General features: G+C 61.1%; 100 protein-coding genes, 1 tRNA gene and 2 pseudogenes (2 of these 103 only partly in view). 51 read left to right on the top strand and 52 right to left on the bottom strand.

Annotated elements, in window-relative coordinates; translation table 11 throughout:
- Window positions 1-1,715: the 5' portion of a putative nucleotidyltransferase substrate binding domain-containing protein gene (locus AA098_RS25810; RefSeq protein ID WP_004577115.1), read on the bottom strand. It extends 223 nt beyond the left edge of the window; the window shows 1,715 of its 1,938 coding nt (coding positions 1-1,715); it begins with the start codon at window positions 1,713-1,715; the stop codon falls past the left edge of the window.
- A gap of 116 nt (window positions 1,716-1,831) precedes the next feature.
- Here AA098_RS25810 and AA098_RS25805 point away from each other — a divergent pair, with 116 nt between their 5' ends.
- The gene (locus AA098_RS25805) at window positions 1,832-2,377 is read left to right on the top strand and encodes a response regulator (RefSeq protein WP_033726058.1); all 546 of its coding nucleotides are present in this window, start codon (window positions 1,832-1,834) and stop codon (window positions 2,375-2,377) included.
- Window positions 2,378-2,420: 43 nt separating this feature from the next.
- Here AA098_RS25805 and AA098_RS25800 read toward each other — a convergent pair whose 3' ends face one another.
- Complete coding sequence (locus tag AA098_RS25800) at window positions 2,421-4,598, bottom strand: malate synthase G (protein WP_003255621.1); 2,178 nt, start codon at window positions 4,596-4,598, stop codon at window positions 2,421-2,423.
- Between the two features lie 449 nt (window positions 4,599-5,047).
- Between AA098_RS25800 and AA098_RS25795 the strand changes: the two genes are divergently transcribed.
- On the top strand, window positions 5,048-5,566 hold the full coding sequence (locus AA098_RS25795) for a glycine cleavage system protein R (RefSeq protein WP_003255620.1): 519 nt from the start codon (window positions 5,048-5,050) through the stop codon (window positions 5,564-5,566).
- Window positions 5,567-5,894: 328 nt separating this feature from the next.
- Here the strand turns inward: AA098_RS25795 and rarD are convergent, their stop codons facing one another.
- The 4 genes from rarD to AA098_RS25775 form a co-directional block, all read right to left on the bottom strand.
- Window positions 5,895-6,782 carry an EamA family transporter RarD gene (gene rarD / locus AA098_RS25790; protein WP_003255619.1) on the bottom strand — a complete coding sequence of 296 codons (888 nt, stop codon included), beginning with the start codon at window positions 6,780-6,782 and terminating at the stop codon, window positions 5,895-5,897.
- A 64-nt stretch (window positions 6,783-6,846) separates the two neighbouring features.
- A complete protein-coding gene (locus AA098_RS25785) occupies window positions 6,847-7,821 on the bottom strand; it encodes a serine/threonine protein kinase (RefSeq protein ID WP_003255617.1) in 975 nt (324 codons plus the stop codon).
- A 101-nt stretch (window positions 7,822-7,922) separates the two neighbouring features.
- Complete coding sequence (locus tag AA098_RS25780; protein WP_060545789.1) at window positions 7,923-8,687, bottom strand: TOBE domain-containing protein; 765 nt, start codon at window positions 8,685-8,687, stop codon at window positions 7,923-7,925.
- Window positions 8,688-8,736: 49 nt separating this feature from the next.
- Window positions 8,737-9,468 (bottom strand): ComF family protein, encoded by a 732-nt coding sequence (locus AA098_RS25775; protein ID WP_054888481.1) that lies wholly within the window; start codon window positions 9,466-9,468, stop codon window positions 8,737-8,739.
- Between the two features lie 89 nt (window positions 9,469-9,557).
- On the opposite strand from AA098_RS25775, the gene bioB reads away from it, so the two are divergent.
- The 9 genes from bioB to AA098_RS25730 all read left to right on the top strand — a co-directional run bounded on the left by bioB (window position 9,558) and on the right by AA098_RS25730 (window position 20,106).
- A complete protein-coding gene (bioB, locus tag AA098_RS25770; RefSeq protein WP_003255611.1) occupies window positions 9,558-10,616 on the top strand; it encodes a biotin synthase BioB in 1,059 nt (352 codons plus the stop codon).
- Window position 10,617: 1 nt separating this feature from the next.
- Window positions 10,618-11,790, top strand: a complete 1,173-nt coding sequence (gene bioF / locus AA098_RS25765) for an 8-amino-7-oxononanoate synthase (protein WP_054888482.1) — start codon at window positions 10,618-10,620, stop codon at window positions 11,788-11,790.
- Window positions 11,783-12,514, top strand: coding sequence for an alpha/beta fold hydrolase (locus AA098_RS25760; RefSeq protein WP_004577121.1), 732 nt, complete (start codon window positions 11,783-11,785; stop codon window positions 12,512-12,514). The genes bioF and AA098_RS25760 overlap by 8 nt, the downstream gene beginning before the upstream one ends.
- Entirely contained in the window at window positions 12,507-13,325 is an 819-nt protein-coding gene (gene bioC, locus AA098_RS25755; RefSeq protein ID WP_003255607.1) for a malonyl-ACP O-methyltransferase BioC, read from the top strand. The genes AA098_RS25760 and bioC overlap by 8 nt, the downstream gene beginning before the upstream one ends.
- A 10-nt stretch (window positions 13,326-13,335) precedes the next feature.
- On the top strand, window positions 13,336-14,016 hold the full coding sequence (bioD, locus tag AA098_RS25750; RefSeq protein ID WP_003255605.1) for a dethiobiotin synthase: 681 nt from the start codon (window positions 13,336-13,338) through the stop codon (window positions 14,014-14,016).
- Between the two features lie 212 nt (window positions 14,017-14,228).
- On the top strand, window positions 14,229-14,525 hold the full coding sequence (locus AA098_RS25745; RefSeq protein WP_003255603.1) for a hypothetical protein: 297 nt from the start codon (window positions 14,229-14,231) through the stop codon (window positions 14,523-14,525).
- 288 nt (window positions 14,526-14,813) lie between these two features.
- Window positions 14,814-16,619 (top strand): phenylacyl-CoA dehydrogenase, encoded by a 1,806-nt coding sequence (locus tag AA098_RS25740; protein WP_010951720.1) that lies wholly within the window; start codon window positions 14,814-14,816, stop codon window positions 16,617-16,619.
- A gap of 300 nt (window positions 16,620-16,919) precedes the next feature.
- Window positions 16,920-18,203 carry a diguanylate cyclase gene (locus AA098_RS25735; protein WP_003255601.1) on the top strand — a complete coding sequence of 428 codons (1,284 nt, stop codon included), beginning with the start codon at window positions 16,920-16,922 and terminating at the stop codon, window positions 18,201-18,203.
- 124 nt (window positions 18,204-18,327) lie between these two features.
- A complete protein-coding gene (locus AA098_RS25730; protein WP_003255600.1) occupies window positions 18,328-20,106 on the top strand; it encodes an acyl-CoA dehydrogenase C-terminal domain-containing protein in 1,779 nt (592 codons plus the stop codon).
- A 363-nt stretch (window positions 20,107-20,469) separates the two neighbouring features.
- Here AA098_RS25730 and AA098_RS25725 read toward each other — a convergent pair whose 3' ends face one another.
- The gene (locus AA098_RS25725) at window positions 20,470-21,393 is read right to left on the bottom strand and encodes a LysR family transcriptional regulator (protein ID WP_003255599.1); all 924 of its coding nucleotides are present in this window, start codon (window positions 21,391-21,393) and stop codon (window positions 20,470-20,472) included.
- Between the two features lie 211 nt (window positions 21,394-21,604).
- Here AA098_RS25725 and AA098_RS25720 point away from each other — a divergent pair, with 211 nt between their 5' ends.
- Both AA098_RS25720 and AA098_RS25715 read left to right on the top strand, forming a co-directional pair.
- Window positions 21,605-22,885, top strand: coding sequence for an aspartate aminotransferase family protein (locus AA098_RS25720; protein WP_003255598.1), 1,281 nt, complete (start codon window positions 21,605-21,607; stop codon window positions 22,883-22,885).
- A 147-nt stretch (window positions 22,886-23,032) separates the two neighbouring features.
- Window positions 23,033-23,191, top strand: a complete 159-nt coding sequence (locus AA098_RS25715) for a YqaE/Pmp3 family membrane protein (protein ID WP_003177654.1) — start codon at window positions 23,033-23,035, stop codon at window positions 23,189-23,191.
- Window positions 23,192-23,254: 63 nt separating this feature from the next.
- Here the strand turns inward: AA098_RS25715 and AA098_RS25710 are convergent, their stop codons facing one another.
- The 10 genes from AA098_RS25710 to AA098_RS25670 form a co-directional block, all read right to left on the bottom strand.
- Window positions 23,255-25,078, bottom strand: coding sequence for a S9 family peptidase (locus AA098_RS25710; RefSeq protein WP_064615091.1), 1,824 nt, complete (start codon window positions 25,076-25,078; stop codon window positions 23,255-23,257).
- Entirely contained in the window at window positions 25,044-26,204 is a 1,161-nt protein-coding gene (gene pqqE, locus AA098_RS25705) for a pyrroloquinoline quinone biosynthesis protein PqqE (RefSeq protein WP_014860209.1), read from the bottom strand. The genes AA098_RS25710 and pqqE overlap by 35 nt, the downstream gene beginning before the upstream one ends.
- On the bottom strand, window positions 26,176-26,451 hold the full coding sequence (gene pqqD / locus AA098_RS25700; RefSeq protein ID WP_003255595.1) for a pyrroloquinoline quinone biosynthesis peptide chaperone PqqD: 276 nt from the start codon (window positions 26,449-26,451) through the stop codon (window positions 26,176-26,178). Before pqqD ends, pqqE begins: the two co-directional genes overlap by 29 nt.
- On the bottom strand, window positions 26,448-27,203 hold the full coding sequence (gene pqqC, locus AA098_RS25695; RefSeq protein ID WP_003255592.1) for a pyrroloquinoline-quinone synthase PqqC: 756 nt from the start codon (window positions 27,201-27,203) through the stop codon (window positions 26,448-26,450). Before pqqC ends, pqqD begins: the two co-directional genes overlap by 4 nt.
- Before the next feature lie 162 nt (window positions 27,204-27,365).
- Entirely contained in the window at window positions 27,366-28,277 is a 912-nt protein-coding gene (gene pqqB, locus AA098_RS25690) for a pyrroloquinoline quinone biosynthesis protein PqqB (protein WP_003255590.1), read from the bottom strand.
- A 78-nt stretch (window positions 28,278-28,355) separates the two neighbouring features.
- Window positions 28,356-28,427, bottom strand: coding sequence for a pyrroloquinoline quinone precursor peptide PqqA (pqqA, locus tag AA098_RS28970; protein WP_003243383.1), 72 nt, complete (start codon window positions 28,425-28,427; stop codon window positions 28,356-28,358).
- A 159-nt stretch (window positions 28,428-28,586) separates the two neighbouring features.
- Window positions 28,587-30,887 (bottom strand): pyrroloquinoline quinone biosynthesis protein PqqF, encoded by a 2,301-nt coding sequence (gene pqqF / locus AA098_RS25685; RefSeq protein ID WP_064615090.1) that lies wholly within the window; start codon window positions 30,885-30,887, stop codon window positions 28,587-28,589.
- A gap of 140 nt (window positions 30,888-31,027) precedes the next feature.
- On the bottom strand, window positions 31,028-31,822 hold the full coding sequence (locus AA098_RS25680) for a carbon-nitrogen hydrolase family protein (RefSeq protein ID WP_054888486.1): 795 nt from the start codon (window positions 31,820-31,822) through the stop codon (window positions 31,028-31,030).
- 14 nt (window positions 31,823-31,836) lie between these two features.
- Window positions 31,837-33,519 carry an NAD(P)/FAD-dependent oxidoreductase gene (locus AA098_RS25675; RefSeq protein WP_004576183.1) on the bottom strand — a complete coding sequence of 561 codons (1,683 nt, stop codon included), beginning with the start codon at window positions 33,517-33,519 and terminating at the stop codon, window positions 31,837-31,839.
- Between the two features lie 312 nt (window positions 33,520-33,831).
- Window positions 33,832-34,293 (bottom strand): Lrp/AsnC family transcriptional regulator, encoded by a 462-nt coding sequence (locus AA098_RS25670; protein ID WP_003255583.1) that lies wholly within the window; start codon window positions 34,291-34,293, stop codon window positions 33,832-33,834.
- 187 nt (window positions 34,294-34,480) lie between these two features.
- On the opposite strand from AA098_RS25670, the gene AA098_RS25665 reads away from it, so the two are divergent.
- Complete coding sequence (locus AA098_RS25665; RefSeq protein WP_004576184.1) at window positions 34,481-35,035, top strand: serine acetyltransferase; 555 nt, start codon at window positions 34,481-34,483, stop codon at window positions 35,033-35,035.
- 394 nt (window positions 35,036-35,429) lie between these two features.
- Here the strand turns inward: AA098_RS25665 and AA098_RS29625 are convergent.
- The 6 genes and pseudogenes from AA098_RS29625 to rpsU all read right to left on the bottom strand — a co-directional run.
- Window positions 35,430-35,546, bottom strand: a pseudogene (locus AA098_RS29625) (site-specific integrase); the annotation flags it as partial.
- A 50-nt stretch (window positions 35,547-35,596) separates the two neighbouring features.
- Window positions 35,597-35,673: transfer RNA gene (locus tag AA098_RS25660), tRNA-Ile, on the bottom strand.
- Between the two features lie 16 nt (window positions 35,674-35,689).
- Complete coding sequence (locus tag AA098_RS25655) at window positions 35,690-39,433, bottom strand: bifunctional diguanylate cyclase/phosphodiesterase (protein WP_054888487.1); 3,744 nt, start codon at window positions 39,431-39,433, stop codon at window positions 35,690-35,692.
- A 127-nt stretch (window positions 39,434-39,560) separates the two neighbouring features.
- The gene (gene rpoD, locus AA098_RS25650) at window positions 39,561-41,411 is read right to left on the bottom strand and encodes an RNA polymerase sigma factor RpoD (RefSeq protein ID WP_003255578.1); all 1,851 of its coding nucleotides are present in this window, start codon (window positions 41,409-41,411) and stop codon (window positions 39,561-39,563) included.
- 67 nt (window positions 41,412-41,478) lie between these two features.
- Entirely contained in the window at window positions 41,479-43,461 is a 1,983-nt protein-coding gene (gene dnaG, locus AA098_RS25645) for a DNA primase (protein WP_003255577.1), read from the bottom strand.
- A gap of 304 nt (window positions 43,462-43,765) precedes the next feature.
- A complete protein-coding gene (gene rpsU / locus AA098_RS25640) occupies window positions 43,766-43,981 on the bottom strand; it encodes a 30S ribosomal protein S21 (RefSeq protein WP_003255575.1) in 216 nt (71 codons plus the stop codon).
- 204 nt (window positions 43,982-44,185) lie between these two features.
- Here rpsU and tsaD point away from each other — a divergent pair, with 204 nt between their 5' ends.
- Window positions 44,186-45,211, top strand: a complete 1,026-nt coding sequence (gene tsaD, locus AA098_RS25635; protein ID WP_011953302.1) for a tRNA (adenosine(37)-N6)-threonylcarbamoyltransferase complex transferase subunit TsaD — start codon at window positions 44,186-44,188, stop codon at window positions 45,209-45,211.
- A 17-nt stretch (window positions 45,212-45,228) separates the two neighbouring features.
- On the opposite strand, the gene plsY is transcribed toward tsaD, so the two are convergent.
- On the bottom strand, window positions 45,229-45,798 hold the full coding sequence (gene plsY / locus AA098_RS25630; RefSeq protein WP_004576187.1) for a glycerol-3-phosphate 1-O-acyltransferase PlsY: 570 nt from the start codon (window positions 45,796-45,798) through the stop codon (window positions 45,229-45,231).
- Window positions 45,799-45,872: 74 nt separating this feature from the next.
- Between plsY and folB the strand changes: the two genes are divergently transcribed.
- Together folB and folK are read left to right on the top strand one after the other, a co-directional pair.
- The gene (gene folB, locus AA098_RS25625) at window positions 45,873-46,229 is read left to right on the top strand and encodes a dihydroneopterin aldolase (RefSeq protein WP_004576188.1); all 357 of its coding nucleotides are present in this window, start codon (window positions 45,873-45,875) and stop codon (window positions 46,227-46,229) included.
- Complete coding sequence (gene folK, locus AA098_RS25620) at window positions 46,220-46,729, top strand: 2-amino-4-hydroxy-6-hydroxymethyldihydropteridine diphosphokinase (RefSeq protein ID WP_003255569.1); 510 nt, start codon at window positions 46,220-46,222, stop codon at window positions 46,727-46,729. Before folB ends, folK begins: the two co-directional genes overlap by 10 nt.
- Window positions 46,730-46,914: 185 nt before the next feature.
- Here the strand turns inward: folK and AA098_RS25615 are convergent, their stop codons facing one another.
- The 11 genes from AA098_RS25615 to AA098_RS25565 form a co-directional block, all read right to left on the bottom strand.
- Window positions 46,915-48,021: a multifunctional CCA addition/repair protein gene (locus AA098_RS25615; protein ID WP_004576190.1), complete on the bottom strand. Its 1,107-nt coding sequence runs from the start codon at window positions 48,019-48,021 to the stop codon at window positions 46,915-46,917.
- 55 nt (window positions 48,022-48,076) lie between these two features.
- On the bottom strand, window positions 48,077-49,645 hold the full coding sequence (locus AA098_RS25610) for a SpoVR family protein (protein ID WP_003255566.1): 1,569 nt from the start codon (window positions 49,643-49,645) through the stop codon (window positions 48,077-48,079).
- Entirely contained in the window at window positions 49,642-50,913 is a 1,272-nt protein-coding gene (locus AA098_RS25605) for a YeaH/YhbH family protein (protein ID WP_003255564.1), read from the bottom strand. Before AA098_RS25605 ends, AA098_RS25610 begins: the two co-directional genes overlap by 4 nt.
- A 155-nt stretch (window positions 50,914-51,068) precedes the next feature.
- Window positions 51,069-52,991 (bottom strand): PrkA family serine protein kinase, encoded by a 1,923-nt coding sequence (locus AA098_RS25600; protein WP_003255563.1) that lies wholly within the window; start codon window positions 52,989-52,991, stop codon window positions 51,069-51,071.
- 284 nt (window positions 52,992-53,275) lie between these two features.
- Entirely contained in the window at window positions 53,276-53,608 is a 333-nt protein-coding gene (glpE, locus tag AA098_RS25595; protein ID WP_003255562.1) for a thiosulfate sulfurtransferase GlpE, read from the bottom strand.
- Between the two features lie 14 nt (window positions 53,609-53,622).
- Entirely contained in the window at window positions 53,623-54,489 is an 867-nt protein-coding gene (locus tag AA098_RS25590) for a symmetrical bis(5'-nucleosyl)-tetraphosphatase (RefSeq protein ID WP_064615089.1), read from the bottom strand.
- Complete coding sequence (gene apaG / locus AA098_RS25585) at window positions 54,489-54,869, bottom strand: Co2+/Mg2+ efflux protein ApaG (protein ID WP_003255559.1); 381 nt, start codon at window positions 54,867-54,869, stop codon at window positions 54,489-54,491. The genes AA098_RS25590 and apaG overlap by 1 nt, the downstream gene beginning before the upstream one ends.
- A 197-nt stretch (window positions 54,870-55,066) precedes the next feature.
- Window positions 55,067-55,870: a 16S rRNA (adenine(1518)-N(6)/adenine(1519)-N(6))-dimethyltransferase RsmA gene (rsmA, locus tag AA098_RS25580; protein WP_003255558.1), complete on the bottom strand. Its 804-nt coding sequence runs from the start codon at window positions 55,868-55,870 to the stop codon at window positions 55,067-55,069.
- Window positions 55,867-56,856 (bottom strand): 4-hydroxythreonine-4-phosphate dehydrogenase PdxA, encoded by a 990-nt coding sequence (gene pdxA / locus AA098_RS25575; protein WP_003255557.1) that lies wholly within the window; start codon window positions 56,854-56,856, stop codon window positions 55,867-55,869. Before pdxA ends, rsmA begins: the two co-directional genes overlap by 4 nt.
- Window positions 56,853-58,178, bottom strand: coding sequence for a peptidylprolyl isomerase SurA (gene surA, locus AA098_RS25570; protein WP_019750284.1), 1,326 nt, complete (start codon window positions 58,176-58,178; stop codon window positions 56,853-56,855). Before surA ends, pdxA begins: the two co-directional genes overlap by 4 nt.
- Window positions 58,153-60,975 carry an LPS-assembly protein LptD gene (locus AA098_RS25565; RefSeq protein WP_064615088.1) on the bottom strand — a complete coding sequence of 941 codons (2,823 nt, stop codon included), beginning with the start codon at window positions 60,973-60,975 and terminating at the stop codon, window positions 58,153-58,155. Before AA098_RS25565 ends, surA begins: the two co-directional genes overlap by 26 nt.
- Before the next feature lie 130 nt (window positions 60,976-61,105).
- Here AA098_RS25565 and AA098_RS25560 point away from each other — a divergent pair, with 130 nt between their 5' ends.
- The 3 genes from AA098_RS25560 to AA098_RS25550 are packed head-to-tail and all read left to right on the top strand — an operon-like array spanning window position 61,106 to window position 63,562.
- On the top strand, window positions 61,106-62,125 hold the full coding sequence (locus AA098_RS25560) for an aminoglycoside phosphotransferase family protein (protein ID WP_011953308.1): 1,020 nt from the start codon (window positions 61,106-61,108) through the stop codon (window positions 62,123-62,125).
- Window positions 62,122-62,793, top strand: coding sequence for an N-acetylmuramate alpha-1-phosphate uridylyltransferase MurU (murU, locus tag AA098_RS25555; protein ID WP_003255553.1), 672 nt, complete (start codon window positions 62,122-62,124; stop codon window positions 62,791-62,793). Before AA098_RS25560 ends, murU begins: the two co-directional genes overlap by 4 nt.
- Before the next feature lies 1 nt (window position 62,794).
- Window positions 62,795-63,562 carry a TerB family tellurite resistance protein gene (locus tag AA098_RS25550; RefSeq protein WP_003255552.1) on the top strand — a complete coding sequence of 256 codons (768 nt, stop codon included), beginning with the start codon at window positions 62,795-62,797 and terminating at the stop codon, window positions 63,560-63,562.
- 27 nt (window positions 63,563-63,589) lie between these two features.
- Here the strand turns inward: AA098_RS25550 and AA098_RS25545 are convergent, their stop codons facing one another.
- The gene (locus AA098_RS25545; protein WP_004576193.1) at window positions 63,590-64,588 is read right to left on the bottom strand and encodes an alpha/beta hydrolase family protein; all 999 of its coding nucleotides are present in this window, start codon (window positions 64,586-64,588) and stop codon (window positions 63,590-63,592) included.
- Between the two features lie 95 nt (window positions 64,589-64,683).
- On the opposite strand from AA098_RS25545, the gene AA098_RS25540 reads away from it, so the two are divergent.
- The 9 genes from AA098_RS25540 to trpE all read left to right on the top strand — a co-directional run bounded on the left by AA098_RS25540 (window position 64,684) and on the right by trpE (window position 75,545).
- On the top strand, window positions 64,684-67,071 hold the full coding sequence (locus AA098_RS25540) for a PAS domain S-box protein (RefSeq protein WP_004576194.1): 2,388 nt from the start codon (window positions 64,684-64,686) through the stop codon (window positions 67,069-67,071).
- A gap of 7 nt (window positions 67,072-67,078) precedes the next feature.
- A complete protein-coding gene (locus AA098_RS25535; protein ID WP_173401663.1) occupies window positions 67,079-67,711 on the top strand; it encodes a response regulator transcription factor in 633 nt (210 codons plus the stop codon).
- Window positions 67,712-68,009: 298 nt separating this feature from the next.
- Window positions 68,010-69,134 carry an ABC transporter ATP-binding protein gene (locus AA098_RS25530; protein ID WP_003255547.1) on the top strand — a complete coding sequence of 375 codons (1,125 nt, stop codon included), beginning with the start codon at window positions 68,010-68,012 and terminating at the stop codon, window positions 69,132-69,134.
- Window positions 69,135-69,174: 40 nt separating this feature from the next.
- Window positions 69,175-70,209, top strand: a complete 1,035-nt coding sequence (locus AA098_RS25525) for an ABC transporter substrate-binding protein (protein WP_004576195.1) — start codon at window positions 69,175-69,177, stop codon at window positions 70,207-70,209.
- 60 nt (window positions 70,210-70,269) lie between these two features.
- Window positions 70,270-71,517, top strand: a complete 1,248-nt coding sequence (locus tag AA098_RS25520; protein WP_003255544.1) for an ABC transporter permease — start codon at window positions 70,270-70,272, stop codon at window positions 71,515-71,517.
- Between the two features lie 10 nt (window positions 71,518-71,527).
- A complete protein-coding gene (locus AA098_RS25515; protein ID WP_003255542.1) occupies window positions 71,528-72,355 on the top strand; it encodes an ABC transporter permease in 828 nt (275 codons plus the stop codon).
- A 149-nt stretch (window positions 72,356-72,504) separates the two neighbouring features.
- A complete protein-coding gene (gene rpe / locus AA098_RS25510; RefSeq protein WP_003255539.1) occupies window positions 72,505-73,179 on the top strand; it encodes a ribulose-phosphate 3-epimerase in 675 nt (224 codons plus the stop codon).
- Window positions 73,176-73,994 (top strand): phosphoglycolate phosphatase, encoded by an 819-nt coding sequence (locus AA098_RS25505; RefSeq protein ID WP_064615087.1) that lies wholly within the window; start codon window positions 73,176-73,178, stop codon window positions 73,992-73,994. The genes rpe and AA098_RS25505 overlap by 4 nt, the downstream gene beginning before the upstream one ends.
- A gap of 69 nt (window positions 73,995-74,063) precedes the next feature.
- On the top strand, window positions 74,064-75,545 hold the full coding sequence (gene trpE, locus AA098_RS25500) for an anthranilate synthase component I (RefSeq protein ID WP_003255536.1): 1,482 nt from the start codon (window positions 74,064-74,066) through the stop codon (window positions 75,543-75,545).
- Window positions 75,546-75,930: 385 nt separating this feature from the next.
- Here trpE and estP read toward each other — a convergent pair whose 3' ends face one another.
- Complete coding sequence (gene estP / locus AA098_RS25495) at window positions 75,931-77,820, bottom strand: esterase EstP (RefSeq protein WP_064615086.1); 1,890 nt, start codon at window positions 77,818-77,820, stop codon at window positions 75,931-75,933.
- 544 nt (window positions 77,821-78,364) lie between these two features.
- On the opposite strand from estP, the gene AA098_RS25490 reads away from it, so the two are divergent.
- The gene (locus AA098_RS25490; protein ID WP_033999474.1) at window positions 78,365-79,564 is read left to right on the top strand and encodes an integrase arm-type DNA-binding domain-containing protein; all 1,200 of its coding nucleotides are present in this window, start codon (window positions 78,365-78,367) and stop codon (window positions 79,562-79,564) included.
- A gap of 83 nt (window positions 79,565-79,647) precedes the next feature.
- Here the strand turns inward: AA098_RS25490 and AA098_RS25485 are convergent, their stop codons facing one another.
- The gene (locus AA098_RS25485; protein WP_009408455.1) at window positions 79,648-80,499 is read right to left on the bottom strand and encodes a hypothetical protein; all 852 of its coding nucleotides are present in this window, start codon (window positions 80,497-80,499) and stop codon (window positions 79,648-79,650) included.
- A gap of 444 nt (window positions 80,500-80,943) precedes the next feature.
- Between AA098_RS25485 and AA098_RS25480 the strand changes: the two genes are divergently transcribed.
- From AA098_RS25480 to AA098_RS25430, 10 genes and pseudogenes are all read left to right on the top strand, one after another.
- Window positions 80,944-81,144, top strand: coding sequence for an AlpA family transcriptional regulator (locus AA098_RS25480; RefSeq protein ID WP_009408457.1), 201 nt, complete (start codon window positions 80,944-80,946; stop codon window positions 81,142-81,144).
- Window positions 81,145-81,447: 303 nt separating this feature from the next.
- Window positions 81,448-82,101, top strand: a complete 654-nt coding sequence (locus AA098_RS25475) for an inovirus Gp2 family protein (protein WP_064615085.1) — start codon at window positions 81,448-81,450, stop codon at window positions 82,099-82,101.
- Between the two features lie 489 nt (window positions 82,102-82,590).
- A pseudogene (locus AA098_RS25470) lies at window positions 82,591-82,872 on the top strand (group II intron reverse transcriptase/maturase); the annotation flags it as partial.
- A 229-nt stretch (window positions 82,873-83,101) separates the two neighbouring features.
- The gene (locus AA098_RS25465) at window positions 83,102-85,867 is read left to right on the top strand and encodes a DNA methyltransferase (protein ID WP_009408476.1); all 2,766 of its coding nucleotides are present in this window, start codon (window positions 83,102-83,104) and stop codon (window positions 85,865-85,867) included.
- Between the two features lie 58 nt (window positions 85,868-85,925).
- Entirely contained in the window at window positions 85,926-87,992 is a 2,067-nt protein-coding gene (locus AA098_RS25460) for a DEAD/DEAH box helicase (RefSeq protein ID WP_009408478.1), read from the top strand.
- Window positions 87,985-89,169 (top strand): GIY-YIG nuclease family protein, encoded by a 1,185-nt coding sequence (locus AA098_RS25455; RefSeq protein WP_009408480.1) that lies wholly within the window; start codon window positions 87,985-87,987, stop codon window positions 89,167-89,169. The genes AA098_RS25460 and AA098_RS25455 overlap by 8 nt, the downstream gene beginning before the upstream one ends.
- 408 nt (window positions 89,170-89,577) lie before the next feature.
- Window positions 89,578-89,955 (top strand): transposase, encoded by a 378-nt coding sequence (locus AA098_RS25445; protein ID WP_177342688.1) that lies wholly within the window; start codon window positions 89,578-89,580, stop codon window positions 89,953-89,955.
- Entirely contained in the window at window positions 89,952-90,296 is a 345-nt protein-coding gene (gene tnpB, locus AA098_RS25440; protein WP_003291615.1) for an IS66 family insertion sequence element accessory protein TnpB, read from the top strand. Before AA098_RS25445 ends, tnpB begins: the two co-directional genes overlap by 4 nt.
- 35 nt (window positions 90,297-90,331) lie before the next feature.
- On the top strand, window positions 90,332-91,840 hold the full coding sequence (locus AA098_RS25435) for an IS66 family transposase (RefSeq protein ID WP_009408487.1): 1,509 nt from the start codon (window positions 90,332-90,334) through the stop codon (window positions 91,838-91,840).
- Window positions 91,841-91,843: 3 nt separating this feature from the next.
- On the top strand, window positions 91,844-92,422 hold the full coding sequence (locus AA098_RS25430; protein WP_003291613.1) for a plasmid pRiA4b ORF-3 family protein: 579 nt from the start codon (window positions 91,844-91,846) through the stop codon (window positions 92,420-92,422).
- Window positions 92,423-92,705: 283 nt separating this feature from the next.
- Here the strand turns inward: AA098_RS25430 and AA098_RS29620 are convergent, their stop codons facing one another.
- The 4 genes from AA098_RS29620 to AA098_RS25415 all read right to left on the bottom strand — a co-directional run bounded on the left by AA098_RS29620 (window position 92,706) and on the right by AA098_RS25415 (window position 95,409).
- The gene (locus AA098_RS29620) at window positions 92,706-92,882 is read right to left on the bottom strand and encodes a hypothetical protein (RefSeq protein ID WP_009408489.1); all 177 of its coding nucleotides are present in this window, start codon (window positions 92,880-92,882) and stop codon (window positions 92,706-92,708) included.
- 9 nt (window positions 92,883-92,891) lie between these two features.
- Window positions 92,892-93,389, bottom strand: coding sequence for a DNA repair protein RadC (gene radC, locus AA098_RS25425; RefSeq protein WP_009408491.1), 498 nt, complete (start codon window positions 93,387-93,389; stop codon window positions 92,892-92,894).
- Window positions 93,361-94,311 (bottom strand): hypothetical protein, encoded by a 951-nt coding sequence (locus AA098_RS25420; protein ID WP_064615084.1) that lies wholly within the window; start codon window positions 94,309-94,311, stop codon window positions 93,361-93,363. Before AA098_RS25420 ends, radC begins: the two co-directional genes overlap by 29 nt.
- Window positions 94,312-94,404: 93 nt before the next feature.
- Window positions 94,405-95,409: a YqaJ viral recombinase family protein gene (locus tag AA098_RS25415; RefSeq protein ID WP_064615083.1), complete on the bottom strand. Its 1,005-nt coding sequence runs from the start codon at window positions 95,407-95,409 to the stop codon at window positions 94,405-94,407.
- A gap of 156 nt (window positions 95,410-95,565) precedes the next feature.
- Between AA098_RS25415 and vapB the strand changes: the two genes are divergently transcribed.
- Window positions 95,566-95,796, top strand: coding sequence for a type II toxin-antitoxin system VapB family antitoxin (gene vapB / locus AA098_RS25410; protein WP_003285520.1), 231 nt, complete (start codon window positions 95,566-95,568; stop codon window positions 95,794-95,796).
- Window positions 95,796-96,200: a tRNA(fMet)-specific endonuclease VapC gene (gene vapC / locus AA098_RS25405; RefSeq protein WP_009408500.1), complete on the top strand. Its 405-nt coding sequence runs from the start codon at window positions 95,796-95,798 to the stop codon at window positions 96,198-96,200. Before vapB ends, vapC begins: the two co-directional genes overlap by 1 nt.
- An 86-nt stretch (window positions 96,201-96,286) precedes the next feature.
- On the opposite strand, the gene AA098_RS25400 is transcribed toward vapC, so the two are convergent.
- Window positions 96,287-97,255, bottom strand: coding sequence for a DUF932 domain-containing protein (locus tag AA098_RS25400; protein WP_009408501.1), 969 nt, complete (start codon window positions 97,253-97,255; stop codon window positions 96,287-96,289).
- 1,068 nt (window positions 97,256-98,323) lie between these two features.
- Between AA098_RS25400 and AA098_RS25390 the strand changes: the two genes are divergently transcribed.
- The 4 genes from AA098_RS25390 (at window position 98,324) to AA098_RS25375 (ending at window position 101,658) form a co-directional block, all read left to right on the top strand.
- Window positions 98,324-98,917, top strand: coding sequence for an aminodeoxychorismate/anthranilate synthase component II (locus AA098_RS25390; RefSeq protein ID WP_004574924.1), 594 nt, complete (start codon window positions 98,324-98,326; stop codon window positions 98,915-98,917).
- A gap of 9 nt (window positions 98,918-98,926) precedes the next feature.
- Window positions 98,927-99,976, top strand: coding sequence for an anthranilate phosphoribosyltransferase (gene trpD, locus AA098_RS25385; protein WP_003255529.1), 1,050 nt, complete (start codon window positions 98,927-98,929; stop codon window positions 99,974-99,976).
- Entirely contained in the window at window positions 99,973-100,806 is an 834-nt protein-coding gene (gene trpC / locus AA098_RS25380) for an indole-3-glycerol phosphate synthase TrpC (protein WP_003255528.1), read from the top strand. The genes trpD and trpC overlap by 4 nt, the downstream gene beginning before the upstream one ends.
- Window positions 100,807-100,953: 147 nt before the next feature.
- Window positions 100,954-101,658 (top strand): lipoate--protein ligase family protein, encoded by a 705-nt coding sequence (locus tag AA098_RS25375; RefSeq protein ID WP_003255526.1) that lies wholly within the window; start codon window positions 100,954-100,956, stop codon window positions 101,656-101,658.
- Here the strand turns inward: AA098_RS25375 and crp are convergent.
- A complete protein-coding gene (gene crp, locus AA098_RS25370; RefSeq protein WP_003255524.1) occupies window positions 101,655-102,299 on the bottom strand; it encodes a cAMP-activated global transcriptional regulator CRP in 645 nt (214 codons plus the stop codon). The two genes, AA098_RS25375 and crp, sit on opposite strands and share 4 nt — an antisense overlap.
- A gap of 191 nt (window positions 102,300-102,490) precedes the next feature.
- Here crp and AA098_RS25365 point away from each other — a divergent pair, with 191 nt between their 5' ends.
- The gene (locus AA098_RS25365; protein ID WP_004376171.1) at window positions 102,491-102,913 is read left to right on the top strand and encodes an OsmC family protein; all 423 of its coding nucleotides are present in this window, start codon (window positions 102,491-102,493) and stop codon (window positions 102,911-102,913) included.
- A gap of 76 nt (window positions 102,914-102,989) precedes the next feature.
- On the opposite strand, the gene AA098_RS25360 is transcribed toward AA098_RS25365, so the two are convergent.
- The 6 genes from AA098_RS25360 to hemJ all read right to left on the bottom strand — a co-directional run bounded on the left by AA098_RS25360 (window position 102,990) and on the right by hemJ (window position 107,416).
- Window positions 102,990-104,030 (bottom strand): hypothetical protein, encoded by a 1,041-nt coding sequence (locus AA098_RS25360; RefSeq protein ID WP_064615082.1) that lies wholly within the window; start codon window positions 104,028-104,030, stop codon window positions 102,990-102,992.
- A 10-nt stretch (window positions 104,031-104,040) separates the two neighbouring features.
- Window positions 104,041-104,688: a 2-polyprenyl-3-methyl-6-methoxy-1,4-benzoquinone monooxygenase gene (coq7, locus tag AA098_RS25355; RefSeq protein WP_003255520.1), complete on the bottom strand. Its 648-nt coding sequence runs from the start codon at window positions 104,686-104,688 to the stop codon at window positions 104,041-104,043.
- 65 nt (window positions 104,689-104,753) lie between these two features.
- The gene (locus AA098_RS25350) at window positions 104,754-105,092 is read right to left on the bottom strand and encodes a histidine triad nucleotide-binding protein (RefSeq protein ID WP_064615081.1); all 339 of its coding nucleotides are present in this window, start codon (window positions 105,090-105,092) and stop codon (window positions 104,754-104,756) included.
- Window positions 105,093-105,155: 63 nt separating this feature from the next.
- Window positions 105,156-105,938, bottom strand: coding sequence for an SDR family oxidoreductase (locus AA098_RS25345; RefSeq protein ID WP_064615080.1), 783 nt, complete (start codon window positions 105,936-105,938; stop codon window positions 105,156-105,158).
- A gap of 67 nt (window positions 105,939-106,005) precedes the next feature.
- Window positions 106,006-106,962, bottom strand: coding sequence for a nitronate monooxygenase family protein (locus AA098_RS25340; RefSeq protein WP_004574932.1), 957 nt, complete (start codon window positions 106,960-106,962; stop codon window positions 106,006-106,008).
- Window positions 106,963-106,990: 28 nt separating this feature from the next.
- Entirely contained in the window at window positions 106,991-107,416 is a 426-nt protein-coding gene (gene hemJ / locus AA098_RS25335; protein ID WP_004574934.1) for a protoporphyrinogen oxidase HemJ, read from the bottom strand.
- A 142-nt stretch (window positions 107,417-107,558) separates the two neighbouring features.
- Here hemJ and argC point away from each other — a divergent pair, with 142 nt between their 5' ends.
- From argC to erpA, 3 genes are all read left to right on the top strand, one after another.
- The gene (gene argC, locus AA098_RS25330; protein ID WP_003255512.1) at window positions 107,559-108,593 is read left to right on the top strand and encodes an N-acetyl-gamma-glutamyl-phosphate reductase; all 1,035 of its coding nucleotides are present in this window, start codon (window positions 107,559-107,561) and stop codon (window positions 108,591-108,593) included.
- A gap of 105 nt (window positions 108,594-108,698) precedes the next feature.
- A protein-coding gene (locus AA098_RS28960; protein ID WP_156747497.1) for an IS3 family transposase occupies window positions 108,699-109,918 on the top strand; the annotation gives its coding sequence in 2 pieces (ribosomal slippage) (window positions 108,699-109,047 and window positions 109,047-109,918; 1,221 coding nt in all).
- A 147-nt stretch (window positions 109,919-110,065) separates the two neighbouring features.
- Entirely contained in the window at window positions 110,066-110,416 is a 351-nt protein-coding gene (gene erpA, locus AA098_RS25315) for an iron-sulfur cluster insertion protein ErpA (protein ID WP_003255511.1), read from the top strand.
- A 59-nt stretch (window positions 110,417-110,475) separates the two neighbouring features.
- Here the strand turns inward: erpA and AA098_RS25310 are convergent, their stop codons facing one another.
- Both AA098_RS25310 and AA098_RS25305 read right to left on the bottom strand, forming a co-directional pair.
- A complete protein-coding gene (locus AA098_RS25310; RefSeq protein ID WP_011953320.1) occupies window positions 110,476-111,567 on the bottom strand; it encodes an anhydro-N-acetylmuramic acid kinase in 1,092 nt (363 codons plus the stop codon).
- A 3-nt stretch (window positions 111,568-111,570) separates the two neighbouring features.
- Window positions 111,571-112,992, bottom strand: a complete 1,422-nt coding sequence (locus tag AA098_RS25305; protein ID WP_003255509.1) for a peptidoglycan DD-metalloendopeptidase family protein — start codon at window positions 112,990-112,992, stop codon at window positions 111,571-111,573.
- 213 nt (window positions 112,993-113,205) lie between these two features.
- On the opposite strand from AA098_RS25305, the gene tyrS reads away from it, so the two are divergent.
- Window positions 113,206-114,326, top strand: the 5' portion of a protein-coding gene (gene tyrS / locus AA098_RS25300; protein WP_004574941.1) for a tyrosine--tRNA ligase. 79 nt of this gene lie beyond the right edge of the window; 1,121 of the gene's 1,200 nt are visible here — the first part of the coding sequence; the start codon lies at window positions 113,206-113,208; the stop codon falls past the right edge of the window.

Genomic DNA, 114,326 nt, shown 5'->3' with positions numbered 1-114,326 from the left:
TTGGCCACCAGTTGGCGTAGGCGCTCCAGGGTATTGCAGGCAGCTATGCCATTGGCCAGGGCCAGCAAACGGGCACCATCCACGAAGGGCGTCAGGCCCTGGACCTTGAGGTCGAGGGTCGCCGCCTTGTCGTTGCCCTGGCGTGTCAGCACGAACTCGCGCAACCGGCCCACCGGCGGGCGTTGGCGCAGTGCGTTGTCAGCCATCATGCGCTGAAAGATGCGGTTGTCGGCTACCTGTGCCAGCAGGCCTTGGCGCAGCTGCTCGCAGCCTTGCTCGTCGCCCCACACCACACGCAGGTCGAAGTAGATGCTCGAGCCCAACAGGTTCTCCGGGCTGGCTTCGCGAACAAACCCGGCAAAGCGTCGCGCCCACTCGCTGCGCGACAGGCACAGTTCGGGGTTGCCGGCCATGACGTTACCCATGCACAGGGTGAAACCGCACTGGGCCAGGCATTGGTTGATGTATTGCGCCAGCGGCAGCAGGCGAGCGCGGATCGCGTCGGCCTCGGCGCTGTCGACTGCTTCGAAGAGGATGCCGTTGTCCTGGTCGGTGTGCAGGGTCTGCTCGCGTCGCCCTTCGCTGCCAAAGCACAGCCAGCTGAACGGCACGCCCGGGTCGCCACGTTCGGCCAGGGCCAGTTCGATGACCCGGCACACGGTATGGTCGTTGAGCAAGGTAATGATCTGGGTGATCTGCGTCGACGATGCGCCATGGGCCAGCATGCGTTCTACAAGCTGGCTGATTTCGCCGCGCAGCGAAACCAGCGTATCCAGGCGTGGTGCATGGCGTATGGTGCGCGCCAGGTGAACCAGATCGACCCGTTGCAGGGAGAACAGGTCGCGCTCGGAAACCACGCCGCACAGGCGTCCGTTTTCCACCAGGCAGACATGGGCAATATGCCGCTCGGTCATGGCCATGGCGGCATCGAAGGCGCTGGCCTGGGGTGGGAGGTAGAACGGTTTGGCGGTCATGTGCCGGTCGATGGCGGCGCCCAGGTCGGCATCTACTGTCGCCACCACCTGGCGCAGGTCGCGCAAGGTGAAGATACCGATGGGGTAGCGCTGCGGGTCGACCACCACGATGCTGCCCACCTGTTGCTCGTGCATCAGCCGCACGGCTTCGCGCAGGGGCGTATGGGCGCTGCACACCACCGGGTGACGCATGGCCAGTTCACCCAGGGGGGTGTTCAGCGAGTATTGGGTGCCGAGGGTTTCCACCGCGCGCTGGCGTACTTGCTGATTGACCTGATCAAGCAGGCTGCTGACACCGCGCAGGGCAAAATCCCGAAACACTTCAGACATCGAGAACACGCGGATGAATGCGGCCTTGTTCAGTTGCAGGCAGAAGGTGTCTTCCCCGGCCAGGTGCTCGGTGCGGGTTGCCCGCTCACCCAGCAGGGCTGCCAGCGGGAAGCACTCCCCGCTGGTGATCTCGAACGTGGTTTCGACACCCGGTTTGGCCAGGTGCTGGCGCTCGCCAACCACGCGGCCCTGCTTGACGATGTAGAAGTGCTCGACCGGCCCGTCGGCAGGTTTGACGATGCTTTCACCGCAGGCGTAGAAGCGCAGCTGGCACTGCTCGACCAAGAAGGCCAGGTGGCTGTGCTCCATCTGATTGAACGGCGGAAAGCGCTGCAGGAACTGCAATGTGCCTTGGATGTTTTGCAGTACCGCTGTCTTGCCCGCCTGGCTGTAGGCGTCCTTTTTGCTCATGAAACTGACCGTATCGCTATGCCGAACTATATATATCTATATATAGGTACCGGCCATGTTGTTCTCTGCCTCCATGGTCGGCTTGCGGCGGGGTGGTGCCCATTGGACGTAAGTCTATGAGCGCCCTTGTCAAAGACCCGACGAAAGGCGAAACGGGTTACGCAAGTAATGCGGTCCTAATGCTGAAGCGGAATTATTTTGACGAGACAAGCATGCCCGAGCACACCGACATCCTGAGCGACGCCGAGCGCGAGGCCTTGGCCGTGATAAACCAAAGTGCGCCTGTGGCAGCCAGACCGTTGGTGCTGGTGGTGGATGACAACGCGGTTAACCGTGAGGCGCTCATCCTGTACCTGAAAAGCCGGGGCATTGATGCGGTGGGGGCGGATGGGGCCGAGGAAGCCAGGTTGTACCTGCACTACCAGAAGCGTATCGGGTTGATGATTACCGATTTGCGCATGCAGCCTGAAAGTGGACTGGACTTGATCAGGACAATTCGCGCGTCGGAGCGGGCGGCGTTGTCGATCATTGTGGTGTCGGGTGACACCGATGTGGAAGAGGCAGTGGATGTGATGCACCTGGGGGTGGTGGACTTCCTGCTCAAGCCGGTGGATTTGGGCAAGCTGTTGGAGCTGGTGAGGAAAGAACTGAAAATGGGTTGATGCGCCGAGGGGGCCGCAAAACGGCCCCTGGCGCAGATGTTACTTACAACCCGTTACGCGCCTTGAACTCGCGGCGACGGCGGTGCAGTACCGGTTCGGTATAACCGTTCGGTTGCTTGCCACCTTCCACCACCAGTTCCACAGCCGCCTGGAACGCCACGTTGTCGTCGAAGTTCGGCGCCATCGGGCGGTACAGGGCGTCGCCAGCGTTCTGCTGATCGACCACCACGGCCATGCGCTTGAGGCTTTCCAGCACCTGCTCCTGGCTGACCACGCCGTGGCGCAGCCAGTTGGCCAGCAGCTGGGCAGAGATGCGCAGGGTGGCACGGTCTTCCATCAGGCCGACGTTGTTGATGTCCGGCACCTTCGAGCAACCCACGCCCTGGTCGATCCAACGCACCACGTAGCCGAGAATGCCCTGGGCGTTGTTGTCCAGCTCGTTGCGGATCTCTTCGGCCGACCAGTTGGTGTCGGCAGCCAGCGGAATGGCCAGAATGTCGTCCACCGACGCCGGGGTACGTGAAGCCAGTTCACGCTGGCGCGCCTGTACGTCCACCTTGTGGTAGTGCAGGGCGTGCAGGGTGGCGGCAGTTGGCGACGGTACCCAAGCGGTGTTGGCACCGGCCAGCGGGTGGGCGATCTTCTGCTCGAGCATGGCGGCCATCAGGTCAGGCATGGCCCACATGCCTTTGCCGATCTGCGCACGGCCTTGCAGGCCGGTGGCCAGGCCAACGTCGACGTTGTTGTTTTCGTAGGCGCCGATCCACTTCTCGTTCTTCATGGCACCTTTGCGCACCACGGCGCCGGCTTCCATCGAGGTGTGGATTTCATCGCCAGTGCGGTCAAGGAAGCCGGTGTTGATGAACGCCACGCGCTCGGCGGCTGCCTTGATGCAGGATTTGAGGTTGACCGTGGTACGGCGTTCCTCGTCCATGATGCCGACCTTGACGGTGTTGCGCGGCATGCCCAGCAGGTCTTCGACCTGGCTGAAGATCTCGGCGGCGAAGGCCACTTCCTCAGGGCCGTGCATCTTCGGCTTGACGATGTACACGCTGCCGCTGCGGGTATTCTTGCGGCTGGTGTTGCCGTTGAGGTTGTGCAGGGCGATCAGGTTGGTGAACAGCCCGTCCTGGATACCTTCGGGGATTTCGTTGCCTTGGGCATCGAGGATCGCCGGGTTGGTCATCAGGTGGCCAACGTTGCGCACGAACAGCAACGAACGACCGTGCAGGGTCACGCTGCCGCCGTTGGGCGCCGCGTACTCGCGGTCCGGGTTCATGGTGCGGGTGAAGGTTTTGCCACCCTTGCTCACGCTTTCGGCCAGGTCGCCTTTCATCAAGCCCAGCCAGTTGCGGTAGACGATGACTTTGTCGTCAGCGTCTACGGCTGCAACCGAGTCTTCGCAGTCCATGATGGTGGTCAGTGCCGACTCCATCAGGATGTCTTTGACGCCAGCGGCGTCGGTGCTGCCGACGGGGGTGCTGGCATCGACCTGGATTTCGAAGTGCAGGCCGTTGTGCTTGAGCAACACGGCAGTCGGCGCGGCGGCGTCGCCGTGGAAGCCGATCAGTTGCGCATCGTCGCGCAGGCCGCTGTTGCTGCCGCCTTTCAAGGCAACAACCAGCTTGCCGCCTTCGATGCGGTAGCCCGTGGAGTCAACGTGCGAGCCGGCGGCCAGTGGCGCGGCTTCGTCGAGGAAGGCGCGGGCGAAGGCGATGACCTTGTCGCCGCGTACCTTGTTGTAACCCTGGCCTTTTTCGGCGCCGCCTTCATCGCTGATGGCGTCGGTGCCGTAAAGGGCGTCGTACAGCGAACCCCAGCGGGCGTTGGCGGCGTTCAGGGCGAAGCGGGCGTTCATCACCGGAACGACCAGTTGTGGGCCGGCCATGTGGGCGATTTCTTCGTCCACGTTCTGGGTGGTGGCCTGGAAATCGTCGGCTTGTGGCAGCAGGTAGCCGATTTCCTGGAGGAATGCTTTGTAGGCTGCGGCGTCGTGGGCCTGGCCTTTGCGTGCCTGGTGCCAGGCGTCGATCTTGGCTTGCAGCTCGTCGCGCTTGGCGAGCAGGGCTTTGTTCTTTGGAGCGAGGTCATTGATGATCTTCTCTGCACCCGCCCAGAACTGCTCGGCGACGATGCCGGTCCCGGGGATGGCTTCGTTGTTCACGAAGTCGTACAGGACCTTGGCGACCTGAAGGCCACCGACTTGAACGTATCCAGTCATTGCTTGCCTCACTCTGCTCAGCTATTTCGCTCTTCTGTATTAAGCCTGTAGCGCTTCTCTAAACACGGCACCAGTGCATGCTCCCGGTTTTGCTCGGGGGCGGCTGGGTGCGGCCTGCCAGACAGGCTGGCGGGCAGTGTGCGTATTTTCACAGGCGCCTTGGCAGACATCCAAACGACGTTTTGTAGTCCGCGCCACGGGATACTACATGAAGCAGTAGGCGGGGCAAAATCAGACTAAAAGCGCCGTTATGCGACCCGTTGGTCGCGTATGGTCACGCTGGGAGAGGGTATGTTCGCAAAAAACAGGTGGATTGTTCCAGATAAATCTTGAAACAGTACACGATTGGCTGTGCAGATTGCCCTGCGGCAGGTTGCCGCGCCTTGCCTATACTGACTCGATCCCCCGATTTTCTGCCGCCCGGCGCGGTCCGACACGAGGAAGGGCTTGTGGATCATCTTGTACTGACTGTAATTGCCCCTGACAAGGCCGGCCAGGTCGAACGTATTGCCCAGTGCATCGCCGACCACAGTGGTAACTGGCTGGAAAGCCGCATGTCGCGTATGGCCGGGCAGTTTGCTGGCATTCTGCGGGTGGCGGTGCCGGCAGAGAATTACGCCGAGCTTGTGGCCTCGCTGCAGGGGCTGGCCAGGTATGACATTCGCGTGCTGATTGCCGAGAGCGGGATCGAGCCGTCGTGCACCTGGAAGCCAATTGCCATGGAGCTGGTGGGTAACGACCGGCCGGGGATCGTGCGGGACATTACCCGCTTGCTGGCCGAGTTGCAGGTAAACGTCGAGCGGTTTTCCACAGACGTGCAGCCGGCGCCGATGAGCAGTGAGCCGTTGTTCCACGCCGACGCATTGCTGGCGTTGCCGTTGACCTTGCCGCTGGAAGAACTGCAGCAGCGGCTGGAGAGCCTGGCGGATGACTTGATGGTGGAGTTGAAGCTGCGGGCAGAGGATTGATCAGCGATTGCCGGGGCCGCTTTGCGGCCCTATCGCGACACAAGGCCGCTCCCACACGGTCCTGCGTACACCGGACAAATGTGGGGCGGCCTTGTGTTGCGAAGCGGCCATCTGCGGTTATCCCGATATCACGGGGAAGGCCCTGTGGATAACCTGGGGGTGTACCTCTCCAGCCCAGGTATCACGTGCCTTGTACTGTTTTGCTCAAAAAATGCTCAATTATCAGCAGCTTGTGCACAAAGCGCGGGGACGAGGGTGTGGATAACCTATGGAGATGTCTCTGCAGGCCAGGCGCTACATGGCCTGCAGAGTTTTGATCGTTTTCTGATCAGCTACGTTTGCGCAAGTTCAGCCATGCATCGACGCTGTAAATCGCCAAACCTGCCCAGATGAACATGAAGGCCGCCAGGGTGCTCGACGACAAATGCTCATCGAACAGCACTACAGCCTGCAACAGCACCAAGGTCGGTGCCAGGTACTGCAGGAAGCCCAGCGTGGTGTACGGCAGGTGCCGTGCGGCGGCGTTGAAGCATACCAGCGGCACCAGCGTCACCGGCCCGGCCGCCATCAGCCACAGCGCCTCGCTGCTGGTATAGAACGCGCCCTGGGCACTCATCGCGGCCGGGTGCAGCAGCAGCCAGCCAAGGGCCAGCGGCACCAGCATCCAGGTTTCCACCACCAGGCCGGGCAGTGCCGCCACCGGTGCCTGCTTACGGATCAGCCCATAGAAGCCGAAGCTCAACGCCAGCACCAGTGACACCCACGGCAGGCTGCCCACTTGCCACACCTGCTGCGCCACACCCACGGCAGCCATGCCCACCGCCAGCCATTGCAGGCGGCGCAGGCGCTCGCCAAGAATCAGCATGCCCAGCAGTACGTTGATCAGCGGGTTGATGTAATAGCCCAGGCTGGCCTCGAGCATACGGCCGTTGTTCACCGACCACACGTAGGTCAGCCAGTTACCGGCGATCAGTGCCCCGCTCAGTGCCAGGATGCCCAGCCGGCGCGGGTTGTTGCGCAGTTCCCGCCACCAGCCGGGGTGTTTCCACACCAGTAGCAGCAGCGAGCCGAACAGTGCTGACCAGAGCACCCGGTGGACAATGATTTCCACCGCCGGGACGCTCTGGATTGCCTTGAAGTAGAGGGGGAAAAGGCCCCAGATGATGTAGGCGCTCAAGCCCAGTATGTATCCGCGACGCGGGTTTGCGGCGTGCATGCAGAATCCTTGCTTAGGTTGCTAAATAAAGCGACGCCTATTGTAGACAGAGGCGGGCGTGCTTCTAGAACAATTTCAGCGGTGCTTCATCCAGCGCCGCCATCTGTTCGCGCAAGGCGAGAATCTGGTCGCCCCAGTAGCGTGGCTGGCCAAACCAAGGGAAGCTGGGCGGGAACGCGGGGTCGTCCCAGCGCCTTGCCAGCCAGGCGCTATAGTGCAGCTGGCGCAGGGCGCGCAGGGGCTCGATCAGGGCCAGTTCGCGCGGGTCGAAGTCGTGGAACTCGTTGTAGCCGTCGATCAGCTCGGCCAGTTGCCCCAGGCGCTCCTCGCGGTTGCCGGCCAGCATCATCCACAGGTCTTGCACCGCTGGGCCCATGCGGCAATCGTCGAGGTCGACCACGTGGTACACGTCGTCACGGTGCATCAGGTTGCCGGGGTGCAGGTCGCCGTGCAGGCGGATGAGCTGGTGTGGTGTGCGAGCGTAGATGTCCTCCACCCGCTTGAGCAGATCGCGGGCCACGGACTCGAACGCCGGCAGCAGTTCACGCGGGACAAAATTACCCTCCAGCAAGGTGTTCAGCGAGGCGTGGCCAAAGTTGTCCACAGCCAGTGCCTCGCGGTGCTTGAACGGCTTGCTGGCGCCCACGGCATGCAGGCGGCCAAGTAACTGGCCCAGGCGATACAACTGGTCGAGGTTGCCAGGCTCGGGGGCGTGGCCGCCGCGACGGGGGAACAGCGTGAAGCGGAAGCCCTTGTGTTCGAACAAGGTGCGGTCATCGTGCTGCAGGGGCGCAACCACCGGGACTTCACAGTCGGCGAGTTCGGCCGTGAAGGCGTGTTCTTCGAGGATGGCTGCATCGCTCCAGCGGCCTGGGCGGTAGAACTTGGCAATCAGCGGCTGCGCGTCTTCGATGCCCACCTGGTACACGCGGTTCTCGTAGCTGTTCAGCGCCAGCACCCGCGCATCGCTGAGAAAGCCCAGACTTTCCACTGCGTCCAGGACCAGGTCGGGGGTGAGGGTGTCGAAGGGGTGGGACATGGTGGCTCCGGAGGGTAAGCGGCGTGGGGCCATGGTAGCGCGTTATGCCTGTGCCGGCTTCTTCACAGGCAGGCCCACAATCTGCTCACCGGGTGGCCAGGCTATGCCGGTATCCCGATCAGCACATAGGACGGATGGAACTGCACCCGTACCGAACTGCCGGCCGCCACCTGCTGCCCAGCCAACCACTGCGCCTCTGCAATGGCACACAACGTCTGACCATTACCCAGCGCCAGCCTGACCTCGCTGGGGCCGTCCTCCTCGGCCAGCACTTCTTCCACCGTTGCGCTCAAACAGTTGCTGCCTCCCTCGGCTTCTTCCTCTTGCGCCAGCAACCGCACCCACCCGGCCTTTAGCAGCGCCACCACCATCGTTCCCAGGGTCAGCTCCAGGCGCGCAGTGCTGTCGTGGGTGATCAGCGCATCGATCTCCAGCCCGCCACCCAATGCCAGGCTGACGCGGTCATACCGGCCTTCAGGGCGCAGGCCGCTGACTTGGCCCTGCAACTGGTTGCGCGCACTGGTGCGTAGCATCAGGCGCCCGAGCAGGTCGAGGTCGCTGGATTCTTCGGCGGCTTCAAGGATTTGTGCCTGCAGGGCCTGCAGCCGTTGGTACAGGCGCAACACCCGCTCGCCTTCCGGCGACAAGTGCGCACCGCCACCGCCGCGGCCACCGGTGCTGCGCTTGACCAAGGGCTGGCTGGCCAGGTTGTTGAGCTCGTCGATGGCATCCCAGGCCGCCTTGTAGCTGATACCTGCGGCCTTGGCGGCGCGGGTGATCGAGCCTTGTTCGGCAATGTGCTGCAGTAGCGCGATGCGCTGTGGGCGGCGGGCGATGTGCTGGGTGAGAACGGGGGGTAGGGACATGGGTATTCCGTATACAAGGGTGCTTTACAAAGGGGCAGGTCGCGCCTGGTCATACATACCCCGGTTTGGGCGTACGTGCCAGGCAATACACATCCACCCGCCGCGCACCTGCCTTGCGCAGTGCCTGGGCGATAGCCTGCGCAGTGGCACCGGTGGTCAACACATCATCGACGATGGCGACATGCTTGCCTTCCAGTTTGCCCATGACCGCGAACGCCTGGCGCAAATTGCGCTGCCGTGCCTTGGCGCCCAGATGTTGCTGTGCCGGTGTCTCGCGTGTGCGGACCAGCAAACGCTCGTTGCAGGTTACCCCGACGTGCGACGACAACCACCGCCCAAGCATCCCCGCCTGATTGAACCCCCGCTCGCGTAGTCGACGCCTGGCCAAAGGCACAGGCAACAGCAGGTCAGGGCGAGGCAACCCTTCGGCATAGCGATACAGCAGCCCCTGCCCCAGCAGCTCAGCCATCAGGCGCCCCAAAGGCCATTGGCGATTGTGCTTGAAACGGCTGATCAACGTGTCCACCGGAAAACCGAAATGCCACAGGGCAATGACCTGATCGAAGGCCGGCAAGCAGCGGCCACACGGGGCGCAGGTCAAGCCGGCCATGGGCAAGGGCAGGGCGCAATGCCGGCACTGATCACCCAGCCAGGGCAGCGCCTGTTCGCAGGTGACGCACAACGGGTAAGGCTGCTCGGCAGGCTCATCGCATAACAAGCACTTCTGATTAATAAGTGAGCACTTGTAAACCAGTCGCTTCCAGTACAGTTGACAGTTCATAGGCCTTCCATGACTATGCGAGCTATCCGTGATGCGCTGGCGGGCTTTCCTGTCCCGGCGCCAGCTACAGCCTAAACAAGGAAACGCCGATGAGCGCCAGCACAACTGCAACAACACGTCACGATTGGGCCCTGGCCGAGGTCAAGGCGCTGTTCCAGCAACCGTTCAATGATTTGCTGTTCCAGGCGCAGACCGTGCACCGCGCGCATTTCGACCCCAACCGCGTGCAGGTTTCGACCTTGCTGTCGATCAAGACCGGCGCCTGCCCGGAAGATTGCAAATATTGTCCGCAGTCCGGCCACTACAACACCGGGCTGGAGAAACAGAAGCTGATGGAAGTGCAGAAGGTGCTGGAAGAAGCTGCCCGCGCCAAAGCCATCGGTTCTACCCGTTTCTGCATGGGGGCGGCGTGGAAGCACCCGTCGGCCAAAGACATGCCCTACGTGCTGGAGATGGTCAAAGGCGTCAAGGCCATGGGCCTGGAAACCTGCATGACCCTCGGCAAACTCGATCAGGAGCAAACCAAGGCCCTGGCCCACGCGGGTCTGGACTACTACAACCACAACCTCGACACCTCACCGGAGTTCTACGGCAGCATCATCACCACACGTACCTACAGCGAGCGCCTGCAGACCCTGGCCTACGTGCGCGATGCCGGGATGAAAATCTGCTCTGGTGGCATTCTGGGCATGGGTGAATCGCTGGATGACCGCGCCGGCCTGCTGATCCAGCTGGCCAACCTGCCGGAACACCCGGAGTCGGTGCCGATCAACATGCTGGTCAAGGTGGCCGGCACGCCGCTGGCTGAGGAAGAGGACGTCGACCCGTTCGACTTTATCCGTATGCTGGCCGTGGCCCGTATCCTCATGCCCAAGTCTCACGTGCGCCTGTCCGCCGGCCGCGAGCAGATGAACGAGCAGATGCAGGCCCTGGCCTTCATGGCGGGCGCCAACTCGATCTTCTACGGCGAAAAGCTGCTGACCACTGCCAACCCCCAGGCCGACAAGGACATGCAGCTGTTCGCACGCCTGGGCATCAAGCCCGAAGCGCGTGAAGAGCACGCCGACGAAGTGCACCAGGCAGCCATCGAGCAAGCGCTGGTCGAGCAGCGCAGCAGCGAGATGTTCTACGACGCCGCGACAGCCTGATATGGCTTTCGACCTGGCAGCGCGCCTGGCCGAACGGCGCGCCGCAGACCTGTATCGGCACCGGCCATTGCTGGAAAGCCCGCAAGGGCCGGAAGTCGTGGTCGACGGCCAGCGGTTGCTGGCCTTCTGCAGCAATGACTACCTGGGCCTGGCCAACCACCCCGAGGTGATCGCCGCCTGGCAGGCCGGCGCCGAGCGCTGGGGTGTGGGGGGTGGTGCCTCGCACCTGGTGGTTGGCCACAGCACTCCGCACCATCAGGTTGAAGAGGCACTGGCTGAACTTACCGGCCGCCCGCGCGCACTGTTGTTCTCCACCGGTTATATGGCCAATCTGGGCGCCATCACCGCGCTGGTGGGGCAGGGCGACACGGTACTGCAAGACCGCCTCAACCATGCCTCGCTGCTGGATGGCGGGCTGCTCAGTGGTGCCCGCTTCAACCGCTACCTGCATAACGACCCGGCCAGCCTGGCCAGCCGCCTGGACAAGGCAGTCGGCAATACCCTGGTGGTGACCGATGGCGTATTCAGCATGGACGGTGACCTCGCCGATCTGCCGGCGCTGGCTGATGTCGCCCGTGCCCGCGGAGCCTGGCTGATGGTTGACGATGCCCATGGCCTGGGTACCTTGGGCGCACAGGGCGGCGGCATCGTCGAGCACTTTGGCCTGGGCGTGGATGACGTACCGGTGCTGATCGGCACGCTGGGCAAGGCTTGCGGCACTGCGGGCGCCTTTGTTGCTGGCAGCGAAGCGCTGATCGAGGCGTTGGTACAGTTCGCCCGCCCCTATATCTACACCACCAGCCAGCCACCGGCGCTGGCCTGCGCCACACTCAAGAGCCTGGAGCTGCTGCGCCGCGAAACCTGGCGTCGTGAGCACCTGGCAGCCTTGATTCGCCAGTTCCGAGAAGGCGCGCAGCAGCTGGGGCTGCAGTTGATGGACAGCCCGACGCCGATCCAGCCCATCGTGATCGGCGACAGTGCGCAGGCGTTGCGCCTGTCACGCCTGCTGCGTGAGCGCGGCTTGCTGGTGACGGCCATCCGCCCACCCACCGTGCCGGCTGGCAGCGCACGCCTGCGGGTAACCCTGAGCGCCGCACACAGCGAGGCGCAGGTGCAGCTATTGTTGAATGCATTGGCCGAGTGTTATCCACAGTTGGAGAACGCCGATGCGTAATCGACTTGTTCTATTGCCCGGCTGGGGCTTGGGAACTGCTGCGCTGGAGCCGCTGGCCGCTAGCCTGCGTGCCCAGGATGCCCGCCTGCAGGTAGAGCTGATGCCCCTGCCAGAACTGGCCCACAGCGATGTGCAGGCCTGGATCGACCATCTGGACCGCAAGCTGCCCAACAATGTCTGGCTGGGTGGCTGGTCACTGGGTGGCATGTTGGCCAGCGCGCTGGCGCACAAGCGTGGCGACCACTGCTGCGGACTGCTGACCTTGGCCAGCAACCCCAGCTTCCTGGCCCGGCCAGATTGGCCCCATGGCATGGCCGAAGACACCTTCGGCACCTTCCTCGACGGCTGCCGCAACCATACCCAGGTCACCCTCAAGCGCTTCCGTACCTTGTGCAGCGACGGCGCCTTGCAGCCGCGCACCTTGTTGCGTCAGCTGGGTGTCGGCGTGCCGGATACCGACCCGTTGTACCTGGCCACTGGCCTTGAAGTGCTGGCCAAGCTGGACACCCGTGAAGCCTTGCAGGCCTATGGTGGCCCGCAACTGCACCTGTTCGCCGGCAGCGATGCGCTAGTGCCGGCAGAGGCGGCAAAGGCGTTGAGCGAGCTGTTGCCCGATGTAGAAGTGGGCCTGGTCGAAGACAGTTCCCACGCGTTCCTGCTGGAGTATCCGCAGGAGCTGGCGGCGGGCATCAAGAGTTTTCTGCATGAGAGTGGCGATGACTGACCTTTCCCGTCCGACCCTGCCCGGCGCATTGCCCGACAAGCGCCAGGTGGCGGCCTCGTTCTCCCGCGCCGCGGCCAGTTACGACAGCGTGGCGGCCCTTCAGCGCGCTGTAGGCCTGAGCCTGCTGGAGCTGTTGCCGGCAGGCCTGCAGCCGTCACACTGGCTGGACCTGGGCAGTGGCACCGGCCATTTCAGCCGCATGCTGGCCGAGCGTTTCGTCCAGGCCAGCGGCGTGGCGGTGGATATTGCCGAAGGCATGTTGCTTCATGCCCGTCATGTAAAGGGTGGGGCGCAGTATCACGTGGTTGGCGACGCCGAGCGTCTGCCGCTGCGCGATGGCAGCGTCGACCTGGTGTTTTCCAGCCTGGCGGTGCAGTGGTGCGATCAGTTCACCAGTGTGCTGGACGAGGCGCAGCGGGTGCTGCGCCCAGGCGGTGTACTGGCCTTCAGCAGCCTGTGCGTGGGCACCCTTGATGAACTGCGCGCCAGTTGGCAGGCGGTGGATGGCCTGGTGCATGTAAACCGCTTCCGCCGTTTCGAAGACTATCAGCGCCTGTGCGCAGCCAGCGGTTTTGAACAGCTTGAGCTGGAGCGGTGCCCGCATGTGCTGCACTACCCGGATGTGCGCAGCCTGACCCACGAACTGAAGGCGTTGGGGGCGCACAATCTGAACCCTGGGCGACCTTCCGGCCTCACCGGCCGGGCGCGAATGCAGGGCCTGTTGCAGGCCTATGAGGCATTTCGCCAACCCGCGGGGCTGCCAGCCACCTATCAAGTGGTCTATGGTGTGTTGCGCAAGCCACTGGCGTAAGGGGAGCACGATGAGCCAGGCCTTTTTCATTGCGGGTACCGATACCGATGTCGGCAAGACCACCATCGCCGCTGGCCTGTTGCATGCGGCGCGTTTGCAGGGCATGAGCACACTGGGTGCCAAGCCGGTTGCCTCGGGCTGCACCATGACGCCGAAAGGTTTGCGCAATAGCGATGCCCTGGCGCTGATCGACGAAAGCACGGTCAAGCTGCCCTATGAGCAGGTCAATCCGTTTGCCTTCGAGCCTGCTATTGCCCCGCATGTGGCGGCGCGCGAGGCAGGGGTGACGCTGGCTGTGCCAGAACTGCTCGCGGCGATGCGCAATGTGCTGCAACAAAATGCCGACTTCACCCTGATAGAGGGGGCCGGTGGCTGGCGCGTACCGCTGTCGGGCCTGGAGAACCTGTCCGACCTTGCCGTTGCCCTGCGGTTGCCGGTGATTCTGGTGGTAGGTGTGCGGTTGGGTTGCATCAGCCATGCCTTGCTCAGCGCCGAAGCGATCGAGCGTGATGGGCTGCAGTTGGCGGGTTGGGTGGCAAACATCATCGAGCCGCGCACCTCACGGCTGGAAGAGAACCTGGCCAGCCTTGCAGAGCGCTTGCCGGCGCCTTGCCTGGGGCGGGTGCCCAAGCTCAAGCAGGCCAGTGCCGACATGGTGGCTGAGCATCTGCAGTTGGATCTGCTGGATTAGTGTGATGCAGGCCCGGCCTCTTCGCGGGTAAACCCGCTCCTACGAGGGAACGCATACCGTTGTGGGCGCGGGTTTACCCGCGAAGAAGCCAGTGCAGGAATACCCAAGGCCTATCAACTGGCATTGAGCCATTAGGGATTTAAACGGGCCTTTTCGCCCCTAGCCTGTTTTAATTGGGGCTGTTCGTCATCCAGCGTCAATGGAGTCCTGACATGGAAATCACCGGTAGCTCCGCCTACTACGCGGGCCTGAGCGCAATCCAGACCGGCCAGAACCGCGTCGATCAGGCCGCCAGCCAGATCGCCAACACCACTGCCGAACGTACCGCCACTAGCCAGTCCAGCGATTTTCAGGCCGAACGCCTGCGCGCGGTCGACCGCAGCCAGCAGATGGACCTGGCCACCAGTGTCGTGCAACAGGCGGTGGGCAAGACCGAAGTCGAGCTTGGCGCGAAGGTCGCCAAGGCATCCGACGAAATGCTTGGCCGGATCATCGACACCTACGCCTGAACACTTGCGTCATCCCCTATTTCAGCGCCTGCCCTTGTAGGAGCGGGCTTGCCCGCGAATGCGTCCGATCAGACAACAATTTTGTCTGGTCGGGCCTCTTCGCGGGCAAGCCCGCTCCTACAAGGGTTTGTGCCATGGCATGACTGATTTGCCATTTTTCGTGGCGTAAATGGCACCATAGTCCATCCTTGACAGAAAGCTGAGCTAAACGTAAGTTTCAAACAACTGTTTGATCGGCTTCCGCCAAGCGCGGGTCACCCCACAGAACTCACCTAGAGGTTCATCGCAATGCCTGACTACAAAGCCCCCTTGCGTGATATCCGCTTCGTTCGCGACGAGCTGCTTGGCTATGAGGCGCACTATCAGAGCCTGCCGGGCTGCCAGGACGCCACGCCCGACATGGTCGACGCGATCCTTGAAGAAGGCGCGAAGTTCTGTGAGCAGGTGTTGTCGCCGTTGAACCGCGTGGGTGACCAGGAAGGCTGCACCTGGAGCGAATCGGGGGTGAAAACCCCAACCGGCTTCAAGGAAGCCTACCAGCAGTTCGTCGAAGGCGGCTGGCCGAGCCTGGCACATGACGTCGAGCATGGCGGCCAAGGCCTGCCAGAGTCGCTGGGCCTGGCCCTGAGCGAAATGGTCGGTGGCTCGAACTGGTCGTGGGGTATGTACCCAGGCCTGTCGCATGGCGCGATGAACACTATTTCTGCGCATGGCACTGCCGAGCAGCAGCACACCTACCTGACCAAGCTGGTGTCCGGCGAGTGGACCGGCACCATGTGCCTGACCGAACCGCACTGCGGTACCGACCTGGGCATGCTGCGCACCAAGGCCGAGCCACAGGCCGACGGCAGCTACAAAGTGTCGGGCACCAAGATCTTCATTTCGGCCGGTGAGCACGACATGGCCGACAACATTGTCCATATCGTCCTGGCCCGCCTGCCGGACGCACCGGCCGGTACCAAGGGGATTTCACTGTTCATCGTGCCGAAGTTCCTGCCCAACGCCGAGGGCGGCGTGGGCGAGCGCAACGGCGTGAGCTGCGGCTCGATCGAACACAAGATGGGCATCCACGGTAACGCCACCTGCGTCATGAACTTCGATGCGGCCACCGGCTACCTGATCGGCCCAGCCAACAAAGGCCTGAACTGCATGTTCACCTTCATGAACACTGCTCGCCTGGGTACCGCGCTGCAAGGCTTGGCCCACGCCGAGGTGGCGTTCCAGGGTGGCCTGAAGTACGCCCGTGAGCGCCTGCAGATGCGTTCCCTGACCGGCCCGAAAGCACCGGACAAGGCCGCTGACCCGATCATCGTCCACCCGGACGTACGGCGCATGCTGCTGACCATGAAGGCCTTCGCCGAAGGCAATCGCGCGATGGTGTACTTCACTGCCAAGCAGGTGGACATCGTCAAGTACAGCCAGGACGAAGAAGAGCGCAAGAAGGCTGACGCCCTGCTGGCGTTCCTGACCCCGATCGCCAAGGCTTTCATGACCGAAGTCGGTTTCGAAGCCGCCAACCACGGCGTACAGATCTACGGTGGCCATGGCTTCATCGCCGAATGGGGCATGGAGCAGAACGTGCGCGACAGCCGTATCTCCATGCTGTACGAAGGCACTACCGGTATTCAGGCCCTCGACCTGCTCGGTCGCAAAGTGCTGATGACTCAGGGCGAAGCACTGAAGGGCTTCACCAAGATCGTGCACAAGTTCTGCCAGGCGCAGGAAGGTAACGAAGCGGTCAAGGAGTTCGTCGAACCGCTGGCGGCCATCAACAAGGAGTGGGGCGAGCTGACCATGAAAGTGGGCATGGCTGCCATGAAGGACCGTGAAGAAGTGGGTGCGGCTTCGGTCGATTACCTGATGTACTCCGGCTATGCCTGCCTGGCTTACTTCTGGGCCGACATCGCCCGCCTGGCCGCCGAGAAACTGGCAGCCGGCACCAGCGAGGAGGCGTTCTACACCGCCAAGCTGCAGACTGCCCGCTTCTACTTCCAGCGCATCCTGCCACGTACCCGTACCCATGTGGCGACCATGCTGTCGGGCGCCAACAACCTGATGGCGATGGACGAAGAGCACTTCGGCCTGTCGTACTGATACTGGCGCTGTAGCCAAAACCCGCCTGCCCTGACCGGCAGGCGGGTTTTTTTGTCTTCAGGTTCAGCGTGGTCCCTCGTAGGAGCGGGTTTACCCGCGAAGAGGCCGTGCCTGCTGGCCAATCTCCATCAACCGTTCACCGTTGCCGGCGCTACCGTATTCGCGGGTAAACCCGCTCCTACAAGGCTCGCGTGGCGGCCGGAAGTTCGGTCATCCAACCGCAAATTCAACTGTTCCAGTGCACTGCCGATGAAGTGAGGGCACAATGCCATTATTGATCTGCCGGGTTGGAGATTACCCTTGTTTCGTTTTAACGCTGTTCGCGCAAGCCACTTCCTGCCGTCGCTGTTCTTGTTGCTGGCAGGGCTCGCCGCAGCCTATGTGAGAGACCTCAGCGTCTTTTTCACATCGCTGTTCAATGTCCTGCCTACCTTGGTTCTACTGCTGGGCGGCGCCTACTGCGCGGTTTACCGCCGCCAGCGTGAGCTGTTCCTGATGCTGACGGTGTACATCGCCTACTTCCTGCTCGATACCCAGACCGACTTCTACCGTGACCATGGCCGCGTGCGTGAGGACGCCGCGGTGATCTTCCACCTGGTCTGCCTGTTGCTGCCGGCGCTGTTCGGGCTGTACGGCGCCTGGCAGGAGCGCACGCACCTGCTGCAGGACCTGGTCGCCCGCGGTGCCGTACTGTTTGCCGTGGGCAGTGTGGCGGTGGCCCTCCAGCAAAGCTACCCCGAGGCGTTGCTGACCTGGTTGGCGGAGATCCGCTGGCCGGCTTTGCATGGCCACTGGATGAGCCTGATCCAGATGGTCTACCCACTGTTCCTGGGTGTGTTCATTCTGCTGGTGGTGCAGTACCTGCGTGCACCCCGGCCGCTGCACGCTGCGCAGTTGATCGGCCTGCTGGGCATTTTCTGGATGCTGCCGCAAACCTTCATCCTGCCGTTTACCTTGAACATCATGTGCAGCCAGGTAATGTTGATGATCGCCGCAGCCGTGGCGCACGAGGCTTATCAGATGGCCTTCCGTGACGAGCTGACTGGCCTGCCGGGGCGTCGTGCGCTGAACGAGCGCATGCAGCGCCTGGGGCGTAACTATGTGATCGCCATGACCGATGTCGACCACTTCAAGAAATTCAACGACACCCACGGCCACGATGTCGGTGACCAGGTGCTGCGGTTGGTCGCCAGCCGCTTGTCCAAGGTCACCGGCGGTGGCCGCGCCTACCGTTATGGCGGGGAGGAGTTCGCCCTGGTGTTCGCCGGCAAGACTGCCGCGGAATGCGTGCCGCATGTGGAAGCCGTGCGTGAAGTGATCGCCAATTACGTGATGCACCTGCGCGATCAGCACAACCGCCCGCAGGACGATACCGCCGGGCGCCAGCGCCGGGCGGGCAGCGCCGGCGGCACGGTCTCGGTCACCATCAGTATCGGCGTGGCCGAGCGCCAGGCCGATCATCGAAACCCCGAGGCGGTGCTGAAATCCGCCGACCAGGCGCTTTACAGTGCCAAAGGCGCGGGGCGAAATTGTGTCATGGTGCATGGGCGACAATCACAGCGTGGGGCAGTGCGCACGGCGTGACCAGGCGAGACTATACAGTCGATTGATGACCCTATGTCTCGCAAAAGTTGTTCGGTTACACTGCCAGTAACCCCAGTGTCGCGGTTCCCCGAGACCGCCCCGACCCGACTAGCGAGAGGTTGTCATGGCTGACTATAAAGCGCCCCTGCGCGACATGCGCTTCGTACTGAATGAAGTCTTCAACGTGGCCGAGCAGTGGACGCAGTTGCCCGGGCTGGCCGAGGTTGTCGATGCCGACACGGCCATGGCCGTGCTGGAAGAAGCCGGCAAGGTCACCGCCAAGACCATTGCGCCGCTCAGCCGCGCCGCCGACGAAGAGGGCTGCCACTGGGACAACGGCGCGGTGCGGACCCCGGCCGGTTTCATTGAAGCCTACAACACCTACGCCGAAGGCGGCTGGGTGGGCGTGGGCGGCGACCCGCTGTTCGGCGGTATGGGCATGCCCAAGGCCATCTCGGCCCAGGTCGAGGAAATGGTCAACGCGTCCAGCCTGGCTTTCGGCCTGTACCCGATGCTGACGGCCGGCGCCTGTCTGTCGATCAACGCCCACGCCAGCGAGGCCTTGAAGGAAAAATACCTTCCGAACATGTATGCCGGCGTTTGGGCCGGCTCCATGTGCCTGACCGAGCCGCATGCCGGTACTGACCTGGGCATCATCCGCACCAAGGCCGAGCCCCAGGCGGATGGCAGCTACAAGGTCAGCGGTACCAAGATTTTCATCACGGGTGGCGAACACGACCTGACCGAGAACATCATCCATCTGGTGCTGGCCAAGTTGCCGGATGCACCGGCGGGGCCGAAAGGTATTTCGCTGTTCCTGGTGCCGAAATTCCTGGTCAATGAAGACGGTAGCCTCGGCGCGCGGAACCCGGCCACTTGCGGCTCGATCGAGCACAAAATGGGCATCCAGGCCTCGGCTACCTGTGTGATGAACTTCGACGAAGCTGTCGGCTACATCGTCGGTGAGCCGAACAAAGGCCTGGCGGCCATGTTCACCATGATGAACTACGAGCGCCTGGGCGTTGGCATTCAAGGCCTGGCGTCGGCCGAGCGCTCCTACCAGAACGCCGTGGAGTACGCCCGCGATCGCCTGCAAAGCCGTGCCCCGGCCGGCCCACAAGCCAAGGACAAGGCTGCCGACCCGATCATCGTCCACCCGGACGTGCGTCGCATGCTGTTGACCATGAAGGCGCTGATCGAAGGTGGCCGCGCATTCTCCACTTATGTGGCCATGCAACTGGACAGTGCCAAGTACAGCGAAGACGCCAGTGTGCGCAAACGCAGCGAAGAGCTGGTGGCACTGCTGACGCCGGTGGCGAAGGCCTTCCTCACCGACCTGGGCCTGGAGTGCGCAGTGCACGGCCAGCAGGTATTTGGCGGGCATGGTTACATTCGTGAGTGGGGGCAGGAGCAGTTGGTGCGCGACGTGCGCATTACCCAGATCTACGAAGGTACCAATGGCATCCAGGCCCTCGACCTGATGGGGCGTAAAGTGGTGGCCAGCGGCGGGGCATACTACAAGCTGTTCTCTGACGAGATTCGTCAGTTCATTACCGGTGCAGGCAGCGAACTGGACGAATTCGCCAAGCCACTGGGCGCTTCGCTCGATCAGCTCGACGGGTTGACCGAGTGGGTACTGCAGCAGGCCAAGGGCAACCCGAATGAAATTGGCGCGGCTTCGGTCGAGTACCTGCATGCCTTTGGCTATGTTGCCTATGGCTACATGTGGGCTCTGATGGCGCGGGCGGCACAGGCGGGCGAGGGGGATGCGCCGTTCTATTCGGGCAAGCTGGGTACGGCGCGGTTCTACTTCGCGCGGTTGCTGCCACGGGTGGATTCGCTGGTGGCTTCGGTGAAGGCGGGAAGTGAGTCGCTGTACCTGCTGGATGCCGAGCAGTTCTGATCGATTTCTGGGGCTGCTGCGCAGCCCAATCGCGACGCAAGGCCGCTCCCACAGGTATCGCCTAAGTTTGGATATGTGGGGCCTTGCGTCGCGATTGGGCCGCAAAGCGGCCTCAGCCATCGCATATCTGTGAATGAACTCCCTGTGTAAGCTTTTTCCTACACGACGCGGTGACTTTTCACCACTGTTCTAAGATTGGATCCACTGTTAATCTTTATCACATGGACGTTGCGCAGGAAGCGCATAGGACAGATCAAGGATGACGACGAAGGACCACCTGCCAGGATGGCGGGGCGATACGGATGTCACAGGGAAACAGTCTGGAAAACCCCGCTTCGGCGGGGTTTTCTTTATGTGCGTGTTTTAGGCCAGCACATCCAGCGGTGATGCCCCCAGCAGGCGGGCGTCCGTCTCTTCCTCAAGCAATGTGCGCAGCAGCTCTACAGAGGCCTGCTGGCGCTGGGCATCGCGAAATACCAAGCCAACCTTCAATGGCACGCGCGGCTCGCTCAACGGCTTCCACAGCAGCCCCTGATCATCTTCGGCGGCCTCCTTGGCGCGCCCCGGCAGAATGGTAGCCAGCGCCGTGTGCGCGAGGCTATCGAGAATCCCTGCCATATTGTTCATCTCTGCCTGCACCTGCGGCCGTCGGCCTTGGCTGGCCAGCTGCGCCTGCCAGATCTGGCGGATCTGGAACTCTTCGCCCAGCATCAGCATGGGCAACTCGGCGGCCTGACGGATGGACACCTTCTTGAAGTCCTTCAGCGGGTGGGTATCGGGTATGACCAGTTGCAGCTCATCTTCGTACAACAGCAGGCCATGCAGCCCTGGCTGGCGCGGCGGCAAGTAGCTGATGCCGATGTCCAGGTTGCCATTGAGCAGGCGCCGTTCGATTTCTAACCCCGACAACTCGTAAATCTGCACGACCAGGTGAGGTTGAGCCTTGCGCAGCCGTTCAAGCAGCTGCGGTATCAGGCTTGGCCGCACGGTCTGCAATACACCGATAGCCAAGGTGCGCAGCGACTGGCCCTTGAAGTTGCGCATAGCCTCGTGGGCGCGCTGCAGGCCGTCGAGCAACGGCAGGGCATGGTTGTACAAGGTGTGGGCGGCCAGGGTCGGCAGCAAGCGTTTGTTGCTGCGCTCGAACAGGCTCAGGTCGAGGCTGTGCTCCAATTGGCGAATCTGCTGGGAAAGCGCCGGCTGTGACAGCGACAGGCGTTCGGCGGCACGGCCTACGTGGCCTTCTTCGTACACCGCGACGAAATAACGCAGTTGGCGGAAATCCATAAGCAATACTTATCGAAAATGCTGGAAAAACGAAATGGTCGAAAACCCTGCTGAAGCCTAGTCTATCGACGTATTCCAAAGGGTTACAGCGATGATTCGGTCGATTGTTACCCCGGATGAAAAACACTTTTGATAGGAAAGGCAAAATATCGAGTGCCGGCACCAAGACCGCACCGTGGCTGCCCTTTACCGTGATTGGTTGGAGCCCTTGATGAACCTGTTCAACCTGCGCCGCTCGGCTCCTGCCGCCGCCGCCGAGCCCAAGCGTGCGCCGGTGATCGTGCCGCACGCGTCTGAGCTGTCGCCTGAGCGCCTGATGCCCGGCGCCGAACGTGCAGCGCAGGTATTCGTGCGTGGCCAGGGCTCATGGTTGTGGGACAACGAAGGGCATGCCTACCTGGACTTCACTCAGGGCGGTGCGGTCAACAGTTTGGGCCACAGCCCCAGCGTGCTGGTCAAAGCGTTGGGCAACCAGGCTCAGGCGTTGATCAACCCGGGCTCGGGCTTCCACAACCGTGGCCTGCTGGGGCTGGTCAACCGGCTGTGTCAGAGTACCGGCAGTGACCAGGCCTACCTGCTTAACAGCGGTGCCGAGGCCTGTGAAGGGGCGATCAAGCTGGCGCGTAAGTGGGGCCAACTGCACCGCAACGGCGCCTATCACATCATTACTGCCAGCCAAGCCTGCCATGGCCGTAGCCTCGGCGCGCTGTCCGCGTCCGACCCGTTGCCGTGCAATCGCTGCGAACCTGGCCTGCCGGGTTTCAGCAAGGTGCCGTTCAATGACCTCGCGGCGCTGCACGCCGAGGTGGATTCACGCACCGTGGCAATCATGCTCGAGCCGATACAGGGGGAGGCGGGCGTTATTCCCGCTACTCAGGAATACCTCAAGGGCGTGGAAACGCTCTGCCGTGAACTGGGCATCCTGCTGATCCTTGATGAGGTGCAGACCGGTATTGGTCGCTGTGGTGCGCTGCTGGCCGAGGAGCTCTATGGCGTGCGCGCCGACATCATCACCTTGGGCAAGGGCCTGGGGGGCGGCGTGCCGCTGGCCGCCTTGTTGGCAAGGGGCAAGGCATGCTGCGCCGAGCCTGGTGAGCTGGAAGGCAGCCATCACGGCAACGCGCTGATGTGCGCCGCCGGCCTGGCGGTGCTGGACAGCGTGCTGGAACCTGGCTTTTTAGCCCAGGTACAGGACAACGGTCGTCACCTGCGTGAAGGCCTGAGCCGCCTGACCGGGCGCTATGGTCAGGGTGAAGTGCGCGGTCACGGGCTGCTATGGGCCCTGCAACTGAAAGAAAACCTGGCCCGCGAACTGGTGGCTGCGGCCCTGCACGAAGGCCTGCTGCTCAACGCGCCGCAAGTGGATGTAGTGCGCTTTTCACCGGCGCTGACTGTGAGCAAAGGCAACATCGACGAAATGCTGCTGCGCCTGGCGCGCGCTTTCGCCCGCCTGCATGCCCAGCAGCAGGCCCGTCGCGAAATGCCGGCGTAGCGGCCTGGCAAAGAATTCAACGAACCGTCTGGCGTTCCTGCGCATCGCCCCTGGCCTGTTTCATTCGGCCCGGGGCGTTTTTTTTTGCCTGTGGAACCTCTACGGCTGGGAGCTAGTCTTTGATGTAACCCTTCAGGAGAGACTCGCATGGACTTTATTCGCATCATCATCGCCATTCTTCTGCCACCGCTGGGCGTGTTTCTGCAGGTGGGGTTTGGCGGGGCGTTCTGGCTGAATATTCTGCTGACCTTGCTGGGGTACATTCCGGGGATCGTGCATGCGGTGTATATCATCGCCAAGCGTTGATACAGGCAGAGATTGGCCCGAGCAGGAGCAGCGCAAGGTCGCTCCTGCTCGGGGCGCCGGGAACTATTGCGCCAACACCCGGCAATAGAATTTCCACTCTTCTTCCAAGGCATGCGCCAGGTTCTCCGCCTTGCGGAACCCATGCCGCTCTCCCGCATAAAAGTGCCCTTCAGCGTCGATCCCGTTGGCCTGCAACGCTGCCAGCATGGACCGCGTCTGTTCCGGCACCACCACTGCATCCAGCTCACCCTGGAAGAAAATCACTGGCACCTTGATACGCTCTGCATGCAGCAGCGGCGTGCGCTGGCGATAGCGGTCAGCGTCCCGCTGCGGGTCGCCGATCAACCAGTCCAGATAATCACCCTCGAACTTGTGGGTGGCACGGCCCAGGGCTATCGGGTCGCTGACCCCGTACAGGCTGGCGCCGGCGCGAAACACGTCTTGGAACGCCAAAGCGCACAGGGTGGTGTAGCCCCCGGCGCTGCCGCCGCGGATGAACGCCTTGCGTTTGTCGACCACGCCCTGAGCTGCCAGGTATTCGACTACCGCGCAGGCATCGGCCACATCGCTCTCGCCCCAGCGCTGGTGCAGTGCCTGGCGGTATTCCCGACCATAGCCGGTGCTGCCCCGGTAGTTGAGGTCGGCCACGGCAAAGCCGCGCTGGGTCCAATACTGGATACGCGGGTCGAGCACGGGATAACAGGCTGAGGTTGGCCCGCCGTGGATGAACACCACCAGCGGTGCGGCGCCTTGCGGCTGCGCTGGCGGGTAGAAGAAACCATGGGCCTGCTCGCCGCCACTGTCGTAATGGATCGGCTGCGGCAGGCTGATTTGCCCTGCCGGCAGCATTTCGGCACCACCGGCCAGCACGCGTACTTCATGGTTGCTGCGGTCAATGGCAATGACTGCCGGGGGGCTGATGGGCGACGCGGCGATGGCATACAGGTGTTCGCTGTCCATGGCCAGGCTGCGAAAGCGTGTGTAGGCACTGGCGAAACGCTCCATACGGCCATCTTCACCACGCAGCCCCAATTGCCCGAAGCCGTCTTCGAACCAGCTGGCCAGGTAGCTTTGCGGGCCCAGTGCCAACCAGGTACAGGTGCCCAATTGCCAAGGCGCAGCAGCATGGTCTGCCGGTGCGGCAGGCAACGCCTGCCATTGGCCATCGACCTCACCCCAGGGTTGCCAGAAACCATTGCGGTCGGACAGGCAGTAGAGCCGACCTTCGGCATCGAAGCGTGGTTGTTGCAGCGATTCTTCTGCGGCGGCTACACATTGCGCCGGCCCCCAGTGGCCGCTGGCATCGCGCGCGCGATACATCAGCCGGGTGACGGTCCAGGGCTGCGCCGGGCGGTCCCATTCGATCCACGCCAGGCGCTGGCCATCGGCACTGACACCAGGCGAGGCATAGAAGTCGGCGCCCTCGGCGAGCACCTCGCGGCTGCTGTCACCCAAAGCGACCAGGCGGTGCTCTACCTGCTCGGCATGGCGCTCTTCGACGGCCAGCACCTGGCCGTCGTGCCACTGCACATCGCCGTAGCGGCAGCTGGCATCCTGGGTCAGCGCACGCGGTAGCGAATCGTCCAGCGGCTGGGTGTAGACCTGCTGGTCCTTTTCGTTGACGAACACCAGCCCGTCGCCACCCAGGCAGAAGCTGCCGCCGCCGTACTCATAAACCCGGCTGCGTACGCTGAAGCCGTCCGGGGTCAGGCAGCGGGCCTGGTAGTGCAGCCAGTGCCAGATACGGCACGCTCCATCGGCCGGGCGGAATTCGTTCCAGAACAGCCCGTCGGCACTGACCTTGAGTTCGGCGAAGTCGGTGCCGGCGGCAACCGCCTGGGCCGCGCTGAACTCAGCCGCGGGCGATGACACGGGAGTTTCGATCATTGCGGAAGGTCATCTGTTCGATCGCGAGCTGGGCGGTTTCTGCCTCCTCGCGGGCCTTGAGGATGATGCCGTGCTCGGTCGATTTGGCGCAGACCGGGTCTGCGTTGCTGGCATCGCCGGTCAGCATGAAGGCCTGGCAGCGACAGCCGCCGAAGTCCTTTTCTTTCTCGTCGCAGGAGCGGCAAGGTTCGCGCATCCACTCATAGCCACGGAAGCGGTTGAAACCGAACGACTCATACCAGATATGGTGCAAGTCGTGGTCGCGTACATTCGGAAACTGCACGGGCAGCTGGCGGGCGCCGTGGCAGGGCAAGGCGGTACCGTCCGGGGTGATGGTGAGGAACAGGTTGCCCCAGCCGTTCATGCAGGCCTTGGGGCGCTCTTCGTAGTAGTCAGGGGTAACGAAAATCAGCTTGCACGGGTTGCCCTCGGCCTTGAGCTTGTCCCGGTATTCGTTGGTGATACGTTCTGCCCGCTCGAGCTGCGCGCGGGTTGGCAGCAGCCCAAGGCGGTTGAGGTGCGCCCAGCCATAGAACTGGCACGTGGCGAGTTCGACAAAGTCGGCCTCAAGGGCAATGCACAACTCGATGATGCGGTCGATCTTGTCGATGTTGTGCCGATGGGTGACGAAGTTGAGCACCATCGGGTAGCCATGGGCTTTTACCGCGCGGGCCATTTCCAGCTTCTGTGCAAAAGCCTTTTTCGAGCCGGCCAGCAGGTTGTTCACCTGCTCGTCGCTGGCCTGGAAGCTGATCTGGATATGGTCCAGGCCAGCCTTTTTGAAGTCGGCGATGCGCGCCTCGGTCAGGCCAATGCCCGAGGTGATCAGGTTGGTGTAGTAACCCAGACGGCGGGCCTCTGCGATCAGCTGGGCAAGGTCCTGGCGTACCAGCGGTTCACCGCCGGAAAAGCCGATTTGTGCGGCACCCATTTCCCGCGCTTCAGCCATGACCTTGAACCACTGTTCGGTGCTCAGCTCTTGGCCCTGGGCGGCGAAGTCCAGCGGGTTGGAGCAATACGGGCACTGCAGCGGGCAGCGGTAGGTCAGCTCGGCCAGCAGCCACAGCGGCAGGCCGACCTCGGGCGTAGGTGGCAACTCAGGCGAGGACGATCCAGTGTTCGGCACGGGCCACCTCCATGAACTGCTCGATGTCATCGGCCACTTCCGGGACATCGGGGAATTGCTGTTCGAGTTCGCTGATAATCGCTGCCACATCACGCTGGCCGTCGATCAGGCCACCGATCAGGCTCGCGCTGTCGTTGAGCTTGATCATGCCTTCGGGGTACAGCAACACATGGCCCTTTTGCGCCGGCTCGTACTGGAAGCGGTAGCCGGGGCGCCAGTTCGGCACTTGGTTACGGTCGAAACTCATAGGGTGATTCCCTTGTGCCACACCCGTTCCTGGGTGACGGAGTGATAGGGTGGGCGGTTCAGTTCGTAGGCCATGCTCATGGCGTCGAGCATACTCCAGAGGATATCCAGCTTGAACTGCAGTATCTCCAGCATACGCTCCTGGCCCGCACGGGTGGTGTAGTGCTGCAGGGTAATCGCCAGGCCGTGTTCCACATCGCGTCGAGCCTGGCCCAGGCGGGTACGGAAATACTCATAGCCGGCGGGGTCGATCCACGGGTAGTGCTGCGGCCAGCTGTCCAGGCGTGACTGGTGGATTTGTGGGGCGAACAGCTCGGTCAGCGAGCTGCTGGCGGCTTCCTGCCAGCTGGCGCGGCGGGCAAAGTTGACGTAGGCGTCCACGGCAAAGCGCACGCCTGGCAATACCAGTTCTTGCGAGCGCAATTGGTCCGGGTCCAGCCCGACAGCCTGGCCCAGGCGCAGCCAGGCTTCGATGCCGCCATCCTCGCCGGGCGCACCATCGTGGTCGAGCAGGCGCTGGATCCACTCGCGGCGCACTTCGCGGTCCGGGCAGTTGGCCAGGATCGCGGCATCCTTCATCGGGATGTTGACCTGGTAGTAGAAGCGGTTGGCTACCCAGCCCTGGATCTGCTCGCGGGTGGCGCGCCCCTGATACATCGCCACGTGGTACGGGTGATGGATGTGGTAATAGGCGCCCTTGGCGCGCAGGGCCTGCTCGAATTCGGCAGGGGACATTGGCAGTGCGTCGCTCATTCGGCTGGCTCCTGTAGAACGATTATCTGGCCGGGCACATCCCTCTCCCTTGTGGGAGCGGGCGTGCCCGCGAACACCGGCGAAGCCGGTGCCATGGACCGTGTTGGCTTTTTCGCGGGCATGCCCGCTCCCACAGGGTCTGGTGTCGCCTCACAGACTTTTTTACAACGCGATGCTCATGCCATCGAAGGCAACTTCGACGCCCCGGCGCAGGACTTCGGCGCGCTCGGGTGAGTCTTCGTCGAGAATCGGGTTGGTGTTGTTGATGTGGATAAGTACCTTGCGCTGGCGCGGGAAGCCGTCGAGCACTTCCAGCATGCCGCCAGGGCCGTTCTGGGCCAGGTGACCCATCTCGCGGCCGGTGCGGGTGCCCACGCCACGGCGCTGCATTTCGTCGTCTTCCCACAGGGTGCCGTCGACCAGCAGGCAGTCGGCACCGTGCATCATCGCCAGCAGCTTTTCGTCTACCTGGCCCAGGCCCGGGGCGTAGAACAGCTTGCCGCCGGTGCGGGTGTCTTCGACCATCAAACCCAGGTTATCGCCCGGGTGCGGGTCGAAGCGGTGTGGCGAATAAGGCGGCGCGGCGCTGCGCAGGGGGAAGGGGGTGAACTTGAGGTTGGGGCAGGCGTCGATCACGAAGCTGCCTTCCAGCTCGATACGGTTCCACTGCAAGCCACCGTTCCAGTGGCTGAGCATGTTGAACAGCGGGAAACCGGTGGTCAGGTCCTGGTGGACCATGTCCGTGCACCACACCTGATGCGGGCAGCCTTCGCGCAGGCTGAGCAGGCCGGTGGTGTGGTCGATCTGGCTGTCCAGCAGGACGATGGCGTTGATACCAGTGTCGCGCAGTGCCCGGGCCGGCTGCATCGGCGCAAAGGCCTGCAGTTGGGCGCGGATGTCGGGCGAGGCATTGCACAATATCCAGTGCACACCGTCGTCGGACAGGGCGATGGATGACTGGGTGCGCGCCGTGGCTTTCAGGGTGCCATCACGGTAGCCCTTGCAGTTGACGCAGTTGCAGTTCCACTGCGGGAACCCGCCACCGGCGGCGGAGCCGAGAACCTGGATGTACATGGCCACTCTCTATGCAGAAACCGGATCTGAAAAACGAAAACGCCCCGGCAGGCCGAGGCGTGAAACCCTAAGCCCGGCTTAGCGGTTAGCGAAGTACATGGTGACTTCGAAGCCGATACGCAGGTCAGTGTATGCAGGTTTGGTCCACATGGAATTACTCCTTCCGAATGAGGGTTGGGTTGTTCAGCTACTACTTGGGTACCGCCATGCGTTGGCAGTTCCGTGAAAACGGGATTGCGCTATCTTACAAGAAAAATTTGAACCGGAAGGTTAATTATTCGAGAAGCGCCGTTGCAGTTCGCGTAATAATCATCGATTTTCGCCCTGCCAGGAAGTGTCTGGCGCGGCAGCGTTGGCCAAACATAGCCAAGCGGAACCTGGGTCGAGCAGGTCGCTCAGCAGGTGGTCCAGATCCGTCTGCCGCGTAGTCAGGATAGACCTGCGCAGCACATCCAGCCTATCGGCTTGTGTGCCCAAGTGTGTCTGCCACGCCCATTCGGCGACATCGGCATTGGCCATGGCGGGTTCGTCGAATTGCCCGGCCAACGCCTGGCGAGCGGCCGGGTCAAGGGTGACGCCATGGCGCAGCAGGCTGAGCAGGTGGTCGAGCACCTGTGCCTGACCGGTGTGGGGGGACTGCACACCGAACAGCAGCCCACCGACCCCCTCGACCTGACGAAAGGCGCTGAACACCGCGTAGCCGAGTTGCAAGTCTACCCGCAGGCGCTGGTAAACCGGCCCTTGCAGCAATTGGGCTAACAGGCGGCCTGCGGCCTCTTTTGCCGCCGGCAACGGGCAGAAGAGCAGCAGGGCATGTTCGCTGCCTTGCACTTGGGCATGCTGCCAGCGGTGGTTGGCCCATGATGGCTGGGGCCTCGGCCGCGAGCCTTGCCCAGGGCACTGCAACAGCGAGGCGCCCAAGGCGTTTAGCGCGGTATTCTCGAAACCTGCAGCCATGCCATGCCACTCGGTGTGCAGCCACAGGCTGTCGAGCTGCTGCTGGGTCAGCGTGCAGGCAGGCACCGCTGCGGGCAGGCTACCCCGTACCGCGTCTGGCAGTTGCTTGAGCAGGGCCCTGATGGGGATCAGGGCCGGGGGCTGCGCCATGCAGGGCAGCCAGCAACTGGCAGGTGGCTTGAGCATCAAGGCCAAGGCTTGTTCCACTGCCCGCAGCACTGCTGCTGGCAGGCCGGCGCAGCGCAACTGCCAGTATTCTCCGGCGCTGCTGTACTGCAGTTGCACGGAGGCGCGGTCACAGCGTTCCTGCAGTGGTGCCAGGGCCAGTTCCAGCACACGCTGTAGCTGCTGGCGCAAAGGCGAAGGTACATGCCAGCGCAGGTACAGCGCAGCGTATTGGCGCGCGGGCGGGAGCTGGTCACTGATCTTCAGCGCTGCCGGCAGCGGCTGCGCCTTGGCATGGGGCAGGTCAGCCTTCAGCAATGGATCGACTGGCAAAAGCTGCCAATCGCCATGGTCGCCACCTGGCAGGCTTTCCAGCAGGGCGCCAAGCGCCTGCAACCCTTGGGCATCCAGCCTGGCGAACGGCTGGCCTGTGCTGTCCCGGCGTGCCAGCTCGAGCGCGCTGGCACTGTGCGCACGGCTGTGCTGCAACAGGCCGAATTGGTGGTTCAACTGTTCGCGGTCGGCCTGGCGGATGAACCTGAACCAACCTTGCAGCAGGGCGCTGGCTTCGTCCGGGCAAGCGTCGGCACTGAGCTTCAGGTCAAGGTGCCACAGCAGCTGACCGGCGAACGCATACAGCCTTTCGGCCGTGAAACGTTGTAGCCAGCCACGCTCGCGAAGCGCGCCCAGCCAGGTACCTGGGCGGCTGTCCTCCAGGTAAGCGATCAGCAGTTCCAGGGCGCGCTCGGCACCGCTGGGGAGGCTTTGGTGCGTGAAGGTCAAAGCGCTAGCCATTGCTGGCAGTGGCGGCGGCAGCATTTGCGGCACGCGCTCACCTGCAGCGAACAGTTCGGCCTGCTGCCGGGCAAGGCGTTCAAGTTCATCCAGCGGCTGCGGACCGCAAAGGCTCAGGCAGATCTGGCCGCCTTGGTAGAAGCGTTGATGAAAGCCCGCAAGCGCTTGCTGGAAGGCCGCATCGTGCAAGGCCAGGGTGTATCGATTGCCAGCATGAAAAGCGCCCAGTGGATGCTTGGCTGACACTGACTGCAGCAAGGCGAACTGCTGTTGGGCCGATGGATTGCGCGACCAGGCGATGAATTCGGCATGGATCACTTCGCGTTCACGGCGTTGGCGTTCGATGCCCAGATCCGGTTCTGCCAGCATTTGGCACAGGCGCTCGAGACCGCCACCGAGCGTGTTGGGGGGCACCTCGAAGAAAAAGTCGGTGGCGCGTTCCCGGGTGCTGGCGTTGACCTGGCCGCCCAGGGCTTGCACGTAGCGCATCAGTCCGTCTTCCAGCGGGAAGCGCGGGGTACCGAGGAAGAACAGGTGTTCGAGGAAGTGCGCCAGACCGGGCCATTTGGCAGGCGCGTCGTGGCTGCCCGCGTGCACCCGCAGTGCGGCGGCCGAGCGCTTGAGGCGCGGGGCGTGGCGCAAGGTCAGTTGCAAGCCGTTGGCGAGGGTGAGGTGGCGGATGGCGTCAGGCATGGGGGCTCCGGTGGCTGCGCTCCATGCTAACCGATTTGTTCGCAGGCCCGGCCTTTTCGCGGGTAGGGCGCCGGTATGAAAGGCAGCGCAGACCCCGTGGGAGCGGGCGTGCCCGCGAATGGGCCGCATAGCGGCCCTTGTCAGCCTTTACGCAGGTGCAGCTCCTGGCGCAAATCGGTCAGGTAGGGAAACGCCGTGCGCCCCTGCACCACCCGCTCATGTTCAAGCTCTGCCAACAACTGGCACTCATCCCGCCCGGCCATGGCCAGCAAGCTGCCATCCGGGCCGATGATGCTGCTCTGCCCGCAATACTCAATCTCGTCTTCCGCACCGCAGTAGTTGGCATATACCAGGTAGCACTGGTTTTCCTGTGCCCTCGCTCTCACGGTCACCTGGCAGGTAAAGTCGTACGGCGTCATGTTCGCCGTCGGCACCAGGATCAGCTCGGCGCCGTCCAGCGCCAGGCGTCGGGCGTTCTCCGGGAACTCGATGTCGTAGCAGATCAGCAGGCCAACCTTCCAGCCTTCCAGTTCCACCACCGGGAAGTGGTCCGCACCAGGGCTGAACATCGAGCGGTCCAGTTCACCGAACAGGTGGGTCTTGCGGTAATTGCCCAGGCTGCGGCCATGCGCATCGATCAGCTGCACGCTGTTGTAGATCGCCCCGTCATCGCCGCGCTCCGGGTAGCCATAGACAATGGCGATACGGTGCGCCTGGGCGATCTCTACCACGGTCATGGCTGCCGGGCCATCGGCGGCCTCGGCCAGGCGCTCGACCTGGGCCAGGCCGATGTTGTAGCCGGTCAGGAACATCTCCGGGCACACCAGCAACTGTGCGCCGCGTTCGGCTGCCAGCTGCGCCTGGTGGCGCAGCCGTTGCAGGTTGCCGGGCACATCCAGTGGCTTGGGTGCGCCCTGGTACAGAGCGATGCGCATGGTGCCTCCTTGTCTCAATCCGCCAGGGCGATCGGGCCGATTTCGTTGAACACATCGCCCGGGCCGGGGTTGTCGGGGTGGGTGTGGCCACCAAAGTGGTTCATGATACCCCACACCGCATTCAGCGACGTCTGCACCGCGCCTTCAACCCAGGCGGGGGTCCATGACACGTCGTCACCAGCAATGAAGATACCGCGCTGCTCTGCCGGCATGTCCTGCTGCATGAAGTGCGCGTACATGCGCTGGTTGTAGCGGTAATGGCCCGGAAGCGCGCCTTTGAAGGCGCCGAGGAAGTACGGGTCGGCCTCCCAGGAAACCGTGATCGGGTCGCCGATGATGTGGCCGGCGATATCGGTCTTCGGGTAGATCTTCTTCAGCGCATCCAGGGCCAGTTGTACGCGCTTCTCCACCGGGTGCGGCAGCATCTTCAGCGCGTCGCTCATCCACGAGTATGACAGGCAGATCACCCCGGGCTTGTCGTTGCCGTTGTCGAACAGGTAAGTGCCGCGGGTGAGGCGATCGGTGAGGGTCATGCTCAGCAGGTCACGGCCGGTTTCCGGGTCCTTGTCCTTCCAGAACGGGCGGTCGACCATGACGAAGGTTTTTGACGACTGCATGTAGCGGGTACGGTCCAGGGCCATCCACATCTTTTGCGAGAACAGCGATTCTTCGCAGTCGATCTGGGTGGTCAGCAACCAGGTCTGGCAGGTGGCGAGTACTGCGCTGTAGTGGCGGGTATCGCCCCAGTTGTCGGTGACCGCCAGGCGGCCATCGGTGGCGCGGGCAATGCGCTTGACACCGGTACGCGGTGCGCCGCCATGCAGCGTGCTCAGGCTGGTGCCCTCTGGCCAATGCACGCAGCGTTCCGGTACGTGGCGCCAGATGCCTTGTGGCACTTGTTCCACGCCCCCGACCACCAGGTGCTGGTGGTCGTCGCAGTTGGTCATCACCACGCGGAAGATTTCCAGCATCGAGTTGGGGAAGTCCGAGTCCCAACCGCCGGTGCCGAAACCGACCTGGCCGAACACTTCGCGGTGCTGGAAGCTCAGCTTGGCAAAAGAGCGCGAGGTGGCGACGAAGTCGTAGAAGGTGCGGTCGTCCCACAGCGGCACCAGCTTGTTCCAAAGTTCCTTCAGGCGCGGTACATCACGGTCGCGGATGGCCTGCTGGATATCGGCGAACTGCGCACCGCTCTCCAGCGCATCGGCCCAGGCGTCGGCTACCTCATGAAACAGTTGTGGCAGGTCGGTGGGCTTCTCGGCGTAGTAGGTCTGGCCTTCCAGGTCGATCACCGTGCTGCCCGAAGCCGGGGTCAGCGGGTTGGGGAAGGGCTTGGTTTCCAGGCCCAGCTTGTCGACGTAGTGGTAGAAGGCGGTGGACGACACCGGGAAGCGCATGCCACCCAGCTCGGCAACGATCCCGTCAGTGCCATTGAAGGCTTGCGAGCGCAGCCGGCCGCCCAGCTTGGAAGCCTCGTACACCACCGGCTTGAGGCCCAGCTTCATCAGCTCGTAGGCCGCTACCAGGCCGGCGATACCGGCACCGACAATGGCCACCTCTTCCCCATGGCGCTCAGCCGGAATGCTGCCCAGGCCTGCCGGGTGTTCCAGCCAGTCGTCGAAAGCAAAAGGGAAGTCCGGGCCGAAAATGGTGATCGGCTTCTTGCCGTCGGCGGGGTGGCGGTTCTTCTTGTTCATGAAATGACCTTGCCAGAGAGGCTGCGCGAGGAGCGGAGCCTGAGTATAGGAGATGCCCGGCTGTCATTTTAGGGAGTGAGGTGTTCGTTATTAAGGTGCAGAGTGTTGTCTGAATGTAGTTAGTTTCGTCGTAATGATTAGGTTAATGTTCATTAAGACGAGGCAGGCGGTCGAGGTAATTCAAAAAACACCTTGGCCCTTTGTAGGCGCGGGTTCACCCGCGAATGCGTCGGTAGATTCTCTGCCCCATTCGCGGGTAAACCCGCTCCTACAACCGGCCTCATCGATAACCCCACCCGAGCGCCAGTCCGTTCAAAGCGGCTGTCCACGGTCCACCTTGCTGCTGAGAATGATCGACGTGGTGGTTTTCTCCACCCCGTCGACGCTGCCAATCTGGTCGAGCAACTGATCCAGCTGCTCGGGCGAGTCCGTACGCAGCCAGGCCACATAGTCGAATTCGCCGCTTACCGCACACAGCTGCTGCACCTGGCCCATGGCACTCAGGCGCCGCACCACGTCCTTGCCGGAGCGTGGCTGCACCTTGATCCCGACATACGCCTGCAATCCGCCGCCTATCACACTCTGGCCCAGGCGTACGCCATAGCCGGAGATAACCTTGTTCTTCTCCAGCCGCTCCAGGCGCGAATTGACGGTAGTGCGGGCGATGCCCAGCTGGCGGGCGAGGGTGGCGACGCTTTCGCGGGCGTTGATCTGCAGCAGGGCGATCAGCTGGCGATCGATTTCATCCAGCGTGATGGAGCGGGAATCCGACATGGCGAGTCTCTACGGTTGGCCCGCTAGCCTAGCCAGCCTGTGCCAATCAGGGCAAGGCCAGGTACAGTCGATCACCGTTGACGGCGTCGGCTTGGCACTTTGGGTTAGAACGGCCGCGCATGTCCGAAGGCTGCGTCTTCGACACTAATTCGGCATGATGAAGTGCTAGTTCAACGGGAACCTCAGCGTGAACCTCGACCACCTGCTCGAATGCTGGCGACTGGAAGTCTCCAACAAGAAAAGGCCCGGACGCCCTATCAGCCTGCTGTTCAACGTGCTGCGCCGCGCACGCAAGGACAACAAACTGCGTTTCCTCTTCGCCTATCGCCTGGCCCAGTACCTCGACGCCCGCGGCGGCCTTGCCCGGCGTCACGCCCGGCGCATGCAACAGCGGCTCAACCTCAAGTATGGGGTGGACATCGACATCGGCGCCCAGATTGCCCCCGGCCTGCGCATCGCGCACCTGCCGGGGGTGGTGATTACCCGGTATGTGAGCATCGGGCGCAACTTCTTCATCCGGCAGAACTGCTCGATCGGCATCAAGACCCTGGGGTTGCAGGAGTACGCACTGCGCATTGGTGACAACGTGAGCATGGGCGCCAACAGTTGCATCGTTGCTGATCGCATCGACATTGGCGATGACGTGGTGATTGGCGCGATGTCGTTGGTTACGCGGGATATTCCGCCTGGCATGACCTTCTTCAACCCACGGCAGGTCGAGATGCGTCCGGGAGGGGATTAACCAACAGCGGTACATTTGCGGACGTTGGCAGAGGGGGCGGTGGAGCAGGCTGGGAGGGTTCTGATGGGGTTGCCCATGGTTGATGGCCTCGCCCGATGGACTGGATCATGCAGTGGTGCGGCCTTCTTCGTTTATCCCCAGGCGCCGCGCCAGTGATGAGTGCACCGAACGAATACGCAAAAGGCTTGAGGCAGTTGGCTCTGTAGCCAGCTTCTTGGCGTCCGTTGTCACGGGGCAGGCCCAGGTTCATTCATAGGCTTGCTCATCTGTGAGCCGATTAGCGAGCATATTCGGCTCATTTTGTGAGCTGATAATGGCGGCTATTCGGCTCATTGTCTGATCCTCAAGCTAGGGTGTTTGGCTTGAAGTATCGATAGGGCACCTTTCCGCGATTATCGGCGTGCTGGGTGATCGGCTTCTTGGTGGGGCTGATTTCGCTGAGATGGTGTTTCAGCGCCACTTCCAAGGTCATGCGCTCGGCGCCGCTGCGCTGGATGTACACGCCCCGAACATTTATTTCTTGCGGGCATGAAAAAGCCGCGCAGTGCGCGGCTTGTAAGCTGGTGGGCCCACACGGACTCGAACCGTGGACCAAAGGATTATGAGTCCTCTGCTCTAACCGACTGAGCTATAGGCCCTCAGTAAGTGGGCGGATTATAACGAGGGTTTCGCACCTGTGCCATCTGAAAGATCCGATAGTGCTATGCGAAGAAACGCGGCCGCGAATTCCTCTGGCGGTAGCGGGAGGCTGACGATGTAGCCCTGGATCTGCTCGCAGCCCTCGGCCGCCAGAAAACGTTGCTGGGCCTGGTTCTCCACGCCTTCGGCAATGATGGTCAACTGCATGCTGCGGCCCAGGGCAATGATCGCCCGGGCAATGGCGGCGTCGTGTGGATCGTCGGGCAGGCCGCGGATGAACGACTTGTCGATCTTGAGGATGTCCAGCGGCAGGCGCTTCAGGTAGCTCAGCGACGAATAGCCGGTGCCAAAGTCGTCGATGGCTAGCTGCACACCCAGTTTCTTCAGTTGGTACAGCACGGCCAAGGCCTCCTCTGCCTGGCTCATGATGAAGTTCTCGGTGATTTCCAGCTGCAGGTCACCGGCCCTCAGCTGGTAGTGCTTGAGCAGTTGTTCGATGCGCCGTGCCAGGTGTGGGTGGCGCAGCTGGGCGCCGGCAAGGTTGATCGACAGCGGGCCGAAGGGTTCGTAGTGCTGCTTCCAGGCCTGCATCTGCCGGCAGGCTTGCTCCAGTACCCAGTCGCCGAGCTGCAGGATGGTGCCATTTTCTTCCGCCAAGTGGATGAAGTGTTCCGGCGGTACCTCACCAAAGGTCGGGTGGCTCCAGCGGATCAGCGCTTCGGCACCCACCAGGCTCTGGGTCTTCAGGCTGAGCTTGGGCTGGAAGCACAGGCTCATTTCGTTGCGTTCGACGGCCCGGCGCAGCTCATGCTCCAGGGCGATGCGCTCGCTGGCCTGGGCGGTGAGGTCGCGGGTGTAGGCTTCGACGCGGTTGCGGCCTTTGGCCTTGGAGCGGTACATGGCGGCGTCGGCGTTGCGGATCAGTGTGGAGACGTCAGTGCCATCCTGTGGGTAAAGACTGATGCCGATGCTGGCGCTGGTGAAAAACTCATGCTCGCCGGCCTGGAACGGGGCGTTGAAGCAGGCCAGTAGTTTGTTGGCGATAGTGCTGGCGTCACTGGGCCTGTGCAAGCCGGGCAGCAAAATGATGAATTCGTCGCCACCCAGGCGGGCTACGGTGTCAACATCGCGTACCTGCTCTTTCAGGCGCTGGGCGATGCCCTTGAGCAACAGGTCGCCGACCGGGTGGCCAAGGCTGTCGTTGATGTGCTTGAAGCGGTCGAGGTCCAGGAACAGCACTGCGCCTTGGCGGTTGGACACCTGCGCGCAGGTGAGTACGCCCTGCAGCCGGTTTTCGAACAAGGTGCGATTGGGCAGACCGGTCAGCGGGTCGTGGTGGGCCTGATAGTCGAGTTTGGCCTGGGCGTGCTTGATGCTGGAGATGTCTGCAAAAACCGCCACGAAGTGGGTGATCTCGCGGTCGCTGTTGCGCACGGCACTGATGGTCAGCCAGCTTGGGTAAAGTTCGCCGTTCTTGCGCTTGTTGTAGATTTCGCCCTGCCAGTGGCCCTCGGCGGTAAGCTGGTGCCACATGGCCAGATAGAAAGCGCTGTCGTGCTGGCCAGAGGCGAGCAGGCGCGGGGTCTGGCCGAGGGCCTCGATCTCGCTGTAGCCGGTGATTTCGCTGAAGGCGCGGTTGACGGCACTGATGCGCTGGTCAATGTCGGTAATCAGCACCCCTTCGGCAGTGTTCTCGAACACAGTGGCGGCCAGCTGCAGTTTTTCTTGCATCAGGTGACGCTCGGTGATGTCGCGGGCGATGGTCAGCATGCAGTCGACGCCGGTAATCGGCAGGGGCCGGGCGGACAGCTCGCACAGTCGGATCTGCCCGTCGCTGCGGCGGATATGGCAGGTGAAGTCGCGCACGAAGCCGTCACGGTTGAGCTGGTCGACCAGGCGTTTGCGCTCGTTGAGGTCGACCCAGATACCCAGGTCCAGCGAGGTCTGGTCGATGGTTGGGTTGAGGTCGTAGCCGGTGAGGCGGCAGAAGCCTTCGTTCACCTCCAGCAGCAAACCGTCGCTCTGGCGCGACAGCAGCAGGCCGTCGGGCGAAGCGTGGAAGGCCTTTGCGAACTTTTCTTCCGAAGTTTGCAGCTGCTGCTGGGTCTCCTTGAGCTGGCTGATGTCGCGTACCGCCACTACCAGCGCGGGTGTGCCGTCCAGTTCGAAGGTTTCAGCCGAAGTCAGGCCGGTGAACAGTTGGCCGTTGCTGCGGCGGAAGCTCATTTCCAGGTTACGGATACCCCCTTGGTGCAACCTTTGAAGCAGGAGCGGGCCACTGCCCTCTACGCCCCACAGGTCAAGGTCGGTGGCAGTGCGGCCTATGACCTGGTCTGGGGGCAGTCCGATCTGCTCTTCGAAAGCCTCGTTCACCTCCAGCAGGCAGCCATCGCTGTGGCGAGCGATCAGCAAGATATCGGGGCACTGCTGGAATACCGAGGCGAACTTCTGTTCGGACAGACGCAGGGCATCCTCCGTGCGCTTGGTTTCGCTGATGTCGATCATCAGCCCGCGCATCACTGGCTGGTGGCCGTGCTCGATCATACTGACGATGTTGCGTATCCAGAGGGGCTGACCGTCAGCCCGGATCACCCGGTAGTCCAGGCTGTGGTCGCGCCCCGCTGCGGTCTCGCTGTCGCAGTAGGCCTGGGCCCAGAGCGCGTCCTCCGGGTGCAGGATACTGCGCCAGAAACCGGGCCTGAGCCAGTCACTCAATGGGTAGCCGAGCAGATCTTCGGCATGGGGTGAAACGTAGCTGTAGGTGAAGTCGTTGGCATCGGCTTCCCAGGCGATGGCTGACAGGCTCTCGACCAGGCCGCGGTAGTGGTACTCGCTGCTGCGCAGTTCTTGCTCAAGGGCGATGCGCCGGGAAATTTCCGAGCTGAGCCGGCGGTTGATGCGAATGACCACTGCCAGCACAGCCATCAGCAACAGCACCGTTGGCAGGCCATACACCAGCAGGTCGGACCAGAACATCCGCTGGTCGACCACATTACCCACCCAGTGCTGCTGGATCTGGCTGATTTCGCTGCTGCTCATGTCGGCCATCACTTTGTCGAGGATGCCGACCAGCACGCTCTTGTCGCGGGGAACGGCCATCGCCAACTGGTAGCGGTAGGGTGTTTCGCCGCTGACGTAGAGGCCGTCGAGCTTGAGTTGGCGCAGGCTCCAGATACTGGAAGCGAGGTCGCCGACCACGGCATCCACTTGGTCGGTGGCCAGGGCTTGCAGCGTGGAGCTGACGTTTGGCAGGGCAACCAGGTTGAGGTCCGGGTGGTGGGTACGCAGCAACTCGTGCGGGGCGTAGTTCTCGACCACGGCAATTTTCAGGCCGTACAGGTCAGCCAGCTTGCGCGGTTGTGCGCCGCCTTTGTGCGCGAGGATGACAATGGGGAAGTCGAGGTACGGGCGAGTGAAAGCCAGGAAGCCCTGGCGTTCGGGGGTGGACATGATGCCGGGCAGCAGGTCGATACGGCTTTCCCGCGCTTGCGCCAGCACCTCGGTCCAGCTGCTGGGTTCGACCGGTTTGAACGTCACGCCCAGGCGCTGCTGGATCATGGCGATGTAGTCGGCGGCCAATCCCTGGTACCGGCCCTCCTGGTCGCGAAACTCGAACGGTGGCCAAGAGGCGTCTACACCCAGTTTCAGCTGCGGGTGGGCAGCCAGCCAGGCGTTCTCCTCATCTGTCAGGGTCAGGGCGCCGGCCGTTGTGTTCCACAAAATCAGGATCAGCAACAGAATGGCCGGCTTCAAGGACATGGCAGCCTCGCACTCAGGTGGTCTGCAGTCGAGTGTAGACGGGCATTGCTGCAGGTGTGCAACGGAAGGCGGGCTTTATGTCTCGGGCCACTAAAGAAAAACCCCGGCCTGGGCCGGGGTTTTGTCATCACTCGTCGAGGAAGGAGCGCAGGTGCTCGCTGCGAGTCGGGTGGCGCAGCTTGCGCAACGCCTTCGCTTCGATCTGACGGATCCGCTCACGCGTTACGTCAAACTGCTTGCCCACCTCTTCGAGGGTGTGGTCGGTGTTCATGTCGATACCGAAACGCATGCGCAGCACCTTGGCTTCACGTGCGGTCAGGCCCGAGAGCACGTCACGGGTGGCTTCCTTGAGGCTTTCGACCGTGGCTACGTCGATCGGGGACTGCATGGTCGAGTCCTCGATGAAGTCGCCCAGGTGCGAATCTTCGTCGTCACCGATCGGGGTTTCCATGGAGATCGGCTCTTTGGCGATCTTCAGTACCTTGCGGATTTTGTCCTCAGGCATTTCCATGCGCTCGCCCAGCTCTTCCGGAGTCGGTTCGCGACCCATTTCCTGCAGCATTTGGCGGGAAATACGGTTGAGCTTGTTGATCGTCTCGATCATGTGCACCGGAATCCGGATGGTGCGTGCCTGGTCGGCGATCGAACGGGTGATCGCCTGACGGATCCACCAGGTGGCATAGGTCGAGAACTTGTAGCCGCGACGGTATTCGAACTTGTCCACCGCTTTCATCAGACCGATGTTGCCTTCCTGGATCAGGTCGAGGAACTGCAGGCCACGGTTGGTGTACTTCTTGGCGATGGAAATCACCAGACGCAGGTTCGCCTCGACCATTTCTTTCTTGGCGCGGCGGGCCTTGGCTTCACCGATCGACATGCGACGGTTGATTTCCTTGATCTCGGCAACGGTCAGGCCGGTTTCGGTCTCAAGGTCGATCAGCTTCTGTTGGCAAGCGACGATGGCAGCGTTCTTTTCACCTAGGGCGGCAGCCCACTTGGTGTTGCGCTTGGCCAGGTCACCGCTCCAGGTCTGGTCGGTTTCGTTGCTTGGGAACATGCGCAGGAAGTCGGCTCGCGGCATGCGGGCGTCACGTACGCAGAGCTGCATGATGGCGCGTTCTTGCTGCCGCAGACGGTTCAGGGCATCACGTACACGCTCGACCAGTACCTCGAACTGCTTCGGTACCAGTTTGATCGGCATGAACAGGTCAGCCAGGGCCTGCAGGGCCTCGATGCTTTCCTTGTGGTTACGACCATTTTTCTTCAGGACCTTGGAGGTCGCCTGAAGCTGATCGGATACCGCACCGAAGCGTTGGGCTGCGACTACCGGGTCCGGGCCGCTCTCGGCCTCTTCCTCGTCGTCACCGCTTTCGGATTCTTCTTCGTCGTCGTCGGACTCTTCCTTCGCCGCTGCAGCCTTGGCGCCTGGAATCGGCACTTCTTCGGTTGGCGCGGCAATGTTGTCGTCAGGGTCGATGTAACCGCTGAGGACGTCCGACAGGCGGCCACCCTCGGTGGTGACGCGATCATATTCGCCGAGAATGTAGTCGACAGTGCCCGGGAAGTGGGCGATAGCGCCCATGACTTCACGAATGCCTTCCTCGATACGCTTGGCGATTTCGATCTCGCCTTCGCGGGTCAGCAGCTCGACAGTACCCATTTCGCGCATGTACATGCGCACCGGGTCGGTCGTGCGGCCGATATCGGTTTCAACTGCCGCCAATGCAGCAGCGGCTTCTTCGGCCGCGGCTTCATCGGTGTCGGCTTCCGCCAACAGAAGGGCATCCGCATCCGGAGCACTCTCGAATACGTTGATCCCCATGTCGTTGATCATGCGGATGATGTCTTCCACCTGTTCCGGATCTGAAATATCCTCAGGCAGGTGGTCGTTGACCTCCGCGTAAGTCAGGTAGCCCTGCTCACGACCGCGGGTGATCAACTCTTTGATACGAGACTGCTGTTGCGCTTTTCCGGACATAACACCCTATCCACTGAAGGTCTTGGCGGGCAAAAAACAAGCCGAGGATTATACCCGAGCATGGGCCTCACGCGCCAGATGAGGTCGGCGTTTGTGCGGGAACATTTCGGCTCAGCAGGGCAAGGAGCTGGGTTTTTTCCTCGCTGGTCAATTCGCTTTGACGTGATTTCCTGAGCAGTTGTTCCAGGCTGCGCTCGCGTTGGCGGGCGGACAAGCTAGTTATAGTGTCGAAAAACTGTTGTTCAAGGTTGTCGGCCACGATAAGCCATTCCTTTTCCGCCAGGGCCCGCAGCAGGCGGCCCTGTTCGGTGCCATGCCAACGTGCGATCAACTGCATTGAGCTTAGCCCAGGATTTTTCTGCGCGGCTTCGATCAACGCCACCAGCAGCTGGCTGTACAGGTGTTCTTCGTCGGCGAAGTGGCTGGCATCTTCCACCTTGCCTGCCAGCAGTGGGTGGTGCAGCAGGGTGCGCAGCGCGGCCAGGGTGGGCGGCTCGACCGGTGCTGGCACGCGGGGAGGTGCTTCGTCGCGTTGCTGCCAGGGCTTGCCGCCCTTGCGGTTCTTGTCCCAGGGTTTGTCACTCCACGGCTTCTTGCTACCACCCTTGTTGGGTTTCCATGCCTGCTCCTGATGAACGGGGGCATAGTCGTGCTGCGGCATGTCGCCGTAGTCGGGGGTGTAGCTGGCCATGGCGTCGTAGTCGTAGCCAGGGTCGTAGTCCGGCATGCTGCTGGTCGCCGGCGCTTGTTGCGCCAGCTGCTCGACCTGCTGCGGGTCGAGGCCGGTGATTTCCTTCAGGCGGTTGCGCATCAGCTGACGCAGGTTGGCGCCGGGGATCTTTTCGATCAACGGTGCGGCCAAGGTCGCCATATGCGCCTTGCCTTCCAGTGAGCGCGGGTCGGCTTCGACGCCAAGTTGCTCGAAGAAGTAGTCGGCCAGCGGTTGGGCGTGCTGGTTGATACGGGCCATGAAGGCGTCGGTACCTTCGGCACGCACCAGGCTGTCCGGGTCTTCGCCTTCGGGCAGGAACAGGAAGCGCGCGCGACGGCCGTCCTGCAGGTTCGACAATGTCGATTCCAGTGCGCGCCAGGCCGCCTTGCGCCCAGCCTGGTCACCGTCAAAACAGAACAGCACGCTGGGCACCACGCGGAACAGGCGCTTGAGGTGCTCTTCGCTGGTGGCGGTGCCAAGGGTGGCCACGGCATTGCGCAGGCCTTGCTGGGCCAAGGCAATGACGTCCATGTAGCCCTCGACGACGATGATCTCGTCGAGGTTGCGGTTGTGCTTGCGCGCCTCGTACAGCCCGTACAGCTCCTGTCCCTTGTGGAACACCGGGGTTTCCGGGGAGTTCAGGTACTTGGGCTTGTCGTCGCCGAGCACCCGGCCACCGAAGGCGATGATGCGCCCGCGGCTGTCACGTATCGGGAACATCACCCGGTCGCGGAAGCGGTCGTAGCGCTTGCCGCTCTCGGCGTTCTCGATCAGCAGGCCGGCATCGATCATCACCTTCTGCTGCAGGGTGTCGGCACCCAGGTGCTTGAGCAGGTTGTCCCAGCCGGGCGGGGCAAAGCCCAGGCCGAAGTCGCGGGCAATTTCCCCGGACAGGCCGCGGCCCTTGAGGTAGTCCACCGCTGCCTTGCGTGACGGGTGGCTGCGCAGGGCCTGGCGGTAAAACTCCGAGGCGGCGTCCAGTAGCGGGTACAGTGGCGAGTCAGTGGGCTGGCGCGGCTTCTGGTCGCGGCGGCCTTGCTCGCGGGGGACTTCCATGCCAGCGGCGCGTGCCAGTTCCTCGACGGCCTGGGGGAAGTCCAGGTTGTCGTGGTCCATGACAAAGCCCAAGGCGTTGCCACCGGCGCCACAGCCGAAGCAGTAGTAGAACTGCTTGTCGGGGCTGACCGTGAAGGACGGGGTTTTTTCTTTGTGGAACGGGCAGCAGGCCGAGTAGTTCTTGCCGGTTTTTTTCAGCTGGACGCGCGAACTCACCACGTCGACGATGTCGAGGCGGTTGATCAGGTCGTCAATGAAACTCTGGGGAATCAGCCCGGCCATGGCAGTCTCGTTATCTGGCAACTGGCAAGTCTAATCGCTCACGCGCCGAAGGGGGCGAGTGCTGCTTGGGGAAGTGCGAGGGAATGTGTGCTCGTCGCCAGCCCCTAAGGGCTCGTCAGTCGGACGTGCACGCCTGGTCATACAGCAAGGAGGACCAGCTCTGACGTTTCAGGCAGGTTGCCCATGATGCAGTTCGCATGAAGCTTGTGCAGGGCCTTGAGCTAGCTGCTCAAGTTTGAAACGACCACTGCCATCGCCCGGGGGTTAGCCGGGCAGGGCAGAAGCTTTGCGTTGAACGTCTGTATTAGTACAGACGAACGGCGCGGCGCTGTTCGCGCTGAACTTTCTTGGCGTGACGCTTAACAGCAGCAGCTGCTTTGCGCTTACGCTCTGCGGTCGGCTTCTCGTAAAACTCGCGGCTACGAACTTCAGCCAGTACACCGGCTTTTTCGCAGGAGCGCTTGAAACGACGCAGAGCTACGTCGAAGGGTTCGTTCTCTTTAACTTTGACGGCTGGCATCCAGGGCTACCTTAATTCATTACCGGGGTAGACGTGCTCCTGGCAAAACAAAGGTGTGCTGGAGAACGTCGGTTTTCAAGGGTTGCGGATGTTAACCCTTAGCAAGCCGGAATGCAAAGCCTCTGATCGAAAACCGCTGGTCGGCACCCGACACGGGGACTATCATGCGCGGCTTCGAATTCAGCCCCCACAAGGGACGAGCCCATGCTAGTACTGGGATTGGAAACATCCTGCGACGAAACCGGCGTCGCATTATACGACAGTGAACGCGGTTTGTTGGCCGACGCACTGTTCAGCCAGATCGACCTGCACCGCGTCTTCGGCGGCGTGGTGCCCGAGCTTGCCTCGCGTGATCACGTCAAGCGAATGCTGCCGCTCATCCGCCAGGTGCTGGACGAGGCAGGCTGCGTTGCCACCGAAATCGACGCCATCGCCTACACCGCGGGTCCCGGCCTGGTCGGTGCCTTGCTGGTGGGCGCTTCCTGCGCCCAGGCGCTGGCCTTTGCCTGGGACATCCCGGCGATCGGTGTGCACCACATGGAGGGTCACCTGCTGGCGCCCATGCTGGAAGAAAACCCGCCAGCGTTTCCGTTCGTCGCTTTGTTGGTTTCCGGTGGCCATACCCAGCTGGTTCGCGTCGATGGCATCGGTCAGTACGAACTGTTGGGCGAGAGCCTGGACGATGCTGCCGGTGAAGCGTTCGACAAGACTGCCAAGCTGATCGGCCTCAATTACCCAGGCGGTCCGGAAATTGCGCGTCTGGCCGAACAAGGTGTGGCCGGGCGCTTCGTCTTCCCGCGGCCAATGACCGATCGGCCAGGCCTGGAATTCAGCTTCAGTGGCCTCAAGACCTTCGCCCTGAACACCTGGCAGCAATGCAAGAATGCTGGCGACGACAGTGAGCAAACCCGTTGCGACCTGTCCCTGGCATTCCAGCAGGCGGTGGTGGAGACTTTGACCATCAAGTGCAAGCGGGCGCTCAAGCAGACCGGCCTCAAGCGGCTGGTCATCGCGGGTGGCGTGAGTGCCAACAAGGCCCTGCGCGCGTCCCTGGAGGACATGCTCGGTAGCATCAAGGGCAACGTGTACTACGCGCGCCCGCAATTCTGTACCGACAATGGTGCGATGATCGCCTACGCCGGTTGCCAGCGCCTGCTGGCCGGGCAGCAGCAAGACCTGGCGATCAGCGTGCAGGCACGCTGGCCGATGGAACAGTTGCCGCCGCTGTAAGGCAGCGCGTCGAAGGTTCAGAAGTGCCGTTCGCGCCCTGCAAACAAGTCGCGCAGGTTGTTGCGGTGGCGCCACACGATCATCACAGTCAGTACGCTGATCGGCAGCAGGGCTTCGGGCTCGCGCCAGGCCAGCAATGGCAAGGTGAGTGGCGTGGCAATCAGTGCGGCCAGTGAGCTGGTACGCGTGAGGTAGAAGGTCAGCAGCCAGGCGCCGATGGCCAGCAGCGCGGCCGGGAAATACAGGCCCATAAGCATGCCGGCAGCCGTCGCCACGCCCTTGCCGCCCTTGAAACGGAAGTACAGGGGGAACAGATGGCCCAGCACCGCGCATATGCCCACCCAGGCCTGCGCGTGCAGGTCCAGCCCGGCAACGCGGGCGAGCAATACCGGCAAAAGGCCCTTGCACAGGTCGCCAAGCAGGGTCAGGATCGCCAGTTTACGGCCTGCCAGGCGTAGCATGTTGGTGGCGCCGGCATTGCCTGAGCCGCTGGAACGCGGGTCCGGGCTGCCCGAGAGGCGGCTGAGAACAATGGCGAAGGACAGCGAGCCGAGCAGGTAGGCGAGCAACGCCAGTAACCAAAACATGCTAACTATTCCGGGCGAGGACGCCCTGATTCTAACGGCGCCAGTCGCCCTTGTCGTGCTGTGGAGAGAAGTGCTTGGACAGAGTGTTCATCGAAGGCCTGGAAGTCGATACCGTTATCGGTGCCTATGACTGGGAGCGGGATATTCGCCAGTGCTTGCGCCTGGACCTGAGCTTTGCCTGGGACAACCGCCCGGCCGCCGCCGGAGACGACCTGAACCTGGCGCTGGATTACGCCAGTGTGTCGGCGCGCATCCAGGCGTTTGCCGAACAGGCCCGTTTCGAGCTGGTTGAAACATTTGCCGAGCGCCTGGTGGCAACCTTGATGGACGAGTTCCACATCCCTTGGGTGCGCTTGAAGCTGACCAAGCCGGGCGCGGTGCCGGCGGCCCGTGGTGGTGTAGGCGTGGAGATCGAGCGCGGATGTCTTTGAGCACGGTTTACCTGGGCTTGGGCAGCAATATCGACCGTGAGGCGCATTTGTGCGCCGGGCTCGATGCGTTGGCTGGCATCCTGACCGACATGCGCTGTTCGCCGGCATTCGAAAGCCAGGCGGTGGGCATCAAGAGCGGGCCGTTCATCAACTTCGTGGTGACCGGGCAAACCGCGTTGCCGTTGATCGAGCTGGACCGCCGGCTGAAGTTCATCGAGGCCGACAATGGCCGCTATGCCCCGGACCGCAAAGGGTTGCCGCTGGATATCGACGTGCTGATGTATGACGATTTGCACGGTACCTTCGATGGGCTGGTATTGCCCCGGGCCGAGATCCTGAAGAACGCTTTTGTGCTGTGGCCGCTGTCGTTGCTGGCACCCGACCTGGTGCATCCGGGTGTGGGCAAGCGCATGGCGCAGCTATGGCAGGAAGCGCAGATTGATCAGGTACTGGCCCCGGTCGCCTTTGAGTGGCGCGGGTTGCAGTTGACGCCCGCTTAAGCCTGTAACGGCCTCTTCGCGGGTTTACCCGCGGATACGGTGGCGGCTGCGACGGTGAACCGCGGGTGAAATTGGCCAGCAGGTCCGGCCCTTTCGCGGGTAATCCCGCTCCTACAACGGGCTGTGCCCAACCCTCGATGTGTGCCCCTGTAGGAGCGGGTTTACCCGCGAAGAGGCCGGTAGGTCTAACCGCGCTGGTAAGCTTCGAGCGCTTTGAGCCGTTCACCTTTGAGTGCTTCGCCCAGCGCCTGACCCGTCAGCCCGGCTTGCACCAACGGCTTCACATCCACCGCTCGCGCCGCCGCTGCTGCGCCTCGCAGGTAATCGGCCTGTGGGTAACCCTGCTCGCCATCGCCCCGCGCTGCCATCTCGCAAACGATCAAAAAATCCTCAAATCGCTGCGGCCGTCGGTACACATCGAACTTCTGCAACAGCTCCAGCAGTGCCGTGGCAGGCAGTTCGAGCGCCTGATTGCCCTGCGCCAGGCATTCCCCTGTCAGCATGGCCAGTTCCTGGCACTCACGCGGTGCCTTCAGGCGCTGGTTGACGGCTTTGATCGATGTCGGTGCCAACCCCCGCAACAGGCAGGCCCAGCGCACGTGCAGCGGTTGTTCGTGCGCCGCTGCCTGCTCCAGCGCCGCCAATGTCCGGGAGCTGTCATCGAGCTCTGGCAGCAGCTCCTGCAGGGCCCCGCACGCGCTCAGCACCTTGAAGAACACCTGCGGTTGCACTTCCATCAGCGCGCGCTCGATTTCCTTCCAGCTGCGCTCGGCAGTGAGTGCCTGCAGTTCGCCCGAGGCACTGATCTGGCGCATCAGCGCCAAGGTTTCATCGGCAACCCGGAACCCCAGTGGTGCGTAACGGGCAGCAAAGCGTGCAACACGCAGCACGCGCAAAGGATCTTCGGCGAATGCCGGGGAAACATGGCGTAGCAGGCGTTGATCCAGATCGTTCCTGCCTTGGTAGGGGTCGTAGACCGTGCCCGCCTCATCCTCGGCCATCGCATTGATGGTGAGGTCGCGACGGATCAGGTCCTCTTCCAGGGTTACGTCGGGGCTGGCGTGAAAAGTGAACCCGCCGTAGCCTCGCCCACTCTTGCGCTCGGTGCGCGCCAGGGCGTATTCCTCACCGGTTTTCGGGTGCAGGAACACCGGAAAATCGGCACCCACCGGCCGATAGCCCTTAGCTAGCATTTCTTCGACGGTGGCGCCCACCACCAGCCAGTCGATATCGCTGACAGGGCGGCCGAGCAGGCGGTCGCGCACGGCGCCGCCAACTTTGTAGATGTGCATGTGCAGCTCTCCATAACTGCCGACAGGATAACCCGTCGGCGGTCATGGGGTTGCATCAGAGGTGGTGGATAACAGCCAGGTCCATGCGGCCGTAGTCGGCGCTTTCGCTATGCTCGCCGCGCGGCGGCATGTGGTGAGTACTCATCACTTGCTCGCCTTGCACGGTCTCCAGGTGGATATCGAAGCCCCACAGGCGATGCAGGTGCTTGAGCACTTCGTCGGTCGAGTCGCCCAGCGGTTTGCGGTTGTGTTGCTGGTGTCGCAGGGTCAGCGAGCGGTCTCCGCGGCGGTCGACGCTCCAGATCTGTACGTTCGGTTCACGGTTGCCGAGGTTGTACTGCGCTGCCAGCTGCTCCCGAATCACCCGGTAGCCGGCCTCATCATGGATGGCGGGCACCAGCAGGTCGTCGCGTTGGTCGTCATCGAGGATGCTGAACAGCTTGAGGTCGCGCATCACCTTGGGCGACAGATACTGCAGGATGAAGCTCTCGTCCTTGAAGCTGCTCATGGCGAACTTGATGGTAGAAAGCCAGTCACTGCCGGCAATGTCGGGGAACCAGTGGCGATCTTCTTCGGTGGGGTTTTCGCACATGCGGCGGATGTCGGTGTACATCGCAAAGCCCAGCGCGTAGGGGTTGATGCCGCTGTAGTACGGGCTGTCGAAGCCGGGCTGGAACACCACGCTGGTGTGCGACTGCAAGAACTCCATCATGAAGCCTTCGGTAATCAGCCCCTCGTCGTACAGGTCGTTCATCAGGGTGTAGTGCCAGAAGGTTGCCCAGCCTTCGTTCATCACCTGGGTCTGGCGCTGCGGGTAGAAGTACTGGGCGATCTTGCGCACGATGCGCACTACTTCACGCTGCCAGGGTTCAAGCAGCGGGGCGTTCTTCTCGATGAAATACAGGATGTTTTCCTGCGGTTCGGCGGGGAAGCGCCCCTCATCGCGGTCGTTGCCCTTTTCGGCGTTTTTCGGAATTGTCCGCCAAAGGTCGTTGATCTGACGCTGAAGGTGCTCTTCGCGCTCCTGTTGCCGGCGCCGCTCTTCTTCGGCAGAAATAGGGTAAGGCCGCTTGTAGCGGTCGACACCGTAGTTCATCAGGGCATGGCAGGAGTCGATCAAGTCCTCCACAGCATCGATACCGTGGCGCTCTTCGCACTGTGCGATGTACTGCTTGGCGAACACCAGATAGTCGATGATCGAACTGGCGTCAGTCCAGGTACGGAACAGGTAATTGCCTTTGAAAAAACTGTTATGGCCGTAGCACGCGTGCGCAATCACCAGTGCCTGCATGCACATGGTGTTTTCTTCCATCAGGTAGGCGATACAAGGGTCGGAGTTGATCACGATCTCGTAGGCCAGGCCCATCTGGCCGCGGCTGTAGGACTTTTCCGTACTGAGGAACTGCTTGCCGTAGGACCAGTGGTGGTAGCCCAGCGGCATGCCGACCGAGGCGTAGGCGTCCATCATCTGTTCGGCAGTGATGACCTCGATCTGGTTGGGGTAGGTGTCCAGGGCGTAACGCTCGGCCAAGCGGCTGATTTCCCGGTCGTAGGTCTGGATCAGCTCGAACGTCCACTCGGACCCAGTGGAAATGGGTTGGCGTCTCTGTGCTCTGGCGGTCATGTGGCTAACCTGCGCTGGAAGAGTTCACGGAAGACCGGGTAGATATCGCCGGCCGATACCAACTGCTGCTGGGCGAACGTGTCGGGGAAAGCATCTCCGATACGCTCGTATTCATACCACAGCGCCTGGTGTTCACGGGGGGTGATCTCAACGTAAGTGTAGTACTGCACATGCGGCATGATCTGTTTGGAGAGGATGTCGCGGCAGATGGGCGAGTCGTCGTTCCAGTTGTCGCCATCAGAAGCCTGCGCGGCATAGATGTTCCAGTCGCTGGCCGGGTAGCGCTCGGCCATGATCTCCTGCATCAGCTTGAGGGCACTGGAGACGATGGTGCCGCCGGTTTCCCGCGAGTAGAAGAACTCTTCTTCATCGACTTCCCGGGCACTGGTGTGGTGGCGAATGAACACGACTTCGATGCGCTCGTAGTTACGCTTGAGGAACAGGTACAGCAGGATGAAGAAGCGCTTTGCGATGTCCTTGGTGGCCTGGGTCATCGAGCCGGATACGTCCATCAGGCAGAACATCACTGCCTTCGAGCTGGGGTTGGGTTGCTTGACCAGCAGGTTGTACTTGAGGTCGAAGGTGTCGAGGAAGGGCAGGCGGTTGATACGTGCCTTCAGGCGCTCGATTTCCTGTTCGACTTCCTGGATATCGGTGAAATTGTCTGGCTCTTCGACCCGCAGGCGATCGAGTTCCTTTTGTGCTTCGCGCAGCAGGGCGCGGCTGCTGCCGGTCAGGGCGATACGCCGGGCATGGGCCGAGCGCAGGGTGCGCACGATGTTGATGCGTGACGGGTTGCCTTCGTTGGCGATGCCGGCGCGAACAGTCTTGAAGGTATCGGCGCCAGTCAGGTGACGTTTGACTAGGTTGGGTAGCTCAAGGTCTTCGAACATGAATTCGAGAAATTCTTCCTGGGTGATCTGGAAGACGAACTCGTCCATGCCCTCGCCGGAATTGCCGGCCTTGCCGCGACCGCCACCGCCTCCACCGCCTTGCGGCCGTGGGATGTGTTCACCGGCAGTGAACTCTTTGTTGCCAGGATGCACGATGGTCTGTTTGCCCCCACGACCATGATGCAAGACGGGTTCGTCGATGTCGCGCCCGGGAATACTGATCTGCTCGCCGTGTTCCATATCCATGATGGAACGGCGGCTCACCGCCTCTTCGACGGCCTTCTTGATATGTTCGCGGTACCGCCGCAGGAAGCGCTGGCGGTTGACCGTGCTCTTGTTCTTGCCGTTCAGGCGTCGGTCTATAACGTAGCTCATGGTCCCTCCGGTGACTGGATGCAGCTGCAACCCACAAGCTGCAAGCCACAAGCTTCAAGCTGCAAGAAAGAACAGCCACCGCCGCTGCAAGCTGTGACGCGGGCAGCAATGCCAACGCCAGGCAGCTTGCAGCTTGCGGCTCGTAGCTTGCCGCTTTATTGCGATTTCCTGACCCGCAGGTACCATTCCGACAGCAGGCGCACCTGTTTGTCGGTATAGCCACGCTCCACCATCCGGGTGACGAAGTCGTTGTGTTTCTTCTGGTCCTCTTTGCTGGCCTTGGCGTTGAAGCTGATGACCGGCAGCAGGTCTTCGGTGTTGGAGAACATTTTCTTCTCGATCACGACCCGCAGCTTTTCATAACTCAGCCAGCTTGGATTCTTGCCGTTGTTGTTAGCGCGTGCGCGCAGTACGAAGTTGACGATCTCGTTGCGGAAGTCTTTCGGGTTGCTGATGCCAGCCGGTTTCTCGATCTTTTCCAGTTCCTCGTTGAGCGCAATGCGGTTGAGAATTTCGCCGGTTTCCGGGTCGCGGTATTCCTGATCCTGGATCCAGAAGTCTGCATACAACACGTAGCGGTCGAAGATGTTCTGGCCGTATTCGCTGTAGGACTCCAGGTAGGCGGTCTGGATTTCCTTGCCGATAAACTCGATGTAGCGCGGTGCCAGGTATTCCTTCAGGTAGCGCAGATAGCGTTCGCGCACTTCAGCCGGGAATTGTTCCTGTTCGATCTGCTGTTCGAGGACATACAGCAGGTGCACCGGGTTGGCGGCAATTTCGTGTGGGTCGAAGTTGAACACCTTGGACAGGATCTTGAAGGCGAAGCGCGTCGACAGGCCGTTCATGCCTTCGTCGACACCCGCAGAGTCCCGGTATTCCTGGATCGACTTGGCCTTTGGATCGGTGTCCTTGAGGTTTTCCCCGTCGTAAACACGCATCTTGGAATAGATATTGGAGTTCTCTGGCTCTTTCAGGCGGGAAAGCACCGTGAACTGAGCCAGCATCTTGAGCGTATCTGGGGCACAGTGGGCCTTGGACAGCGAGCTGTTGACCAGCAGTTTGTCGTAGATCTTTATTTCATCGCTGACCCGCAGGCAGTACGGCACCTTGACGATATAGATCCTGTCGATGAACGCTTCGTTGTTCTTGTTGTTACGGAAGGTGTGCCACTCCGATTCGTTGGAGTGCGCCAGCAGAATCCCGGTATAGGGAATCGCCCCAAGGCCTTCAGTACTGTTGTAGTTGCCTTCCTGGGTGGCGGTGAGCAAGGGGTGCAGGACCTTGATCGGCGCCTTGAACATTTCGACGAATTCCATCAGGCCCTGGTTGGCCCGGCACAGCGCGCCCGAGTAGCTATAAGCATCGGCGTCGTTCTGTGGGTATTCCTCAAGTTTGCGGATATCGACCTTGCCGACCAGGGCCGAGATGTCCTGGTTGTTTTCATCGCCGGGTTCGGTCTTGGCAATGGCGATCTGGTTAAGAATCGACGGGTACAGCTTCACCACCTTGAACTTGGAGATGTCCCCGCCAAACTCCTGCAGGCGCTTGGTGGCCCAAGGCGACATGATGGTGTTGAGGTAGCGCCGTGGGATGCCGAACTCTTCCTCGAGAATGGCCCCATCTTCGGTGGCATTGAACAAGCCCAGAGGTGACTCGAATACCGGCGAGCCCTTGATCGCGTAGAACGGCACCTTTTCCATCAGCTGCTTGAGTTTTTCCGCCAGCGAGGACTTGCCGCCGCCTACCGGGCCCAGCAGATAGAGGATCTGTTTCTTCTCTTCCAGGCCTTGGGCGGCGTGGCGGAAGTACGACACGATCTGGTCGATGCACTCTTCCATGCCATGGAAGTCGGCAAAGGCCGGATAGCGGCGGATAACCTTGTTGGAGAAGATGCGCGACAGCCTGGAGTTGGTAGAGGTGTCGATCAGTTCTGGCTCACCGATGGCCAGCAACAGCCGTTCGGCCGCCGATGCGTAGGCACTGCGATCCTCTTTGCACAGCTCGAGGTACTCCTGCAGCGAGAGTTCTTCCTGGCGCGTAGACTCGAAACGTTGTTGGAAGTGGCTAAAAATACTCATGACGTCACCTCGCTCGATACGTGGAGACGACGCCGGATCAGTCAGCTGATGCTGGCATGCAACCGGGTTGGCCGATTGCTGTATACCCCCCAGAACACCCTGTAACGCTACCGATGACCCGCACGCCGGTGTACCGGCTCTCCCCTTTTTTGGATGGCCTGAGCTTAAGCGTAGTTGGTTATCTGCAAGGTCAAGGGGCGAGGAGGGCAGAAGTTACGAATGACCGTTCGTCAGATAAGCCGCAAGCCCGCACGGGGCGCGGGCTGCAGGAAAAATTAAAAAAATTATTCAGTGCTGCCTTGGGCGGTCTCGGCCGGGTAGGTCGCACGCCACAGTTCGAAGCCGCCGTCCACGCTGTACACGTCGGAGAAACCCTGGCCTACCAGGTAGGCGGCAGCGCTTTGGCTGGAATTGCCGTGATAGCAGACCACCAGGGTTGGCGCGTCGAGGTCGGCGTTGCGGATGAAATCGGCGACCGAGTGGTTATCCAGGTGCCGGGCGCCGGTGATGTGGCCGGCGGCGAAGGCCTGTGGGTCGCGAATGTCGACGACGACCGCACCTTCTTTCTTGCGAAGCTCCAAGGCCTGCTCAGGAGGGATGCGCTTGAATTCGCTCATGGGTACTACTTCCTTCAGGTGTGGTCGTTGAGTGTAGTGGGTTGTGCCGGCTGGCGCAGGGTGCCGTCGTCGGCGCAGTCGCAGCGGTGGTATTCGCCGCTGTCGACGTTGTACAGGGTCATGGCGCCGCCCCATACGCAGCCAGTGTCCAGGGCGATAACGTTGGGCTCGGTGACCTCACCCTGCAGAGCGGCCCAATGGCCAAAGATGATCTTCACGTGGCGTGAGCGGCGGTCCTTGTGCGCGTACCAGGCTTTGTAGCCTTTGGGCGCGCTACCCAGGCCTTCCTTGCTCTTGAGGTCGAGTTTGCCATCGGCCGTGCAGAAGCGCATGCGGGTGAAGTAGTTGGTGATGACCCGCAGGCGTTCGACGCCGGCGAGGTTCTTGCTCCACTTGTTCGGCTCGTTGCCATACATGCCGTCGAGGTACAGCTGCAGGCGGGTGTCGTCACGCAGCACTTCCTCGACCTCGGCAGCGAGCTCCAGGGCTTTGCCAAGGGTCCATTGTGGCGGTATGCCGGCATGAACCAGGGCGATGCCGCGGGGCTCGTCGTAATGCAGCAGCTTCTGCTGGCGCAGCCAGTCGAACAGCTGGTCGGCGTCCGGCGCTTCGATGATCTCGCGCAGTGTGTCGCTTTTCTTGAGGCGCTCGACGTTGTGCCAGGCGGCCAGCAGGTGCAGGTCATGGTTGCCCAGCACGCAGACCAGTGAATGACGGATCGAGTACAGGAAGCGCAGGGTTTCCAGTGACTCGGGGCCGCGGTTGACCAGGTCGCCGACAAGCCACAGGCGGTCGACAGCGGGGTTGAAACTGACGCGATCGAGCAGGCATTTGAGTGGCTGCAGGCAGCCCTGCAGGTCACCGACGGCGTAGGTGGCCATCAGTGCAGCGCTCCGGGCACTGCCAGCCGAAAGGGGGCAATCTCGGCGTCGAAGCGCTTACCGTCTTCGGCGAACATCTGGTAGCTGCCCTGCATGGTGCCAACGCGGGTGCTGATGACGGCACCACTGCTGTAAGTGTGGCTCTGGCCTGGGTCGATGTTGGGTTGCTGGCCGACCACACCGGCGCCGCGGACTTCCTCTACCTCGCCGTCACCGTTGGTGATCAGCCAGTGGCGCGACAGCAACTTTGCGCTGAGCGAGCCGTTGTTCTGCACGGTAATGGTGTAGGCGAAAGCGAAGCGACTGTTTTCGGGGTCGGATTGTTCTTTCAGGTAGCGGGTCACGACGCTGACGTCGATTTGATAGCGGGGGTCGGACATGCAAGGGCCTTGGGCGAACTGACGCAATAATGCAGTCTAGGCCATTGGGAGGGGGGAGGGCCAGCGGTGATCGGGCTTGGGGGGGGTGTTGTCTGTGCCGGCCGCTTCGCGGGTAAACCCGCTCCTACAAGGGGTCGCACAGGATTTGAGGGTTGTGCGATCCCTTGTGGCCCGCGAAGCGGCCGGTACAGGCTAAATCAGGCTTGTTGCTGATCCGCCAGCTGGTCAGCCAGGCGCACGAAGGCTGCCAGGTCGAGCTGTTCAGGGCGCAGGCTGCCATCAACGCCGGCAGCCTCGATGGCGGCGCTGTCCAGCAGGCCTTTCATGGTGTTGCGCAGCGTCTTGCGGCGCTGGTTGAACGCTTCGCGAACGACACGCTCCAGCAGCAGGTGGTCCTTGGCCGGGAACGGCAGCACTTCGTGCGGCACCAGGCGGACGATTGCCGAATCCACTTTCGGGGGTGGGTTGAAGGCACCAGGGCCGACATTGAACAGGTGCTCCACGCGGCAGTGGTACTGCACCATGATCGACAAGCGCCCCCAGTCACCGCCGCCAGGACCGGCGGCCATGCGCTCGACCACTTCCTTCTGCAGCATGAAATGCATGTCGCGGATCAGCCCGGCGTGGCTGAGCAGGTGGAAGATCAGCGGGGTGGAGATGTTGTAGGGCAGGTTGCCAACCACCTTGAGGCTGCGCGGCGGCACGCCCAGCTGGTTGAAGTCGAACTTCAGGGCGTCGCCCTGGTGCAGGCGGAAGTTGCTGCGATCAGCGAACTTGTGCTGCAGGATCGGCACCAGGTCTTTGTCCAGCTCCACCACGTCCAGCTGTGCGCCACTGCCCAGCAGGCCTTCGGTCAGGGCGCCTTGGCCCGGGCCGATTTCCAGCAGGTGTTCGCCGGCCTTGGCGTTGATGGCACGCAGGATGCGGTCGATGATACCGGCGTCGTGCAGGAAGTTCTGGCCGAAGCGCTTGCGCGCCCGGTGTTGGTATTGCTCGTTCATGGTCGGTTCTCGGCCATCTGGTAGGCGGTTTCCAGTGCGACGCGCAGGCTGCCGGTGTCGACTTTGCCAGTGCCGGCCAGGTCGAGGGCGGTGCCGTGGTCAACCGACGTGCGGATGATTGGCAGGCCCAAGGTCACGTTCACTGCTGCGCCGAAGCCTTTGTACTTGAGTACGGGAAGGCCCTGGTCGTGGTACATCGCCAGCACCGCATCGCAGTGCTCCAGATATTTGGGGGTAAACAGGGTATCGGCCGGCAGCGGCCCGCGCAGGTCCATGCCTTCGGTGCGCAGGCGGGCCAGGGTCGGCTCGATGATGTCGATTTCTTCGCGGCCCAGGTGGCCGCCCTCGCCCGCGTGCGGGTTGAGGCCACACACCAGGATACGCGGGTTGGCAATGCCGAACTTGTCGCGCATGTCGGCATGCAGGATACGGGTTACACGTTCGACGCGCTCTGCAGTGATAGCGTCGGCAACATCACGCAGTGGCAGGTGCGTGGTCACCAGGGCCACGCGCAGGCCGCGGGTGGCCAGCATCATTACCACTTGTGCGGTGCGGGTCAGTTCGGCAAGGAATTCGGTATGCCCGGAAAAGGCGATACCGCTTTCGTTGATCACTCCCTTGTGAACCGGGGCCGTGATCATCCCGGCGAAGTGCCCGTCCAGGCAGCCTTGCCCAGCGCGGGTCAGGGTTTCCAGCACGAACGCTGCGTTGGCCTTGTCCAGCTGGCCTGGCACCACCGGAGCCGCCAAGGGGGTATCCCAGACGTACAGGCTACCTGCGGGTGCCGGGAGGTCAGGCCATTGGCCCGGGGCTACCGGCAGCAGGCTGACGGCCAGCCCCAGCTGCGTGGCCCGCTCGGCGAGCAGGTCACGGCTGGTGATGGCGATCAGGGGGTGGGGCTGGGCGTCTGCGGCGAGCAGCAGGCACAGGTCGGGGCCTATGCCGGCCGGCTCGCCGGGGGTGACGGCGAAGCGCAGGGGCTTCACTGGGCGGCCTGGTCAGCGCCAGGCAGCTTGATTTCAACGTAGGCTTCGTCGCGGATCTGGCGCAGCCAGGTTTGCAGCTCTTCGTCGTACTTGCGGTTGCGCAGTACGCTCAGGGCCTGCTGTTCGCGAGCCTGCTCTGTGCTGTCGGTGGCGCGGCGGCCCAGCACTTCCAGAACGTGCCAGCCGTACTGGGTCTTGAACGGTTTGGTCACCACGCCTTGCTGGGCATTGGCCATCTGTTCACGGAACTCCGGTACCAGGCTGTTCGGATCGACCCAGTTGAGGTCGCCGCCGTTGAGTGCCGAACCCGGGTCTTCCGAGAAGCTCTTGGCCAGTTCGCCGAAGTCTTCGCCGTTCTTGATCCGATCGTACAGGCGCTCGGCCAGCTGCTGGGTGGCCGCCTCGCTGCGGATCTCGCTTGGCTTGATCAGGATGTGGCGTACATGCACTTCGTCGCGCAGCACGTTCTCGCTGCCACCGCGCTTCTCCTCGAGCTTGAGGATGATGAAGCCGTTGGGGATGCGAATAGGCTGGGTAATTTCGCCCACTGGCATGCTGCTGAGCATCTTGGCGAAGTCGGGTGGCAGCTGACCGGCTTTACGCCAGCCCATCTCGCCGCCTTCCAGGGCGTTTTCGCTGGCCGAGTTGGCAATCGCCATCTGGCCGAAGTCAGCACCCTGGCGCAGTTGCTGGTAAACGTCGCCGACCTTGCGCGCAGCCTTCTGGATATCGTCCGAGTTGGCGGCTTCCGGGGTCGGGATGAGGATGTTGGCCAGGCGGTACTCTTCCGACATCTGCATCTTGCCCAGGTCCGAGGCCAGGAAGTTCTTCACTTCCTGCTCGGACACCTGAATGCGTTCGGCAACGCGGCGTTGGCGCACGCGGCTGATGATCATCTCGCGCTTGACCTGCTCGCGAGCGTCGTCGAACGACAGGCCGTCATGGGCCAGCGCCGCGCGGAACTGGTCCAGCGACATGCCATTGCGCTGGGCAATGGTGCCAATGGCCTGGTTCAGCTCTTCGTCGGTGATGCGGATGCCAGAGCGCTCGCCGATCTGCAGCTGCAGGTTCTCGACGATCAGGCGTTCCAGTACCTGCTGTTCCAGGGCGCTGGTCGGCGGCACGCCGCCGCCGCGCTTGGCGATGGTTTGCTGGACCTCATGGACACGCTGGTCCAGCTGGCTTTGCATGACCACGTCGTTGTCGACGATAGCCACCACGCGATCAAGAGGTTGCACCGCGGCATGCACCGCGCCACTCAGCAAAGCGACGCCCAGCAACACTGGGCGCAGACGATCAATAAGCTTGGTCTTCACGTTCACGGTAACCTTGAATGCCTTGGTCGAGGAAAGACTCGACCTTGTTGCCAACTACGCCGCCGAGGCCTTTCAGGACGATCTGAAGGAAGACACCGTGGTCGCCTTTTTCGTTCTGTGGAAGGGCCTGGCTGAAATCGTCGTAGTCGATCCAGTAACGGTTGATCAGGCGCAGCTTCCAGCAGCAGTTGTCGTATTCGAAACCACCCATGGCTTCCAGGGTACGGTTGCGGTTGTAGTCATGCTGCCAGCGAGCGATTACGTTCCACTGCGGCACGATCGGCCAGATGACCGAGAAGTCGTGCTGCTGGATCTTGTAGTAATCCTTGATGTAGTTCGGATCGCCCGGGGTGCCATAGTCACCGCCGCCCACTTTCCAGGTACCCGTGGTCGAGTCGTAGGCAATGGTGTCGTTACGGTAGCGATAACCGAGGTTGACGATCTTGTTCGGGTTGTCTTCAGGCTGGTAGTGGAACATCGCGCTGCCCGAGCGGGTGCTGCGGCTGTCCGGGTCCCAGTTGAAGTCCGAATTGAGGCGCCAGTCGCGGTTGAAGTAGTAGTTGTATACCAGGGCGTATGGCGATACATCGGACTGCGCGTCCTTGCGGTTGCGGTAGTCGATGCCTGGCAGCTGGACCTTGCGGTCTTTGAAGTAGTAGGCCTGGCCGATGCTGAAGTTCTGGCGCTCGAAGCCGTTGTCTTCGATCCAGCGTGTGGTCACGCCCAGCGACAGTTTGTTTTCGTCGCCGATACGGTCAGTGCCGCTGAAGCGGTTGTCGCGGAACAGCGAATCGTAGCTGAACAGGGTTTCGCCGGTATCGAACAGCGGGATGTCCATCTGGTCCTTGTACGGGACATAGAGGTAGAACATGCGCGGTTCGAGGGTCTGGCGGTAGTTGGTGCCGAACAACGAGGTGTTGCGGTCGAAATACAGGCCGCTGTCGACGCTGAAAATCGGGATATCGCGGTTCAGGTTGCTTTTGTAGTCGCCGAACACGTCCAGTTTTTCGGCGTCCGAGCCAGCAATGTCGTTCTTGCCTTTGCTATCCAGGTCAAGGTCGTAATGGGTATACATGTACTTCAGCTTCGGCGTGATGTAGCCGTAGCTGGCCTCCATCGGCAGGCTGATGGACGGGGCGACGTTCAGGCGGGTACCGTTGGCACGCGCTACACCGAAGATGTTTTCATCCAGTCGCCGACCACCTATGCCGTCGGGCTTTAGTCCAGCAGTCAAATCTGGATTACCGTCTTCATCAAAGACGGCACTGTCCTTCAGATCACGATCAAAACGAACAGCTTCAGTCTCGTACCCAAGGTTCAAACCGCCAGGCTGGAACGGCAGCGTACCGTTCAGGGTCAGCTGCGGCAGGCGATCATACGGCGTGATCTGCGAGATGGTCGCCATCTCGTAGGCATGCACATTCAACCGCGCGGTGTAGCTGTCGCCTCGGTAAGTCAACGCACCCTGCTGGTTCAGCAGGTCGCGGCTTTCCACGCCAATCTGGTCGGATTCCAGGTCCTGGAAGTAGAACGGGTCGCTGATGTCGGTGTAGTCCACCTCGGTCATCAGGCGTTCGTCCAGGCCACCCTTGTGCTGCCAGTTGACCATCCAGCGCTGATCTTTGTAATCCGTCTGATCTTTGCGGTCGTCGTTCTTGTCGTTCAGGTAGGCGCCGCCGAACTGGCCTTCGCTGGAAGGTGTCAGGTAGCGGAACTCGCCTTCCATCAGCAGGCCGCGCTTGGCCATGTAACGCGGGTACAACGTGGCGTCGTAGTTAGGCGCCAGGTTGAAGTAGTACGGCGTGACCAGCATGAAGCCGGTGTCGCTGCTGGTGCTGAACGAGGGTGGCAGGAAGCCGGACTGGCGACGGTCGTCAATCGGGAAGTAGATGTACGGTGTATAGAACACCGGGAAATCCTTGACCCGTAGCGTAACGTTGGTCGCAGTACCGAAACCGGTGGCCGGGTTCAGGGTGATGTTGTTGCCCTTCAGCTGCCAGGCGTTGCTGCCCGGTTCGCAGGTGGTGTACGTACCGTCTTTGAGGCGGATGATGGCGTTTTCGCCACGCTTGGCGTACAGGGCACTGCCGCGGATGTGCGACTTGTGCATCACGTATTCGGCGTTGTCGACCTGGGCTTCGCCAGTGTCGAGCTGGATCTGGGCCTCGTCACCGACCACCAGCGAACCGTTGTCACGGATCTTGACGTTGCCCTTGAGCTCGCCACGGTTTTCGGCCTGGTAGAGGTTGGCCTCGTCGGCTTCGGCCTGCATGCTGCCCTGGCGCATTACCACGTCACCGGCGAGGGTAGCGACCTGCTGCTCCTGCTGGTACTTGGATACCTTGGCATTGATGTAGGTTGGCGACTCGTCCTTCGGCGTGGTGTCGGCCATGCCCGGGCGGGTTGGCTCGATATACGCGCCACCGCAGTACGGGCCGGTTTCAGCCAGCTGCGCGGCGGTGAGCTTTTCACGCGGAACCCAGTCCAGGTGGCTGTAGTCTTCGCTGCGCGACTTCAGACCACGGCCCTTGGCCTCGGTAACCAGCACGGGCCGGTCCGCAGTTTCTGCTTCGCCCGCCGCTTCGGTACCGGAGCTGACGGCTGCACCTTCGTGCACCGGGCGCGGTGGCAAGTTGTTGACTGGGGTTTTGGGCTTGCAGTCCCAACCACCGGCGGCGGACACTTGGCAGTCGAACTGTTCGGCTGCCACTACGTATGAGGTGGCCAGAGGTTGCAGGGCCAGCAGACCGCCGGTTACCAGCAACGGAAACTTTCTACGAAACGCGGGGGATTTCAATGCCATCTTATTAGTCCGGGCTTCCTGCGTGCCATCTGCCCGCGTGTGGGGCCGCACGCCTCTCGATGGTCTGAAAAAGATGCTGGATAATAAAGCATGACCCGCTTGACGGCTAGGGCCGTCGGAGACCCTTGCAATGCCTGAACACGATGTACGCCTGCAACAACTGACGGTCTGGCTCGATGAACAGCTCAATGATCTTTTCCGTGACAACGCCTGGGGCGAGGTGCCTGCAGGCAGCTTGACCGCTGCCAGCAGCGACGCCAGCTTCCGCCGCTATTTCCGCTGGCAGGGCGCTGGCCACAGTTTCGTGATCATGGATGCGCCCCCCCCGCAGGAGAACTGCCGACCGTTCGTCGCCATCGACCACCTGCTGGCCAGCGCTGACGTCCATGTGCCGCTGATCCACGCCCAGGACCTGGAACGCGGCTTTTTGTTGCTTGGGGATCTGGGCACTCAGACATACCTTGACATCATCAATGCCGACAACGCCGATGGCCTGTTCGCCGACGCCATCGATGCCCTTCTGAAGTTCCAGCGTTTGCCGATGGACGCGCCGCTGCCCAGCTACGACGACGCCCTGCTGCGCCGTGAAGTGGAACTGTTCCCCGAATGGTACGTGGGGCGTGAGCTGGGCCTGACCTTCACCGATGCACAGAAGGCCACCTGGCAGCGCGTCAGCCAGTTGCTGATCGACAGCGCCCTGGCGCAACCCAAGGTGCTGGTACACCGTGACTACATGCCGCGCAACCTGATGCAGAGCACCCCCAACCCTGGTGTGCTGGACTTTCAGGATGCGGTATACGGCCCGGTCACCTACGACATTACCTGCCTGTTCAAGGACGCCTTTGTCAGCTGGCCGCAGGCGCGGGTCGAAGGCTGGCTGAGCGACTACTGGCAGCGGGCACAGGCGGCTGGCATCCCGGTGCACGCCGAGTTCGAAGCCTTCCACCGCGCCAGTGACCTGATGGGCGTGCAGCGGCACCTGAAGGTGATCGGCATCTTCGCCCGTATCTGCCACCGCGACGGTAAGCCGCGTTACCTGGGCGACGTGCCGCGTTTCTTCGCCTATATAAATGAAGTGATCGGTCGCCGGCCCGAATTGGCGGAGCTGGGTGAGCTGATTGCCGAGTTGCAGGCCGGAGCGCGTGCATGAAGGCCATGATCCTGGCTGCGGGGAAGGGCGAGCGCATGCGCCCGCTGACCCTGCACACCCCAAAACCGTTGGTCCCGGTCGCCGGCCAGCCGCTGATCGAGTACCACCTGCGCGCCCTGGCGGCAGCGGGCGTGACCGAAGTGGTGATCAACCATGCCTGGCTTGGCCAGCAGATCGAGGACCATCTGGGCGACGGTAGCCGCTTCGGCCTGAGCATCCGCTATTCACCTGAAGGTGAACCGCTGGAAACCGGCGGCGGCATCTTCAAGGCCCTGCCTTTGTTGGGTGAGGCGCCGTTCCTGCTGGTGAATGGCGATGTGTGGACCGACTACGACTTCGCGCGTCTGCAGGCTCCCCTGCAAGGCCTGGCTCACCTGGTGCTGGTCGACAACCCTGGCCATCACGGCCGCGGTGACTTCCGCCTGATGGGCGAGCAGGTCGTTGACGGCGATGACGCGCCAGGCACGCTGACCTTCAGCGGCATTTCGGTGCTGCACCCGGCGCTGTTCGAAGGTTGCCAGGCGGGTGCCTTCAAGCTGGCACCGTTGCTGCGCCAGGCGATGGCGGCCGGCAAGGTATCTGGCGAACACTACCGTGGGCACTGGGTGGATGTTGGCACGCTTGAACGCCTGGCCGAGGCTGAGTCTCTGATTGGCGAGCGCGCCTGACATGTGGTGGCCAGGCACGGTGATTGGTGTGAGTGCCGGTTTTGCCGTTGCGAGCATACCGGGTGCCTTGCTCGGTGCGTTGCTTGGGCAGGCCATTGACCGCCGGCTGCGCTTGCAAGGCTGGGAAGACATGCGCGAACGCCTGGGTGGGCGCCCCGCATTACGCGACGACGAGTTGTTGTTCGTGATGCTCGGGCGTCTGGCCAAGTGCGATGGCCGGGTAGCCGAGCAGCATATCCAGCAGGCGCGTCAGGAGATGGTGCGCCTGGACCTGGCCGAGGCAGCCCGGCTGCGCGCCATCAATGCGTTCAACCGTGGCAAGGCGGGCAAGGACCGGCTTGGCGGGCACCTGCGGCGCATCAGTCAGCAGCCCCACGCGGCGGAAGGTACCTTGCGGGCCTGTTGGCGCATGGTCTGGGCTGACGGCAAGATGGGCAACAAGGAGCGTGAGCTGCTGCTCGACTGGGGGCAGAAGCTGGGCATGAGCCGACGCCAGGTGCAGGCTATGTCGCTGGAGTACGAGCCGCGCAAGGCCACGGGCGCAGAAAGCGTGCCCATGACCTACGCGGCAGCGTTGCGCTTGCTGGCGGTGGACGCAGACACCGACACCGATAAGGTCAAGCAGGCGTATCGTCGGCTTGTCAGTCGGCATCACCCGGACAAGCTGGCGGGTACTGGTGCCAGCGAGGCGCAGGTGCGTGAAGCGACCGCACGCACCCGTGAGTTGCACCAGGCCTATGCCATGATCCGCAAGCGGCGCGGCCTTTGACGCCCCGCCACAAGGATCAAGCCGAACTCAGCCCTGAGGGCTCATCCACCCCCGCACCCGGCGGAACAATTGCTCTTGTTCCGCCGCTTTGTTTGCTGGCATGGCAATCAATGACAATTGTCGGTACTGGCTATCCTTCTGCCGCTTGCTGGCCTGCAGCCGTTGCTGGGCTGCGTTGCGGTCAGCGCTGCGGGTGGCGTAGTAGATATCGGCCGTGGGTACCTTCAAGGTTGGGGCCAGGCTTTCCAGGTCCTGCTCCACCCGTGCAGGGGTCTGTGCAGCGACCATCACCAGTTTTTGTACCTGCGGTGGCTGCTTCTCGCTCAGGTAGCGCGCCGCCCAATATGCACCGCTACCATGGCCGATCAGTACGATGCTGCGGGCATTGTGTTGTTGGGCGAACGCCACGGCGGCATCCAGGCGGGCGAAGATGCGTTCGGCATCTGCCGGGTCGGCCTGCTCGCTGGCTTGTTCGGCATCGGTGCTTTCTGCTGTATCGGCATCGGCCGCGGTGGCTTGGGCCACGTTGGCGTTGGCGTCGGCCGGCACGTCTTTGACCGGTGCGCTTTCGCCTTTGTCTGGCGCAGGCGCTGCCGGTGGTGTGGCTTCGACCCGTGCTTGCGGGCTGTCTGCGAGCAGGTCGGGCAGGCTTACGCTGAGGCTGTGCCAGCCGATATCAGGGAATTTTTGCCGCAGTGGGCCGACTGCATTTGGCCAGTCGGCCGTTTCGCCTGCACCGGGGACAATGATCACCGCCCCTTGCGGATCGTTGTCGTTGGCCGGCTTCCACAGGGCCAGGAAGCTGTCGGCACCGGCCTGCAGGGTCTGCTGCTCAGCCTTGGGCAGCCGCCGCTCCAGCGCCAGTGCATCCTCCTGGCTGCGTTCCAGCAAGGGTGGGCGTGGGGCCTCGGCAGCCGGTGCCATGGTATTTGCAGGTGGTTTTTCGGCATCGGCGGCCAGGGCGCCGAGTGGAAGGACCGAGGCCAGGCAGCACATTGCCAGCGTCGTGCGATAAAGTGTGGACATGAGTCAACCCAAGGCCAGAATGAAACCGGCAGCCTAATAGTATTTGCCCGTGACGGCCATGCTGCATGGCCGTCTTTGCCAAGTCGAGCGTATAGATGAAGCGAGTGCGTCGCCTGTTGGTTATCGGCTGCTTGTGGCTGCCCTTGATTGCCTGGGCCAAGCCCGAGGCGCTGCCCTCTGTGGTGCTGGAGCCTGACCAGCAGCAGTGGCTGGACACCCACCGCAGCCTGCGTGTCGGCCTGGTGTTGCAGGCGCCCTACGCCCAGTTCGACCGGCGTCTGCAGCAACTGTATGGGGCCAATGTGGAGCTGGTGAACAGCTTGGCGCAGGCGCTGCGGCTGGACCTCACCTGGCGTAACTTCAGTGACCAGGCCAGTTTGGAACATGCCCTGCAAAGCGGCGAAATCGACTTCGCCCCTGGCCTTACCCAGACGCCAGCCAGCCTGCGCCTGTGGCTATTTAGCGACCCGTACATGCGCGTGCCACAGCTGGTGGTGGGGCCGCGCACCGGGGCCATGGCCGTGGAGCTGGAAAAGCTTGAAGCCGAGCAACGCGTCGCGGTGCGCATGCCCAGCCCGCTGGCGGATTACCTGCGCGGCAACTACGGCAACCTCAACCTGCAGGGGGTGCCCGACGATCGTGAGGCCTTGCAACTGGTGGTAGGTGGCCAGGCCAGTTTCGCCGTGCTGGATGAAGCGCAGCTCAGCCGCCTGTCGCGCGAGAGCGAGTTCGGTGAGCTGGCGGTGGTCGGCGATATTGGCCTGCCGCAGCTGTTGCGTATCGGTTCGCGGCGCGACTGGCCGCTGCTGGCCGATGTACTTGAACGTGGCTTGCAGGCCGTGCCGGCCAAGGAGCTGGAACAACTGCATCAGCGCTGGTTGCAGCCGAAGTACCCGCGCCTGAGCGAGTCGCCGGGCTTCTGGCAGAACATGGCCTTGCTGTTCGGTCTGTTGCTGTTGTGTGCCTTGGCCACGCTGGTGTGGCAACGCCGTCAGCAGCGCCAGCTGGAGCGCAGCCTGTTGGCCGCGCGGGAGAGCCTTGTTGAACGCCAGGTGCGCGAAGAGGCGTTGCGCCTGAGCCAGTTCGCCATCGATCAGAGCACCGTGGGTATCCTCTGGGTCAACTGGGACAGCCATGTGCGTTACGCCAACCATGCCGCCGAGCGCATGTTGGGCTACAGCGAAGGGGCGTTGCTGGAGCGGCCGCTGAGCGACTTCGAGCCGAGCCTGAACATGGACCGTTGGCTGGAGCTGTGGAAAGGGGCGCGGACAGGGGCGGGGGGTGTCGGTCAGTTTGAGACGCAATGCCGGCGGGCTGATCAAAGCTTGCTACCCGTGGAGCTGTCACTGAGCTTTCTGCGCTTTCGTGATTCCGAATATCTGGTGGTCTACCTCGCCGATGTCACTGAGCGCCACCGTGCCTTGGCGGCCCTTCGCGAAAGTGAGGCGCGGCTCAAGGGCATTGCTGGCAACGTACCAGGGTTGGTGTTTCGCCTGGAACGTGACCCAGCCGAGGGCGATCTGGAGTTCCCCTATATCAGTGAGGGTAGCGAGGCATTGGTGGGTTATGCACCTAGCGAGATCCAGCACCCGCAGATGGGCCTGCGCAACCTGGTGCACCCCGAGGACCGTGCTGATTATCACAGGGTGCAGGACCTGGCCCTGGCCAGCGACCAGGACTGGTCCTGGCAGGGGCGCATCCTCACCCGGCAGGGCGAACAGCGCTGGGCCGATATCAAGGCCAGCGCCCGGCATCTGGGCAACGGCCAGGTGGTGTGGGACGGTGTAGTCTGGGACATCACACAGGGCAAGCGGGCCGAGCTGGCGCTGGCAAAGTCCCAGGAGCAGCTGCGCGAACTCTCGGCCCACCTGGAGAGCGTGCGTGAAGAAGAAAAAGCCCGTATCGCCCGGGAAGTGCATGATGAGCTGGGGCAGATGCTGACTGTGCTCAAGCTGGAAGTGTCGATGTGCGAGCTGGCCTATGCCGAGCTGGACCCTGGCCTGAATGATCGCCTGGCGAGCATGAAACGCCTGATTGCCCAGTTGTTCCAGTTGGTCCGCGATGTCGCCACTGCCTTGCGTCCGCCGATCCTCGATGCCGGCATTGCCTCGGCCATCGAATGGCAGGCGCGGCGTTTCGAGGCTCGCACGCAAATCCCCTGTCTGGTGCAAGTGCCCGATAATCTGCCAGCATTGAGTGATGCCAAGGCCACCGGGCTGTTTCGTATCCTCCAGGAGGCGCTGACCAATGTGATGCGTCACGCCCAGGCGCACAGCGTAGAGATTGAGCTGGTACGTGAGGGCGGACAGTTGCGCATGACGGTCAGTGATGATGGCCAAGGCTTTTGCCGCGAGCAGACCCGGCCTACCTCGTTTGGCCTGGTGGGTGTGCGCGAGCGGGTGCTGATGCTGGGGGGGAGCATGACGCTGGAAAGCGAGCCGGGCGAAGGCACCAGCCTGAGCGTGGCCATTCCGTTGGAGTAGGAGAGCAATCGTGATTCGAGTACTGGTGGCCGAAGACCACACCATTGTCCGTGAAGGCATCAAGCAGTTGATTGGCCTGGCCAAGGACATGCAAGTGGCGGGGGAGGCCGGTAATGGCGAGCAGTTGCTCGAAACCCTGCGCCACACACCGTGCGAGGTGGTACTGCTGGATATCTCGATGCCGGGTGTGAACGGCCTGGAGGCGATCCCGCGTATCCGTGCGCTGCACGATGCTCCAGCGATCCTGATGTTGTCGATGCACGATGAGGCACAGATGGCGGCGCGGGCGCTGAAGGCCGGTGCGGCGGGCTATGCCACCAAAGACAGTGATCCGGCGTTGTTGTTGACAGCGATTCGTCGGGTGGCCGGTGGCGGGCGTTATATTGACCCGTCGCTGGCCGACCGCATGGTGTTCGAAGTAGGCCTCACCGAATCCCGGCCGTTGCACACATTGCTCTCGGAGCGGGAGTTTTCGGTGTTCGAGCGCCTGGCCCAAGGCGCCAACGTCAACGACATCGCCCAGCAGTTGGCGCTGTCGAGCAAGACCATCAGCACCCACAAGGCACGCCTGATGCAGAAGTTGAAAGTGAACTCGCTGGCGGAGCTCGTGAAGTACGCCATGGAGCACAAGCTGGTCTGATTGCGACATGCCGTTTTGATGACTACGCCGCTCTTTATTGTAGGGTCGGGTTTACCCGCGAGGAAGTCTGGCCTGCCATCTGCGGTGCCTGAACCGGCCTATTCGAGGGTGAACCCGCTCCTGCAAGGGGGCGATGCAGCGCTGAGGTGAGTGTTCAAAACCCGCCATCCTTGTAGGGCGATCCCTACAACAAATCTTCCATCCGGATGATGGCATTCTCTCAGTACCCCCGATTTTCGGGCGCTTGCGTCTCTTCTACTCTTTTGCCTACGCAGTCATCCAACAAGAAGGTGCAGGCATGAGCGAGGCGAAGTCGAACGCTGCAACCGGCGAAACGCTGGTCAGCTTCCGTGGTGTGCAGAAGAGCTACGACGGCGAGTCGCTGATCGTCAAAGACCTCAACCTGGATATCCGCAAGGGCGAGTTCCTCACCCTGCTTGGCCCGTCCGGCTCGGGCAAGACCACCAGCCTGATGATGCTGGCGGGCTTCGAGACCCCCACCGCCGGTGAAATCCAGCTTGGCGGCCGCTCGATCAACAACGTGCCGCCGCACAAGCGTGATATCGGCATGGTGTTCCAGAACTACGCGCTGTTTCCGCACATGACCGTGGCCGAGAACCTGGCCTTTCCGCTGACCGTGCGCAACCTGAGCAAGACCGACATCAGCGAGCGGGTCAAACGAGTGCTGAACATGGTCCAGCTCGACGCTTTCGCCAAACGCTACCCCGGCCAGCTGTCTGGCGGCCAGCAGCAGCGTGTGGCGCTGGCCCGGGCATTGGTGTTCGAGCCGCAACTGGTGCTGATGGACGAGCCACTTGGCGCGCTGGACAAGCAGCTGCGCGAACACATGCAGATGGAGATCAAGCACATTCACCAGCGCCTGGGTGTGACCGTGGTGTACGTGACCCACGACCAGGGCGAAGCGCTGACCATGTCTGACCGCGTGGCGGTGTTCCACCAGGGCGAAATCCAGCAGATCGCCGACCCGCGCACGCTGTACGAAGAGCCTTGCAACACCTTCGTCGCCAACTTCATCGGCGAGAACAACCGCATCAGCGGCACCCTGCTGGCCAGCGATGGCAAACGTTGCCAGGTGCAGTTGCCTCGCGGTGAGCGGGTCGAGGCGCTGGCGGTGAATGTCGGCCAGGCCGGCGAGCCGGTGACCCTGTCGATACGCCCGGAGCGCGTGCGTCTGAACGGCCACAGTGAAAGCTGCGTGAACCGGTTCTCTGGCCGGGTGGCCGAATTCATTTACCTGGGCGACCACGTGCGGGTGCGTCTGGAGGTTTGCGGCAAAGGCGACTTCTTCGTGAAGCAGCCCATTGCCGAGCTCGACCCGGCGTTGGCCGTGGGCGATGTGGTACCGCTGGGCTGGGAGGTGGAGCACGCCCGCGCGCTCGATCCGATTGCCGAAGCCCATTGATGGATTGCTTCACCAACCCTGTACTGTGGAGAGAATAATAATGCGCAAGCAGTTGAAACTGACCGCCCTGGCTTTGGGGCTGTTCACCGCTGGCCAGGCCATGGCCGCAGACCTCACCGTGATCTCGTTCGGGGGCGCCAACAAGGCTGCCCAGGTCAAAGCGTTCTACGAACCCTGGGAAAAAGCGGGTAATGGCAAGATTGTCGCGGGTGAGTACAACGGCGAAATGGCCAAGGTCAAGGCGATGGTCGACACCAAGAGTGTGTCGTGGAACCTGGTAGAGGTTGAGTCGCCAGAGCTGGCGCGCGGCTGCGACGAGGGCATGTTCGAAGAGCTCGACCCAGCCCTGTTCGGCAATGAGGCCGACTACGTGCCTGGTGCCATTCAGCCTTGCGGCGTGGGCTTCTTCGTCTGGTCCACGGTCATGGCCTACAACGCCGACAAGCTCAAGACCGCCCCCACCAGCTGGGCCGATTTCTGGGACACCAAGCAGTTCCCGGGCAAGCGCGGCCTGCGCAAGGGCGCCAAGTACACAATGGAATTTGCACTGATGGCCGACGGCGTTGCGCCCAAGGACGTCTACAAAGTGCTGGCAACCAAGGAAGGCCAGGACCGCGCCTTCAAGAAACTCGACGAGCTCAAGCCCAGCATCCAGTGGTGGGAAGCGGGTGCACAGCCACCGCAGTTCCTGGCCTCTGGCGACGTGGTCATGAGCTCTGCCTACAACGGCCGTATTGCCGCTGTTCAGAAAGAAAGCAACCTCAAGGTGGTGTGGAACGGCGGCATCTACGACTTCGATGCATGGGCAATTCCTAAAGGCGCCAAAAACGTCGAAGAGGCGAAGAAGTTCATCGCCTACAGCGTCAAGCCCGAGCAGCAGAAGATCTACTCCGAAAACATCGCCTATGGCCCGGCCAACTCCAAGGCCGTGAGCCTGCTGTCGGACGACGTGAAGAAAGACATGCCGACCACGCCTGAGAACATTGCCAACCAGGTGCAGATCGACGTGGCGTTCTGGGCCGACAACAGCGAGCAGCTGGAGCAACGCTTCAACGCCTGGGCGGCGAAGAAGTAAACGTCCAGTGTGTGGGGCCGCAAAGCGGCCCCCAATTCAGCCTGTATTGCGGAGTTCGCCATGGCCATTGCAGTGCCCCTCAACGAAGGCGCAGGTTCAAGTCTCAAGCAGCGCCTCAAACACGCCGAGCGGGTCAACCGCTGGAAGGCGCAGGCGTTGATCGCGCCGCTGGCGCTGTTTCTTCTGCTGGTGTTCCTGGTGCCGATTGCGGCGCTGCTGTACAAGAGCGTCGGCAACCCTGAAGTGGTCGGCGGCCTGCCGCGCACGGTGGAAGTCATCAGCCAGTGGGATGGCAAAAGCCTGCCAGGCGAGGACGTTTACAAGGCGCTGAGCCAGGATTTGGCCGAGTCGCGCAAGAACCAGACCCTTGGTGACCTTTCCAAACGCTTGAACATGGAGCTGGCCGGTTACCGCAGCTTGTTGACCAAGACTGCCCGTGCACTGCCCTTCAAGGCTGAGCCTGCCTCTTATAAGGATGCGTTGCAGGCTGTGGACGAGCGTTGGGGTGACCCGGCTTATTGGCAGGCGATCCGCCGCAATACCAGTTCGGTGACTTCTTTCTACCTGTTGGCCTCGGTGGACCATCGCATTGATGACCTTGGTGAGCTGGCCAAGGCCACCCCGGACCAGGCCATTTACCTGGACATTTTTATCCGTACCCTGTGGATGGGTGTGGTGATTACCACTATCTGCCTGGTACTGGCCTACCCACTGGCCTACTTGTTGGCCAACCTGCCGACCCGGCAGAGCAACCTGCTGATGATTCTGGTGCTGTTGCCTTTCTGGACATCGATCCTGGTGCGGGTGGCGGCCTGGATCGTGCTGCTGCAGTCGGGCGGGCTGATCAACAGCGCGCTGATGGCCATGGGCATCATCGACCAGCCGCTGGAGCTGGTGTTCAACCGCACAGGTGTCTACATCTCGATGGTGCACATCCTGCTGCCGTTCATGATCCTGCCGCTGTACAGCGTGATGAAGGGTATTTCCCCGAGCTACATGCGTGCGGCGATCTCGCTGGGCTGCCACCCGTTCGCCAGTTTCTGGCGGGTGTACTTCCCGCAGACTTACGCCGGTGTTGGCGCCGGTTGCCTGCTGGTGTTCATCCTTGCCATCGGTTACTACATCACCCCGGCGCTGCTGGGTAGTCCGAACGACCAGATGGTCAGCTACTTCGTCGCCTTCTACACCAACACCAGCATCAACTGGGGCATGGCCACCGCACTGGGCGGGCTGTTGCTGCTGGCGACCGTGCTGTTGTACCTGATCTATAGCTGGCTGGTCGGCGCCAGCCGTCTGCGCCTGAGCTGAGGAGCCTGTCATGCTGAGCCCATACATGTCGCCCGTGGAGCGGGTCTGGTTCTACAGCCTGCGTATTCTCTGCGGCTTGATCCTGCTGTTCCTGATCTTGCCAGTGCTGGTGATCGTGCCGCTGTCGTTCAACAGTGGCAGCTTCCTGGTGTACCCGCTGCAGGGCTTCTCGCTGCAGTGGTATCAGGACTTCTTCGGCTCGGCCGAATGGATGCGGGCGTTGAAAAACAGCATCATCGTTGCCCCAGCGGCCACGGTGCTGGCCATGGTGTTCGGCACTTTGGCGGCCATCGGCCTGACCCGTGGCGATTTCCCCGGCAAGTCGCTGGTGATGGCGCTGGTGATCTCGCCCATGGTGGTGCCGGTAGTGATCATCGGGGTGGCCAGTTACCTGTTCTTCGCCCCTCTGGGCATGGGCAACAGTTTCACCTCGCTGATTCTGGTGCATGCGGTACTGGGTGTGCCGTTCGTCATCATTACCGTGTCGGCGACGCTACAGGGGTTCAACTACAATCTGGTGCGTGCGGCGGCCAGCCTGGGAGCCTCGCCTCTGCTGGCTTTCCGCCGGGTGACCCTGCCGCTGATCGCGCCCGGTGTCATCTCGGGCGCCCTGTTTGCCTTTGCCACCTCGTTTGACGAGGTGGTGGTGACGCTGTTCCTCGCCGGGCCGGAACAGGCAACTCTGCCGCGGCAGATGTTCAGTGGTATTCGCGAGAACCTGAGCCCGACCATTGCCGCGGCGGCGACCTTGCTGATTGCGTTCTCGGTGTTGTTGCTGCTGACCCTGGAATGGTTGCGTGGGCGTAGTGAGAAGCTGAGGACTCAACAGCCAGCTTGATGATGGGTTGCCTGTGCCGGCCTCTTCGCGGCTAAAGTCGCGGAGGCCGGCACAGGTTGCGCTGGTCGACACCAATTGATACCAATCAGCCTTCATCGCTTTCCCTGAGTTACAATGCGCGCCACCGTGACTCTGCCAACAGGTGCGCCATGCAGCCCTACGCTATTGCCCCCTCCATTCTCTCTGCCGATTTTGCCCGCCTGGGTGAGGACGTCGACAAGGTATTGGCTGCGGGTGCAGACATCGTCCACTTCGATGTCATGGACAATCACTATGTCCCCAACCTGACCATCGGTCCGATGGTTTGCACCGCTCTGCGCAAGTACGGCGTTACTGCGCCGATCGACGTGCACCTGATGGTCAGCCCGGTTGACCGCATCATTGGCGACTTTATCGAAGCGGGTGCCACCTACATCACCTTCCACCCTGAAGCCACGCAGCACATCGACCGTTCGCTTCAGCTGATCAAGGATGGTGGCTGCAAGGCCGGCCTGGTGTTCAACCCGGCCACCAGCCTGGACGCCCTGAAGTACGTGATGGACAAGATCGACATGGTGCTGCTGATGAGCGTCAACCCAGGCTTCGGCGGGCAGAAGTTCATCCCCGGCACCCTCGACAAGCTGCGCGAAGCGCGTGCGCTGATCGACGCCAGTGGCCGTGATATCCGTCTGGAGATCGATGGTGGCGTGAACGTCAACAACATCCGCGAGATCGCTGCCGCTGGCGCCGACACCTTCGTGGCCGGCTCGGCGATCTTCAACGCCCCGGACTACCAGGAAGTGATCGCCAAGATGCGCGCCGAACTGGCCCTGGCCCGCCCATGAGTGGCTTCGAGCAGCTGTTCCCGGGGACGCTGCCAAGGCTGGTAATGTTCGATCTGGACGGTACCCTGATCGATTCCGTGCCTGACCTGGCCGCCGCCGTGGACCGCATGCTGCTCGAACTGGGGCGCCCGCCTGCTGGCCTTGAGGCAGTGCGCCACTGGGTTGGCAATGGCGCCCAGGTGCTGGTGCGCCGCGCGTTGGCGGGCGGCATCGAGCATGCCGACGTGGACGATGCGCTGGCAGAACAGGCGCTGGCGCTGTTCATGGACGCTTATGCCGAAAGCCACGAACTTACCGTGGTCTACCCCGGCGTGCGCGACACCCTGCGCTGGCTGCGCAAGCAGGGCGTGGAGATGGCGCTGATCACCAACAAGCCTGAGCGCTTTGTTGGCCCGCTGCTGGACCAGATGAAGATCGGTAATTTCTTCCGCTGGATCATTGGTGGCGACACCTTGCCGCAGAAAAAGCCCGACCCGGCGGCGTTGCTGTTCGTCATGCAGATGGCCGGTGTCACCCCGCAGCAGTCCCTGTTTGTCGGTGATTCGCGCAGTGACGTGCAGGCGGCCAAGGCGGCTGGCGTGCAATGCGTGGGCCTGACCTACGGCTATAACCATGGCCGGCCGATCGACGACGAATCCCCCAGCCTGGTAATCGACGACCTGCGCGCATTGCTGCCCGGTTGCGCAGACCCGGCCACTGGGATAACGTTGGCGGACCTTCAAGCCTCAAAAGACAGAGAGTCCACCGTGGCGGTTACTGGCAAATTCTGGATGAAAGTCATCAAGGCCTTGGCCCGTTGGCGTTGGCGCGCCTGACTTCAGCCTGCCGGCGTGTGCCGGCCCGTCCGTTTGCCTGACCTATTGCTGCTTGCCACGAGACCACTCATGAACCGCGAAGAATTCCTGCGCCTGGCCGCTGCCGGCTACAACCGTATTCCCTTGGCCTGTGAAACCTTGGCCGACTTCGACACGCCGTTGTCGATCTACCTGAAACTGGCTGACCAGCCCAACTCGTACCTGCTCGAATCGGTGCAGGGCGGCGAGAAGTGGGGCCGTTACTCGATGATCGGCTTGCCATCGCGCACCGTGATGCGTGTGCATGGCTACCATGTTAGCATCCTGCACGATGGCGTCGAGGTGGAAAGCTGCGAGGTCGAAGACCCGCTGGCATTCGTTGAAACCTTCAAGGACCGCTACAAAGTTGCCGATATCCCCGGCCTGCCGCGTTTCAATGGCGGCCTGGTTGGCTACTTTGGCTACGACTGCGTTCGTTATGTAGAAAAGCGTCTGGGCGCCAGCCCCAACCCGGACCCGCTGGGCGTACCGGATATCCTGCTGATGGTGTCCGACGCGGTGGTGGTGTTCGACAACCTGGCGGGCAAGATGCACGCCATCGTGTTGGTCGACCCCGCTGAAGATCAGGCCTTCGAACAGGGCCAGGCACGTCTGCAAGGTTTGCTGGAAACCTTGCGCCAGCCAATCACCCCACGCCGCGGCCTGGACCTGAGCGGCCCGCCGGCGGCCGAGCCGGCGTTCCGCTCCAGCTACACCCGCGAGGATTACGAAAACGCCGTCGGTCGTATCAAGGAATACATCCTGGCCGGGGACTGTATGCAGGTGGTGCCGTCGCAGCGCATGTCGATCGACTTCAAGGCTGCGCCTATCGACCTGTATCGCGCGCTACGCTGCTTCAACCCGACGCCATATATGTACTTCTTCAACTTCGGTGACTTCCATGTGGTCGGCAGCTCGCCCGAAGTGCTGGTACGTGTCGAGGACAACCTGGTCACCGTGCGCCCGATTGCCGGTACCCGCCCGCGTGGTGCGACCGAAGAGGCCGATCGTGCGCTGGAAGACGACCTGCTGTCGGACGACAAGGAAATTGCCGAGCACCTGATGCTGATCGATCTGGGCCGCAACGATGTCGGCCGTGTGTCTTCGACCGGCAGTGTGCGCCTGACCGAGAAGATGGTGATCGAGCGTTACTCCAACGTGATGCACATTGTTTCCAACGTTACCGGCCAGCTGCGTGAAGGCCTGACGGCGATGGATGCACTGCGGGCGATTCTGCCGGCTGGTACCTTGTCGGGTGCGCCCAAGATCCGTGCGATGGAGATCATCGACGAGCTGGAACCGGTCAAGCGTGGGGTTTACGGCGGTGCCGTCGGCTATTTTGCCTGGAACGGCAACATGGATACCGCCATTGCTATTCGTACTGCGGTGATCAAGGATGGCGAGTTGCATGTGCAGGCCGGTGGCGGCATCGTTGCCGACTCGGTGCCGGCGCTGGAATGGGAAGAAACCATCAACAAGCGCCGGGCGATGTTCCGTGCGGTGGCGTTGGCAGAGCAGACTTCCGCCAGATAAATTGATTGGGGCTGCTGCGCAGCCCATTCGCGGGTAAACCACGCTCCTACAAGGTTGTGTAGGCGCGGGTTCACCCGCGAAAGGGCCGGGCCTGCTGGCCAATTTCTACCTGCCGTTCACCGTTGCCGCCGCCACCGTATTCGCGGGTAAACCCGCTCCTACAAGGGATGCGCAAGCCTCAGGTATACGAGGCCGTCGTAGGAGCGGGTTCACCCGCGAATGGGCCGGGCCTTCTGGCCAATCTCCACCCGCGGATCACCGTTGCCGCCGCCACCGTATTCGCGGGTAAACCCGCTCCTACAAGGGTTGCGCAAGCCTCAGGTATACGGGGCCGTCGTAGGAGCGGGTTTACCCGCGAATGGGCCGCAAAGCGGCCCCCAGCAATTCAGAAGTCCACGCTAACCCCCACGCTAACGCCCTGCTGCGTCAACTCATCACTCTTGCGCCAATTGTAGTTCCCGCGCAAATGCACCCCTGCCACCAGTTCATGGCTCACACCCAGGCTCGCCCGGGTCAGGTCGCTGTGCGGCGTATACCCGGTCAGGGTGAAATCATTCGCCGGCAAGCTGGTCAGGTGCATCGTCACATCCTGCTCGTCGTCCTCAAACTCATGCTCCTGCGCCACCTCGGCAAAAAGCCGGGTATTTGGCTGTACCTGCACACTGCCCGACAACCCCACGCCCAGGCGACGTGACGTGCGCTCCTGGTCATCGAAGCCAAGCGCCGTCGAGCGCCCGCTCTTCTCTTCGTAGCCATCCACCTTCACCCGCGCATAGTCGGCACTGATGAAAGGTGCCAACTGCCAGTTGCTGGTGTCGGCCGCCAGGTTGTAGCCCAGCCGCCCGGACATTGCCCAGGCCTCGCCGTCGGTGTCGCCTTTTTCACTGCGGTCATTCACGCCCAGGGCGAAGGTACGCTTGAGGTCGCTGTAGTCCAAGTGCCCGGCGGTCAGCGCCGCGTCGGCCCACCAGCGATCCTGACGGTATTGGGCAAAGGCGCTGGCCATATAGCTGTTCAGCTTGTAGTCCGAATCCTGTTCGCCAGCTTCCAGCTTCTGCCGGTACGCACCGCCGGCCAGGCCCAGGCGCCAGGCGTCGTTCAGGCGATAGCTGCCGCCCACGGTCAGGTTGTAGCCGCGGCCGTCACCGCTGGCCGCGCTGCGCTGGCCGTCGAAGTCCAGGTCCTGAGCGCCACTGGCGACAAAGGCTTGCCATTGGCCAACGGCTTGCCAAGGCGTCTGCCACTGATTGCGCAACTCATCCTGATGAGCCCGCAGGCTGGCGTGGGCCATTTCCGGTAGCAGGGTCAGTTCCCAGGGGGCTGCGAGGATCGAGTAGGCGTAATCGGCAATCAGCTGCTGACCCGCGATGGTCGGGTGGACCGAGTCGTTGAACAGCAGTTTGGTCGGGTCTGGCGTTGTGCCGTTGATACCGTACACCGGGTTTTCCACGCAGCTATCGCCGCTGTAGCAGGTACCGACCAGGTTCTGGTCGCTGGCCAGGCCGAACTGACTGGGGCTGGACAGCGCCTCGCTCAACAGCACAGGGATGTTCAGTGGAATGATCTGGGCATCGATCTGCCCTAGCTGGCTGATCAGTGACTGGTTGAACGCAGCGGAGAGCAGTGACAGTGGGTTTTGCTGTGGCGTGCCGCTGAAATTGGGCGTTTGGCCGAGGTCAGGTAGCAGCCAGACCATGATGTAGCGCGCGCCTCCTTGCTGAAGGGCTTGGGCGCTGGCAGCCAGGCGGGCGCCGGCGGCTACGGCGTCGGCCGGGCTATTCACCAGGCCCTGCAGGAAGTCGTTACCGCCACCTGTCAGGTAATACAAGGCATTTGGGTCGGCGCGCAGGCCGTTGGCCAGGTAGCCGGGGCGCTCGCGCAGCACCAACCCGGCATTGGGGTTTCCTGGTGGGATGACGGTCTCGGACGTTGTCGTGATCGAGTCCAGGATCTGTTGGGTGGTGTACCCGCCAACTGCCCAGTTATTACCATCGGGCTGGATGCCTACGGATGTCGACGGGTTCAGGTCGCCAGGCGCGACGCCCAGGCGGCCACCGAGGATCATCGGTGACACCGGAGCGAAGTTGCCGTCGGCATCGCGGTTGGTGAAACGCGCGCCTGGGGTACCGCCGCTCAGGTCGGGAAACTGCCCTGCATCGGCGAGGCTGTCGCCAAACACGATGAGGGTTGAATAGGGCGAAGGGCCGGCCAACGCCTGGCTACAGGCCAAGGCCAGTGAAGCGAGGGTAAAGCGCAATAACGGGGCTTTTCGCATCAGGGAACATCCTTTTCTTTGTTTTTATCAGGACAACCCCATCGACCTTAGCAAATCGTAGTGCTTCGCTCCCAAGTCCATTCGTTTCCCCGTGTTTACAGGCATATTGCGCCCGTCGCCCCGGTAGGCTACTGTGCCGGGACGTATGAGCGAGACCTATCCTGTGTTGATCGTCAGCAAACTCTTGATGCGCGTAATCAAGGCCCACGCCCGTTGGCGTTGGCGCGCCTGACTTTATCTCCTGCCGGCCCGCCCGGCCCGCCCCCGTTTGCCTTCTCGTTTACCGCCTGTTGTGGCAAAGCCGCGCCTGTGGCTGGTGCAGGAAGGTTCGAATCATGAAGTCAGTAGATTCAAGAGGTTTAACACCATGTTACTGATGATCGATAAGCGGCATCGGCTTCTTTTGGTGTCCGTTGGCGTCTACGCCTCCCTCCCAGTCCCTCTATTTTAAAGGCTTTCACGTTCGTTGGTGTCCATGGCGTCCGTTGGCATCTATGGATAATACGGGTATCGTTGCGGGTATCAATGTACGGATACCCGCACCATGCCTCTAACCGATGCCAAAATCCGCAACACTAAGGCTGGCGATAAACCCCTCAAGCTCACCGATGGTGGTGGGCTGTACTTGGAGGTTCGGCCGACCGGTACCAAGCTATGGCGTTTGCGCTATCGCATAGGCGGTAAGGAAAACGTTTTTGCTATCGGTGCTTATCCGCAGATCGGCTTGGCGGATGCGCGTGATGCGCGGGAAAAGGCCAAGCCTCTGATTCGTCAAGGCATCCATCCATCGCATAACCGGCAGGCTGAGCGACTGGCTAGCAGCGCTGCCAATGCGAACACATTCGAGGCAGTTGCCCGCGAGTGGATCAAGAAGAAAGCTCCCAGTTGGACTCCGTACTACTTGCGGCAGGTTGAGAGGTCCATGGCGGCCGACGTCTTCCCCTTCGTGGGGAGGCTGCCGATACGCAATGTATCTGCCGCGCATCTGTTGGACATTCTCGGTCGGATTGAAGCCCGAGGCGCTGCAACGGTGGCTCTGCTCGTAAGGCAGTGGTCGTCGGCAATCTTTCGGTACGCCGTCGCGACATTGCGCGCCGACGCCGATCCGGCGGCAGCCCTGAAAGGCGCTATCCACCGGCCCAGGGTGCAGCATCACAAGCCGCTCAGTCGTGAGCAGGTAGTTGAGTTCTTCAGAGCATTGGAACAATACGGCGGCTACAGGACTACGGTGATCGCACTGCGTCTGATGCTGTTCACATTTGTTCGCACCGTAGAGCTCCGCAAGGCGGAGTGGAGTGAATTCGATCTGGATCGGGCAGAGTGGCGTATTCCTGCAGAGCGCATGAAGATGCGAGAGCCGCACATCGTTCCGTTATCCAGGCAGGCCGTGGATCTGTTGCGTGAACTGCATGCCCATACTGGTGGTCGTCGGCTGCTTTTTCCAAACTATCGAAAACCGAACGAATGTATGACAGCAACGACATTGAATCGAGCGCTTGAGCGCATGGGGTTCAATGGTAAAGACAGTATCGGTTTTTCGGCTCATGGATTTCGCGCAACAGCTTCGACAATGCTGAACGAAATGGGCTACCGCTCAGATGTTATCGAGCGTCAGTTGGCGCATGCCGAGAGAAACAAAGTGCGCGCAAGCTACAACCAAGCGGAATATCTGGAAGAGCGGCGCCAGATGATGCAGGCTTGGGCTGATGATATTGACGCAAATATTGCCAAGACTCTTCCTTGATTTCTGATTTCTGGATGCGATCTAATTGGGTTTTTATTTTCTTATGGCTGATCACCTGCTTGGTTCGATTGAGTTGAGATGGGCTAAGTTATTCCTTTTGTGATGCTTTTCTTTTCTTGAATGTAAGTTCCTTTTTCTTCTTCCATCTGGAGCAGTATCTCCAGCACTTCGGTTCTTTTTAAGTCGTGTTTGTCGGCTAACTTATCAAGGCGATTAATTGCTTTGTCGGATAGGATGAAGTTGTACTGCTTCTTGCCTGTTAATTTGGCTCTGTATTTGTTTTGGCTCCACCGTTTTTTGATGGAGTCCATTAGCAATATTTTTTCGTGTTTGGAAATGAATTGAGAGTCGAGTAGAGTTATAAAGTCATCTTTTTCCTTTGGAATGCTTTGCTGGAATGTCAGCATGGGGTGCTTGCTTTTTGTTATTTCCCAGGCTGTTTCTAGTTTTTGTGTGGCGTCGGCGCCATCTAGCCATTTGAATATGTGATCTGAGCTTGAATGTTGCTCCCATTCAAACTTTATCTGATTTACCAGCCATAGTTTTTTGCTTATTTCAACTGTCCATATGTCAATTGTTGTAATGGTTAGTGGTCTGCCTGACAGGGTGGTTGTTCCAATTATTGGATAGTTCCCGTTTTTCTCAATTAATTTTCTGGCTACGAATAAGTTCTGTCTCTTGTTATTTGTTATCCACTCTAGATCTTTCTCGGGCAGCAGGGACATGGCGCTTTGTGCCTCAACAAATTCTGCGCCTGTTGGGGTGTTTTGGATGAGGTCTGCTATGCGGTCTCGCATGCCGGGGCTGCCGAGTTCACCCAGGTTGGCATGTGGGGCTTGTCCTTTTAGAAAGTGCCATAGCCAGTTGCCTAGTCTGCTATCGACATTGAGTCCGTTGAGCGTCTTCTGAAGCCTGTCATTGATTGCATTGGTCATGGGATGGTTCTTTCTGAAAGGATAATCTCTAGTAGAAAAATAGTGGTTTTTGTGAGGGATTCATGCCGTCTTCATGAGGTTTTCTACTTGTTCTCTAGTGTATTTTTAAAGCTTCATCTCAGTGTACATCAGGATCTACAGGGGGGATCTAGCCCTGAATGGCTTTTCGCACCGAAAAAAGCATCAGATTGTCGGGGGCTAAGAGACTGACTCCAGGCAGCGCGTGACGGCAGGCTGCGCAGCGAGCTTGTCCAGTCAGTCGTTAGACGGGCGCAGTCTGCTGGAGCTTTTGTTTCTGGGTGCGGCGGAGAAAGACGAGGGCGGAGGAATGTTGGGGCGGTTCAGGGGTTGTGAAATGGGGTGTCTGTTATCCGGGTCGATACCTGGCGGCATGTAAATAAATACGGGGAAGCCAGATCTGATGAGTCAAATTAGGAGCTCATCATGAAAGTAATTCGATTGCAGCAGGTAATGGAGATGACCGGTCTCGGGCGCTCCACTATTTACAAGTATGTTTCTGAAAGCTGGTTTCCGAAGCCAATTCCCTTGGGCGGGAGGAGTGTGGGTTGGCTGGAGAGTGAGGTAGCTGAGTGGATTCTGGAAAGAGTGTCAGAACGAGACTTGCAAGAAGTCGCTATGGCGTGAAGGCAAGGCTGGTTTAAGGGTATTTGGCTATCACCATGACCGGGCGTGCCCGGTCATGGTGATATTTTCCCGGAGTGAGATTTTTGTGGCTTATTGCGGTGTATGCCATGACGTGTGTGTTGTTTGTTCTGTATTTTGGTGTTTCGGTTCTCGGTATTGGTAGTATGCTTTAACTTGTCTTGTTCTGGTGTGACTGTGTGTATGGCAAGCACTTACAGTGCTTGTTGATAATTTGTGTATTGGTGTCTGTTAAAAATTACTCGCTGTTAGAAGGTTATGTAATCAACAGCGAGGTATCTAGCAATGCAGCGTCATCATGCAAATCACAATCTGAAGATTCATCATGGGGCAGACTACTGTGGTCTGCCTATTCAGGGTGATAAGGGTCCGTTTGTTCAGCAGTATCTGGAAAGGCTGCATAACACGATTGAAAATGCGGTTCAGCAATATTCGAGGGTCTTTGCTTTTAGGGTTGATTTGAGGTTTCCTGCTGGAATAGATCTGCCGGAAGTCTATTCGAATCACGTAGTAGAGCGCTTTGTCGAGTCCCTCAAGGCGAAGATCCGTCATAATCGGTATATGGCACGCCAAGAGAACAGGTATGCGCATGGCAGCAATGTACGATTTGTATGGGCACGGGAAGTAGGGCTGTATGGCAGGCCCCACTATCACATGGCTATTTTGCTGAACTTCGAAGCCTTCAATTCTCTGGGCAAATTCGAGCCAGGGAGAGACAACATGTTCAACCGACTTACTCAGGCTTGGGCAAGTGCTTTGGGGCTACCAGTGGAAGGCGTTAGGGGGCTGGTAGAGATACCTGCCAACCCAACCTATTGCCTGCTTCGTAACGATCCACAGAGCCAGGCTGACTTTTTCTACAGAGCCAGCTACCTCTGTAAGGTCGCTACTAAGGTCTATGGGAATGGCCAGCATGGTTTCGGTGCAAGCAGGCTCTGATAGCCGCTGCCTTGCATGTCTAGTTTGGGCGCATTGAGTCAGGCCTCAATGCGCTTCATTGGGTGCGCCAGGCATGGCGCGTTGCGCGTCAGCGCAACCCGCTTGGTTGTGGTGACCAGGCGGGTGACTTGGAGGTGGAAGTCCTCTACACACCCGGCAAGGGGAAGTGTTAGCCAGAGGCAAGGGTGTCGCGGGTGACTGCGAATCTGAAGGAAGCCCGAGGCAAAATGCTGGCCTGACGAACAGGAAGCGGATAGAGGCGGCACAGCGGGGTAAGGCGGCCCAAATCGTCGAAGCCCAATACTTGCACGGAACGCTGTGACGTAAATCCGACAGGCATAAGCAGGAAGGTCACGCGAATTACCCTGGGAGATCTGCACACCTGCCTTTGTGCTACCGAGCGTCGAGAGGCGACGGGATGGGCGTGCAGAAGTCAGCCGAGGCCGTAGTAAGTGGCGGTTAACCACGCTACCAAGGGCCGAACAGGTTATGCCGCCAGTAGGCGTCACTGTCTCGTTGGTAGCCGTAATGCAGAAATTTCCCACAGCGGAAACTATCATCCTGAGTCCCGGCCAGAAGCCGAGGATGATGCCTGACAGTGCAAAGGTATCGATGGCGTCAGTGGCGTGGACGAGCGCGGAGTCGGGCACGCTGATGGAGCGGGTGCTTGCACCGGCCAACCTCAGGCGTGCGTATCAACGCGTAGTCAGCAACAAGGGGGCGCCGGGTGCCGATGGCATGACGGTGGCCGACTTGGCGGGCCACGTGAAACTTTGCCTTGGTTATCCAATAATCAGCGACTGAAAAGCGGGCTTTTCGGCATCCCTAAGCCGCCCATTTCCGACTGATGAGCAACTTGTTCGGAGTTTCCTTAGGGGCGCCGGCTTGGATCTTTTTCACATGCCAATGCTCGTTCCTTTATCATCCATGCACTTTGCATGGATGGTGGGCCTAGAGGCCCCCTTTGCCGCCTTGGCAGCAGTGATCGGAACAGCCCTATATGAACGCCGTAGAAATCGAACAAGCCATCACCGACCTGGCCAGTCAGCCGTTTGACCGGGTCGAGTTCCCTTATGCCTTCCTGCAGGCTTTCGGTAATAAGGAAACCACCCTCAAGCGCCTGCGTTCGGGCGCAACCAATAAGTCTGATCTGGGCGGTGTGCTGCAAACCAGCAATATCCATCTGGCGGTGTGTGAGCCGGGCAAGGTCACCGAAACCCTGGCGGCGCTCAAGGCCAGCCCTGCCACGGCCCGTGCCAAGGCTAAGTACGTGCTCGCTACCGATGGCGAGACGCTGGAAGCCGCGGAGCTGGAAAGCGGCGAGACGGTAGCCTGCGACTACCCGCAGTTCCCTGACCACTTCGGATTTTTCCTGCCGCTGGCAGGCATTTCCACGGTCAAGCAGATCCGCGAGAACTCCTTTGACATCCGTGCGACCAGTCGGCTGAACCGGCTTTATGTGGAGCTGCTCAAGGACAACCCTGCTTGGGGCACCGCTGAGCGTCGCCATGAGATGAACCATTTCATGGCGCGGCTGATCTTCTGCTTCTTCGCTGAAGACACCGACATTTTCAACGGCACCGGCCTGTTCACGAATACCCTCACGCAGATGAGTGACCGCGATTCCAGCAATCTGCATGAGGTTATGGGCGAGATCTTCCGCGCCATGAACACACCGATTGCGCAGCGCGCTTCGGCCAATCTGCCGCGCTGGGCGGATGCTTTTCCCTACGTTAACGGTGGCCTGTTCTCTGGTGAGCCAGACGTGCCGCGCTTTTCCAAGATCGCCCGCAGTTATCTGCTGCATATTGGCGCGCTGGATTGGAAGCAGATCAATCCAGATATCTTCGGCTCCATGATCCAGGCCGTGGCCGACGACGAAGAGCGCGGCGCCTTGGGCATGCACTACACCAGCGTGCCCAATATCCTCAAGGTGCTAAACCCGCTGTTTCTCGATGAACTGCGTGCCAAGCTGGAGGAGGCAGGCGATAACCCTCGCATGTTGCTCAATCTACGCAAGCGCCTGGCACGCATTCGTGTTTTCGATCCTGCCTGCGGCTCGGGCAACTTCTTGGTCATTGCCTACAAGCAACTGCGTGAGATTGAAAACACCCTCAATGAGCGCCGTGGGGAGCCTGGACGCAAAAGCGATATTCCTCTGACAAATTTTCGCGGTATCGAGCTGAGGGACTTTTCTGCCGAAATCGCACGCTTGGCTCTGATCATTGCCGAGTATCAGTGCGATGTGCTCTATCGTGGTCAGAAGGAGGCTCTTCTGGAGTTTCTGCCACTGAGCAACCAGAACTGGATTACCTGTGGAAATGCACTCCGTCTCGACTGGCTTGGCGTTTGTCCGCCGACTGGAACTGGTGTGAAGTTAGTCGGTGATGACCTATTCCAAACACCTCTTGATCAACCTGAGATCGACTTCGAGAACGAGGGGGGAGAGACCTACATTTGCGGGAACCCTCCGTATCTTGGCAGCAAGCGACAAGAAATAGAGCATAAAAAAGATTTAGCACTTGTTTTTGAGATGAGGACTAAGGACTGGAAGCCGCTTGACTATGTTGCGGGCTGGTTTATGAAAGCGGCAGAGTATGCAAAGGCAACCGAATGCTGTTCAGCGTTTGTGGCAACAAATTCAATATGCCAAGGGCAGCAAGTTGCAATCCTGTGGCCGCTCATATTTGGCTCGGGGTCGGAGATAAATTTCGCGCACACTTCATTCAAGTGGAATAATCTGGCGAATAATAATGCTGGCGTGACAGTGGTAATCGTTGGGATAGGTCGCTTAGGCCTAAAAAGAACAAAATATCTCTACAGCGACACAGGTGAGGGGGCGTCCGTAGCCCGTAGAGTAGATAATATAAATCCATATCTGGTGCCAGGTGATGTCACCATAATTGAAGCTCGAAGAACACAAATATGTGGCCTTCCGGATTTCGACCGAGGAAACTCTCCTACAGATGGCGGCAATCTACTACTAGAGCCTCAGGAGCTAGAAGCATTGCAGCTCACGCCAGAGCAGCGAGATCGCTTTGTTCGTCCTTTTGTGGGCTCAATGGAGTTAATTCGTGGCCTGTCTAGATTCTGCCTTTGGATTGATGACGCCGAAGAATCTGAAGCAAAAGCTGTTCGCTCAATTGCAGAACGTATTGAGAGGGTCGCCGAGTTTAGGCGTAGTAGTAGCAAAAAATCCACTGTGGCGGCTGCGGCCTGGGCACATAGATTTGATGAAAGAAAGCCACTGCCAACTAGTCCGATAATTTGTGTGCCAGTAACCAGCTCGGAGAATAGAGAGTACCTGCCAGTTGGGCTGCTTAAAGAGGGGACTGCAATATCAAATTCTTCTTTTGGAATGGTTTCAAATAGCATTTGGGTGTTGTCTATTATTGCTTCGCGCATGGCGTTAGTCTGGGTGGCAACTGTTTGCTCAAGAATGAGGACGGATTATCGTTTCACGAACACGCTGGCTTGGAATACTTTTCCTGTTCCGACTCTAACCGAGAAAAACAAGGCTGACCTCACTCGCAGCGCCGAAGACATCCTTCTGGCCCGCGAAGCTCATTTTCCAGCCACCATTGCTGATCTCTACGACCCAGAGACCATGCCGGACAATCTGCGTGCAGCCCATGAGCGCAACGACGAAGTGTTGGAGCGCATCTATATCGGTCGCCGCTTCAAGAATGATACCGAGCGTCTGGAAAAACTGTTCGAGCTGTATACCGAAATGACGGCTAACCAGAAGCCGCGGAAGGCCAAGTGATGTATGACCTTATCCCTATTGAACACGCGGGCATGAAGCCCTGAATGGAAGCGTAGCCATGACCCAAACCGTTCCTTCCGTTTCCGTCTCCTATGCCCAGAACGGACGCTCTACCAAAGCCAACGAGCTTGGCATGCGTCCTATGCAGGAGCGCGTCTTCGAGCGACGTGGTGAGCAGTACCTGCTGATCAAGTCGCCACCTGCGTCCGGTAAAAGCCGGGCCTTGATGTTCATTGCTCTGGACAAGCTGGCGCACCAGCGCATCAAGCAGGCCATCATCGTGGTGCCGGAAAAATCCATTGGTTCGAGCTTTCACGATGAGCCGCTGAGCCGCCACGGTTTCTGGGCCGACTGGCATGTGGAGCCGCGTTGGAACCTGTGCGATGCCCCCGGCACCGACGAGGGCGGTAAGGTCAATGCAGTGGGAACGTTTCTGGAAAGCAGCGACCAGGTGCTGGTTTGTACCCATGCCACTTTCCGTTTTGCGGTGGAAAAATTCGGGGTGGTCGCGTTCGATGACCGTTTGATCGCCGTGGACGAGTTTCACCACGTTTCCGCCAACCCGGAGAACAGGCTGGGTACGTACCTGGGCCAACTGATCGCCCGCGACAAGGTGCACATCGTGGCGATGACTGGCTCCTACTTCCGTGGCGATGCCGAGGCTGTGCTGTCACCCGCTGACGAAGCTCGCTTCGACACCGTGACCTACACCTACTACGAGCAGCTCAACGGCTATGAGCACCTGAAGAAGTTGGATATTGGTTACTACTTCTACTCAGGTGCTTACTCCGACGACATCCTCAAAGTCCTCGACCCGAACGAAAAGACTATCCTCCACATCCCCAACGTGAACTCCCGCGAGAGCACCAAGGACAAGATTCGCGAGGTGGAGCACATCATCGAAGAGTTGGGCGAGTGGCAGGGCACCGACCCGGTGACGGGCTTCCAGCTGGTGAAGACCGCCGATGGGCGTGTACTGCGTATTGCTGACCTGGTGGATGACGACCCGGCCAAGCGCGATAAAGTTTCGGCTGCCTTGAAAGACCCGACTCAGAAGAACAACCGCGATCATGTCGATATCATCATCGCGCTGGGCATGGCCAAAGAGGGCTTCGACTGGATCTGGTGCGAGCACGCCCTCACAGTCGGCTACCGTTCCAGCCTGACCGAGATTGTGCAGATTATCGGGAGGGCGACACGCGATGCACCCGGCAAGGCGCGGGCACGTTTTACCAACCTGATCGCTGAGCCGGATGCCAGCGAGAAGGTGGTGACCGAGGCGGTGAACGATACGCTCAAGGCGATTGCCGCCAGCCTACTGATGGAGCAGGTTTTGGCCCCGCGTTTCGAGTTCAAGCCGAAGACTCCCACCTCTGGGCCGCAGGAGGGCTTTGACTACGGTGATGCGGGTTATCAGCCTGACAAGTGCAACGTGGGTTTCAACCATGAAACCGGGCAGCTGCAGATCGAGATCAAAGGTCTGGCCGAACCCAAGAGCCCTGAGGCCAGCCGTATTTGCCAGGAAGACCTGAACGAGGTGATTGCCAGCTTCGTTCAGGACAAGACCAACATCGAGCGCGGCCTGTTCGATGAGGAGCTGGTTCCCGAAGAACTGACCCAGCTGCGCCTGGGTAAGATCATCCGCGACAAGTACCCCGAACTGGATGCCGAGGATCACGAGGCCGTTCGCCAGCACGCCATTGCTGCACTGAACTTGGCTCAGCAAGCCAAGCAACTGGTGCTGGGTGATGATCTGCAAGGGACCGTCACTGGAGCAAATAGCGCCCCGAGCACTGCCCTGATTGATGGCGTGCGCAAGTTCGCGATGGATGTGCGTGAGCTGGATATCGACCTGATCGACCGGATCAACCCGTTCAGCGAGGCCTACGCCATTCTCGCAAAGACCATGAGCGAGGAAAGTCTCAAGCAGGTTGCGGCAGTGATTGGTGCCAAACGCACTCGCCTGACGCCTGAAGAGGCCAAAGACCTTGCTGTGCGGGCTGTAAAATTCAAGAAAGATCATGGCCGGGTACCTTCCCTGACTGCTCAAGACCCATGGGAGCGGAGCATGGCGGAAGGCGCTGCCGCCTTTATGCGTTTCAAGAAAGAGGGCCGTTATGGCTAACGAATTTGATCTGGATGAGCTGGAAGCGGAGCTTTCCGATTTCGCCGCTTCAGGCAAGAAGACCGGCCGCACTCCTCGCGAGGAGCGCATCATTGCCGGCTTCGAAGACATTCAGCGTTTTGTTGAGGAGCACGGCCATGCGCCGCGCCACGGCGATGATAAAGACATCTTCGAGCGCCTGTATGCCGTGCGCCTGGATCGCCTGCGCGATCAGGAAGAATGCCGCACCCTGCTCATGCCTCTCGACCATCAGGGCCTACTGAATGCGTTTGAGGTGCGGGAGCCACAAGGCGACTACACCATGACGGACGACGAACTGTTGGCGGAACTGGCCGGCGACGACGAGGGGGCGGATATTCAGAACCTACGTCATGTTCGCAGCAATGCCGAAAAACGTGAGGCCGAGGAGATTGCACAACGCGAGCGTTGCGAGGACTTTGAGCGGTTCCAGCCGCTGTTTGAGCAAGTGCAGCGCGAGCTGCAGTCGGGCGTTCGAGTTACCCGCACCTTCATCCGGGATGCGAGCATTGAGGAAGGCCAGTTCTTCATTCTCGGTGGGCAGACGGTTTATGTAGCTGAGGTCGGTGAGACCATTAAGGCACCGAATGGTGAAAGCGATGCCCGGCTGAGGGTGATCTACTCCAACGGCACCGAGAGCAATCTACTGCGAAGATCCTTGCAGCGTGCGCTCTACAAGGACGATGCCGGCCGTCGTATTACCGATGCGGATGCCGGCCCGTTGTTTGGCGAAACACTGGAGCCCGACGACATCGAGAGTGGCACCATTTACGTGCTGCGCAGCCACTCAACGCATCCCTTCGTAGCCGAACATCGCGAGCTGATCCACAAGATCGGCGTCACTGGCGGCAAGGTGGAAACACGTATCGCCGGGGCTGACAAGGACGCCACCTACCTGCTGGCAGATGTTGAGGTGGTCGCCACCTACAAGCTGCACAACATCAATCGCACGCGGATGGAAAACCTGTTCCACCGCCTGTTCAGCCCTGCCCAGATTGAGCTGACGATCCCTGATCGCTTCGGTAATCCGGTCAAACCCAGGGAGTGGTTTCTGGTACCGCTGCACGTTATCAACGAGGCTGTGGAGCGTATTCGCGACGGCTCGATCGCTGGAGTGATTTACGATCCAAAGTCGGCATCGTTGCGAAGTGCCGGCTGAACCGAGCATTTTTCGTGAACATTCGTTCCCTGCAAGCCCGCTGGATGCAACGCAGGGAGACTCAATCTCATCGGCTGCTAATTGATCGGTCCTTGGGGCAGATTTGGTAGAGTCACTTCTTCAACTGAAGGAGTGCTTTACATGGGATTCTATATCGAGTGCTACCGTGGGGCTGAGATTGAGCATGCTGGGAAGACCAGCACGATCAGCCCCGGAGAGATTCAGCAGGTCGTTGAGGATACGACGCAGGTGTCAGCGCCTGTGCAAAAAGGTGCTGACGAAGTGCGTCGAGCTACTTTCGCTGCGACTACAGCCCAAGGGGAATTGTAAGCGTCCGCCCTGCACCCACTGCCTGCCCTAGCCTCGAATAGCCACAATGGTGCCCACCATTTTTTAGTGGACACCATTGTGGATACGCCCCCCTCTACTCCTCGCGGCAGTCGCCGCCCCAACTTTTCGGTGGAGTTCAAGCGTCGTGTCGTCGAGGCCACGCTATTGCCCGGCGCATCCGTCGCGTTGATCGCCCGAGAGCATGAGGTCAACGCCAACCTCGTCTTCAAATGGCGCCGTCACTATCGGGAGGGGCAGCTGGGGCCAGTTGCCCACCAGGTTACTTTGTTGCCGGTCAACCTGAGCAAGGCGCCGACGCCCTCAGCGGAAGAGGCAATGCCACTGCCGTCGAGTCCGGGCGGACTGGTTGTGGAGTGCGGTCGGGTCACCTTGCGCATTGAGGGCGTGCCCGACCCGCAAACCTTGCAACTGGTCTTGCAGCAGGTGTTGCGATGATTGCCCCGCCCATCGGGACTCGCATCTGGATCGTGGCTGGAGCCACCGACATGCGGCGGGGGTTCGATGGCCTGGCGGCCCTGGTGCAAACCCAACTTGAGGCGGATCCGTTCTCCGGCCAGATCTTCGTGTTTCGGGGACGGCGCGGTGACCGGATCAAATTGCTGTGGTGGGATGGCGATGGCTTGTGCCTGTTCTGCAAGCGGCTTGAACAGGGGCGCTTCGTCTGGCCGCAAGCCACCAGCGGCAGCGTCTCCTTGACGACGGCACAACTCGCGATGCTGTTGGAGGGCATCGATTGGCGCCGACCGCTGCGCACCGCACCGGTACGAGCAGTCTGATGTTCAACGCTTGAGAACACCAGTAACATCGCGCCATGACTTGCGCGACCGACTTCCTTCCTGACGACATCCAGGCCTTGAAAGCCTTGGTTACCGCCCAGCGCGGGGAAATCGAGCACCTGAAACTGATGATCGCCAAGCTGCGGCGCATGCAGTTCGGTCGGCGTTCCGAGCAACTCGATGGCATGCTCGACCAACTGCAACTGACGCTCGAAGAGTTGCAGGTCAGCCAGGCCGCATTGGCCTCGCCACCACCAGCCCAATCGCGCCCACGTACACCCGTACGCCGCAAGCCATTGCCCGAGCATTTGCCCCGTGAAATCCACGTCCATCGACCCGATGCGCAGTGCCCAGGCTGTGGCGGCGAACTTCGTCATCTGGGCGATGACGTGGCCGAAGTTCTGGAGTACGTGCCGGCGCGCTTCAAGGTGATTCGCCACGTGCGGCCCAAGTTGGCCTGCCGCTGCTGTGACGGGATCGTGCAGGTGCCGGCCCCGAGCCGACCGATTTCCCGGGGTCTTGCCGGGCCGGGATTGTTGGCCCATGTGCTGGTGTCCAAATACGTGGATCATCTGCCGCTGTATCGGCAGTCCGAAATCTATGCGCGTGAGGGCGTGTCCCTAGAGCGCTCGACCATGGCCGACTGGATCGGCGAAGCGAGCCGGCTCTTGCAGCCATTGGTCAGCCGGTTGCGACAGCACATCATGGCCGCCAACAAAGTCCACGCCGACGACACGCCGATCGCCGTGCTCGCCCCCGGCCAGGGTAAAACCAAGACCGGACGCTTGTGGACGTATGTGCGCGACGAGCGCCCCGCAGGTAGTAGCACGCCGCCGGCGGTCTGGTTTGCCTACTCGCCGGATCGCAAAGGCGAGCACCCCCGAGCCCATCTCCGGGGCTTCGCCGGGACGTTGCAAGCCGATGGCTATGCCGGTTTCGCGCAACTCTATGCCTCGGGCACGATTCACGAGGCGGCATGCTGGGCACATGCTCGACGCAAGTTTTTCGACCTGCACAAGGCACTGGCCTCGCCGATTGCGGCTGAGGCCCTGCAACGGATTGGCGCGCTATACGCCATCGAGGCGGAAATTCGCGGACAGCCGCCCGATCAACGACGCGCAGTGTGGCAGCGGCGAGCCAGCCCGCTGCTGGCGCACATGCACATCTGGCTTAATCACACGCTGACGCAATTGCCGCCCAAATCGGCATTGAGCGGTGCGATCCACTATGCCCTCGCACGTTGGCAGGCGCTGACGCGCTACTGCGCGGATGGCCGCATTGAAATCGACAACAATGCCGCCGAACGGGCCCTGCGTGCAGTCGCCCTGGGTCGCAAGAATTTTCTGTTCGCCGGTTCCGACGCAGGCGGAGAAAGAGCGGCGGCGATCTACAGCCTGGTCGGTTCAGCCAAGCTCAACGCATTGAACCCACAGGCTTATTTGACGCACGTGCTGGAGCGCATCGCCGACTACCCAATCAATCAGCTCGACGACTTGCTGCCCTGGAATATTGCTCTGCCTACCCTAGAACATGAGGCCGCTTGACCCATGCCCAACGTCACCCGTTTGCCCAAGCCGGCGAACGACCGTCTCCTGCAACTGCACATCGAACTGACGTGGATAAAACCCGCCATCTGGCGCCGGGTCGCCGTGCCCGAGCGCATCACCCTGAGCAAACTGCACCAGGTTATTCAGGCGGTGATGGGCTGGAGTGACACCCATCTTCATGAGTTTGAAATCGCTGGCGAAAGCTACGGTATTCCCGATCCCGACTGGGGCCCTCCGGTCGTTTCGGAACAGCGCAAGACGCTGACAAAGGTGCTGTATGGGTCGAAGGCGTTTCGTTACGTCTATGACTTTGGCGACAACTGGGAGCACCGGATCAAGATCGAGCGGCTGTTGCCGGCCATTGCGTGCCCGCATGTGCTGTATTGCATCGACGGCGCCAATGCCAGCCCGCCGGAGGATGTCGGCGGTGCACCGGGTTACGCGGATTTTCTGGACGCGCTTGCCGACCCCGAACATCCCGAATACTTGGACATGCTCGACTGGTACGGCGATACCTTCGATCCCACGGCATTTGACCGCGACGACATCAATCAGCGTCTGAAGCGGATTAAAGTCTGAGGGTCAAGACGGTAGAGAGCGGACGCTTACGGGGAATTCACTTGGCACGTATTCTTCAGTACCGGTGACGCCGATGACTGCGTGGATGACGTTGCGCTTGTCAGTGCGCCGTCGGATGTAGTCGTCCAGGTGAACCCTGAGTTTAGGATCAGGGACGCGGATAGCTGAGTCCCTCTGGGATTAGGCTGATTAGCAAGCGCGCTTCGGGCCTTATCAGCAGACACAAAAAATAAAGGATGTCCCACCCTCAGCGGAGCGGGACATCCGTTTCCACTGACGTCAGTCACTTGCTTGATGGTGCTGCCTGCAGTCGACAGAAGATCCAGCACGCCAGTACCACCGCTATCAGCAGTGGTGGAAAGCGCACCATCATAATCACCAGCAGCAACATTGCCAGACAGCCAGCTAGGATGCCGGCAAAGACAAATACAGCTGCGAAGGTGCGTAGTAGTAGCTTCATCGTGTCTCCTTACAGACAGCCCTGTTCTGCCAATGATGTACAACCTTCATGCCCTACCACGATGTGGTCGAGCGTTCTGACTCCGACCAGGCTCAGTGCGTCCTTCAGCTTGCTGGTCAAGATACGGTCGGCCTGGCTGGGCTCGGGATCACCTGAGGGGTGGTTGTGCACCAGGATCATTGCGGCGGCGTTGTGCTCCAGTGCGATTTTCACGATCTCCCTGGGGTAGACACTGGCTCCGTCCAGGGTGCCGCGAAACACTTCCTCAAACGCAATCACTCGGTGTTGGCTATCGAGCATGAGCAGGGCGAACACCTCATGCTCGTATCCGGCCAGCAGTGCCTGCAGGTGGCTGAACACTTCCTTTGGTGAGGTCAGTGCTCGCCCCCGGCGCAGCCGCAGATTCGCCAACTGCCGTGCCATCAGCATGATGTCGGTTTCCGTAACCGGTGACTCGACCAGATAGGTGCCGGTCGTGTCACTGGCTTTCAGCTTGTGCAGGCGCATGACGGCCTCCTTGGTCTTGATCAGTTGGCGAGTTTTGACGCGCAGCTTGTGCCTCAAGCTTTTCAGCCAGGCTGGGTTTGGTGGGATTGGGTGGAGAGGTAGTTGCTGCAGCCGGTGCTTCACCCTCGGTGTAGAACTCTTCCACGATGGCGCTGACATCCTCCTCGCTGTCCTCAAAGGCTCCGTTGCCGAAGCCACGCCGTGCTGCCTCATCCAAAGCCGCCTGATTGAAGCCAGTAGCCTGTCGCCGTGAATCGAGTTCAGTAGCCGTCAACAGCGCCTCGGCCATATCCATGCCTCCGCGCACCGTCAGATCGGCGTAGAAGATCGGCGTGCCGTGGCTCTGCCGAGTCGACTTGCCACGCAGGCGCAGTTCCAGCGGCAGACAGGCCAGGCGGTTACCCGAGATGGCCTGGAAGTAATGCAGGCGAGCAGCCAGGGTGCGGATGCTGTTGAAACCCGTGGTGCGGAACACAAAACTGCCCAGCGGATCTTCATCGCCAATGACCACGTTCAGTCGCCCATAGGGCTTGCAGGCACCGCCCTTGGCCAGTGGACAGGCATCCGGCGAAGGGCAGGGCAGCGACTGCATGCCGTCCTGAGTGACCCGCTTGCAGGTTTCACCATTGCCCACGCAGATTGGGCGTCCGGACTGTCGGTCGAACAGCGTGTAGTCCGCCCGGAAATTCAGCTCGGGCTCGTTGAACAGCAGCCGTACCGGAATGCTGCGCAGCTTGTCGTCCTTACCGTGGCGCAGCTCGTCGTTGAGCGGGTGCAGCAGCCAGCCGTCCTTGCCTTGCACCTGGGAAGTGATGGTGAACTGGTCATCCTTTTCCGGCAGCCGTTTACCGTTCTTCTCGATGACCTTGCCGATTGAAATCCGCCCGAGCACCGGCGGAGTGATAGCCAGACCTTTGAGCATGGTGAGTCTCCTGGAAATGAAAAAAAGGCCAGCCACGCAGCGCGACCTGCATGGACTGGCCAAGGGGGAGGGAAGGGTTGGAGAAGTTGGGTTTCAGCCGACCAAGAAGCGCCGTGCACCCGGTTTCAGCAGCGGGTACTTGGCCTGCAGGTAGGGCTTGTCTTTGAGCAGTTGAGCGACATCGAGGCCGATGCTGTCCTTGGCCTTGCGCCAGCTGACATAGCCGCTGGAAAACTCTGCCCGACTGGCATCGCCCATGGCCTGCTGCAGCATCTGCTTGAGCTCGGCCTCACGCTTTTCCTTGTCGGCAATCGACTGGCGAACGGCCTTCAGTTCAATGAAGGCTGCGGCCAGCCCGGCATGGCCACTAAAGTCGACGACCTGACCGTTGTCATCCGGATAGAGGCAGCGCAGGGCCGATTCAGCGGAAGCCGTGCCATCAGCCGGTGGCGGTGTGTCGGTTTCAACGTAGTGCCAGAACTTGCGCTCCAGCTCGACCAAGCGAGCGATCATCTGCTCATCCCGTTCGATGCGGTGGATCTCCAGTGTCTGACCACCCAGCAGTACCGCTACATCTGCCGCCTGCTTGCCGGTGACGGCGAGCTGGTGCATCACCTGCAACTGCACATACTCAGGCACGCCCTCTTTCCAGAGGCGTGCCCCGTTTATGCCGGCTGTCTTGCATTCGAGGATCTGCACGTCGTCGGCCCCGATCACCTCGCGGTCGATGTTGGCCAGCATCCAAGGCTGCTCCGGATCCGGGTGCTGCAGTACAGCATTGATGCGCCGTACTTTGTTCTTAGTGCGCTTGCTGTAGTGCCAGGCCACGATGGGCTCCAGGACGTTACCCCAGTACATCGGGCTTTCCTCATCGTGCGGATCAGCCTTGGGCATGCTGGCATCCCGTCCGGTTTTCTCCAGCCACAGCTCCAACTGCGATTTATAGGGATTCAGTCCTACTGCTGCGGCAGCATCCGAGCTGCCAATGCCTTGCTTGCGGATCTGCAGCCAGTCCTCGCGGGGCAATTCCTTGGTGCTGATCAGACGTAGGGCAGGGCGGGGTTTGCTGGGGCTGCGATTCAATGAAGTGGCTTTCATCATGTTTCTCCTGCAGGCATAAAAACGCCCAGCCAGCACAAGGCTGACCGGGCGTTTATGGTGGTAGGTGGATGGCTAGTTTGGGATATGCCGTTGACATATCCCGCTTGATTGGCACAATGGGCTATACGCAAGGTATATCCCCAGGAGGTTTCCATGGAGCAAGGTGCAGTTTTTCAGAGCAACCGCAGTCAGGCGGTGCGTTTGCCCAAGGCGGTTGCGCTGCCTGAGGATGTGAAGCGGGTGGATGTAGTGGTAGTTGGTCGAGCCCGAATCATCACGCCGGCAGGTGAGGCCTGGGACGTCTGGTTCGATGGCGAAGGTGTGACCGCTGACTACATGGCGGATCGCGAGCAGCCTGCAGATCAAGAGCGGGATGCGTTCTGATGCTGAAGTACATGCTTGATACCAACATCTGCATTTTCACGATCAAGAATCGTCCTGAGCAGGTGCGGGAAGCCTTCAAGCGCCATTCAGGGCAGCTGAGCATCAGCACTGTCACCCTGATGGAGCTTATTTACGGCGCCGAGAAGTCCGCTAATCCCGAGCGTAATCTGGCGGACGTTGAAGGTTTTGCTGCGCGCCTGGAAGTACTGCCTTACGACGCTCAGGCAGCGGCTCATTCCGGGCAATTGCGAGCTGAGTTGGCTCGTATCGGCAAGCCTATTGGCCCGTATGATCAGATGATTGCAGGACACGCACGTGCCCAGGGACTGATTCTGGTCACGAATAATCTTCGTGAGTTCGAGCGAGTCCCAGGTTTGCGCGTCGAGGATTGGGTGAACGCCTGATTAAGGGCGATCATTTAATGCAGAGCAGCTGAACAACCCCTGATCACCCTTGTGGCGATCAGGGGTTGTGTTTATGCCGCATCAGCTTAAGCGGCGAGCTGCAGCGCTGCGTCCAAGGCGCGTTGCTTGATCTGCGCGCCCTGGCCGAACCAGGCAGAGTCCAATCGATACTCAGTGCTGCGCGCCCGGCGTTCGTGATCGACGTACTCGGTCACGGCATTGAGCAGGCCCCAGGCGGTGCCGCGTGCCGAGTCCAGTTGGCTGCCGCGACCACGGCCTTCGTACAGTTCCTGCACTTTGCGCAGAGCGCGCTCGTTGGGCAGCTGTTCCGGCAAGGCTCCGGTCGGGCTGGTGTCGCACATCACGTTCATAAAGAAGCCCAGTGCCTCATGCCACTGCACCTTGCGTTCAGCCAGGTGGCGCATGCGGTACATGAAGTCGTCCCATTGCGAGACGGCGATACCAAGCTGCTTCTTCACCAGATCGCCATCGAAGCGTGTGCTGTGCGGCACCTTGATCGCACGGCTGGTGCCGTCCAGGGCGATGGTCAACGTGTTGTTGCAGACTACGCGGATGGTGGTGGGCGTTGCCGTGGTGGCCAGAGTTCCGTCACAGGACGTGGCCAGCAGCAAATAGCCATTTACCTGATCATTGCCCTTGAGTGCAGCGCCCTGTCCGGTACGCGCCAGCGCCCAGAACTTGCGCCCGCCCTTGAGCACGCCAGCAGTTTCCAGCTCGTAACCGGAAACCTCGGTCAGATCGCGGTAGAACTCCAGCACCTCACGAGGCTGGACGGTGTGATAACGCTGCGAGACCACTGACAGCGGTGCCTTGGTGTCCGAACGATAGAGCACTTTCTGTTCCTGGAATGAGTGGATCGCGCCCAGGTGGCCGATGGCATCCGACTTGAAGTGCACAGGGCTTTCCAGGATCTGCCAGTCCATCCCGGCTTCGTGTTGCCAGACTTCAATGGGCTGCTTCTGCGTGAGTTGGTTGCCCAGGCCGTGCCACGGGGTGGCGCCAGCGTAAGCCATGGTTTCGATGAGATGTGCCATTGGAAACTCCTTGTCGGTACAAGCGACAGACGGCATAAAGCCTGGCCCGCTATGGGCCAGGCTTTATGCCGTTCAAATATTCGATAGGGGAGGGGTTAGGCGGTGCAGCTGGGGTGTGTTGGATCAGTAATCGTTTTGGGAGAAGGCCAGGCCACAGTGCTGGCACTCGAAGTTGTCGAGCACGCGAGAGTCTATTTCTTCGCCCATTCGCGCCCCAGCCAGGCTGCCGGCGGTGCCGCCCGCCAGGCCTCCCAGGATCGCTCCAGCAAGGCCGCCCAAGGTAATTCCAATCGGCCCTGCGATTGCTCCCAGGGCTGCGCCGCTTTGAGCGCCCGACAAAGCGCCAGCGGCGCCGCTGGCTGTTCCACCAACAGCACCAACTACTCCGCCGAGTTTGCGAGCATGATTACGCGCGACAATGCGCAGAGAACCGCAAGAAGGACAGCAAATAGTCATTTGTTCAGACTCCTGGGTAACTTGACGTCAAGGGAGTGCGGGCACTATCTGCCCGTGCTCACATGAGTAATAAAGGTCTGAATTTTTTTTGAATCGATTTCTGAGGAATATCCGGAAGGCTGGCTGACGCCTTAAAGGAGATATGGGATGAGCAATAGTCCGAAGCGTTTGGGTGTCTGTTCTTTTTGTGACCAATTGGACGATTTGTGACTTATTTGTCGAGATTGGTTCTTGGTGGCTGGGTAAGAAGGTGGGGTGAGGGCAAGCTGAACTTTACTGTGAAGCAGAGTGGCCTCCACAAGTGGTGATCGGTACAGTGTTATTGCATCGAACTGCGCGGTCGGCTACTGTGCCCGGATAGCAACGCGAGATATCTCCGTGAACACCAGTAGTGCCCTCCTGATGCGCGTCATCAAAGCCCTCGCTCGTTGGCGCTGGCGCGGCTGACTTTCTCCTGCCGGCATAGCCGGTTCGTCCTTGTTCGCTCCTGTTTCCCTTGGCTGATGGCCTGACCCCGACCCTGTCCAGTAACAGAAAAAGCGGGTACATATGCGGGTATCAAGGCGGAGTGAATTTATAGAAAGGCAGTAAAAACAAGAGGTTAAGCTTAAAATGCTGCTGATGATCGACAATTACGACTCATTCACTTACAACGTCGTTCAGTACCTTGGCGAGCTGGGTGCCGAGGTCAAGGTCATTCGCAATGACGAATTGACCATCGCTCAGATCGAGGCCCTCAACCCTGAGCGCATCGTCGTATCCCCGGGCCCATGCACCCCAAGCGAGGCGGGCGTGTCCATCGAGGCCATCCTGCATTTCGCCGGGAAGTTGCCAATCCTCGGCGTATGCCTGGGCCACCAGTCAATCGGGCAGGCCTTTGGCGGCGACGTTGTACGTGCACGCCAGGTCATGCACGGCAAGACCAGCCCGGTATATCACCGCGACCTGGGCGTGTTCGCCAGCCTTAACAACCCGCTGACCGTGACCCGTTACCACTCGCTGGTGGTAAAGCGTGAAACCTTGCCCGACTGCCTGGAAGTGACCGCCTGGACCTCCCATGCCGACGGTTCGGTCGATGAGATCATGGGCCTGCGCCACAAGACGCTGAATATCGAAGGGGTGCAATTCCACCCTGAGTCGATCCTGACCGAGCAGGGCCACGAACTGTTCGCCAACTTCCTCAAGCAGACCGGCGGCCGCCGTTAAGGATCGAACATGGATATCAAGAGTGCGTTGAGCCGTATCGTCGGCCAGTTGGACCTTACTACCGAAGAAATGCGCGAGGTCATGCGCCAGATCATGACCGGTCAGTGCAGCGAGGCGCAGATAGGCGCTTTCCTGATGGGCATGCGCATGAAAAGCGAAAGCATCGACGAAATCGTCGGTGCGGTGTCGGTGATGCGTGAGCTGGCCGAAAAGGTCGAGCTGCAAAGCCTCGATGGTGTCGTCGATATTGTCGGGACCGGCGGTGATGGCGCCAACATCTTCAACGTGTCCACCGCTTCGTCTTTCGTCCTGGCGGCGGCGGGTTGCCCCGTGGCCAAGCATGGTAACCGCGCAGTATCGGGCAAGAGCGGCAGTGCCGACCTGCTGGAAGCTGCCGGCATCTACCTGAACCTGACGCCGACTCAAGTGGCACGCTGCATCGACAGCCTGGGCATCGGCTTCATGTTCGCGCAAAGTCACCACTCGGCCATGAAACATGCCGCTGGCCCACGTCGAGAACTGGGGTTACGCACCCTGTTCAATATGCTCGGCCCGCTTACGAATCCGGCCGGAGTGAAGCACCAGGTGGTCGGTGTGTTCGCACAAACCCTTTGCCGCCCGCTGGCTGAGGTGCTGCAGCGCCTGGGGAGCAAGCATGTGCTGGTCGTGCACTCGAAGGATGGTCTGGACGAGTTCAGCCTGGCTGCGCCCACCTTCGTTGCCGAACTGAAAAACGGCGAAATCACTGAATATTGGGTAGAGCCGGAAGACCTCGGCATGAAGAGCCAGAGCCTTCATGGCCTGGCTGTCGAGAGCCCTCAGGCTTCGCTGGAGTTGATCCGCGATGCGCTGGGCCGGCGCAAGACCGAGGACGGTCAGAAGGCCGCCGAGATGATCGTGCTTAATGCCGGCGCGGCGCTGTATGCCGCTGACCATGCCATGAGCCTGAAAGCCGGTGTAGAACTGGCCCATGATGTACTGCACACCGGCTTGGCCTGGGAAAAGCTGCAGGAATTGGGTGCCTTTACTGCAGTATTCAAGGTGGAGAACGAAGCATGAGTGTGCCGACGGTGCTGGAAAGGATCATTGCCCGCAAGTTTCAGGAAGTGGCCGAGCGCAGTGCGCGCGTCAGCCTCGCCGAACTGGAGGGCCTGGCCAAGGCCGCTGACGCCCCGCGAGGCTTCGCCAACGCGCTGATCGAGCAGGCCAAGCGCAAGCAGCCAGCGGTGATTGCCGAAATCAAGAAAGCGTCGCCAAGCAAGGGCGTGATCCGCGAGCACTTCGTGCCAGCGGAAATCGCGGTCAGCTACGAGAAGGGCGGGGCCACCTGCCTGTCGGTGTTGACCGATGTCGATTATTTCCAGGGTGCCGATGAGTACTTGCAGCAGGCCCGCGCGGCGGTTTCGCTGCCGGTGATTCGCAAGGACTTCATGGTCGACCCTTACCAGATCGTCGAAGCCCGGGCCCTGGGCGCAGATTGCGTACTGCTGATCGTGTCGGCGCTGGATGACGTGAAGATGGCTGAACTGGCGGCCACCGCCAAGGACGTCGGCCTCGACGTGCTGGTAGAAGTGCACGATGGTGATGAACTGGAGCGCGCGCTGAAAACCCTGGATACACCGCTGGTTGGGGTGAACAACCGCAACCTGCACACCTTCGAAGTCAGCCTGGAAACCACCCTTGACCTGCTGCCGCGCATTCCGCGTGACCGTCTGGCGATTACCGAAAGCGGTATTCTCAACCGGGCCGATGTGGAGCTGATGGCAATCAACGAGGTTTACTCGTTCCTGGTGGGAGAGGCGTTCATGCGCGCCGAGCAGCCTGGCCTGGAATTACAGCGGCTGTTCTTCCCCGAGCAGGTGAAGAAGACTGTTCAGCAACTGGACTGATCAAATGAAGCCGGCGTTTTTGCCGGCTTTTTTGTACCTGTAATGGCCGTGTCGCGGGCAAGCCCGCCCCCACACAGGTACGCGCCCTGTTGTAGGAGCGGGTTTACCCGCGAAGAGGCCCTTGAAATCAACATCATAGGTGGATCAATGACCGATCAACCCCTGGCCCTGAGCGTCGAACAAGGCCTGCACGCCGAGCAGGAACTGCTGGCCGCCGTCTGCCGCGGCGAACGCGAGAATGGTGTGCTGTTCTGGCGCCCCACCGACCACGCGCTGGTCATGCCTCGACGCATGAGCCGGCTGGGCAACTTCGAGGTCGCCTGCGCGGAATTGGCTATTGCTGGCTGGCCGGTGCTGCTGCGAGAAACTGGCGGTGAGCCGGTGCCTCAGTCGCATTCGACGGTGAACGTTGCACTGGTCTACGCCGCGCCGCGCAGTGAAGGCGACCACGGCCGTATCGAAAATGCCTACGAGCGCCTGTGTCTGCCGCTGTGCGATGTGCTGCGCGAGTGGGGCGGGGTGGCGTCAGTCGGGGAAATCGACGGGGCCTTCTGCGATGGCCGCTACAACGTCAACCTCAATGGCCGCAAATTGGTGGGTACCGCCCAGCGCTGGCGTCAGGGCCTGGGTGGCAAGCGCCCTGTGGTGCTGGTGCACGGTGCGCTGCTGCTGGACAACGAGCGTGAGTCGATGGTGGCGGCGGTCAACCGCTTCAACGAGTGCTGTGAGCTGGAGCAACGCTGTCGCGCCGATGCGCACATCGCCTTGCACGAAGTGGCGCCGGCAGCGCCCTGGTTCGAGCGCCTTTCGCAGGCCTACGCCAAGGTGCTGGCCGAGTTGCCCAAGGACTAGCGGGTACCGTGGACCACCATGGTCTTGCCCTTGACCTGCACCAGGCTGCGTTCCTCGAGGTCTTTGAGAACGCGGCCGACCATTTCCCGAGAGCAACCGACGATTCGGCCGATTTCCTGACGGGTAATCTTGATTTGCATGCCATCGGGGTGGGTCATGGCGTCGGGCTGCTTGCACAGTTCCAGCAGGCAACGGGCAACTCGCCCGGTCACGTCGAAAAATGCCAAATCGCCAACCTTGCGCGTAGTGTTGCGCAGGCGCTGGGCCATTTGACTGCCCAGGGCGTAGAGGATTTCAGGGTCCTGGCGCGCCAGTTCGCGAAACTTTTCGTAGCTGATTTCGGCCACTTCGCATTCGGTCTTGGCGCGTACCCAGGCACTGCGCTGCTGCTCGCCATCAACGGGCTCGAACAGGCCTAGCTCGCCAAAGAAATCGCCATTGTTGAGGTAGGCGATGATCATTTCATGGCCGTCGTCGTCCTCGATGAGGATGGTGACCGAACCCTTGATGATAAAAGACAGTGTCTCGGCCCGGTCGCCGGCGCAGATGATGTTGCTTTTGGCGGTGTAGCGGCGGCGCTGGCAGTGTACCAGCAGCTTGTCGATGTTCTTTATCTTGGCGGGTAGGGCGGAGGCAACCATCACGAAATCCTGTTCGATACGACGCATAGGCTTTTTATAGAGGTTGGCTGACGGAGAGCGCCAGTCATTTGGCGCCAGCTTATCAGACACTACGAGATGTTTCGGTACTAAACCGACACATCTCGTGCTTTTCCCACAGCCGCACAAGGTCTAAGCTGACACCCTTTTCCGAAAATCAGGAGTCCGGGTAGATGAAGGCACGTATCCAGTGGGCCGGTGAGGCAATGTTCCTCGGCGAATCGGGGAGCGGCCATGTCGTCGTAATGGACGGCCCGCCCGAGGCCGGCGGCCGCAACCTGGGCGTGCGACCGATGGAAATGCTGTTGCTGGGCCTGGGTGGCTGCAGCAGCTTTGACGTGGTGAGCATTCTGAAGAAGTCGCGCCAGGCAGTGGAAAGCTGTGAGGCATTTCTGGAGGCAGAGCGCGCCAGCGAAGACCCGAAGGTGTTCACCAAGATTCACATGAACTTCGTGGTGAAGGGGCGGGGGCTGAAAGAAGCGCAGGTCAAGCGGGCAGTGGAACTGTCGGCGGAAAAGTATTGCTCGGCTTCGATCATGCTCGAGCGTGCCGGGGTTGAGATTACCCATGGGTATGAAATCGTAGAGCTGGGTTAAGGCTGAGATTCCGGGGCCGCTTTGCAGCCCTTGTGGAAGCGGGTGAGCCCGCTCCCACCTGCGGCCCGGGCGAGCTTCAGTCGCGCAGGGCCGGAAGGGCCATCCGCAACCATTGCGGAAGACTGCTTCTTAGCGCCTGGCTCAACCGCTCCCGGCGCCTTTGGTAAACCAGGCCAAGCCAGATAACCCCCAGCCCGATCATGGTCAGCACCAACGGGAACAGCAACGACTGGGCAAACACCTCGTACGACAGATATCCCAGATAAGCCGCCACCCCCAGCGCACCAAACACCATGAACACCGGCCGACGCAGCAGCACCGCCATGCCCATCAGCGCAATGTTGATCAGGCAGTACATGGCCTTGCCCAACTCACTGCCGCTGTCCAGTAGCGTCAACCCGCCCCAGAACGCTGCCAGCCCGGCGAGGTAACCCCAACGGGCGTAGTCCTCACGTGTGCGGCCGTCTATCACGAGGAAAACCACCAGCAAGCCCAGCCCAAACCACAGGGAGACGTGGCGACGCTGCTCCCAACTGAACGGTGAGCCGAAGAACCACTCGCTAAGGTCCATCGACATGAACCACAAGGCCACGGCCATTGGCATGACGACGAACGGGTAGGGGATCAGTCGCAGCATTAGCAGCCCGGCAAGCACCGTGGCTGCTTCCATCGCCAGCCAGCCGCCTTGCACGTAGGTGTAGTACTGGTGGTAGTCAGCCTGCGCATCGTTTAGTGGCCACCAGCCGAGCATGCGTTCGATAGCGAATACCGCCAGCGGCACGATGCTGACTGCTACTGCTGCCAGCACGCCAGCAGCGACGGGCTGGGCGCGGCGTTGCAGATTGAGGGCGAACAAGGTGATCAGCAGGATATAGAGGCTGGCGATGATCAACAGCGCGCCGTCACCGAGGCTCATCCAGGCCTCGGTGAGCAACCAGCCCATTGCCGCCATGATCAGCATGGCGCCAAAGTAGAAGGCAACATGGGCCAGCTGAAAGCTGCCACGTGGTGCGGGTTGCTGGCGCAGGAATGCCAACAGGCTTTGGTCCTGGCCTGGTTGGAGAATGCCTGCTTGCACGGCGCGCGCCAGGTCCTTGGCGTCGAATCGATCCGTCATGGTGATGCCTTCAGATGCGGTATGTGCTCTTGGTCATGACCTTGGCCAGCAAGCTCATGCCAAAGCGGACGGGGGCCGGGAAGCGATAACCACCGGCTTCCAGTGCAGACTCGGCGTGCTGCTCTTCGTCTATGCGCATCTGCTCGAGAATGGCCCGGGATTTTTCATCTTCGTGCGGGAGTTGCTCCAGGTGCTCGTCGAGGTGTTTGCACACCTGATGTTCGGTAGCGGCGACGAAGCCCAGGCTGACCTTGTCGCTGACCAGCCCGGCCAGTGCGCCAATGCCGAACGACATGCCGTAGAACAGAGGGTTGAGCACGCTCGGGTGGCTGTTCAGCTGGCGAATGCGCTGCTCGCACCAGGCCAGGTGGTCGATTTCTTCCTCAGCGGCATGCTCCATGGCCTTGCGCACTTCGGGCAGCTTGGCGGTCAGGGCCTGGCCTTGGTACAACGCCTGGGCGCAGACTTCACCGGTATGGTTGATGCGCATCAGCCCGGCAATATGGCGGGCCTGTTGCTCGTCCAGGTCAACGTCTGGCTGGACGATGGCCGGCGATGGCCGGGCAGGTTGGCCGCTGAAAGGCAGCAAGGTGCGCATGGCGGTATCGGCCTGCAGCAACAAGCGGTCGAGCGGCGAGTAGTGACGTTCGGTAGCCATCGGGCACCTCCGCAAGAATGTGCCCGACAGTTTACCGCAATAGCGGCGGGGTCGCTTGCCGTGGGTCAGCCCGGTGGCCAGTTCATCTGGCGCTGGCCAAGCACGTGCATATGGATGTGGTAGACAGTCTGGCCGCCTTTGGGGTTGCAGTTCATGACCACGCGGAAACCTTCCTCGCAGCCTTGTTCGACAGCCAGGCGCTGGGCGGTGAACAGGATGTGGCCAGCCAGGGCCTTGTCTTCTTCGGTCAGGTCATTGAGGGTGCGAATGTGCTTTTTCGGGATGACCAGAAAATGTACCGGTGCCGCGGGTGCAATGTCCTTGAAGGCCAGGATCTGGTCGTCTTCATAGATGATATCTGCCGGGATTTCCCGGTTGATGATTTTGAGGAATAGTTCGTCCACAGCACTTGCTCCATGGTGAGGGTCGGGCCGAGTGTACTCAGCCGGGCGCCGCTCGCCCAGTGGCTATTCCATGCCTAAGGGGCAATAGCGGCGGTGGATGGCCCCGGCCAGCTTGCGCACCAGCCAGCGCGGCAACAGCCGCGGTGCGAACGCCAGCCAGCGGTTGCGCCGGCCAGGCATGATCAGTGCGCGGTTCTTGTCCAGTGCCCGCACGGTGTACAGCGCCACTTCCTCGGGGCTGAGACAGCGCGGCTTGCCATCGAGCCGCGCAATGCGCCGGCGTGCGGAACGTACCGGGCCAGGGCACAGTACAGAGACCTTGATGCCGGTGCGCTTGAGTTCTTCGCGCAGGGCCTGTGAAAAGCTCAGCACATAGGCCTTGCTGGCGGCATAGGCGGCCATCCATGGGCCAGGCGCCACCCCGGCCAGGCCGGCGACGTTGAGAATCTGCCCGCCACCCTGCACAGCCATCAGGTTACCGATGGCGTGACACAGGCGGGTCAGGGCCAGCACGTTGACTTCCAGCAGATCCTGTTCGTCGGCCCATTCATGGGCCAGGAACGGCCCATAGGTGCGCAAGCCCGCGCAGTTGACCAGCAAATCGATACGCCGCTCACCTTCTTCCAGCTCGAGCACGAAGCCTGAAAGGCGCAACGGCTGACTGAGGTCGCAGGCGCGGAACAGCACCTCGACACCGAAACGCTGGGTCAGCTCGATGGCGACAGGCTCCAGCGTTTCTCGTTGGCGTGCCACCAGGATCAGATTGCGCCCGCGCCGTGCCAGCGCTTCCGCCAAGGCCAGGCCCAGGCCGCTGGAAGCACCAGTGATCATGGCGTAACGGGTCATGCAAGGCTCCTGGGGGCGGAAGAGGGCGCCTAGTGTACAACTTGCCCGTGCAAGGTGTTGCCTTTTGCTACAAGGCGCGGGCGCGCAAAACCTGGCAGCGTTCCAGGGCTTGTCGGTACTCGCCATGCAGGCGCTCGATCAATGCGCTGGCGCTGGGCAGGTCATGGATGGCTCCGACGCCCTGGCCCGCTGACCATACGGTCTTCCAGGCCTTGGCTTCGTCATCGATCGGTTTGAGCTTGCCTTGCACCTGCCCCCCCTTGAGGGTGTTCATGTCGTAGCCGGCCTGCTCCAGGCTCTGGCGCAGGAAGCTGGCGGGGATGCCGGACACCACGGGTGTGTGGATGATGTCGGCGGCATGGGCGTTCAGCAGCATCTGTTTGTAGGCGCCCTGAGCCTGGCTTTCTGTGGTGGCGATGAAGCGCGTGCCCATGTACGCCAGGTCCGCCCCCAGCAGTTGTGCGGCCAGGATTTCGTGGCCGTGGTTAATGCAACCAGCCAGCAGCAGGGTCTTGTCGAAGAACTGGCGAATTTCTGCGGCCAGGGCGAACGGGCTCCAGGTGCCGGCATGGCCGCCTGCGCCTGCGGCGACGGCGATAAGGCCATCGACACCCGCTTCGGCGGCTTTTTCGGCATGCCGGCGGGTGGTGACATCGTGGAGCACCAGGCCGCCGTAGCCGTGTACGGCATCGACCACTTCCTTTACTGCCCCCAGGCTGGTGATAACGATTGGTACACGGTGTGCGACGCACAAGGCCAAGTCGGCCTGCAGGCGCGGGTTGGTCGGGTGGACGATCAGGTTGACGGCGTAGGGCGCTGGCGCCTGCAGTTGAGCCAGGCCTGCCTCGATCTCTTCCAGCCAAGCCTTGAAGCCAGCGCTGTCGCGTTGGTTCAGGGCCGGGAAACTGCCAACCACGCCGCTGGCGCAGCAGGCCAGCACCAATTGGGGGTTGGAGATGAGGAACATCGGCGCGGCAACCACGGGCAGCCGCAGGCGTTGTTCGAGCGAGGCAGGTAGCGACATGGCAAAGCTCCTTGAGCGGGTGGCTATGTCAGAACGGTTTCACCACCACCAGAATGACGATACCCAGCAGGATCAGCACGGGCACTTCGTTGAACCAGCGATAGTAGACGTGGCTGCGGGTGTTGGTGCCATTGGCGAAGCGTTTGCGCTGGGCACCGCACACGTGATGGTAGCCGGTCAGCAGGATCACCAGGGTGAGCTTGGCATGCAGCCACCCCTGGCTCAGCCAGCCGGGATTGAGGTACAGCATCCAGGCGCCAAAAACGTAGGTGGCGATCATCGCCGGATTCATGATGCCGCGGTACAGCTTGCGCTCCATGGTCGCAAAGCGTTCCTGGCTGATGCTGTCCTGGCTCTGGGCGTGGTAGACGAACAACCTGGGCAGGTAGAACAGGCCGGCGAACCAGCAGACCACGCTGACGATATGCAGCGCTTTGATCCATAGGTAAAGCATGGAGGGAGTTCCTTCAGGTAATCACGGTCGTCAGATAGTAGTGGTCAAGCGCCCGAAGGGTCACCCGAAGAGTTGTTACAGGCGCCCTGCGCCCCTATTATCGTGCGCTTTCCAGACGGCTCGTTGATAAGGGGCAAGCGTTATGATCAAGGTCGGTATCGTCGGCGGCACGGGTTACACCGGCGTCGAACTGTTGCGTCTGCTGGCACAGCATCCACAGGCCGAAGTGGCGGTCATTACTTCGCGCTCCGAGGCGGGCGTGGCGGTGGCGGACATGTACCCGAACCTGCGCGGCCACTATGACGGGTTGGCGTTCAGCGTGCCGGACAGCAAGGCTCTGGGGGCCTGCGACGTGGTGTTCTTCGCCACCCCGCATGGTGTTGCCCACGCCCTGGCCGGTGAGCTGCTGGCGGCCGGCACCAAGGTGATCGACCTGTCTGCCGACTTCCGCCTGCAGGATGCCGCCGAGTGGGGCAAATGGTATGGCCAGCCGCATGGCGCGCCAGAGCTGCTCAAGGACGCGGTATACGGCCTGCCAGAAGTGAACCGCGAGAAGATCCGCCAGGCGCGTCTGATCGCTGTGCCGGGTTGCTACCCGACTGCCACCCAGCTGGGCTTCCTGCCGCTGCTGGAAGCGGGCCTGGCCGACGCGTCGCGCCTGATCGCCGACTGCAAGTCGGGTGTCAGCGGTGCTGGCCGTGGCGCCGCGGTCGGTTCGCTGTTCTGCGAAGCCGGCGAGAGCATGAAGGCCTATGCAGTCAAGGGGCATCGTCACTTGCCAGAAATCAGCCAGGGCTTGCGCCTGGCCGCAGGCAAGGATATCGGCCTGACGTTCGTGCCGCACCTGACGCCGATGATCCGTGGTATCCACGCCACCCTGTACGCAAACGTGGTCGATACCTCGGTCGACCTGCAGGCGCTGTTCGAGAAACGCTATGCCGATGAACCGTTCGTCGACGTGATGCCAGCAGGCAGCCATCCGGAAACCCGTAGCGTGCGTGGTGCCAACGTCTGCCGCATTGCCGTTCATCGCCCGCAGGGTGGTGACCTGGTGGTGGTGCTGTCGGTGATCGACAACCTGGTCAAGGGCGCCTCCGGCCAGGCGGTGCAGAACCTCAACATCCTGTTCGGGCTGGATGAACGCATGGGCCTGTCCCATGCCGGCTTGCTGCCGTAAGGCCACCAGCATTGGAAAAGGCCCGCGTCGTGCGGGCCTTTTTGCAGGTCGTGTCCCGTCCTGAATAAGGTTTACACCTCCCATCCCGAATTTCCGGAGAGTCTGATGGAGCAAGGTGTAAAGCGCACACAGCGTGATTACTCACTGTCTTTTAAATTGGCGGTGGTTGATCAGATAGAAAAAGGCGAACTGACCTACAAGCAGGCCCAGATGCGGTATGGCATCCAGGGTCGCTCGACGGTTCTGGTATGGTTGCGTAAGCACGGTCGGCAGGATTGGAGCCAGGGGGCCTCGATCCGCGACGAGAGGAGCTGCGCGATGTCTGACCCCAAAACGCTCACTCCAGAGCAGCGGATCAAAGAGCTTGAGCAGCAGCTTGAGCTGATGAGCCAGAAGGCCCAATTCTTTGAGACGGTCGTTGATGTTCTGAAAAATGACTATGGTGTCTCGGTCGTAAAAAAGCGATCCGGCAAGTCCTCACGCAAGGTCAAGTCGCAGGACTGAGCATTGCCAGGGCTTGTCAGTTTCTAGGCATCAGTCGACAGGCTTACTACAAACGCAATCGAGTTGCTGATGGCAAAGAACGCCAGGCAGACCGGGTGGTTGAGTTTGTACAGCAGATCCGGATACGCCAGCCTCGTCTGGGCACACGCAAGCTGCACTATCTGCTGCATTGCCAACCTGACAGACGATTCCAGGTCGGCCGAGATAGGCTGTTCCAGGTCTTGGGAGAGCGCCGTTTGCTAGTGCTGCCTAAGCGGGCCTATCACAAGACAACACAAAGCTTTCATCGCTTCTACCGCCATCCCAATTTACTCAAACCCGGCCCAAGTCAGATCGTTCCGACAAGGCCGGAGCACGTCTGGGTTGCCGACATTACTTACCTGCCCGCACGCAAGGGCCCGCTGTACCTGAGCCTGGTAACGGATGCGTACTCCAGGAAGATTGTTGGCCACCACGTCCATGAAAGCCTGCATGCCGAGTCAGTGGCGCAAGCCTTCAAGCAGGCATTACGAAAGCGCCGTCGTCGCCAGCCATTAGTCCACCATTCGGATCGAGGAATCCAATATTGCTCGGCGCTATACCAGTCACTACATCAACGGCACGGCGTTCAGTGCTCCATGACTGATGGGTATGACTGCTACCAGAACGCGCTGGCCGAGCGAATCAACGGAATCCTCAAGATGGAGCTGCTGTTGAGTAGCCCTGAAGATCTGGAACAAGCGAGGCAGATGGTTGACGAGGCAGTGCAGATTTACAATACAGAACGGCCTCATATGGCCCTGAAAAACAAAACGCCCGATGCGGTGCATCGGGCGTTTTGAGGCCTGTGGCCTACCTGAACAGGTGTAAACCTATTTCAGGACTAGACATCGCGACTAAAGCCGCACAATTCTTGACCGATTTTCTCGGGAAAGCGGATAATGCGCGTCATCGAGTTTTATGGCGGCTACCGCGCCGGGAGAATCAACATGAGCGTCGAAACCTTCACCCCTACCGGTCTGGAATTTACCCACGGGGCAGCCCAGAAGGTGAAGAACCTGGTCAATGAGGAAGGCAATGAGCGTCTGAAGCTGCGAGTGTTCGTTACCGGTGGCGGTTGCTCCGGCTTCCAGTACGGCTTCACCTTCGATGAAGACGTGGCCGAAGATGACACCATTGTCGAGCGCGAGGGCGTTTCCCTGGTGGTCGACCCGATGAGCTTCCAGTACCTGGCGGGTGCCGAAGTGGACTACCAGGAAGGCCTGGAAGGTTCGCGGTTCGTGATCAAGAACCCGAATGCCGCGACCACCTGCGGTTGCGGGTCGTCGTTCTCGATCTAAGGGCTGGGCATACGAAAACGCCGCGCAATTGCGCGGCGTTTTGCTTTCTGGCGTAGCGGCTATGCCGGGTAGATTGCGCCCAGTACGCGCAGGCCCTTGGCGGCAGTGACGCTGGGGCGGTTGGCGGCGATACCCTCCAGGCAGCAGTGAGCCAGCCAGGCGAAGGCCATGGCTTCGACCCAGTCCGGGTCTACGCCATAGGCGCCAGTGCTTGCAACACGGGCCGCCGGTAGCAGTTGGCCAAGGCGGGCCATCAGCGCGCCGTTGCGGGCGCCCCCACCACAGACCAACAGCGCCTCGGTGCCTTGCTGGGCTTTGCCAAGCGAATCGATGATGCTGCGTGCGGTCAGCTCCAGCAGTGTCGCCTGCACGTCCTGGGCCCGGTATGCCGGCAGGTTGGCCAGGTGGCGATCCAGCCAAGGCAGGTTGAAAACCTCGCGGCCGGTACTCTTCGGGCCGCTGCCGGCAAAGAACGGGTCAGCCATCAGTGCGCTGAGCAACCCGGGCTGAACCACACCTGAGGCAGCCCAGGCGCCATCTGCATCGTAGGCGTGGCCGTGCTCGCGCTCGATCCAGGCATCCAGCAGCACGTTCCCCGGGCCGCAATCGAACCCATGAACTGGCTTGTCCTGCTCGATCAGGCTGAGGTTGCTGAAACCGCCTACGTTGAGGATTGCCAGGCGTCGGCCAAGCTGGCTGAACAGGGTTTCGTGGAAGGCCGGTACCAGTGGCGCGCCCTGGCCACCGGCAGCCACATCGCGACGGCGGAAGTCGGCGACCACGCTGATGCCGGTCAGCTCGGCGAGCAGTGCGGGGTTACCGATCTGCACAGTAAAGCCGCGGGACGGTTCATGGCGAATGGTCTGGCCGTGGCTGCCGATGGCGCGAATGGCTTCGGGCTTCAGTCCCTGGCGAGCCAGCAGTTGGCGGATACCTTCGCCGGCCAGGCTGGCCCAGCGGTTTTCCGCCAGTGCGGCACGGGCAATCTCGTCAGTGCCGCTGCTGCACAGGGCCAGCAGGTCCTTGCGCAGGTCCGGGGGCATGGGCAGGTAGTGGGTGGCGAGCAGTTCAAGCTGCTCGCCTTGTTCGATCAGGGCGATATCCAGGCCATCGAGGCTGGTACCGGACATCACCCCCAGGTAGAGCGCCATGGCTTAGCGCTTGTTCGCTGCGAGCAGGGTGGCCTTTTCCTGATCCATGCGGGCAATCAGCGGCTGGCTCTGCTGCAGGAACCGCTGACGCTCGTTCTTGGCAATCGGGTCAGCCATTGGCACCTTCTGGCTCAGCGGGTCGACGTGCACGCCGTTGACCTGGAACTCGTAGTGCAGGTGTGGGCCGGTGGACAGGCCGGTAGTGCCGATGTAGCCAATGATCTGGCCCTGTTTGACCGTACTGCCGGTCTTGATGCCTTTGGCAAAGCCCTGCATGTGGCCATACAGCGTCTTGTAGCGGTTGCCATGCTGAATGATCACGGTATTGCCGTAGCCACCACGGCGCCCGGCCAGTTCGATGCGACCGTCACCGGCTGCCTTGATCGGCGTACCTCGTGGGGCCGCGTAGTCGACGCCTTTGTGGGCGCGGATCTTGTTCAGGATGGGGTGCTTGCGACCGGCGGAAAAGCGCGAGCTGATGCGGGCGAAGTCCACCGGGGTGCGGATGAATGCCTTGCGCAGGCTGTTGCCGTCGGCGGTGTAGTAGGTAGTGTTGCCCTGCTTGTTGGTGTAGCGCACGGCAGTGTAGGTTTTGCCGCGGTTGGTGAAGCGCGCAGAGAGGATGTTACCGGTGCCGACGACCTTGCCGTCCATCACCTTCTGTTCGTAGACCACGTCGAACTCGTCCCCTGGGCGAATATCCTGGGCGAAGTCGATGTCGTAACCCAGCACGCGGGCCATGTCCATGGTCATGCTGTGGGACAGGCCGGCGCGCTGGGCGGAAGCTGACAGCGAGCTCTTGATCACGCCGTGGGCATAGGCGGTGCGTATCACCGGCTTGCTGATTTCACGGTTGAATGTATAGCCCTTGGCGGTTTTGGTCAGGCGAATGGTTTCGAGGTTGCTGACTTTGCTGTGCAGGCTGGCCAGCTGGCCATCCTTGTCGAGCTCGAACTGCAAGACCTGGCCGTGCTTGAGCTGGCTGAATTGCTTGGCCTGCTTGTTGCTGGCCAGCAAGTCATGCACAGCATTGGCGGGCAGGCCGACCTTGGCGAACAGGGTGGACAGGGTATCGCCGCGGGCCACGGTGACTTCGCGGTGGCCAGGCTCCTTGGCGGCCTCGGCAACCGGTTCGGCAGCCGGGGCCTGTTGATCGGCCTTCTGGGTTTCGGGGGTAGCCTCTTCGATCTGGGCGAAAGGCGAGCCTTGCTCACCTTCGCTTTGCACCAGGGGCGCAGCGCGGGATTCGTCTTTCAGCTGCTCGGCAGGGCTTTCGAGCTCGAGGTTGAGGGTAGTTTTCTTGGCTTCCACTTCGCTGGAAGGAAATACCAGCAAAGCCAGGCTGAGCAGGGCGGCGATGCCGCTGGCGGCCAACAGATGGCTCTTCGGATAAAGCGGGGGCGCTTTAGGCGGTTCGTTGGTCATGGGCAAGGTGACTTTGAAAAAGGTGAAATGGAAAAGATGAATGACATGATGAAGATGAAATAACTGTATAAAATATAACCAAATCCATTTTCACGCAAGGGCGCGTAGACGCCGCAAGCCTGTGTTCGGGTCACATTCCTTTGCGAAACTTGTATTTGACGGCCGATCTTGTATGGTTGGCTCCCCCTGAATCTGAGCCTTGCGGGTTTGTCTATGAAGTCGGTTGAAGAGCAGCTGGCGCTTATCAAGCGCGGTGCGGAAGAAGTACTGGTCGAGTCGGAACTGGTGGAGAAGCTCAAGCGCGGCCAACCTCTGCGCATCAAGGCCGGCTTCGACCCGACCGCTCCGGACCTGCACCTGGGTCACACGGTACTGATCAACAAGCTGCGCCAGTTCCAGGATCTGGGTCACCAGGTCATCTTCCTGATCGGTGACTTCACCGGCATGATCGGTGACCCGAGTGGCAAGAGCGCCACGCGCCCGCCGCTGACCCGCGAACAGGTGCTGGAGAACGCCGAGACGTACAAGCAGCAGGTGTTCAAGATTCTTGACCCAGCCAAGACTGAAGTCGCGTTCAACTCCACGTGGATGGACAAGCTGACCCCTGCCGACTTCATTCGCCTGGCTTCGCAGTACACCGTCGCGCGCATGCTGGAGCGTGATGACTTCGACAAGCGTTACACCACCAATCAGCCGATTGCCATCCACGAGTTCCTCTACCCGCTGGTGCAAGGCTATGACTCGGTGGCGCTGAAGGCGGATGTTGAGCTGGGTGGTACCGACCAGAAGTTCAACCTGCTGATGGGGCGTGAACTGCAGCGGTCTTATGGGCAGGAAGCGCAGAACATCGTGACCATGCCACTGCTCGAAGGGCTCGACGGTGTGAAGAAGATGTCGAAGTCGCTGGGCAACTATGTCGGCATCCAGGAAGCGCCAGGGGTGATGTACAGCAAGCTGGTGTCGATCCCGGATACCCTGATGTGGCGTTACTTCGAGCTGCTGAGCTTCCGTTCGATGGAAGAAATCGAGCAGTTCCGGGCCGATGTTGCCAATGGCGCCAACCCACGTGACATCAAGATCAAGCTGGCGGAAGAAATTGTGGCGCGCTTCCACGGTGAGGAGGCTGCAGCCAATGCTCACCGTGCTGCCGGTAACCGTATGAAGGAAGGCGAGCTGCCGGAAGACTTGCCGGAGATCGAAGTGGCTGCGGCGGAAGACCTGCCAATTGCTGCGGTGTTGAATCGGGCTGGTCTGGTCAAGAACTCGGCTCAGGCGCGAGATTTGCTGAGTGGCGGCGCGGTGAAGGTTGATGGTGCAGTGGTCGACAAGGACTT

The sequence above is a fragment of the Pseudomonas sp. JY-Q genome, from assembly GCF_001655295.1.
GTDB lineage: Bacteria > Pseudomonadota > Gammaproteobacteria > Pseudomonadales > Pseudomonadaceae > Aquipseudomonas > Aquipseudomonas alloputida.
This window is presented reverse-complemented; position numbering and strand designations above follow the sequence as displayed.

Bases quoted from the DNA above. Each gene is read 5' to 3' on its own strand.
- AA098_RS25805 (WP_033726058.1), top strand. From the start codon at position 1,832: ATGAGCGCCCTTGTCAAAGACCCGACGAAAGGCGAAACGGGTTACGCA.
- AA098_RS25800 (WP_003255621.1), bottom strand. From the start codon at position 4,598: ATGACTGGATACGTTCAAGTCGGTGGCCTTCAGGTCGCCAAGGTCCTG.
- rarD (WP_003255619.1), bottom strand. From the start codon at position 6,782: ATGCACGCCGCAAACCCGCGTCGCGGATACATACTGGGCTTGAGCGCC.
- AA098_RS25785 (WP_003255617.1), bottom strand. From the start codon at position 7,821: ATGTCCCACCCCTTCGACACCCTCACCCCCGACCTGGTCCTGGACGCA.
- AA098_RS25780 (WP_060545789.1), bottom strand. From the start codon at position 8,687: ATGTCCCTACCCCCCGTTCTCACCCAGCACATCGCCCGCCGCCCACAG.
- AA098_RS25775 (WP_054888481.1), bottom strand. From the start codon at position 9,468: ATGAACTGTCAACTGTACTGGAAGCGACTGGTTTACAAGTGCTCACTT.
- bioB (WP_003255611.1), top strand. From the start codon at position 9,558: ATGAGCGCCAGCACAACTGCAACAACACGTCACGATTGGGCCCTGGCC.
- bioF (WP_054888482.1), top strand. From the start codon at position 10,618: ATGGCTTTCGACCTGGCAGCGCGCCTGGCCGAACGGCGCGCCGCAGAC.
- AA098_RS25760 (WP_004577121.1), top strand. From the start codon at position 11,783: ATGCGTAATCGACTTGTTCTATTGCCCGGCTGGGGCTTGGGAACTGCT.
- bioC (WP_003255607.1), top strand. From the start codon at position 12,507: ATGACTGACCTTTCCCGTCCGACCCTGCCCGGCGCATTGCCCGACAAG.
- bioD (WP_003255605.1), top strand. From the start codon at position 13,336: ATGAGCCAGGCCTTTTTCATTGCGGGTACCGATACCGATGTCGGCAAG.
- AA098_RS25745 (WP_003255603.1), top strand. From the start codon at position 14,229: ATGGAAATCACCGGTAGCTCCGCCTACTACGCGGGCCTGAGCGCAATC.
- AA098_RS25740 (WP_010951720.1), top strand. From the start codon at position 14,814: ATGCCTGACTACAAAGCCCCCTTGCGTGATATCCGCTTCGTTCGCGAC.
- AA098_RS25730 (WP_003255600.1), top strand. From the start codon at position 18,328: ATGGCTGACTATAAAGCGCCCCTGCGCGACATGCGCTTCGTACTGAAT.
- AA098_RS25725 (WP_003255599.1), bottom strand. From the start codon at position 21,393: ATGGATTTCCGCCAACTGCGTTATTTCGTCGCGGTGTACGAAGAAGGC.
- AA098_RS25720 (WP_003255598.1), top strand. From the start codon at position 21,605: ATGAACCTGTTCAACCTGCGCCGCTCGGCTCCTGCCGCCGCCGCCGAG.
- AA098_RS25715 (WP_003177654.1), top strand. From the start codon at position 23,033: ATGGACTTTATTCGCATCATCATCGCCATTCTTCTGCCACCGCTGGGC.
- AA098_RS25710 (WP_064615091.1), bottom strand. From the start codon at position 25,078: ATGATCGAAACTCCCGTGTCATCGCCCGCGGCTGAGTTCAGCGCGGCC.
- pqqD (WP_003255595.1), bottom strand. From the start codon at position 26,451: ATGAGTTTCGACCGTAACCAAGTGCCGAACTGGCGCCCCGGCTACCGC.
- pqqC (WP_003255592.1), bottom strand. From the start codon at position 27,203: ATGAGCGACGCACTGCCAATGTCCCCTGCCGAATTCGAGCAGGCCCTG.
- pqqB (WP_003255590.1), bottom strand. From the start codon at position 28,277: ATGTACATCCAGGTTCTCGGCTCCGCCGCCGGTGGCGGGTTCCCGCAG.
- pqqF (WP_064615090.1), bottom strand. From the start codon at position 30,887: ATGCCTGACGCCATCCGCCACCTCACCCTCGCCAACGGCTTGCAACTG.
- AA098_RS25680 (WP_054888486.1), bottom strand. From the start codon at position 31,822: ATGCGCATCGCTCTGTACCAGGGCGCACCCAAGCCACTGGATGTGCCC.
- AA098_RS25675 (WP_004576183.1), bottom strand. From the start codon at position 33,519: ATGAACAAGAAGAACCGCCACCCCGCCGACGGCAAGAAGCCGATCACC.
- AA098_RS25670 (WP_003255583.1), bottom strand. From the start codon at position 34,293: ATGTCGGATTCCCGCTCCATCACGCTGGATGAAATCGATCGCCAGCTG.
- AA098_RS25655 (WP_054888487.1), bottom strand. From the start codon at position 39,433: ATGTCCTTGAAGCCGGCCATTCTGTTGCTGATCCTGATTTTGTGGAAC.
- rpoD (WP_003255578.1), bottom strand. From the start codon at position 41,411: ATGTCCGGAAAAGCGCAACAGCAGTCTCGTATCAAAGAGTTGATCACC.
- dnaG (WP_003255577.1), bottom strand. From the start codon at position 43,461: ATGGCCGGGCTGATTCCCCAGAGTTTCATTGACGACCTGATCAACCGC.
- rpsU (WP_003255575.1), bottom strand. From the start codon at position 43,981: ATGCCAGCCGTCAAAGTTAAAGAGAACGAACCCTTCGACGTAGCTCTG.
- tsaD (WP_011953302.1), top strand. From the start codon at position 44,186: ATGCTAGTACTGGGATTGGAAACATCCTGCGACGAAACCGGCGTCGCA.
- plsY (WP_004576187.1), bottom strand. From the start codon at position 45,798: ATGTTTTGGTTACTGGCGTTGCTCGCCTACCTGCTCGGCTCGCTGTCC.
- folK (WP_003255569.1), top strand. From the start codon at position 46,220: ATGTCTTTGAGCACGGTTTACCTGGGCTTGGGCAGCAATATCGACCGT.
- AA098_RS25615 (WP_004576190.1), bottom strand. From the start codon at position 48,021: ATGCACATCTACAAAGTTGGCGGCGCCGTGCGCGACCGCCTGCTCGGC.
- AA098_RS25610 (WP_003255566.1), bottom strand. From the start codon at position 49,645: ATGACCGCCAGAGCACAGAGACGCCAACCCATTTCCACTGGGTCCGAG.
- AA098_RS25605 (WP_003255564.1), bottom strand. From the start codon at position 50,913: ATGAGCTACGTTATAGACCGACGCCTGAACGGCAAGAACAAGAGCACG.
- AA098_RS25600 (WP_003255563.1), bottom strand. From the start codon at position 52,991: ATGAGTATTTTTAGCCACTTCCAACAACGTTTCGAGTCTACGCGCCAG.
- glpE (WP_003255562.1), bottom strand. From the start codon at position 53,608: ATGAGCGAATTCAAGCGCATCCCTCCTGAGCAGGCCTTGGAGCTTCGC.
- AA098_RS25590 (WP_064615089.1), bottom strand. From the start codon at position 54,489: ATGGCCACCTACGCCGTCGGTGACCTGCAGGGCTGCCTGCAGCCACTC.
- apaG (WP_003255559.1), bottom strand. From the start codon at position 54,869: ATGTCCGACCCCCGCTATCAAATCGACGTCAGCGTCGTGACCCGCTAC.
- rsmA (WP_003255558.1), bottom strand. From the start codon at position 55,870: ATGAACGAGCAATACCAACACCGGGCGCGCAAGCGCTTCGGCCAGAAC.
- AA098_RS25565 (WP_064615088.1), bottom strand. From the start codon at position 60,975: ATGGCATTGAAATCCCCCGCGTTTCGTAGAAAGTTTCCGTTGCTGGTA.
- AA098_RS25560 (WP_011953308.1), top strand. From the start codon at position 61,106: ATGCCTGAACACGATGTACGCCTGCAACAACTGACGGTCTGGCTCGAT.
- murU (WP_003255553.1), top strand. From the start codon at position 62,122: ATGAAGGCCATGATCCTGGCTGCGGGGAAGGGCGAGCGCATGCGCCCG.
- AA098_RS25550 (WP_003255552.1), top strand. From the start codon at position 62,795: ATGTGGTGGCCAGGCACGGTGATTGGTGTGAGTGCCGGTTTTGCCGTT.
- AA098_RS25545 (WP_004576193.1), bottom strand. From the start codon at position 64,588: ATGTCCACACTTTATCGCACGACGCTGGCAATGTGCTGCCTGGCCTCG.
- AA098_RS25540 (WP_004576194.1), top strand. From the start codon at position 64,684: ATGAAGCGAGTGCGTCGCCTGTTGGTTATCGGCTGCTTGTGGCTGCCC.
- AA098_RS25530 (WP_003255547.1), top strand. From the start codon at position 68,010: ATGAGCGAGGCGAAGTCGAACGCTGCAACCGGCGAAACGCTGGTCAGC.
- AA098_RS25525 (WP_004576195.1), top strand. From the start codon at position 69,175: ATGCGCAAGCAGTTGAAACTGACCGCCCTGGCTTTGGGGCTGTTCACC.
- AA098_RS25520 (WP_003255544.1), top strand. From the start codon at position 70,270: ATGGCCATTGCAGTGCCCCTCAACGAAGGCGCAGGTTCAAGTCTCAAG.
- AA098_RS25515 (WP_003255542.1), top strand. From the start codon at position 71,528: ATGCTGAGCCCATACATGTCGCCCGTGGAGCGGGTCTGGTTCTACAGC.
- rpe (WP_003255539.1), top strand. From the start codon at position 72,505: ATGCAGCCCTACGCTATTGCCCCCTCCATTCTCTCTGCCGATTTTGCC.
- AA098_RS25505 (WP_064615087.1), top strand. From the start codon at position 73,176: ATGAGTGGCTTCGAGCAGCTGTTCCCGGGGACGCTGCCAAGGCTGGTA.
- trpE (WP_003255536.1), top strand. From the start codon at position 74,064: ATGAACCGCGAAGAATTCCTGCGCCTGGCCGCTGCCGGCTACAACCGT.
- estP (WP_064615086.1), bottom strand. From the start codon at position 77,820: ATGCGAAAAGCCCCGTTATTGCGCTTTACCCTCGCTTCACTGGCCTTG.
- AA098_RS25490 (WP_033999474.1), top strand. From the start codon at position 78,365: ATGCCTCTAACCGATGCCAAAATCCGCAACACTAAGGCTGGCGATAAA.
- AA098_RS25485 (WP_009408455.1), bottom strand. From the start codon at position 80,499: ATGACCAATGCAATCAATGACAGGCTTCAGAAGACGCTCAACGGACTC.
- AA098_RS25480 (WP_009408457.1), top strand. From the start codon at position 80,944: ATGAAAGTAATTCGATTGCAGCAGGTAATGGAGATGACCGGTCTCGGG.
- AA098_RS25475 (WP_064615085.1), top strand. From the start codon at position 81,448: ATGCAGCGTCATCATGCAAATCACAATCTGAAGATTCATCATGGGGCA.
- AA098_RS25465 (WP_009408476.1), top strand. From the start codon at position 83,102: ATGAACGCCGTAGAAATCGAACAAGCCATCACCGACCTGGCCAGTCAG.
- AA098_RS25460 (WP_009408478.1), top strand. From the start codon at position 85,926: ATGACCCAAACCGTTCCTTCCGTTTCCGTCTCCTATGCCCAGAACGGA.
- AA098_RS25455 (WP_009408480.1), top strand. From the start codon at position 87,985: ATGGCTAACGAATTTGATCTGGATGAGCTGGAAGCGGAGCTTTCCGAT.
- tnpB (WP_003291615.1), top strand. From the start codon at position 89,952: ATGATTGCCCCGCCCATCGGGACTCGCATCTGGATCGTGGCTGGAGCC.
- AA098_RS25435 (WP_009408487.1), top strand. From the start codon at position 90,332: ATGACTTGCGCGACCGACTTCCTTCCTGACGACATCCAGGCCTTGAAA.
- AA098_RS25430 (WP_003291613.1), top strand. From the start codon at position 91,844: ATGCCCAACGTCACCCGTTTGCCCAAGCCGGCGAACGACCGTCTCCTG.
- AA098_RS29620 (WP_009408489.1), bottom strand. From the start codon at position 92,882: ATGAAGCTACTACTACGCACCTTCGCAGCTGTATTTGTCTTTGCCGGC.
- radC (WP_009408491.1), bottom strand. From the start codon at position 93,389: ATGCGCCTGCACAAGCTGAAAGCCAGTGACACGACCGGCACCTATCTG.
- AA098_RS25420 (WP_064615084.1), bottom strand. From the start codon at position 94,311: ATGCTCAAAGGTCTGGCTATCACTCCGCCGGTGCTCGGGCGGATTTCA.
- AA098_RS25415 (WP_064615083.1), bottom strand. From the start codon at position 95,409: ATGAAAGCCACTTCATTGAATCGCAGCCCCAGCAAACCCCGCCCTGCC.
- vapB (WP_003285520.1), top strand. From the start codon at position 95,566: ATGGAGCAAGGTGCAGTTTTTCAGAGCAACCGCAGTCAGGCGGTGCGT.
- vapC (WP_009408500.1), top strand. From the start codon at position 95,796: ATGCTGAAGTACATGCTTGATACCAACATCTGCATTTTCACGATCAAG.
- AA098_RS25400 (WP_009408501.1), bottom strand. From the start codon at position 97,255: ATGGCACATCTCATCGAAACCATGGCTTACGCTGGCGCCACCCCGTGG.
- AA098_RS25390 (WP_004574924.1), top strand. From the start codon at position 98,324: ATGCTGCTGATGATCGACAATTACGACTCATTCACTTACAACGTCGTT.
- trpD (WP_003255529.1), top strand. From the start codon at position 98,927: ATGGATATCAAGAGTGCGTTGAGCCGTATCGTCGGCCAGTTGGACCTT.
- trpC (WP_003255528.1), top strand. From the start codon at position 99,973: ATGAGTGTGCCGACGGTGCTGGAAAGGATCATTGCCCGCAAGTTTCAG.
- AA098_RS25375 (WP_003255526.1), top strand. From the start codon at position 100,954: ATGACCGATCAACCCCTGGCCCTGAGCGTCGAACAAGGCCTGCACGCC.
- crp (WP_003255524.1), bottom strand. From the start codon at position 102,299: ATGGTTGCCTCCGCCCTACCCGCCAAGATAAAGAACATCGACAAGCTG.
- AA098_RS25365 (WP_004376171.1), top strand. From the start codon at position 102,491: ATGAAGGCACGTATCCAGTGGGCCGGTGAGGCAATGTTCCTCGGCGAA.
- AA098_RS25360 (WP_064615082.1), bottom strand. From the start codon at position 104,030: ATGACGGATCGATTCGACGCCAAGGACCTGGCGCGCGCCGTGCAAGCA.
- coq7 (WP_003255520.1), bottom strand. From the start codon at position 104,688: ATGGCTACCGAACGTCACTACTCGCCGCTCGACCGCTTGTTGCTGCAG.
- AA098_RS25345 (WP_064615080.1), bottom strand. From the start codon at position 105,938: ATGACCCGTTACGCCATGATCACTGGTGCTTCCAGCGGCCTGGGCCTG.
- AA098_RS25340 (WP_004574932.1), bottom strand. From the start codon at position 106,962: ATGTCGCTACCTGCCTCGCTCGAACAACGCCTGCGGCTGCCCGTGGTT.
- hemJ (WP_004574934.1), bottom strand. From the start codon at position 107,416: ATGCTTTACCTATGGATCAAAGCGCTGCATATCGTCAGCGTGGTCTGC.
- argC (WP_003255512.1), top strand. From the start codon at position 107,559: ATGATCAAGGTCGGTATCGTCGGCGGCACGGGTTACACCGGCGTCGAA.
- erpA (WP_003255511.1), top strand. From the start codon at position 110,066: ATGAGCGTCGAAACCTTCACCCCTACCGGTCTGGAATTTACCCACGGG.
- AA098_RS25310 (WP_011953320.1), bottom strand. From the start codon at position 111,567: ATGGCGCTCTACCTGGGGGTGATGTCCGGTACCAGCCTCGATGGCCTG.
- AA098_RS25305 (WP_003255509.1), bottom strand. From the start codon at position 112,992: ATGACCAACGAACCGCCTAAAGCGCCCCCGCTTTATCCGAAGAGCCAT.